This window comes from Paraburkholderia tropica (genome assembly GCF_014171495.1).
Lineage (GTDB): Bacteria > Pseudomonadota > Gammaproteobacteria > Burkholderiales > Burkholderiaceae > Paraburkholderia > Paraburkholderia tropica.
Genome location: NZ_CP049136.1, coordinates 401,963 through 517,305 on the forward strand (window position 1 = coordinate 401,963; position 115,343 = coordinate 517,305).

General features: G+C 65.5%; 103 protein-coding genes and 2 pseudogenes. 60 read left to right on the top strand and 45 right to left on the bottom strand.

The annotated features are described in order from the left end of the window. Positions 1-213: 213 nt before the first annotated feature. From G5S35_RS25365 to G5S35_RS25375, 3 genes are read left to right on the top strand one after another with little or no spacing between them, the layout of a single operon-like run. Entirely contained in the window at positions 214-1,629 is a 1,416-nt protein-coding gene (locus tag G5S35_RS25365; protein ID WP_183039869.1) for a sugar porter family MFS transporter, read from the top strand. 22 nt (positions 1,630-1,651) lie between these two features. Continuing rightward, complete coding sequence (locus tag G5S35_RS25370; protein ID WP_065061000.1) at positions 1,652-2,395, top strand: HAD family hydrolase; 744 nt, start codon at positions 1,652-1,654, stop codon at positions 2,393-2,395. Next, on the top strand, positions 2,392-3,891 hold the full coding sequence (locus G5S35_RS25375; RefSeq protein WP_183039870.1) for a mannitol dehydrogenase family protein: 1,500 nt from the start codon (positions 2,392-2,394) through the stop codon (positions 3,889-3,891). Before G5S35_RS25370 ends, G5S35_RS25375 begins: the two co-directional genes overlap by 4 nt. Before the next feature lie 64 nt (positions 3,892-3,955). On the opposite strand, the gene G5S35_RS25380 is transcribed toward G5S35_RS25375, so the two are convergent. The 6 genes from G5S35_RS25380 to G5S35_RS25405 form a co-directional block, all read right to left on the bottom strand. Continuing rightward, positions 3,956-4,672 carry a pentapeptide repeat-containing protein gene (locus G5S35_RS25380; RefSeq protein ID WP_110327318.1) on the bottom strand — a complete coding sequence of 239 codons (717 nt, stop codon included), beginning with the start codon at positions 4,670-4,672 and terminating at the stop codon, positions 3,956-3,958. A gap of 239 nt (positions 4,673-4,911) precedes the next feature. Next, complete coding sequence (locus tag G5S35_RS25385; protein WP_065060740.1) at positions 4,912-5,652, bottom strand: SDR family oxidoreductase; 741 nt, start codon at positions 5,650-5,652, stop codon at positions 4,912-4,914. Further along, positions 5,652-6,806 (bottom strand): alkene reductase, encoded by a 1,155-nt coding sequence (locus G5S35_RS25390; RefSeq protein ID WP_110327316.1) that lies wholly within the window; start codon positions 6,804-6,806, stop codon positions 5,652-5,654. The genes G5S35_RS25385 and G5S35_RS25390 overlap by 1 nt, the downstream gene beginning before the upstream one ends. A 116-nt stretch (positions 6,807-6,922) precedes the next feature. Beyond that, a complete protein-coding gene (locus G5S35_RS25395) occupies positions 6,923-7,615 on the bottom strand; it encodes a type 1 glutamine amidotransferase domain-containing protein (RefSeq protein WP_065060742.1) in 693 nt (230 codons plus the stop codon). Positions 7,616-7,729: 114 nt separating this feature from the next. Beyond that, on the bottom strand, positions 7,730-8,326 hold the full coding sequence (locus G5S35_RS25400; protein ID WP_373681605.1) for a TetR/AcrR family transcriptional regulator: 597 nt from the start codon (positions 8,324-8,326) through the stop codon (positions 7,730-7,732). 112 nt (positions 8,327-8,438) lie between these two features. Beyond that, a complete protein-coding gene (locus G5S35_RS25405) occupies positions 8,439-9,275 on the bottom strand; it encodes a poly(ADP-ribose) polymerase family protein (RefSeq protein WP_183039871.1) in 837 nt (278 codons plus the stop codon). Between the two features lie 361 nt (positions 9,276-9,636). Here G5S35_RS25405 and G5S35_RS25410 point away from each other — a divergent pair, with 361 nt between their 5' ends. Then, positions 9,637-10,008 carry a DUF4148 domain-containing protein gene (locus G5S35_RS25410; RefSeq protein ID WP_074982130.1) on the top strand — a complete coding sequence of 124 codons (372 nt, stop codon included), beginning with the start codon at positions 9,637-9,639 and terminating at the stop codon, positions 10,006-10,008. Positions 10,009-10,274: 266 nt separating this feature from the next. Then, entirely contained in the window at positions 10,275-11,111 is an 837-nt protein-coding gene (locus tag G5S35_RS25415) for a hypothetical protein (RefSeq protein WP_143064409.1), read from the top strand. A 157-nt stretch (positions 11,112-11,268) separates the two neighbouring features. Here G5S35_RS25415 and G5S35_RS25420 read toward each other — a convergent pair. Then, positions 11,269-12,542: pseudogene (locus tag G5S35_RS25420) on the bottom strand (MFS transporter). After that, complete coding sequence (locus G5S35_RS25425) at positions 12,539-13,759, bottom strand: serine hydrolase domain-containing protein (protein WP_183039872.1); 1,221 nt, start codon at positions 13,757-13,759, stop codon at positions 12,539-12,541. The pseudogene G5S35_RS25420 and the gene G5S35_RS25425 overlap by 4 nt, the downstream one beginning before the upstream one ends. Before the next feature lie 114 nt (positions 13,760-13,873). On the opposite strand from G5S35_RS25425, the gene G5S35_RS25430 reads away from it, so the two are divergent. The 7 genes from G5S35_RS25430 (at position 13,874) to G5S35_RS25460 (ending at position 23,051) form a co-directional block, all read left to right on the top strand. Further along, positions 13,874-14,782 (top strand): LysR family transcriptional regulator, encoded by a 909-nt coding sequence (locus G5S35_RS25430; protein WP_065060748.1) that lies wholly within the window; start codon positions 13,874-13,876, stop codon positions 14,780-14,782. Between the two features lie 212 nt (positions 14,783-14,994). Continuing rightward, positions 14,995-17,223 (top strand): FUSC family protein, encoded by a 2,229-nt coding sequence (locus G5S35_RS25435; RefSeq protein WP_183039873.1) that lies wholly within the window; start codon positions 14,995-14,997, stop codon positions 17,221-17,223. Next, the gene (locus G5S35_RS25440) at positions 17,220-18,755 is read left to right on the top strand and encodes an efflux transporter outer membrane subunit (RefSeq protein WP_183039874.1); all 1,536 of its coding nucleotides are present in this window, start codon (positions 17,220-17,222) and stop codon (positions 18,753-18,755) included. Before G5S35_RS25435 ends, G5S35_RS25440 begins: the two co-directional genes overlap by 4 nt. After that, positions 18,739-18,939, top strand: a complete 201-nt coding sequence (locus tag G5S35_RS25445) for a DUF1656 domain-containing protein (RefSeq protein WP_065060751.1) — start codon at positions 18,739-18,741, stop codon at positions 18,937-18,939. Before G5S35_RS25440 ends, G5S35_RS25445 begins: the two co-directional genes overlap by 17 nt. Before the next feature lie 51 nt (positions 18,940-18,990). Beyond that, a complete protein-coding gene (locus G5S35_RS25450) occupies positions 18,991-19,950 on the top strand; it encodes an HlyD family secretion protein (protein WP_183039875.1) in 960 nt (319 codons plus the stop codon). 183 nt (positions 19,951-20,133) lie between these two features. Beyond that, a complete protein-coding gene (locus tag G5S35_RS25455) occupies positions 20,134-21,753 on the top strand; it encodes a cation:proton antiporter (protein WP_183039876.1) in 1,620 nt (539 codons plus the stop codon). 164 nt (positions 21,754-21,917) lie between these two features. After that, positions 21,918-23,051 carry an NADH:flavin oxidoreductase/NADH oxidase gene (locus G5S35_RS25460; RefSeq protein ID WP_183039877.1) on the top strand — a complete coding sequence of 378 codons (1,134 nt, stop codon included), beginning with the start codon at positions 21,918-21,920 and terminating at the stop codon, positions 23,049-23,051. A 22-nt stretch (positions 23,052-23,073) separates the two neighbouring features. Here G5S35_RS25460 and G5S35_RS25465 read toward each other — a convergent pair whose 3' ends face one another. Then, positions 23,074-24,120 carry a LacI family DNA-binding transcriptional regulator gene (locus G5S35_RS25465; RefSeq protein WP_183039878.1) on the bottom strand — a complete coding sequence of 349 codons (1,047 nt, stop codon included), beginning with the start codon at positions 24,118-24,120 and terminating at the stop codon, positions 23,074-23,076. A gap of 197 nt (positions 24,121-24,317) precedes the next feature. On the opposite strand from G5S35_RS25465, the gene hisD reads away from it, so the two are divergent. Beyond that, positions 24,318-25,631 carry a histidinol dehydrogenase gene (gene hisD / locus G5S35_RS25470; RefSeq protein ID WP_065060756.1) on the top strand — a complete coding sequence of 438 codons (1,314 nt, stop codon included), beginning with the start codon at positions 24,318-24,320 and terminating at the stop codon, positions 25,629-25,631. 240 nt (positions 25,632-25,871) lie between these two features. Continuing rightward, entirely contained in the window at positions 25,872-27,263 is a 1,392-nt protein-coding gene (locus G5S35_RS25475; protein ID WP_074982115.1) for a GntP family permease, read from the top strand. Between the two features lie 105 nt (positions 27,264-27,368). On the opposite strand, the gene flhC is transcribed toward G5S35_RS25475, so the two are convergent. Further along, positions 27,369-27,992, bottom strand: a complete 624-nt coding sequence (flhC, locus tag G5S35_RS25480) for a flagellar transcriptional regulator FlhC (protein WP_221224607.1) — start codon at positions 27,990-27,992, stop codon at positions 27,369-27,371. Between the two features lie 12 nt (positions 27,993-28,004). Further along, positions 28,005-28,322: a flagellar transcriptional regulator FlhD gene (gene flhD / locus G5S35_RS25485; RefSeq protein WP_183039879.1), complete on the bottom strand. Its 318-nt coding sequence runs from the start codon at positions 28,320-28,322 to the stop codon at positions 28,005-28,007. Between the two features lie 438 nt (positions 28,323-28,760). Here flhD and G5S35_RS25490 point away from each other — a divergent pair, with 438 nt between their 5' ends. Continuing rightward, the gene (locus G5S35_RS25490; RefSeq protein ID WP_183039880.1) at positions 28,761-29,288 is read left to right on the top strand and encodes a GNAT family N-acetyltransferase; all 528 of its coding nucleotides are present in this window, start codon (positions 28,761-28,763) and stop codon (positions 29,286-29,288) included. Positions 29,289-29,296: 8 nt separating this feature from the next. On the opposite strand, the gene G5S35_RS25495 is transcribed toward G5S35_RS25490, so the two are convergent. Further along, a complete protein-coding gene (locus G5S35_RS25495) occupies positions 29,297-30,112 on the bottom strand; it encodes an AraC family transcriptional regulator (protein WP_080180807.1) in 816 nt (271 codons plus the stop codon). Between the two features lie 255 nt (positions 30,113-30,367). On the opposite strand from G5S35_RS25495, the gene G5S35_RS25500 reads away from it, so the two are divergent. The 7 genes from G5S35_RS25500 (at position 30,368) to G5S35_RS25530 (ending at position 39,840) form a co-directional block, all read left to right on the top strand. Next, positions 30,368-32,593, top strand: a complete 2,226-nt coding sequence (locus G5S35_RS25500) for a TonB-dependent siderophore receptor (RefSeq protein WP_183039881.1) — start codon at positions 30,368-30,370, stop codon at positions 32,591-32,593. Between the two features lie 13 nt (positions 32,594-32,606). Then, the gene (locus tag G5S35_RS25505; RefSeq protein ID WP_237181693.1) at positions 32,607-33,497 is read left to right on the top strand and encodes an ATP-binding cassette domain-containing protein; all 891 of its coding nucleotides are present in this window, start codon (positions 32,607-32,609) and stop codon (positions 33,495-33,497) included. A gap of 1 nt (position 33,498) precedes the next feature. Then, positions 33,499-34,506 carry an ABC transporter substrate-binding protein gene (locus tag G5S35_RS25510; RefSeq protein ID WP_183039882.1) on the top strand — a complete coding sequence of 336 codons (1,008 nt, stop codon included), beginning with the start codon at positions 33,499-33,501 and terminating at the stop codon, positions 34,504-34,506. Further along, positions 34,503-36,551, top strand: a complete 2,049-nt coding sequence (gene fhuB / locus G5S35_RS25515) for a Fe(3+)-hydroxamate ABC transporter permease FhuB (protein ID WP_183039883.1) — start codon at positions 34,503-34,505, stop codon at positions 36,549-36,551. Before G5S35_RS25510 ends, fhuB begins: the two co-directional genes overlap by 4 nt. A 48-nt stretch (positions 36,552-36,599) precedes the next feature. Then, on the top strand, positions 36,600-38,324 hold the full coding sequence (locus tag G5S35_RS25520; RefSeq protein ID WP_183039884.1) for a cyclic peptide export ABC transporter: 1,725 nt from the start codon (positions 36,600-36,602) through the stop codon (positions 38,322-38,324). 48 nt (positions 38,325-38,372) lie between these two features. After that, complete coding sequence (locus G5S35_RS25525; protein WP_183039885.1) at positions 38,373-39,263, top strand: 4'-phosphopantetheinyl transferase family protein; 891 nt, start codon at positions 38,373-38,375, stop codon at positions 39,261-39,263. Positions 39,264-39,546: 283 nt separating this feature from the next. Next, on the top strand, positions 39,547-39,840 hold the full coding sequence (locus G5S35_RS25530; RefSeq protein ID WP_065061006.1) for a hypothetical protein: 294 nt from the start codon (positions 39,547-39,549) through the stop codon (positions 39,838-39,840). Positions 39,841-39,939: 99 nt separating this feature from the next. Here G5S35_RS25530 and G5S35_RS25535 read toward each other — a convergent pair whose 3' ends face one another. From G5S35_RS25535 to G5S35_RS25545, 3 genes are all read right to left on the bottom strand, one after another. Next, entirely contained in the window at positions 39,940-40,275 is a 336-nt protein-coding gene (locus tag G5S35_RS25535) for a ribbon-helix-helix domain-containing protein (protein ID WP_065060764.1), read from the bottom strand. Between the two features lie 134 nt (positions 40,276-40,409). Continuing rightward, positions 40,410-40,988, bottom strand: coding sequence for a DJ-1/PfpI family protein (locus G5S35_RS25540; protein ID WP_183039886.1), 579 nt, complete (start codon positions 40,986-40,988; stop codon positions 40,410-40,412). Positions 40,989-41,164: 176 nt separating this feature from the next. Further along, on the bottom strand, positions 41,165-41,665 hold the full coding sequence (locus G5S35_RS25545; RefSeq protein ID WP_183039887.1) for an HrpB1 family type III secretion system apparatus protein: 501 nt from the start codon (positions 41,663-41,665) through the stop codon (positions 41,165-41,167). Between the two features lie 245 nt (positions 41,666-41,910). On the opposite strand from G5S35_RS25545, the gene G5S35_RS25550 reads away from it, so the two are divergent. The 3 genes from G5S35_RS25550 (at position 41,911) to G5S35_RS25560 (ending at position 44,310) form a co-directional block, all read left to right on the top strand. Next, a complete protein-coding gene (locus tag G5S35_RS25550; protein WP_065060767.1) occupies positions 41,911-42,513 on the top strand; it encodes a hypothetical protein in 603 nt (200 codons plus the stop codon). 180 nt (positions 42,514-42,693) lie between these two features. Continuing rightward, positions 42,694-43,209: a DUF3455 domain-containing protein gene (locus tag G5S35_RS25555; protein ID WP_183039888.1), complete on the top strand. Its 516-nt coding sequence runs from the start codon at positions 42,694-42,696 to the stop codon at positions 43,207-43,209. A 9-nt stretch (positions 43,210-43,218) separates the two neighbouring features. Continuing rightward, positions 43,219-44,310: an LLM class flavin-dependent oxidoreductase gene (locus G5S35_RS25560; RefSeq protein ID WP_183039889.1), complete on the top strand. Its 1,092-nt coding sequence runs from the start codon at positions 43,219-43,221 to the stop codon at positions 44,308-44,310. A gap of 32 nt (positions 44,311-44,342) precedes the next feature. Here the strand turns inward: G5S35_RS25560 and G5S35_RS25565 are convergent, their stop codons facing one another. Genes G5S35_RS25565 through G5S35_RS25575 form a run of 3 tightly spaced genes read right to left on the bottom strand, consistent with a single transcriptional unit; the run spans position 44,343 to position 48,759 of the window. Continuing rightward, on the bottom strand, positions 44,343-45,734 hold the full coding sequence (locus G5S35_RS25565; RefSeq protein WP_183039890.1) for a polysaccharide pyruvyl transferase family protein: 1,392 nt from the start codon (positions 45,732-45,734) through the stop codon (positions 44,343-44,345). Continuing rightward, positions 45,731-47,653: a 2-succinyl-5-enolpyruvyl-6-hydroxy-3-cyclohexene-1-carboxylic-acid synthase gene (menD, locus tag G5S35_RS25570; RefSeq protein WP_183039891.1), complete on the bottom strand. Its 1,923-nt coding sequence runs from the start codon at positions 47,651-47,653 to the stop codon at positions 45,731-45,733. Before menD ends, G5S35_RS25565 begins: the two co-directional genes overlap by 4 nt. Beyond that, the gene (locus G5S35_RS25575; protein WP_082991988.1) at positions 47,653-48,759 is read right to left on the bottom strand and encodes an aromatic ring-hydroxylating dioxygenase subunit alpha; all 1,107 of its coding nucleotides are present in this window, start codon (positions 48,757-48,759) and stop codon (positions 47,653-47,655) included. Before G5S35_RS25575 ends, menD begins: the two co-directional genes overlap by 1 nt. 605 nt (positions 48,760-49,364) lie before the next feature. Between G5S35_RS25575 and G5S35_RS25580 the strand changes: the two genes are divergently transcribed. Next, positions 49,365-50,462 carry a response regulator transcription factor gene (locus G5S35_RS25580; protein WP_183039892.1) on the top strand — a complete coding sequence of 366 codons (1,098 nt, stop codon included), beginning with the start codon at positions 49,365-49,367 and terminating at the stop codon, positions 50,460-50,462. A 21-nt stretch (positions 50,463-50,483) separates the two neighbouring features. On the opposite strand, the gene sctC is transcribed toward G5S35_RS25580, so the two are convergent. From sctC to G5S35_RS25630, 10 genes are all read right to left on the bottom strand, one after another. Then, positions 50,484-52,271 (bottom strand): type III secretion system outer membrane ring subunit SctC, encoded by a 1,788-nt coding sequence (sctC, locus tag G5S35_RS25585; RefSeq protein ID WP_074982095.1) that lies wholly within the window; start codon positions 52,269-52,271, stop codon positions 50,484-50,486. 60 nt (positions 52,272-52,331) lie between these two features. Then, positions 52,332-53,783 carry a helix-turn-helix transcriptional regulator gene (locus G5S35_RS25590; RefSeq protein ID WP_183039893.1) on the bottom strand — a complete coding sequence of 484 codons (1,452 nt, stop codon included), beginning with the start codon at positions 53,781-53,783 and terminating at the stop codon, positions 52,332-52,334. 80 nt (positions 53,784-53,863) lie between these two features. After that, the gene (gene sctT / locus G5S35_RS25595) at positions 53,864-54,787 is read right to left on the bottom strand and encodes a type III secretion system export apparatus subunit SctT (RefSeq protein WP_183039894.1); all 924 of its coding nucleotides are present in this window, start codon (positions 54,785-54,787) and stop codon (positions 53,864-53,866) included. Next, a complete protein-coding gene (locus G5S35_RS25600) occupies positions 54,784-55,347 on the bottom strand; it encodes a type III secretion protein SctO (RefSeq protein ID WP_161495603.1) in 564 nt (187 codons plus the stop codon). Before G5S35_RS25600 ends, sctT begins: the two co-directional genes overlap by 4 nt. An 8-nt stretch (positions 55,348-55,355) precedes the next feature. Then, positions 55,356-56,708, bottom strand: a complete 1,353-nt coding sequence (gene sctN, locus G5S35_RS25605; RefSeq protein WP_183039895.1) for a type III secretion system ATPase SctN — start codon at positions 56,706-56,708, stop codon at positions 55,356-55,358. After that, entirely contained in the window at positions 56,705-57,535 is an 831-nt protein-coding gene (gene sctL / locus G5S35_RS25610) for a type III secretion system stator protein SctL (RefSeq protein ID WP_183039896.1), read from the bottom strand. The genes sctN and sctL overlap by 4 nt, the downstream gene beginning before the upstream one ends. Continuing rightward, positions 57,520-58,296 carry a type III secretion protein HrpB4 gene (locus G5S35_RS25615; protein WP_237181695.1) on the bottom strand — a complete coding sequence of 259 codons (777 nt, stop codon included), beginning with the start codon at positions 58,294-58,296 and terminating at the stop codon, positions 57,520-57,522. The genes sctL and G5S35_RS25615 overlap by 16 nt, the downstream gene beginning before the upstream one ends. Next, the gene (gene sctJ / locus G5S35_RS25620; RefSeq protein ID WP_183039897.1) at positions 58,289-59,188 is read right to left on the bottom strand and encodes a type III secretion system inner membrane ring lipoprotein SctJ; all 900 of its coding nucleotides are present in this window, start codon (positions 59,186-59,188) and stop codon (positions 58,289-58,291) included. Before sctJ ends, G5S35_RS25615 begins: the two co-directional genes overlap by 8 nt. A gap of 47 nt (positions 59,189-59,235) precedes the next feature. Then, on the bottom strand, positions 59,236-59,646 hold the full coding sequence (locus G5S35_RS25625; RefSeq protein ID WP_074982090.1) for a type III secretion protein HrpB2: 411 nt from the start codon (positions 59,644-59,646) through the stop codon (positions 59,236-59,238). 41 nt (positions 59,647-59,687) lie between these two features. Beyond that, positions 59,688-60,290 (bottom strand): HrpB1 family type III secretion system apparatus protein, encoded by a 603-nt coding sequence (locus G5S35_RS25630; protein ID WP_183039898.1) that lies wholly within the window; start codon positions 60,288-60,290, stop codon positions 59,688-59,690. A gap of 350 nt (positions 60,291-60,640) precedes the next feature. On the opposite strand from G5S35_RS25630, the gene sctU reads away from it, so the two are divergent. The 11 genes and pseudogenes from sctU to G5S35_RS25685 all read left to right on the top strand — a co-directional run bounded on the left by sctU (position 60,641) and on the right by G5S35_RS25685 (position 70,412). Beyond that, a complete protein-coding gene (gene sctU / locus G5S35_RS25635) occupies positions 60,641-61,729 on the top strand; it encodes a type III secretion system export apparatus subunit SctU (protein ID WP_065060782.1) in 1,089 nt (362 codons plus the stop codon). Positions 61,730-61,779: 50 nt separating this feature from the next. Next, positions 61,780-63,869, top strand: a pseudogene (gene sctV, locus G5S35_RS25640) (type III secretion system export apparatus subunit SctV). A 10-nt stretch (positions 63,870-63,879) separates the two neighbouring features. Continuing rightward, positions 63,880-64,566 (top strand): type III secretion system protein SctP, encoded by a 687-nt coding sequence (sctP, locus tag G5S35_RS25645; RefSeq protein ID WP_183039899.1) that lies wholly within the window; start codon positions 63,880-63,882, stop codon positions 64,564-64,566. Between the two features lie 12 nt (positions 64,567-64,578). Then, positions 64,579-65,919 carry a type III secretion system cytoplasmic ring protein SctQ gene (gene sctQ, locus G5S35_RS25650; RefSeq protein WP_183039900.1) on the top strand — a complete coding sequence of 447 codons (1,341 nt, stop codon included), beginning with the start codon at positions 64,579-64,581 and terminating at the stop codon, positions 65,917-65,919. Further along, on the top strand, positions 65,903-66,553 hold the full coding sequence (gene sctR / locus G5S35_RS25655; RefSeq protein WP_065060785.1) for a type III secretion system export apparatus subunit SctR: 651 nt from the start codon (positions 65,903-65,905) through the stop codon (positions 66,551-66,553). Before sctQ ends, sctR begins: the two co-directional genes overlap by 17 nt. 29 nt (positions 66,554-66,582) lie before the next feature. Beyond that, positions 66,583-66,846, top strand: coding sequence for a type III secretion system export apparatus subunit SctS (gene sctS, locus G5S35_RS25660; protein WP_065061009.1), 264 nt, complete (start codon positions 66,583-66,585; stop codon positions 66,844-66,846). Between the two features lie 16 nt (positions 66,847-66,862). Beyond that, positions 66,863-67,855 (top strand): hypothetical protein, encoded by a 993-nt coding sequence (locus G5S35_RS25665; RefSeq protein ID WP_183039901.1) that lies wholly within the window; start codon positions 66,863-66,865, stop codon positions 67,853-67,855. 143 nt (positions 67,856-67,998) lie between these two features. After that, positions 67,999-69,252, top strand: coding sequence for an HrpD5 family protein (gene hrpD5 / locus G5S35_RS25670; protein WP_183039902.1), 1,254 nt, complete (start codon positions 67,999-68,001; stop codon positions 69,250-69,252). A gap of 36 nt (positions 69,253-69,288) precedes the next feature. After that, on the top strand, positions 69,289-69,537 hold the full coding sequence (locus tag G5S35_RS25675) for a type III secretion protein (protein ID WP_065060788.1): 249 nt from the start codon (positions 69,289-69,291) through the stop codon (positions 69,535-69,537). 160 nt (positions 69,538-69,697) lie between these two features. Then, a complete protein-coding gene (locus G5S35_RS25680) occupies positions 69,698-69,865 on the top strand; it encodes a hypothetical protein (protein WP_156773769.1) in 168 nt (55 codons plus the stop codon). A 91-nt stretch (positions 69,866-69,956) separates the two neighbouring features. Continuing rightward, on the top strand, positions 69,957-70,412 hold the full coding sequence (locus G5S35_RS25685; protein WP_065060789.1) for a CesT family type III secretion system chaperone: 456 nt from the start codon (positions 69,957-69,959) through the stop codon (positions 70,410-70,412). Between the two features lie 92 nt (positions 70,413-70,504). On the opposite strand, the gene G5S35_RS25690 is transcribed toward G5S35_RS25685, so the two are convergent. After that, positions 70,505-71,047: a hypothetical protein gene (locus G5S35_RS25690; RefSeq protein WP_065060790.1), complete on the bottom strand. Its 543-nt coding sequence runs from the start codon at positions 71,045-71,047 to the stop codon at positions 70,505-70,507. A 498-nt stretch (positions 71,048-71,545) separates the two neighbouring features. On the opposite strand from G5S35_RS25690, the gene G5S35_RS25695 reads away from it, so the two are divergent. From G5S35_RS25695 to G5S35_RS25705, 3 genes are all read left to right on the top strand, one after another. After that, positions 71,546-72,169 carry a GNAT family N-acetyltransferase gene (locus G5S35_RS25695; RefSeq protein ID WP_074982079.1) on the top strand — a complete coding sequence of 208 codons (624 nt, stop codon included), beginning with the start codon at positions 71,546-71,548 and terminating at the stop codon, positions 72,167-72,169. Between the two features lie 185 nt (positions 72,170-72,354). Next, positions 72,355-76,002, top strand: coding sequence for an ATP-binding protein (locus G5S35_RS39565; RefSeq protein WP_237181699.1), 3,648 nt, complete (start codon positions 72,355-72,357; stop codon positions 76,000-76,002). A gap of 91 nt (positions 76,003-76,093) precedes the next feature. Further along, positions 76,094-79,474, top strand: a complete 3,381-nt coding sequence (locus tag G5S35_RS25705; protein WP_183039903.1) for an autotransporter — start codon at positions 76,094-76,096, stop codon at positions 79,472-79,474. A gap of 29 nt (positions 79,475-79,503) precedes the next feature. Here the strand turns inward: G5S35_RS25705 and G5S35_RS25710 are convergent, their stop codons facing one another. Beyond that, positions 79,504-82,794, bottom strand: a complete 3,291-nt coding sequence (locus tag G5S35_RS25710; RefSeq protein ID WP_183039904.1) for a hypothetical protein — start codon at positions 82,792-82,794, stop codon at positions 79,504-79,506. Between the two features lie 178 nt (positions 82,795-82,972). After that, on the bottom strand, positions 82,973-83,431 hold the full coding sequence (locus G5S35_RS25715) for a hypothetical protein (protein ID WP_183039905.1): 459 nt from the start codon (positions 83,429-83,431) through the stop codon (positions 82,973-82,975). 192 nt (positions 83,432-83,623) lie between these two features. On the opposite strand from G5S35_RS25715, the gene G5S35_RS25720 reads away from it, so the two are divergent. Next, positions 83,624-84,364: a hypothetical protein gene (locus G5S35_RS25720; protein WP_183039906.1), complete on the top strand. Its 741-nt coding sequence runs from the start codon at positions 83,624-83,626 to the stop codon at positions 84,362-84,364. Between the two features lie 99 nt (positions 84,365-84,463). Here the strand turns inward: G5S35_RS25720 and G5S35_RS25725 are convergent, their stop codons facing one another. Continuing rightward, on the bottom strand, positions 84,464-84,787 hold the full coding sequence (locus tag G5S35_RS25725) for a hypothetical protein (RefSeq protein WP_074982070.1): 324 nt from the start codon (positions 84,785-84,787) through the stop codon (positions 84,464-84,466). A gap of 268 nt (positions 84,788-85,055) precedes the next feature. On the opposite strand from G5S35_RS25725, the gene G5S35_RS25730 reads away from it, so the two are divergent. The 6 genes from G5S35_RS25730 (at position 85,056) to G5S35_RS25755 (ending at position 91,792) form a co-directional block, all read left to right on the top strand. Further along, on the top strand, positions 85,056-86,138 hold the full coding sequence (locus G5S35_RS25730) for an ABC transporter ATP-binding protein (protein ID WP_183039907.1): 1,083 nt from the start codon (positions 85,056-85,058) through the stop codon (positions 86,136-86,138). Beyond that, the gene (locus G5S35_RS25735; protein WP_074982069.1) at positions 86,128-87,054 is read left to right on the top strand and encodes a carbohydrate ABC transporter permease; all 927 of its coding nucleotides are present in this window, start codon (positions 86,128-86,130) and stop codon (positions 87,052-87,054) included. Before G5S35_RS25730 ends, G5S35_RS25735 begins: the two co-directional genes overlap by 11 nt. Further along, the gene (locus tag G5S35_RS25740) at positions 87,051-87,914 is read left to right on the top strand and encodes a carbohydrate ABC transporter permease (RefSeq protein ID WP_065060801.1); all 864 of its coding nucleotides are present in this window, start codon (positions 87,051-87,053) and stop codon (positions 87,912-87,914) included. The genes G5S35_RS25735 and G5S35_RS25740 overlap by 4 nt, the downstream gene beginning before the upstream one ends. Positions 87,915-88,058: 144 nt before the next feature. Continuing rightward, positions 88,059-89,390, top strand: coding sequence for an extracellular solute-binding protein (locus G5S35_RS25745; RefSeq protein WP_065060802.1), 1,332 nt, complete (start codon positions 88,059-88,061; stop codon positions 89,388-89,390). 99 nt (positions 89,391-89,489) lie between these two features. Next, on the top strand, positions 89,490-91,001 hold the full coding sequence (arfA, locus tag G5S35_RS25750) for an arabinosylfuranosidase ArfA (RefSeq protein WP_065060803.1): 1,512 nt from the start codon (positions 89,490-89,492) through the stop codon (positions 90,999-91,001). Between the two features lie 17 nt (positions 91,002-91,018). Continuing rightward, positions 91,019-91,792 (top strand): FadR/GntR family transcriptional regulator, encoded by a 774-nt coding sequence (locus G5S35_RS25755; RefSeq protein ID WP_231957588.1) that lies wholly within the window; start codon positions 91,019-91,021, stop codon positions 91,790-91,792. A 111-nt stretch (positions 91,793-91,903) separates the two neighbouring features. Here G5S35_RS25755 and G5S35_RS25760 read toward each other — a convergent pair whose 3' ends face one another. After that, entirely contained in the window at positions 91,904-92,086 is a 183-nt protein-coding gene (locus tag G5S35_RS25760) for a helix-turn-helix domain-containing protein (RefSeq protein WP_065060805.1), read from the bottom strand. A 366-nt stretch (positions 92,087-92,452) separates the two neighbouring features. Here G5S35_RS25760 and G5S35_RS25765 point away from each other — a divergent pair, with 366 nt between their 5' ends. Further along, positions 92,453-92,767 (top strand): DUF4148 domain-containing protein, encoded by a 315-nt coding sequence (locus G5S35_RS25765; protein ID WP_065060806.1) that lies wholly within the window; start codon positions 92,453-92,455, stop codon positions 92,765-92,767. A gap of 49 nt (positions 92,768-92,816) precedes the next feature. Here G5S35_RS25765 and G5S35_RS25770 read toward each other — a convergent pair whose 3' ends face one another. Continuing rightward, a complete protein-coding gene (locus G5S35_RS25770) occupies positions 92,817-94,502 on the bottom strand; it encodes an MFS transporter (RefSeq protein ID WP_183039908.1) in 1,686 nt (561 codons plus the stop codon). A gap of 175 nt (positions 94,503-94,677) precedes the next feature. Here G5S35_RS25770 and G5S35_RS25775 point away from each other — a divergent pair, with 175 nt between their 5' ends. Further along, on the top strand, positions 94,678-95,109 hold the full coding sequence (locus G5S35_RS25775) for a hypothetical protein (protein WP_183039909.1): 432 nt from the start codon (positions 94,678-94,680) through the stop codon (positions 95,107-95,109). Positions 95,110-95,165: 56 nt separating this feature from the next. Continuing rightward, positions 95,166-95,657 carry a GNAT family N-acetyltransferase gene (locus tag G5S35_RS25780; protein WP_231957589.1) on the top strand — a complete coding sequence of 164 codons (492 nt, stop codon included), beginning with the start codon at positions 95,166-95,168 and terminating at the stop codon, positions 95,655-95,657. Positions 95,658-95,668: 11 nt separating this feature from the next. On the opposite strand, the gene G5S35_RS25785 is transcribed toward G5S35_RS25780, so the two are convergent. After that, complete coding sequence (locus G5S35_RS25785) at positions 95,669-96,544, bottom strand: LysR family transcriptional regulator (protein ID WP_183039910.1); 876 nt, start codon at positions 96,542-96,544, stop codon at positions 95,669-95,671. A 117-nt stretch (positions 96,545-96,661) separates the two neighbouring features. Between G5S35_RS25785 and G5S35_RS25790 the strand changes: the two genes are divergently transcribed. After that, a complete protein-coding gene (locus G5S35_RS25790; protein WP_183039911.1) occupies positions 96,662-97,273 on the top strand; it encodes an NIPSNAP family protein in 612 nt (203 codons plus the stop codon). A gap of 5 nt (positions 97,274-97,278) precedes the next feature. On the opposite strand, the gene alaE is transcribed toward G5S35_RS25790, so the two are convergent. From alaE to G5S35_RS25805, 3 genes are all read right to left on the bottom strand, one after another. Continuing rightward, the gene (alaE, locus tag G5S35_RS25795; RefSeq protein ID WP_065060811.1) at positions 97,279-97,743 is read right to left on the bottom strand and encodes an L-alanine exporter AlaE; all 465 of its coding nucleotides are present in this window, start codon (positions 97,741-97,743) and stop codon (positions 97,279-97,281) included. Positions 97,744-97,935: 192 nt separating this feature from the next. After that, the gene (locus G5S35_RS25800) at positions 97,936-98,400 is read right to left on the bottom strand and encodes a GNAT family N-acetyltransferase (RefSeq protein ID WP_065060812.1); all 465 of its coding nucleotides are present in this window, start codon (positions 98,398-98,400) and stop codon (positions 97,936-97,938) included. 130 nt (positions 98,401-98,530) lie between these two features. Further along, a complete protein-coding gene (locus G5S35_RS25805) occupies positions 98,531-99,400 on the bottom strand; it encodes a LysR family transcriptional regulator (RefSeq protein ID WP_183039912.1) in 870 nt (289 codons plus the stop codon). A 128-nt stretch (positions 99,401-99,528) separates the two neighbouring features. Here G5S35_RS25805 and G5S35_RS25810 point away from each other — a divergent pair, with 128 nt between their 5' ends. Beyond that, complete coding sequence (locus G5S35_RS25810) at positions 99,529-100,707, top strand: multidrug effflux MFS transporter (protein ID WP_183039913.1); 1,179 nt, start codon at positions 99,529-99,531, stop codon at positions 100,705-100,707. 22 nt (positions 100,708-100,729) lie between these two features. Here G5S35_RS25810 and G5S35_RS25815 read toward each other — a convergent pair whose 3' ends face one another. Continuing rightward, positions 100,730-101,014: a DUF1330 domain-containing protein gene (locus tag G5S35_RS25815; RefSeq protein ID WP_065060814.1), complete on the bottom strand. Its 285-nt coding sequence runs from the start codon at positions 101,012-101,014 to the stop codon at positions 100,730-100,732. Positions 101,015-101,199: 185 nt separating this feature from the next. On the opposite strand from G5S35_RS25815, the gene G5S35_RS25820 reads away from it, so the two are divergent. From G5S35_RS25820 to G5S35_RS25855, 8 genes are all read left to right on the top strand, one after another. After that, complete coding sequence (locus G5S35_RS25820) at positions 101,200-101,802, top strand: amino acid synthesis family protein (protein WP_065060815.1); 603 nt, start codon at positions 101,200-101,202, stop codon at positions 101,800-101,802. Further along, positions 101,771-102,589: an alpha/beta fold hydrolase gene (locus tag G5S35_RS25825; protein ID WP_074982061.1), complete on the top strand. Its 819-nt coding sequence runs from the start codon at positions 101,771-101,773 to the stop codon at positions 102,587-102,589. Before G5S35_RS25820 ends, G5S35_RS25825 begins: the two co-directional genes overlap by 32 nt. A 1-nt stretch (position 102,590) precedes the next feature. Then, complete coding sequence (locus tag G5S35_RS25830; protein ID WP_183039914.1) at positions 102,591-103,514, top strand: flavin reductase; 924 nt, start codon at positions 102,591-102,593, stop codon at positions 103,512-103,514. Positions 103,515-103,525: 11 nt separating this feature from the next. Then, complete coding sequence (locus G5S35_RS25835; protein ID WP_110327272.1) at positions 103,526-104,563, top strand: LLM class flavin-dependent oxidoreductase; 1,038 nt, start codon at positions 103,526-103,528, stop codon at positions 104,561-104,563. Between the two features lie 12 nt (positions 104,564-104,575). Beyond that, positions 104,576-106,045, top strand: coding sequence for an aldehyde dehydrogenase (locus G5S35_RS25840; protein WP_065060818.1), 1,470 nt, complete (start codon positions 104,576-104,578; stop codon positions 106,043-106,045). 112 nt (positions 106,046-106,157) lie between these two features. Then, positions 106,158-107,573: a purine-cytosine permease family protein gene (locus tag G5S35_RS25845; RefSeq protein WP_234774673.1), complete on the top strand. Its 1,416-nt coding sequence runs from the start codon at positions 106,158-106,160 to the stop codon at positions 107,571-107,573. Positions 107,574-107,882: 309 nt separating this feature from the next. Further along, entirely contained in the window at positions 107,883-108,347 is a 465-nt protein-coding gene (locus G5S35_RS25850; RefSeq protein WP_065060819.1) for a hypothetical protein, read from the top strand. Then, entirely contained in the window at positions 108,344-109,198 is an 855-nt protein-coding gene (locus tag G5S35_RS25855) for a DUF2145 domain-containing protein (RefSeq protein ID WP_074982055.1), read from the top strand. The genes G5S35_RS25850 and G5S35_RS25855 overlap by 4 nt, the downstream gene beginning before the upstream one ends. A gap of 72 nt (positions 109,199-109,270) precedes the next feature. On the opposite strand, the gene G5S35_RS25860 is transcribed toward G5S35_RS25855, so the two are convergent. The 6 genes from G5S35_RS25860 to G5S35_RS25885 all read right to left on the bottom strand — a co-directional run bounded on the left by G5S35_RS25860 (position 109,271) and on the right by G5S35_RS25885 (position 115,209). Then, positions 109,271-110,431 carry a porin gene (locus G5S35_RS25860; RefSeq protein ID WP_183039915.1) on the bottom strand — a complete coding sequence of 387 codons (1,161 nt, stop codon included), beginning with the start codon at positions 110,429-110,431 and terminating at the stop codon, positions 109,271-109,273. 157 nt (positions 110,432-110,588) lie between these two features. Then, entirely contained in the window at positions 110,589-111,296 is a 708-nt protein-coding gene (locus G5S35_RS25865) for a GntR family transcriptional regulator (RefSeq protein ID WP_420874546.1), read from the bottom strand. 12 nt (positions 111,297-111,308) lie between these two features. Then, positions 111,309-112,406 carry an ABC transporter ATP-binding protein gene (locus G5S35_RS25870; RefSeq protein ID WP_074982050.1) on the bottom strand — a complete coding sequence of 366 codons (1,098 nt, stop codon included), beginning with the start codon at positions 112,404-112,406 and terminating at the stop codon, positions 111,309-111,311. A 31-nt stretch (positions 112,407-112,437) separates the two neighbouring features. Continuing rightward, a complete protein-coding gene (locus G5S35_RS25875; protein WP_065060824.1) occupies positions 112,438-113,232 on the bottom strand; it encodes an ABC transporter permease in 795 nt (264 codons plus the stop codon). Position 113,233: 1 nt separating this feature from the next. Then, positions 113,234-114,115: an ABC transporter permease gene (locus G5S35_RS25880; protein ID WP_183039917.1), complete on the bottom strand. Its 882-nt coding sequence runs from the start codon at positions 114,113-114,115 to the stop codon at positions 113,234-113,236. 62 nt (positions 114,116-114,177) lie between these two features. Then, positions 114,178-115,209, bottom strand: coding sequence for an ABC transporter substrate-binding protein (locus G5S35_RS25885; RefSeq protein WP_065061012.1), 1,032 nt, complete (start codon positions 115,207-115,209; stop codon positions 114,178-114,180). Positions 115,210-115,343 lie beyond the last annotated feature (134 nt).

Sequence of the window (115,343 nt, forward strand, 5' to 3'; positions counted from 1 at the left end):
TCGCCCATGCGATTTCCACCGTGCTTGCACGGTAATTCGCATTGCGAAATAAATACGCACGCCCATACGCGCAGTTCGCGCTATCCGCACGCCGCTGCTTCTCTCACACGCACGGCGGCGCGGACGCGGCTGCGCCACGCCCAGAGAAACCACGCCCATGTTCACCCACGCTACTGTCTTGCCGCTTTGCCCGTCGATCGTTGGAGGCACCGTATGAGCACCACGTCACTCGACTCGGCCCCCGCGCAGCGCCTGAAACCCGATGCCTACATGACGTTGATCGCCGCCGTTGCCGCCATCGCGGGCGGACTTTACGGCTACGACACCGGCATCATTTCCGGCGCGCTGCCGCTCATCGCGCGTGAGTTCTCGCTCGACTATCGCGCCCAGGAACTCGTCGCCGCGATCATCCTGCTCGGCGCGGTGATCGGCTCGCTCGCCTGCACGCGCCTGTCCGCCTCGCAAGGACGCCGACGCGCCATCATGATGATTTCCGCGCTCTATTCCGTGGGCGTGCTGGCCGCCGCATGCTCGCCGAACGTGACGTGCCTCGCGCTCTCGCGCTTCGTGATCGGCCTCGCCGTGGGCGGCTCGACCCAGGTCGTGCCGACCTATATCGCCGAACTCGCGGAACCCGACAAGCGCGGCCGCCTCGTCACCTATTTCAACTGCGCGATCGGCGTGGGCATTCTGCTCGCCGCGATCGTCGGCGGCGTGGCGGGCGAGCATGTGTTTACATGGCGATGGATGATCGGTGTGGCGCTCGTGCCGTCGTTGTTACTGCTCGCGGGCATGAGCCGTTTGCCGCGCAGTCCGCGCTGGCTCGTCGAGCACGACCGCGTGCGCGATGCGCGCATCGAACTCGCGAAGGTGCGCCACACGCGCGAACAGGTGCGTGAGGAAATCGCCGACATGATGGAAATCGCCCAGCAGCATCACGACGAAGGCGGCGCGCACGGCTGGCGCGCGCTCGCGCAACCGTGGGTGCGTCCCGCGCTGATCGCCGGTCTGGGCGTGGCCGCGTTCACGCAACTCACGGGCATCGAGATGATGATTTACTACACGCCCACTTTCCTGCGCGATGCGGGCTTCGGCGACTCGGCGTCGCTCTGGGCCGCGCTCGGCGTGGCGCTCACCTATCTCACGATGACGCTGCTCGGCAAGTTCAGCATCGACCACCTCGGCCGCCGCGCGCTGAGTCTCGCGACGCTGCCGTTCGCGGCCGCAAGTCTGTTCGTGCTGGGCGCCGTGCTGCATTTCCATCTCGCCGGCCACGCGCAGCAATGGTGGGTGGTCGCCTGCCTGATCGTGTTCATGGTCTTCAACTCGGGCGGCATCCAGGTGATCGGCTGGCTCACGGGCGCCGAAATCTATCCGCTGCCGATACGCGACAAGGCGGCCGGCGCGCACAGCGCGATGCTCTGGGGCTCGAATCTGATCCTCACCGGCACCGCCCTTTCGATGACCAGACTGCTCGGCGTGGGCGGCGCGATGTGGGTCTACGGCAGCCTCAACGTGCTCGCGTGGATCTTTATTTTCTTCGTCATGCCCGAAACGCGCGGACGCAGCCTCGAAGACATCGAGCGAGCGCTGCGCGACGGCAGCTTCACCCCGCGCGCCAGCGCCTGATTTACAAATGGAACGACATCTCATGCAAGCCACACCGAGCGGCCGCCTGCCGCAAGCCCGCTTTCTGATCTGCGATTGCGACGGCGTGCTGATCGATAGCGAAGCCATCGCGGAACGCATCATCGTCGAGCGGCTCGAAGCGCTCTGGCAGCGCGACGATATCGCCGATACCGTGCGGCCTTTGCTCGGCATGCGCACGCGGCCGCTGCTGGAGCGCGTCGCCGACACGCTCGGCCATGTCATTCATGCCGAAACCCTCGCCAGCATCGACGACGCCGTGCGTCGCGGCGCCGTGCTCGCGCCCATGATCGAGGGCGTCGACGCAGCACTCGGCGCGATCGCGCTCGGCAAAGCCTGCGCGAGCAACAGCAACGCCGACTACGTGTCGAGCGCGCTGCAACGCACGGGCCTCATCCGCCACTTCGCCGACCGCGTGTTCACCGCCGATCAGGTCGCGCATCCCAAGCCCGCGCCCGACGTCTATCTCGCCGCCGCGCATCGCGTGGGCGTCGCGCCCGCACATTGCCTCGTGGTCGAAGACAGCGTGACCGGCGCGCGCGCCGCCGTCGCCGCCGGCATGACCGTGCTCGGTTTTGCTGGCGCGAAACATCTGCCCGGCGATCAGATCCGCAAACTGCTCGACGCGGGCGCGAGCCTCGTGTTCGAGCGCATGACGCAGTTGCCGTCGATCGTAGCGTCGATCGTCGACGGTCATTCGCGCGACTCGCAGCACATCGCGCCCCACACGCATCAGGATTACGCATGACACACACCACACATCGCCCGCTCTCGAACGCCACGCTCGCACACTTCGACGCGGACATCGCCGTGCCGGGCTACGACCGCGCCGCGCTCGTAGCGGGCATCGCCCATATCGGCGTCGGCAACTTTCATCGCGCCCATCAGGCGCGTTACGTCGACGACTGCCTGCACCTGCCCGACACCGAGCAATGGGGCATTTGCGGCATCGGCCTCGGCAATGGCGCGTCGGCACGCGCGAAAGCCGCGGCGCTGCGCGCCCAGGACGGCCTCTACTCGCTCAGCGAAATCGGCCCGGACGGACGCGAGGACGTCCGCATCGTCGGCGCGCTGATCGACTATCTGCATGCGCCCGCCGACCCGGAAGCGGTGCTCGGCAGGCTCGCCGATCCCGCCATCCGCATCGTCTCGCTCACGATCACCGAAGGCGGCTACAACTTCGACGAAGCGACGGGCGATTTTCGCTTCGACGAAACCGATATCGCGCACGATCTCGCAGGCGGCCCGCCGCGCACGGCGTTCGGCTTCATCGTCGAAGCGCTGCGCCGACGACACGACGCGGGCGTCGATGCCTTCACGGTGATGTCCTGCGATAACCTGCGTCAGAACGGCGACACGGCTCGCCGCGCGGTGCTCGCCTTCGCGGGCGCGCGCGACCCCGAACTCGCGAACTGGATCGCGCAACACGCGACGTTTCCGAACAGCATGGTCGATCGCATTGCGCCGCAAGTCACGCCGTCGATGCAGGCGCGCGCCCACGCACGAACCGGCGACGCCGCGCCTGTGATCGCCGAAACGTTTACGCAATGGGTCATCGAAGATCGGTTTAGCTGCGGACGTCCGCCGTTCGAGCGCGTGGGTGTCGAACTCTGCGACGACGTCTCGGAGTGGGAGGCCATGAAAGGCCGCATGCTCAACGCTTCGCACATGCTGCTGGCCTATCCGGCGCTGCTGCTCGGGCATCGGCTCGTGCACGACGGCATGGCCGATCCGGATATCGCCGCGCTGTTGCGCGTTTTCATGACGCGCGACGTCGCGCCGATTCTGCCGTGGCCGCCGGGCGTCGATGGCGGCGCCTACATCGACAACACGATCGAACGCTTCGGCAATGCCGCGCTCGCGGATCAACTAGCGCGCGTGGCGCACGACGGCGCGTCGAAGATTCCGGTGTTTCATCGCAAGACGATTGCGAAACTCGAACGCGACGGCCGCGATATTTCGCGCGCGGCGCTGCTGCTCGCGTGCTTTCAGCAATATCTCGCAGGCACCGACGATCGCGGCGACGCGTTTGCCGTGAATGAAACACGCCTCGACGCGCAAGACTGGGCGCTGCTTGCAAGCGGCGATCCGCTGGCGATGTTGCGCATGTCGCCATTCGTGGGACTCGGCCTCGATCATAGCGAGCGCTTCGTCGCGCGTTTTCTGCAACTGCGCGCGTGGATCGCGGCGCGCGCAACGCGCCAGGCGATTCGCGACGTCGTGCAATCAAGCGGCGAAGCCTGACATTCGCGCGTTAAACGGCGCGAAATCAGGCGCGCGCGCGGACCGGTTCGCGCGCCTGAACCGATCACATGACGCGCACGCCGCAATCGCCGATCAGCATGACCGCCTGATCGACCGAAAGAATCGTGCCTTTCAGATGCTGCAAAACATCCGATAAACGCAGCCCGCTCAAATCGACGGAACGCAGGTCCGCGCCGTCGAAACGCGTATTGAGCAGGCGCACGTTGCCGAGGCTGCCGCCCTCGAAAACAGCGTCGCGAAAGTCGCAATCGGCGAGATCGGCATCGGAGAAATTCAATTGTTCGAGCGTCTGTTTTCTAAACGACAAACCTCGAAGCGTGGCGCCCACGAGCAGCGAATCGTGAAAGCTCAGACCCAATGCGCGGGTGTCGATGAAACGCGCGCCTGTCAATTTCACTTCGGTAAATACGGTTGAAGCGAGTTTCGCGCCGGTCCAATCGGTATTGTTCAGATCGCTGCGAATAAAGCGTGCGTCGCCCGCATTCGCATAGCGGAAACTGGCCGCCGCGCCTCGACAGCCAATCCAGCGGGTGCGCGATAAATCGCTGTGCTCGAAGCGGGTTTGCCCGATCGTGCATTGCGCGAATCGCGCCGCGTGGAAATCGATATTGGAAAGATCTTCGCCGTCGAACTGGCAGCGCTCGAAAGTCGGCTCGTCGCCGGACTCGCGGAGCGCGCGAGCGAGGTCGTCGCGATTGAAATGCGTGTCGCTGAATACTACGCCGTTGCCGGCCGCCGGATCGTTTGCGTGATTGCGCATCGGTACACATCCCCATTCGTGCGGGGCGCGCAGTCCATACCCTCGCGCGCCCCCTCAACTTGTGAAAGTCAGGTTGACGCCGTGGCATGCATAGAACCCCTCGCGGGGCGCAGGAGATACCAACCTGCCACTCTATTTTCGGCGACACGAATTCTACCGCCCGCACGATCCGCTTCGCAATGACCCGCGTGCGAATCGTGCGAATCGTGCGGATTGTGTGGATCGTGCGGGCCGGATGTCTAGAACTCCTGGCGAGTCGGCCGGATCACGATTTCGTTGATATCGACGTCGCCCGGCTGTTCGATCGCAAACGCAATCGCGCGCGCCACCGATTCGGCCGGCACCGCCTGCTTGTAGAAGTCGAGCACCGTTTGCTGCGCCGTGCCCGTTGTGCTGAGTTTCAGCTCGCTGTCGACGGCGCCCGGCTCGATCGACGTCACGCGAATATTCTCGCCCACTTCCTGGCGCAGCCCTTCCGAAATCGCACGCACGGCGAATTTGGTGCCCGAATAAACCGTGCCGCCCGGCGCGAAAACCTTGATGCCCGCGACCGAACTGAGATTGATGAAATGGCCGCTTTGCTGTTTCAGAAAACGCGGCAGCGCGGCGGCAATGCCATAGAGCGTGCCTTTGATATTCACGTCGATCATCGCGTCCCATTCGTCCGTATTCACTTCGGCCATCGGACGAATCGGCATCAGCCCCGCATTGTTGATCAGCACGTCGAGACGCCCGAAATCGGCGACGACGGCCGACACCACGCTCTCGACCTGCGCCTTGTCGGTGACGTCGAGCGCGTACGCTTTCGCGCGCCCGCCCGCCGATTCGATTTCCGCGACCAGAGCATCGAGGCGATCCGTGCGCCGCGCGGCGACCGCCACGTGCGCGCCCTGCGCCGCGAGATGACGCGCGGTCACTGCGCCAATGCCGCTGCTTGCGCCGGTAATCAGCACGACCTTGCTTTCAATGTTATTGCTCATCACAGCACCTCTTCGGTGGAAAGACGTTGGGATTCACTGTACGTCGGATAATCGGTAAAGCCTTTTTCCGTGCCGCCGTATAGCGTTGCGGCATCGACTTGATTCAGCGGCCAGCCGTTGGCAATACGCGCGGGCAAATCGGGATTCGCAATAAAAGGACGGCCGAACGCAATCAGATCCGCGAGACCGCTTGCGAGCAGACGCGCGCCGCGTTCCGCCGTGTAACGCCCCGCATACAGGATGCGGCCACGGAAGGTCTCGCGCACGGCGCGGCGGAATTCGATCGGCAGATCGGGGGCGTTGTCCCAGTCGGCTTCCGCGATCGAGAGATAGGCCACGTCGAATTCGTCGAGAATCTTGATGGCCTCGATATAGGTCGCATGCGGATCCTCTTCGACAAGGCCGATATACACGCGGTCCTCATCGGTACCTGCAAACAGCGGGGCAAAACGCACGCCGAGGCGGCCCGGACCGACGACCTTCGTCACCGCCTCGACGATCTCCCGCAAAAAGCGTAGACGGTTTTGCAGCGAACCGCCGTATTCGTCGTCACGCTGATTCGAATGCGCCGAAATAAACTGGTTGACGAGATAGCCGTTCGCCGCGTGAATCTCGACGCCGTCGAAACCCGCAGCAAGCGCGTTACGCGCGGCCTGTGCATACAGTTCGACGATCTCGCGGACTTCCACCGTGCTCAGCGCACGCGGCACCGGGGGCGCGATCAGCGTGCCGGTGTCGGGACCGGTCGCAATGAACGCTTTCGCTTGCTCCGCCTGGAGCGCCGACGGCGCAATCGGTGCCGAACCGTCCGGCTGCAGCGCGTTGTGCGAAACGCGGCCCACGTGCCAGAGTTGCGCGAACATGATGCCGCCCGCTTCGTGCACGGCATCGGTCACCTTGCGCCAGCCCGCGATTTGCGCCTCGGTATGGATGCCGGGCGTCCACGCATAACCCTGGCCGCGCGGCTCGATCTGCGTACCTTCGCTCACGATCAGACCGGCGCTCGCGCGCTGGCGATAGTATTCGGCCATGAGGTCGGTGGCGACGTCGCCGTCGCGCGCGCTGCGCTGACGCGTGAGCGGCGGCAGCACGATGCGGTTCTTCAGTCGATACGGTCCGAGCGTGACGGCGTCGAAAAATTCGGAGTGCTGCATGATGAGTCCTTGAAACGTGTTGCGAGAGGGTGCGGGCTGAATCGCCCGCGCCGCGTGAAAGAGATGTAGTCGCTTGAATCGACGGAGCCCTGTGCCGGGCGCTCGTTGTGATGTGATTAGCGCTTGCCCTTGAGCGCCGGATGCGCGAGCAATTCGAGCGCGGCCGGACCGGACGAGGCCGGATTCTGGCCGGTGATCAGCACGCCGTCGGTCACGACATACACCGCCCAGTCGCCGAGCTTCGAATAGATGCCGCCCTTCGCCTTCAATTCGTCTTCGACGAGGAACGGCACCACCTGGGTCAGGCCTACGGCTTCTTCTTCGGTATTCGTGAAGCCCGTCACCTTGCGGCCTTCCACGAGCGGACGGCCGTCCGGCGCCTTCGCGTGACGCAGCACGCCCGGCGCGTGGCACACCAGCGCAGTCGGCTTGCCGGCGGCGAAGAACGACTGGATCAGCGCGATCGAAACCGGATCTTCGGCCAGATCCCAAAGCGGGCCGTGGCCGCCCGGATAGAAGACCGCGTCGAAGTCCTCGTGCGAGACGCTGTCGAGACGCACGGTCGCCGCAAGCTGCGCCTTCGCCACGGCGTCGGCCTGGAAGCGATGCGTCAGTTCGGTCTGGAACGCCGGCTCGTCGCTCTTGGGGTCGAGCGGCGGCTGACCGCCTTGCGGCGAGGCGAGCACGATCTGCGCGCCCGCGTCCTGGAACGCATAGTACGGCGCGGCCAGTTCTTCGAGCCAGAAGCCCGTCTTGCGTCCGGTGTTGCCCAGTTGATCGTGCGAGGTCAGAACCATCAGGACTTTCATGTTGCTTCTCCGTCGAGCGAGGCAATGCGCCCCATATAGTAGACCGGTCGTCTAGTAACCAGGCCTAAAAAAGGCACTTCGGAGGAAGTGCCTGAAAAACCGTTGTTGCGCCGATCAGACCGGCAGATGCAGCGTGCGTCGCGTGGTTTCGAGCGCGACTTCGAAAGGCTGCAGGTTGCGCACAATCTTGACCATCACGCTGGCGCCGAGCCAAAGCTGATACAGACTTTGCGCGACGACGCGCGGTTCGGCGTCCACCGTGAGCGAGCCTTCCGCGACGCCTGCCTCGATCGCCCGCGCCAACCGCGCGACGACCCCGGCCGTGCCGCGATTGAGCGCCGCCCGCATGGGCTCGGACATGTCGGCCACTTCCGCGCCCAGCTTGACCGCGAGGCATTTGCCCTGGCAGTCGAAAAACGACTGCGTTTCGCGCCAGATCTGCCAGTACTGCATGAGCCGCGCGGCCATGGTCATGCCGGGCAGGCTCAGCGTCTTGTCGAGTTCGGCCAGGTAGTCCTCGAAATAATTTTCGAGCAGCGCCACGCCGAACGCGTCCTTCGACGCAAAGTAATAGTAGAACGACCCTTTCGGCACGCCCGCCGCGGCGAGAATCTCGCTCAGGCCCACCGCCGCGAAGCCTTTCGCGCCGATGATGCTCTGCCCGATCGCGATGATCTTTTCGCGAACGTCAGCGGTTTCGGGGGTGTTGATCGTTTCCATGGGTCGCACTATGACACGTAGTCGACCGGTCGTCTAGTAGTTTTTTTGGGGGGATTGTCAGGACCGGTTGAGTCCCGATCCGTCACGTACGCCTGTTCGTTGCCTACTCGTCGCCGTATTCGGTGTGCAACCCGGACGTATCGAAGCTCTGATGCGCCGGCACCGAAACGCCCACCACGCGCACATCCTTGGGCGGAATGTGCTGATTGGTTTCGGACGACCAGATCCGCGTGGTGTTGGCGGCCTGCGGCATCGCCGGTTCCATCGACTGTTTGTAGGGCTCGTCGTTGATTCTCGCGGGCGCGTTCTCGCCGCCGCTTTCCGCGCGCCAGTAGGTCGAGCCGGGATCGCCATCGAAGCGGCCGAGGAACGCCTCACGCTTCACGCGCGCTTCGAGTTGCACGCCGACCCGACGGTTGTTCGCGGGCTCGTTCGAATACTTGAGCGCAATGTTCGGATCGTGTGCGTACTTCAGCTTGCCGATCGAATCCGAACTGGGCATGGGTTCATAGGACGCCGCGCCGAGCCGTCCGCCGCCATGGCTCGGGTCGAGACCGTTCGCCTTGATGCCGGCGAGGTTCGACGCCGGCGTGCCATGCGTGACGTACACATACTTGTCGTCGTAATTCTTGAGTTCGTTGACGAGCGGGAAAAACTGCGTGTCGTTCGTGTCGTTGTGTATCAGATTCGGGTTGCGGCCAGCGGACGCGTTCTGCGCTCCCTGGCTGCCCTGACTCGCGCGAAAACGCGACGGCCCCGCCTCGTTGCCGGACGCATTGCTGTCAACGGAACCCGAACGACTGCGCGACGACAGCGCCGACAACTGCGAGGGCATCTGCGACGTCGATGCGCTCGTGTGATCGGGGCGCGGCGTGTGGGTGTCGTTGCCGGTTTGCTGGATGCCGGACTGCGGAGCGTGGGAAAATTTGTCGACGTTCATGAACCAATCTCGGGATGCACTGTGCCGACCTTAGCGGCACACGCACCACTCGTCGCAACGACAGGCGAAGTGAGGCGGCGGCATGCGAAGTGTTCATCGGCTTCGCCCTGCGCTGCACACTTCGTTTGGAATAGCTTCTGCTTCTGTGGGCCCGACGCGGCCATCCCACGTCAGACCGCAGACGCACCACGCGGCAGCGCCCGTGATCGGCGACGAACCTCGGATGGCGAACACTGATACGCCGATTTCGTCGGGCAATCGAAAGCGTGTAGCGGAACACCGTTTTTTAAGACTTCACCGAAAACGCGGCACACCACCTGCTTCCCGAAGCATGCGTTCCCAACTCTTCAGGAGAATCAGGATGAATGCCATCCAACGCACAGCCGTTGTCGCCGCACTCTTCGCCACGCCGATCGTCGCGCTCGCGCAAACCGCGCCGTCGTCTGATTCGCTCACGCGCGCGCAGGTGCAGCAGGATCAATTGCAGATGCGCCAGGCCGGCTACGACCAGTCGGTCGGCGACCAGGCGTCGTATCCGCGTCAGGTGCAGGCGGCCGAAGCGCGTATCGGCGCGCAGCAGGTCAGCGCCGCCTCGACGGGCGGCTACGGCGGCGTCGCGCCCGGCTCGTCGGCCTGGGGTCCCAACCGCTTGCCGGAGCAGTCGTCCGGCGCGACCGTCCAGCCGGCGCACACCGGCACGACCGGCCTCAAGCCGGTTTACTTCGGCCAGTAAGTCCAGGCGGTCTTGCTCGCATAACGGCGGTCGCGGCACGCTTTCTGCTGTTCGGTGCCAGACACACGACACGCGCGGCGTCGGGCATAGAGTCCGGCGCCGCGCTCCAACCGGACAGCGGAGGCATCATGGACGAGACACGCCGACTGGATGCGCGAGAAGACGCACAATACGCCGCGGAGCGCGCCCTGCAAGCACCCTATGAACGCAACGGCAGATCACGCTCCGCCGTCTCATGGTCCGCTGTGATCGCGGGCGCCGTCGCGATGGCCGCGTTCGCGCTCATCCTGCTCACGCTCGGAACCGGGCTTGGGCTATCGTCGCTTTCGCCGTGGCCGGGTAGCGGCGCGCATGCGAAAGCGTTTGGCTTCGCCGCCATCGTCTGGATCTGCGTGACGCAAATCATGTCGGCGGGTCTGGGCGGCTATCTCGCGGGTCGCCTGCGGCGCCACTGGCCGGGCATCGGCACCGACGAGACGCACTTCCGCGACACCGCACACGGTTTTCTGGCGTGGGCGCTCGCCACTTTGCTGACCGCCTTCGTGCTCACCTCCGCGCTCTCGGGCATCGCTCGCGAAGGCGCGAGCGCGCTGGCCGCGCATGAAAGCGCGTCGGGCAGCGCGCCGCTCGCGAGCGGTTTGTCCACGCTCGATCGCGGCAATGCGCTCGCCGCGTATCGAAGCTGGCCGATGGGTTATCTGATCGACGGCATGCTGCGCCCCGTCGCGGATGCGCCGGCACCCGCCGCGCAAAATGCGGACACGGCCCTCACGACCGTCGAACAAAAGCAGGAAATCGCGCGCATCTTCCTCAACAGCCTGCCCGCGAACGGCGCGCTCTCCGCCGAGGACAGCGACTACGTCACGCGCATCGTCGCGCAACGCACCGGCCTCTCGCCCGCCGATGCCCGCGCTCGCGTCACGACGACCTGGACGCGCTTGCAGGACAAGACGAACCAGATCGACAACGCCGCGCGCGCAGCCGCCGACACGGCGCGCAAGGCCACCATCCACGTCACGTTGTGGCTGTTCGTTTCGCTGCTGCTGGGCGCGTTCGTTGCCAGTCTGATGGCGACGGTGGGCGCACGCATGCGCGAATGGTGATGCGTGCTTGACGCCTGTTTGAAGGCATCGCAACGATCTTTTCTCTTCCAAACGCCAGGAGACTGACATGCGCTCGATTCTTCTTTATCTGCTCGGTGTGCCGATTCCCATCATCATTCTGATCGCGCTGTTCTGGCATTGACTGCGCGAACACGGGCTACTGGCTGGAGCGCTCCGCATGCGCGGGTTCGGTCGGGTTTTGCGGGTGCCGCGCTGGAAAGCCCGTGCTTTTCGCGAGCCACACCGTCACGAACGTGACGCAGAGCAGGCCCAGTAGCACCGGAAAAAACGCGGCGATACTGAAGCGGTCGAGCAACACGCCGCCAATCATGCCGCCACCCGCGATCGCCGCGTTCCAGACCGTGACGAGCACGGCTTGCGCGGCGTCGGTGGCCTCGCCCGCTGCATGGGCGAGCGCCGTTTGAAACAGCGTCGCCGCGCCGCCGAATGCGAGCCCCCACGCGGCCACGCTCGCATAAACGAGGGTTTGCGCGTGGCCCGCGCGCGCGAGCATCAGCGTAGCGACGGCGAACAGCAGCGTGCTCGCGAGTGTCAGCGTGCGTAAATGACGATCGATCCCTACGCCGACGATCAGGATGCCGAACAACGAAGCGATACCGAACGTCAGCAATACACGATCGATTGAATCGCTCATATCCGCCGTTGCAAGAAATGACGCGATATACGTGTAAAGCAGATTGTGCGCGAGCACGAAGGTCAACACGACCAGCAACACGGCACGCACGCCCGGCAGGCTGAGCGCGCTGCGCGATGCGGGACGCTGGGTTTGCGTTTTCTCCTGCGTTTTCTCCTGCGTTTTCTCCTGCGTTTTCTCCTGCGTTTTCTCCTGCGTTCGCCCCGCAAAATCCGGCACGATCGCCCGCACCCACACGAGCAGCGCGACGGCGAGCACGCTCATCACACAAAAGGCCGCGCGCCAGCCGGTCCACGTGCCGAGCAACGTCCCCGCGGGCACGCCCAGCGAAAGCGCGAGTGGCGTCCCCGCCATCGCCACGGCAATCGCCGCGCCCTTGCGATGCTCGGGCACCATGCGTGCGGCGTAGCCCGCCAGCAGCGCCCAGATCAACCCGGCAGAAACACCGGCGATAAAACGCGCGACCAGCGTCAGCGCGTAACTGTGCGAAAGCGCCGTAAACGCATTCGTGACGACGAAGCCCGCAATCGCCGCAGCAGCAGCGGACGGCGTCGCAAACGCTGCGTCAAGGCGACGAGCGGAATCGCCGCCAGCAGCGATCCCGCCGCATACGCCGTCACGGTCTGCCCGACCGCGGACTGCGAGACGCCCAGCCCCTTCGCCATCTGCGCGAGCAAACCGGCAGGCAGCGCTTCGGTCAGGATCGTGACGAACGCCGCGAGCGAAAGCGGCAACAGCTTCGCGAGCGGCAGGCGCGCGTCGATTGCGGGCGTCATCGCGCTACCTCCCCGACGCCATAGACGGCGTCGCGCAATTCGGTCACGAAGCGGCCCGACATGCCCTCGTAAAGCGTATTCGTGAGCGCGACGACGCTCAGTTGACGCGCCGGATCCACGAACCACGAATGGCCGTACGCGCCGCCCCAGCGCCAGGTGCCGTTCGATTCGGGCGACGCGGCGCGCACGCGGTCGCGCAGCACGGAGAAGCCGAGGCCGAAGCCGTAGCCCGGCGCGTCCGGCGGTTCGCGGCCGCCGGTCTGATCGCGGCCCATCTGCGCCACCGATTCGGCGGGCAGCAGCGCGCCGCCGCCTTCGCGCAGGTTTTCGAGCAGACGCAGCACATCCTCGGCGTTGCCCGCCATGCCCGCGCCGCCCGAGGGGAACGCCGCGCGATCGAACACGCGCGCCGGACTGAAGCGGATGCCGACCGTGCCTTCAAACGGCGCGACGAGATCGCCTTCGCGCAGCAATCGCGGACCGGCATCGTCGTGGTCGTCGTTTGATTCATTTGTGCCGTTTTTATAAGGTGTCGCGAGTCGCGCGGCGTCGTGCACATGGAAGCCGGTTTCCGCCATGCCAAGCGGACCGGTCACGAGATCGCGCACCGCCACGGCGAGCGGCGCGTCCTGCACGCGCTCGATCAGCGCGCCCAGCACGTCGATCGCGAGCGAGTAAGCCCACGCCGTCCCCGGCTCGTAGAGCAAGGGCACGCTCGCGATACGCCGCAGGTTTTCCGCTAGATCGATGCCGGAATCGTCCATGCCGTCCGACACGCCCGCGCGTGCATACGGGCCGTCGTCATCGGCTTCGAGAAAACGGTAGCCGAGCCCCGCCGTATGACTGAGCAGTTGCCGCGCCGTGATGCGCGCCGCGCGCCCATCGGCCAGACGCGGACGGAAAGCCGGCAGCCAGCGTTCGATGCCCGCGTCGAGGTCGAGCCGCCCTTGCGCGGCCAGCACCATCGCCGCCGTCGACACGATCGGCTTGCTGACCGACGCCAGCCGGAACAGCGTATCCACGCGCATCGGCCGCGCGCTTTCGCGATCGGCCAGCCCGGCGGCCTCGCGGTGAATCAGTTCGCCGCCCTGCGCGACAAGCACGACCGCGCCCACCAGCCGCCGCTCGTCCAGCGCGCGCCGGACTACCTCGTGAACACGCGCGGACAGCGACGCGAAAGCGTCGTCCAGGCGCGGAGCAAAAGCGGAAATCGTCATCGGTTCGACCTCGTCGAAAGAACATACCTTCACGATAGTGATCCGACGATTGAAGAAAAAGTGGGGTAGAGTTCCGCGTTATGCGGACGCCGATGTCCGCAATGGAGAGATCGAGTGGAAAGCCTCAACGGCTTCATGGTGTTCGTGCAGGTCGCCGAAACCCGCAGTTTCGTGGCGGCCGGACGCGTGCTGGGCGTCTCGGCGTCGGCGGTCGGCAAGAGCATCGCGCGGCTCGAAGACAAGCTCGGCGCGCGGCTCTTTCATCGCAGCACGCGCAGCATCACGCTGACATCGGAAGGCGCGCGTTTTCTCGAACGCAGCCGCCGCATTCTGGCCGAAATCGAAGCGGCGCAGCTGGAGATTTCGCAGGCGAGCGCCGCGCCGCGCGGCCGCTTGCGCGTGAGCCTGCCGCTCGTCAGCGCGCTGATGCTGCCGGTGCTCAGCGACTTCATGCAGGCGTATCCGCAGATCGAACTCGACCTCGATTTCACCGACCGCGTCGTCGATGTGATCGACGAAGGTTTCGACGCCGTGGTGCGGATCGGCGAGCCCGGCGATTCGCGGCTCGTCGCGCGCAAGCTCGGCACGTTTCGCTGGCGCGTGGTGGGTTCGCCCGCGTATTTCGAACGGCGCGGCACGCCGAAAACACCCGCCGATCTGCTCGATCACACCTGCCTGCACTACCGCTATCCGAGCACGGGACGGCTCGAAACCTGGGCGCTGCGTCGCGCCAAAGGCGAGCCGGAACTCGCGCTGCCGGTTTCGATGATCTGCAATAACATCGAAACGCGCGTGTGCTTCGCGCTCGAAGGGCGCGGCATTGCCTACCTGCCCGACTTCTCGATCAGGGAACCGCTCGCGGACGGGCGCCTGCGCGCGGTGCTCTCGTCGCATCTGGAACGGCCTGGCGTCGTGCACGTGCTGTGGCCCGCCAGCAAACATCCGTCACCGAAGGTGCGCGCGCTGGTCGATTTCCTGAGCGCGCATGTGTTTCCGTCGACCCGCAAAACCGCGTCTCGCTGACGCTGCACCGCCCTCGTCCCTGCATGTCCGCTCACGCATCGAACAACGCGTGGCGCCGATACAACTGCGCTTAAGCGCACGCGTTTTTTCTCTGTGCAATCCTGTGTCGCGCGCCTGAAACGCTCGAAACGCTCAAGGCGATCGAGCCTGGCAGCGCATCAGCAACGGCTCGTGCGCACACCGCTCGCGATCCACACCGACCAGGGACCTCCATGAACGTGACGCCCGCCGGCGCCACACCCACGCGCCTGCGCGACCGCCTGCGCGACGAATGGCCCGCCTATTGGCAGGACGACGCGCCGCGCCTGCTGCACATCGCCAAGGTGGGCCTCGCGGTCGTGATCGCGATGGGGCTGTGCATGCGCCTCGAACTGCGCTCGCCCGCCACGGCGATGCTGTCCTGCGTGATCGTGATGATGCATCAGCAAAGCGGCATCGTGATCGCGCGCGGCTTTTATCGCGGACTCGGCATGGTGGCCGGCAGTCTCGCGGGCCTCGTGCTGATCGCGTTGTTCGCACAGCAGCCGCTGCCGTTCTTTATCGCGCTCGCCGCGTGGATCGGGCTGTGCGCGTTCGGCTCGGCGTACTTCCGCAACTTCCAGTCGTACGGGCTCGTGCTCGCCGGTTTCGCCACCGCGATCACCGCGATGCCGGCGCTTTCGAATCCGTATGGCGTGTTCGACAACGTGATCTATACGATCAGCGAAGTCGTGATCGGCGTGCTGAGCGCGAGCGTGGTGAGCACGGTCGTGCTGCCGCGCAAGGTCGCGCCCGCGCTCTACGCGGCGGGCCGCGCGAGCTTCACGCATCTGCTGGGCACGCTGCGCGCGACGCTCGCGCGCGAGGCCGCGCCGACGCAAGCCCGTGCACAAACCGGCGCTCAAACCGACACGCAAACCAGCACACTTCTGGGCCTGATCGGCGAGCGGGCCAACGTGGAATTGCTGCGCACCGGCGCGCTATTCGAAGATCCGTCGATGCGGCTGCTGCATTCCGTTTTTCTCGATCTCGACCGCAGCTTTCTCGACACCGTCATGTGGCTCCACGCGTTGCAGCGCGTGAAGGCGCACGCGGCCGCCGATGCGCATCCGCGCGCCCAGGCCGCCATCGCCACCCTGACCGACGCCGCGCTCGCGCTGTTGCCCGACACGACCACGCCGCCCGGCATCGCCGACGACGTCGCTGCCGCGCTGCTGCCGCAACTCGACGCCTTCGAAGCGGCGCTGCCCGCGCGCATCGCCGCGCAGCTTCACGCGCTCGACGACCTGCCGCTCGCGCAACGCCGGATCGTCGAGAGCACCGGAGCGGCGCTGCTGTTCATGAGCGCCGATCTGCGTCTGCTGTGCCGCAGTTATCTCGATGCGCGCCAGGCCGACCGCCAGCCCTGGACCGTGTCCGTATTGCAGGCGATCACCCGCATCGCGCGTCAACGCGCGGTCGGCAACCGCACGGCGGCGCTGGTCGCCGGTGCGCGCGCGGTGGTCGCGGTGCTGCTGGTCGGCGCCGTGTGGATCGCCTCGGGCTGGACCGGCGGATCGACGGCGATCGTCGCGGTGGCGATCACGAGCACGCTGTTCGCGCTCGTGCCGGACCCGCCCACGGCCGCGTGGCAGATCTTCACGGGCTGCCTTGCGGGCTGGCTCGCGGGCTTCGCATTCAGCTTCTTCGTGCTGCCGTCGCTCGGCACGTTCGCGCTGCTCGCGGCGGTCGTCGCGATCCTCGTGATGATCGGCGGCTACGTGAACACGTTTCCGAAAACGGCCGTGCTCGGGCTCGGCTTCAACATCTACTTCTGCTTTATCGTCGGCATTGCCAATCCGGCGGTCTATAACCCGAGCGCCTACCTCGACACCGGTTTCGCGCTGCTCTGCGGCATCGCCGCGGCCGCCGTGGCCTTCTCCGTGCTCGCGCCGCGCGCGGGCGAATGGATCGCGCGCCGCTATCTCGCGGAAGTGTGCGCGCTGGTCGCGAGCGATGCGCGCGACGGCGATCTCGACGACGACCTGCTCTACGCCTTCGAGCGCAAGCTGCGCGACTGCATCCTGCAGATCGCGGGCGCGCCCGCCGATCCGTGCGTCGATCGCGCGCACATGATTGCGTGGGCGTTCGCGGTGCTCGAAGCAGGCCGCGCGATGATCCTGATGCGGCTCGACACGCAGCAGATCGCGCCCACGCTGCCGCCTGCGTGGCCCGATCATCAAACGGCGTGGCTTGCCGCGCTCGCCGATCTGTTCGATACGCCCACGCCCGAACGCGCCGACCGCGCGCTGGCCGCCACGCGCGCCGCGCTCGACGCGCTGCCGCCTGGCATCGAGCCCGCCGCCGACGCACCCGCCGGTCCCGACTCCCTCGTTCGCTGCCGCATGCACGCCCTGCTCCAGTTCACCGAACTCGCCCTGCGCGACGACCCGCTCGCGATCCGCACGGAGCGTGCAGCATGAGCGCGCACGTTCTTCGTCGACCGCAGCAAGCGCAGTGGGTTCGCATGTTGCCCGTGGTGGCCGCCATCGCAACCGCCTGCCTGCTGAGCGGCTGCATCGACAGCGGCGGCATCCACCGGCAAGCGTCGATGCTCGACGCCGCGTCGCTCGATCCAGGCGCGGCCTTGCGCGCGACGCAAGCCGACGCGCAATGGCCGCGCGGCGACTGGTGGCGACAATGGCACGACGCGCAGCTCGACCGCGTGGTCGCCGACGCCACGGCGGGCAATCCCGACCTCCAGGCCTTCGCGGCGCGCGTGGACGCCGCGCGCTTCCAGACCGAAATAGCGGGCGCGAGCGCGTTGCCGCAAGCGAGCGTCGACGGCGAATTCGAGCGCCGCCGCTACGCGCGCTACACCACGCCCGCGCCGCCCGGCGGCACGACGGTCTGGAGCAACAGCGTCGGCGCGACGCTCACTTACGACCTCGATCTGTGGGGCAAGCAGCGCGCGATCCGCACGGGCGCACTCGACAGCCTGCATGCGAGCGCCGCCGACGCGCGTTTCGCCGAAGTCGAATTGCAGACCGGCGTGGTGCGCGCCTACGTGCAACTCTCGCTCGATTACGCGCTCGCCGACGCCTACGCCGCGATCCAGCAGCAGCAGCGGCGCACCTTCGACATCGCCACGCAGCGCTGGCACGCGGGCATCGGCAGCCGTCTCGAAGCCGCTCAGGCGCAGACGCAGCTCTCGACCAGCGCGACGCGACTGCAACGCGCCCAGCAGCAGATCGCGCTCGATCGCCTCGCGATTGCCGCGCTCGCGGGCCAGGGCCCCGGTTACGGCGACGCGCTCGCGCGACCGACGCTCGCGCTGAGCGTGCCGCTCGCGCTGCCGCTCGCCTTGCCCGCGGAACTCGTCGGCCATCGCGCGGACGTGGTCGCGGCGCGCTGGCGCGTGCTCGCGGCGGAGCAAGGTATCGACGCCGCGCATGCCGACTTCTATCCCGACATCGACCTGCTCGCGACCGCCTCGCTCGGCTCGGCGGCGACCTTCGGCGGCTTCTTCAACTTCATCAACAGCGACGGCGTCGGGCATGGCGTGGGCGCGGCGATCTCGCTGCCGATCTTCGACGGTGGACGCCGACGCGGCCAGTACGGCGTGGCCGTTTCCTCGCGCGATGCCGCGGTGGACGCCTATAACCGCACGGTCGTCGACGCGATGCGCGACGTCGCCGTGCAGGCCGTTTCGCTGCGTGCGCTCGAGGCCCAGCAGGCCAGCACCGAAGCAACGCTCGACGCCGCGCGCACCGCCTGGCGGCTCGCCGACGAAGGCTATCGCGGCGGCATCAGCGAATTCCTCAACGTGCTGGCCGCGCAGAACGCGCAGTTGCTGCAGGAGCAGAACCTCGCGCAAGTGCAGGCGCAGCGGCTCGACGCCTGGGCGCAACTGATGCGCGCGCTCGGCGGCGGCTACGGCGCCGAATCGCCGGTCGCCGATGCGACATCCACGACATCCGCGAAACAGGGAGCGCCCGATGCCGCGCGAAATTGAATGGTTTTCGCTGCTCGTGCCGGGTCTGCTGCCGATCCTCGCGGGCTGCGTGCTGCTGTTCGTGATCGTCGATCTCGCGTGCGCGCGCATCGGCGTCTATCGCCATGTCTGGCATCCGGGGCTCTTTCGCGTCGCGCTGTTCGCCGCGCTGTTTAGCGGCGTCGCGCTCCTGTTGCGGCAATGACCGCACGCATGAAAACGCCCCCCATCACCCCCATCCCATGACGACTTCCCGATGACAACGCGAACCCTCCTGCGCGCCGCCACCACCCTCGTGCTGCTGGCCGTGTCCATCGCGCTCGTGCGTGCGCTCTGGCTCGACTACATGGACTCGCCCTGGACGCGCGACGGCCGCGTGCGCGCCCAGGTCGTGCGCATCTCGACCGACGTGTCGGGCCTCGTCAGCGACGTGCGCGTGCGCGACAACCAGTACGTGCACAAGGGCGACGTGCTCTACGTGCTCGATCCGGCGCGCTTCCAGTACGCGATCGCGCAGGCCGACGCCGATCTCCTGCGCGCCCAGGCGCAACTCGCCGAAACGAAAGCGCGCATGACGGCGGCGCAAACCGAACTCGCGATGAAGCGCGCCCAGGCCGCGCGCCGCGCGCGTCTGGCCGGCGACGCGATCTCCGAGGAAAGCCGCACCGACGCCGACTCGCTCGCGCGTCAATCCGAAGCGACGTACGCAGGCGCGGTCGCGGCGTTCGCCTCGGCGCAGGCGCTGGTGAAAGCGGCGGAAGTCGCGCAGCGCACCGCCACGCTCAATCTCGCGCGCAGCGAAGCCCACGCGCCCGCCGACGGCTACATCACCAATCTCGATCTCTATCCGGGCGACTTCGCGAGCGCGGGCGTCGCGCGCATGGCGCTCGTCGACGCGCATTCGTTCTGGGTCTACGGCTACTTCGAAGAGACGAAGCTGCCCGCCGTGCGCGTGGGCGATCGCGCGCGGATGCGGCTGCTCTCGGGCGGCGAGCCGATCGAAGGCCATGTGGAGAGCCTCGCCAGCGGTATCGCCGATCGCGACAATCCGACCAGCAGCGGCGACCTGCTCGCCGACGTCAATCCGATCTTCACGTGGGTGCGGCTCGCGCAACGCGTGCCGGTGCGCATACACCTCGACCGCGTGCCCGCCGGCATCAAGCTCGCGATGGGCATGACCTGCACGGTGAGCCTCACGCCTTCCGCGCGCCCGTGATGGCCTGAAACATCGCGCGCGCCGGCGCTTAAGCGCATCGCGCGCAAAACCGCTTTATCCTTTCATCGTCCATTCAATTCGCCGACGCGCACCGGTACGCGCGGCGGCCCCGCAAGGAAACCCGATGATCGTGATTTCGCTTCCCTCCCGCGCCCGCGCGCCGTTCGTCGAGGCCGCGCGCGCATGAGCAACGTCGAGCTTTTTCATTACCTGCTGCTGTTGATCTGCGGCGCGGGCGCGCTCACCTGGCTCGCCGAACGCCTGACGATACCGCCCGCCGTCGTGCTGCTGTTCGGCGGCTGCGTGGTCGCGGTAGCGGGCAAGCGCGTGCCGGACATGGACCCCGACCTGCTGCTCGCGGCCGTGCTGCCGCCGCTGCTGATGTCGAGTTCGTTCTACACCGCGTGGAAGGAGTTTCGCGGCGAACTGGGCACGATCGTCTCGCTCGTGCTCGGCGCGGTGACGTTCACGACCGTCGCGGTCGCCTTCGCCGTGCATGCGTTCAATCCCGCCTTGCCGTGGGCCGCGTGCTTCACGCTCGGCGCGATCGTCTCGCCGCCCGACGCGGTCGCCGCGAAAGCGATCCTGCAACGCAATCCGCTGCCCGCGCGCCTCGTCGCCGTGCTCGAAGGCGAGAGCCTCGTCAACGACGCCTCGGGCCTGCTGATCTACCAGATCGCGGTGTCGGCGGCGCTCGCCGCGACCACGATCACCGTCGCGCAGGGCGCGGGCCTGTTCTTCACGCTGATCCTGCTCGGCATCGCGGTCGGTCTCGTCTGCGGCCAGGCGATGTGCTGGGTGCTCGCGCGCCTCGTCGATCCGATGCTCGGCATCGTGCTGAGCTTCGCGATGGCGTGGGCGAGCTATGGCGTCGCCGAAGCCGTCGGCGGCTCGGGCGTGCTTTCGGTCGTCACCTGCGGACTCGTGCTCGGCATCCGCCAGCATCGCGTGTTCAGCGCCGACATGCGCATCAAGGCCAAGGCGACGTGGGAAGCGATCGTGTTCGTGCTCGACGCGCTCGTGTTCGTGCTGATCGGCCTCGCGCTGCACGGCATTCTCGCGCGCGTGAATCACGAAAGCGCGGTCGTGATCGAAGGCCTGCGCGTGGCGCTGCCCGCGACCGCCGCCGCTATCGTCGCGCGGCTCGTGTGGGTGTTCGTTGCGATCTGGCTGCCGGGGCGCTTGCGCGCATCCGGCGCAAAAAGCGCGCAAAACGCGAACGGCGCGGGCAACGTCAACCGCCGCGCCTGGTCCTTCGCCGAAGCCGCCGTGATGGGCTGGGCGGGCATGCGCGGCGTGGTCAGTCTCGCCGCGGCGCTGGCCTTGCCCGGCAATTTCCCGGGGCGCGACGTGATCGTGTTCAGCACCTTCCTGCTGATCATCGCCACGCTGGTCGTGCAGGGCGGCAGTCTCGCGCTGCTGATCCGTCTGCTGAAGCTGCGTCCGCCCGCGCGCCACACGATGTCCGAGCACGAAACGCGCGCGCGCACGTTCGGCGCGTCGCTCAAGGCGCTCGACGCAATCGGCCAGCGCGCCGACGCCATCGAGCCCGCGATGCTCGAACGCCTGCAGGCGGAGTACCGCGTGCGCGTCAGCGCGAACGAGAACGCGCACACCGCGGGCGAGGAGCGCATCGCGCATCGCGAGCGCTTCCTGCGCGTCGAACTCGAACTCGTGGGCGTGTCGCGCCAGACGCTGCTGGGCCTGCATCGCGCGGGCAAGGTCGACGACGCCGTGCTCCATCGCATCGAATCCGAACTCGATCTCGAAGAGTTGCGCCTGTTGCGCCTGCTGGAGCCGTGACGGATCGCACGACGATCCACGCCCGGCGCGCCGTACGTTGCGTGACACGCAACGCCACGTTCCGCTTTGTGCCGATTCTCCGCGCGGCGCGCGCCGCGTAAAGTCTCGTCAACGGTTTCGCGACGGCGCGGAGCCGGGCACACCACTCACGCAAAGGGATCGTCATGTCCAGCCAGCTGTTCTCCCCCGTCGATATCGGCCCGGTTCGCCTGCGCAACCGCATCGCCATCGCGCCGATGTGCCAGTACAGCGCCGCGCACGGCCAGGCGAACAACTGGCACCTCATGAACCTCATGCAGTTCGGCATCTCCGACGCCGGCCTCGTCATGCTCGAAGCCACCGCCATCGAACCGCGCGCACGCATCACGCACGGCTGCCTCGGTCTCTACGACGACGACACCGAAGCCGCGCTGCGCCGTGTGATCGACGCGGCGCGCGCGGTCGCGCCGCAAGGCACGCGCTGGGGCATTCAACTCGGTCACGCCGGACGCAAGGCGTCGGCGCAGCGTCCGTGGGAAGGCCGCGGCGCGCTCGGCGCAAACGAAAATCCCTGGGATACCGAAGCACCGTCGGCGATGCCTTTCGCCGATGACTGGCACACGCCGCGCGCCATGCAGGCCGACGATCTCGCCCGCGTGCGCGATCGTTTCGTCGAAGCGGCGCAGCGCGCCGTGCGCCTCGGTTTCGATGTCGTCGAAATTCACGCGGCGCACGGTTATCTGCTGCATCAGTTTCTTTCGCCGCTCGCGAACCGGCGCGACGACGCGTATGGCGGCAGCCTGGAAAACCGCATGCGCTTTCCGCTGGAGATCGCACAAGCCGTCAAGGCGGCCCTGCCCGCGCACGTCGCGCTCGGCTTCCGCATCACCGGCACGGACTGGCTGCCCGGCGGCATCACGGTCGAGGAAGCGGCGGCGTTCGCCACCGAATTGAAGGCGCGCGACGTGAACTACGTGTGCGTGACCACGGGCGGCGTGGCGCATGCGTCGATCAAGGCCGTGCCCGGTTATCAGGTCGCGCTCGCGGAGCACGTGAAGAAAGCCAGCGGCATCGTCACGCGCGCGGTCGGCATGATCGTCGAACCCGAGCACGCGGAAGCCATCATTGCGGACGGCCAGGCCGATCTCGTCGCGATCGGACGCGCGTTTCTCGACGACCCGCGCTGGGCCTGGCACGCGGCCGAGCGCCTCGGCGCGGTCGACGCGATTCAGTATCCGCCACAGTACGAACGCGCGGGCGCGCCGCACTGGCGCGGCGCAGCGTTGCTGCGCCCGCATGAAGCGGCGGCCGTGGCTTGACGCGACGGCCATCGCACGCCGCTCATTCCAGCGGCCCCGTCGACTCGCGCCTGAGCAGTTGAATCGGCAGCACGTCGCGCGTGGGCGCGCCCATGCCGCCCGCGCGAATGCGCTCGACGATGCGCCGCGCCGCCGTGCGCGCCATCGCCTCCACCGGCTGCCGGATCGACGTCAGGCCGACGAGCGGCGAACCCGCCATCGGCATATCGTCGAAACCGATGATCGACAGTTGCTCCGGCACCGCGATGCCGCTGCGGCTTGCCGCTTCGAGCACGCCCAGCGCGATCGTGTCGTTGCCCGCGACGATCGCCGTCACCGGCTCGGCCTCGCCCAGCAGCGCCATCGTGCTCGAATAGCCCGCCTCGGTCGTGTAGTCGCCCCACACGATCGACAGCGCGTCCGCCTCCACGCCCGCGCCCTTGAGCCACTCGAGCGCGCCGCGCGCGCGGTCGCGGCTCGTGGACGTGTTCTTCGGCCCCATCACCAGACCGATGCGCCGATGCCCGAGCTGATACAGATGCTCGGCCGCGACCGCGCCCGCATGCACGTTGTCGATCTCGACCGTATCGACCGCCACGTCGTCCACCGCACGCACCACCAGCACGAGCGGAATGCCGCGCCGCTGCATTTCGGCGACGACGGGCGAATCGAGCGTTGCCGTCGCGAACACGAGACCGTCGAGATATCCGTCGATCAACGGGCGGAACGCGAGCAGGTTTCCGGCGTCGTTCATCGGGTCGATCATCAGCGTGATCTGGTAGCCGAACTCCTGCAACGCGTCGTGCAGATGCGTGAGCAGCACGGTCATGAAGCGGTTGTGCAGCGCGCCGACCACCACGCCGATCAGCCGCGTCTCCGACTTGCGCGCGCGCCGCCCCTGCCTGGGAATGCGATAGCCGAGCTCGGCGGCGACGGCCTGCACGGCCTCGCGCGTCTGCGTGCTGATGGCGGGATGACCGGCGAGCGAGCGCGACACCGTCGACACCGACACGCCGAGCCGCGCGGCCACGTCGTCGAGCTTGACCTTCGCGGTTTTCGGCCTGCCGCTTTTGTTTGCATTTTTTTGCATGAGTTCGTCCTGAATCTTGCGGTCATGACAGCCTTGCATAAGGCTTGCGCAGTGAGCAGCCCAGGGTAAGTCGGGACTATTTGCACTGCATTTGCATAAAAGGTTGCGCTAAATTTGCGTTCAATCGTAACGCAAAGCCGACGCAAAAAGCAGTGCAACGGCGGCGCGAACGGGTCCCCGCTCTCTCAGGAACAACCATGGCAATCCACTACTTGAAGCACGGCCGCACCGCCGAAGAATCGTCGCAAGACGCCGCCAAGGTCCGCGACACGGTCACGGGCATCCTCGCCGACGTCACCGCGCGCGGCGACGAAGCCGTGCGCGAGCTGTCCGCGAAATTCGACAACTGGTCGCCCGAGCGCTTCCGCCTGTCCGACGACGAGATCGCCGCCGCCGTGCGTTCGCTCTCGCAAGGCCAGCTCGACGACATCAAGTTCGCTCAGGCGCAGGTGCGCAACTTCGCGCAGGCGCAGCGCGAATCGATCCGCGATATCGAAGTCGAAACGCTGCCGGGCGTGGTGCTCGGCCACAAGAACATGCCGGTCGACAGCGTCGCGTGCTACGTGCCGGGCGGCAAGTTTCCGCTCGTCGCGTCGGCGCATATGGGCGTGGTGACGGCCAAGGTCGCGGGCGTGCCGCGCATCATCACGGCATCGCCGCCCGTGCAGGGCCGCCCGAATCCGGCCGTGGTCGCGGCCATGCATCTCGGCGGCGCGGACGAGATCTACACCTTCGGCGGCGTGCAGGCGATTGCCGCGATGGCGCTCGGCACGCAGAGCATCGATCCGGTCTCGATGGTCGTCGGCCCGGGCAATGCGTTCGTCGCCGAAGCGAAGCGCCAGTTGTTCGGCCGTATCGGCATCGACCTGATCGCCGGGCCGTCCGAAACCCTCGTGATCGCCGACGACAGCGTGGACGCCGAACTCTGCGCGACCGACCTGCTCGGCCAGGCCGAACACGGTTTCAACACGCCCGCGATCCTGCTGACGAACTCGATGCAGCTCGCGCAGGACACCATCGCCGAAGTCGAACGCATTCTCAAGATTCTGCCGACGGCCAACACGGCGGGCGTGTCGTGGCGCGATTACGGCGCGGTGATCGTCGCGGACAGCTACGAGGAAATGGTGCAGGAAGCCGACCGCATCGCCTCGGAACACGTGCAGGTGATGACGCGCGATCCGGACTACTTCCTCAACAACATGAAGAACTACGGCGCGCTGTTCCTCGGCGCGCGCACCAACGTCGCGTTCGGCGACAAGGTGATCGGCACGAATCACACGCTGCCGACAGGCAAGGCCGCGCGTTACACGGGCGGGCTGTGGGTCGGCAAGTTCATCAAGACCTGCACGTATCAGAAGGTGCTCACCGACGAGGCCAGCGCGCTGATCGGCTCGTACTGCTCGCGTCTGTGCGCGATCGAAGGGATGATCGCGCACGGCGAACAGGCGAACATTCGCGTGCGCCGTTACGGCCAGCAGGATGTGCCTTACGGCTCGGCTGTGCCGGCATAACACCGCGACGCATCGAAGCGTCGCAGCATCGCAGCGTTCGGCGGCGGGGCTTGCGCCTCGCCTTCAGGAGACCGCCGGTTTCATCGGCGCGGCCGCTGCGCCGCGCCCGTGAACACGCACACCACGAAGGTCGAAACGGAAACGGGATCGCGCGATCCCGCGTTCCCGTGTTTCCGGGCGCGCGTCGATTTACACGCCGGCCACGCCACTCGACCGGCACGACAACAACAAGGAAATTCGATGAGCGTCATCATTGCGCTGGCCGCATTGTGCTTTCTCATGCTGGCAGCGTATCGCGGCTACAGCGTGATTCTGTTTGCCCCCGTCGCCGCGCTCGGCGCGGTGCTGCTGACCGATCCCGCCATGGTCGCGCCCGTGTTTACCGGCCTCTTCATGGACAAGATGGTCGGCTTCATCAAGCTCTACTTCCCCGTGTTTCTGCTCGGCGCGATCTTCGGCAAGCTGGTCGAACTGTCGGGCGCGTCGCGCTCGATCGTCGCCGCCGTGATCGGCCTGCTCGGACGCGACCGCGCGATTCCGGTCATCGTGATCGTCTGCGCGCTGCTCACGTATGGCGGCGTCTCGCTGTTCGTCGTGGTGTTCGCCGTCTATCCGTTCGCCGCCGAAATGTTCCGCCAGAGCGGCATCCCCAAGCGGCTGATGCCCGCGACCATCGCGCTCGGCGCCTTCACGTTCACGATGGACGCGATGCCCGGCACGCCGCAAATCCAGAACATCATCCCGACGACGTTCTTCAAGACCACCTCGTGGGCCGCGCCGTGGCTCGGCCTGATCGGCTCGGCGTTCATCTTCTTCGCGGGCGTGGTCTATCTCGAAGTGCAGAGCCGCCGCGCGCAACGCAAGGGCGAAGGCTACGGCACGAATCTGCGTAACGAGCCCGTCACCGCCGACGACGTGAAGCTGCCGCATCCGCTCGTTGCCATCCTGCCGCTCGTGATCGTCGGCGTGGTGAATCTGGTGCTGACGCGCCTGATTCCGCAGTGGTATCCGGCCACCTACACGTTCAGCCTGCCGGGCATGAACGCGCCGATCAGCATCGAGATCGCCAAGATCAACGCGATCTGGGCCGTGCTCGGCGCGCTGTGCAGCGGCATTTTCGTGGTGTTGCTGTCCGGCTTCGCGTCGATTCGCGGCACCTTCGCGGACGGCTCGAAAGCCGCCGTCGGCGGCGCGATGCTCGCGACCATGAACACCGCATCGGAATATGGTTTCGGCGCCGTGATCGCCGCGCTGCCGGGCTTTCTGGTGGTCGCGCACGCATTGCAGTCGATTTCGAATCCGCTCATCAACGAAGCGGTGACGATTAATCTGCTCTCCGGTATCACCGGCTCGTCGTCGGGCGGTATGAGCATTGCGCTCGCCGCGATGGCGGATCGCTTCATCGCCTCCGCGCATGCTTCGGGCATTCCGCTGGAAGTGCTGCATCGCGTGGCGTCGATGGCGGCGGGCGGCATGGACACGCTGCCGCATAACGGCGCGGTCATCACACTGCTCGCCGTCACGGGACTTACGCACCGCGAAGCCTATCGCGACATCTTCTTCATGACGGGCATTAAGGTTGCGGCGTCGTTTCTCGTGATCGCCGTGTTCCTCACCACCGGACTCGTTTAATACGCTGAATACGACGTCGATTCGCAAAGCCATAGCACAACGCCAGCGCATTTCGCGCTGGCGTTGTGCATTGCGGATGTCGATATCAAGCCCTATCAAGCGATATCAAGCCGCCACGGCTGCCGCCTCGTTCACGGCGACCACGCTCGTTTCTTCGTCGATCACCGCGGCGATCGCCTCTTCCACCGCACGCGCCGCCTTCCTCGTCTTGCCCGCGCGCGAAGGCGGCTGGCACGCGCCGCACACGACGCCCTTCTGCAAGTCGTGCTTGTGCGCCACGAACTTGCCGGTGCAGCGGCAACACGGCGTCAATTGCAGCATCTCGGCTTCGAAGAAACGTACCAGCGTCCACGCGCGCGTGAGATCGAGCACGGGTTCGCCTTCGGTGCGTTTGCAATGTTCGAGATAGAGCCGATACCCTTTTGTGAGCGCATCGAGATGCGAACAACTGGCCTCGCGCCTGAGAAACAGATAGGTGTTGAAGAACAGCGAAGCGTGAATATTCGGCAGCCACGGCATGTACCAGTCGGCCGAAAACGGCAGCATGCCTTTGGGCGGCGACACGCCCCGCACTTCGCGATACAGGCGGATCAGCCGGTCGCGCGACAGGCTCAGCTCGCTTTCCAGCACCTGCATGCGCGCGCCGAGTTCGATCAGCGCGACGGCACGAAAGACCTCTTGTGCGTCCTCGGTGACGCTCCGGCGGGATATCGTATTCGTGATGGGCATGATGGGCAGCGTCTAGACCAGCAGTTCGACCGAGTGTCCGGCCATCAGAATCGCCGCGTGCGTCGAGACGATGTCGGCGTGCTTCGACGGCTGCACGAGCGCGGATAGCAGCATCTGATCGTTGAAGCGGAACGCGCACAATAAATGATCCGACGTGGCAAGCTTCACGACCTGCGCGAGCGACAGTCCCGCCAGCAGATCGGCGACCTCCGCCGACAAGCCCAGCCGGAACATGCCCACCGCGCGGTCCTCGCGCAACATGCGCTGCGCCAGCACGAGATAGGAGAGATTGACGTCGCGAATGCTTTCCTGGATGTCGAGTGTATTCATGGTTTCTGGCCTCGATCATTGTCTATGAATGGCCACGCCAAACGCCTGAATGGCTTCATCGGAAAACTTCGCGTTGATGCGGTCTTATGCGGTCCGGATGCAGGCCGATGAATCAAGCGCGGTGAATGTTTGCATTTCCAGATTAGTCCGCGTCTTCAGGTGCGGTCAATATTCACACGAATGAATTTAATCAATCGCCCGTCATCGATTGGTGAAGAGTCGTTATCGCGCCGACGGTGATTCGGGCATGGAACTTTCTTCCTCGCTCGATGTGTCGGCATTTAAGTCTTCATGTGTTGAAGTGACCGGTCATTTGTACTGCGCTTTTGATTGCGAATGATGCGCCGCGCTAAGATGGCGCATCGACTGAACGCTTGAGCGCTATGCCGGACGAATCCGGCTAAAGAGACGCTACAGAGACCACCAAAGACCCGAGCCATGAAAACCCACCGGCCACCGATTCAAAACGCAATTCGCGCGAGCGACTCGCTGGTATTCGAATTGATTCGCATGCCCGAGGGTCCGCTTGACCGCGCCGCGTTATTCGCGCTTTATCAATCGGCGCTGCGTGCACATATCGACCGGGCTTTCGGCTGGGACGACGCATTTCAGCAAGCGCGCTTCGATAGGTCGTATCACGATGCCGATATCGAATTGATCGTTCAGGGACAGGAAACTCAAGGGCGGGAAATCGCGGGCTATCTCGCGCTGACAAGCGATACAGACGCGCTTCATCTCTCGTTGCTGATCCTGAAGCCGGCGTTTCGCAATCGCGGCATTGGCGGCGCGATCATGCGAACCCTCATGTCACGGGCGACGCAATCGAATCGGCCATTGATGCTGTCGTGCTTCCTGTGCAATCACGCCGCCATGCGCTTTTACGAGGCGCTCGGTTTTCAGCCCGTGGAGCGCGACGCGCATTTCGTCACGTACCGCTTTGCCGCGAGTGACAGCGACGCTGCCTGAACGGCCGCTCAGACCTTGCTCAAGCTCTGCCGGAACTGCTGCGGCGTGCTGCCGAACGCGCGCCGGAACATCACCGCGAACGTGCGCACATCGGCGTAACCGAGCGCCTGCGCAACATCGCCGGGCGCGTGGCCGACCGAGAGCCTCGACAGCGCGTCTTCCAGACGCAGCCGCTCGCGCCATTGCACGAAGCTCATCCCGGTTTCCTGGCGAAACAGCCGCGCGAGCGTGCGCACGCTCGCGCCGGTACGCTCGGCCCATTGTTCGAGCGTGTCGGCGTTCGCGGCATCGGCAATCAGGCTGTCGCAGATCGTGCGCAGTCGCGGGTTCTCCGGCAGCGCGAGGCGCACCTCGTCGTCGGCCGCGGTGGGCGCGCCCGCGAGGCGCTCCGCCAGCAGATGCAGGATCAGCGGCACGATCAGGGCCGCCCGCTGCTCGATGGCTTCCGCATCGCTGCCCTCACCCGTCGCGCACATCGACAGAATGCTCGCGCGCAGCAGATCGTCGAGCGCGATCATCCGGCAATCGCTGCCGAGCGGCGGCAGCGCCTCCGGGTCGATATAGAGCGTGCGCAGCGCGGTCTGGCCGACCATGTGCAATTCGTGCTCGATTTGCGTTCCGATCAGCAAGGCCATGCCCGGCTTAAGCGTCCACAATCCGCCCGGCGTGATGACGCGCACGATGCCGCCCGCCGCATAGATGAGCTGCGCGCGATGATGAATGTGGGCAATTTCGTGGGCGCCGTCTGCGTAGCCAATCGCTTGCGCGATCACCTTTTTGGCAGCGGCACTCTGTCCGAAGGTCTGGAGCCGAGGTACGGCCATGTCTTATTCGATGACAAATATGCAGCGTGAGACGTCTGATACGCCAAAAATGTCCTTTTTGACGACAAAGTTGTCCTGACGTAAGTCAGTGCCTCCGATTATAGTGCGTCTGGGCCCGCTTTCGCGCCGCCTTGACCTGCCGTACTCCCCACGGTTTTGCCCATCGAGCGCCACCAAGAGCACGCATTATCGCCTTTCAGTTTGTAATTACGAATCACTCTCATTCACATTCCTCGAACGCAGCGAGTCAATCACATGAAAACCGGGGTACGCGTTTCAAGCGCGTTGAGCAATGCCTTGCTGTTCTGCCTGTTGAGCGGCTTCCACGCCGCCCAGGCGCAAACCGCGACGACGACCAGCAGCACCACGAATAACAACACCACCACGACCGGAACGACCGGCACGGACGGGCAGTTGCCCGCCGTCAAGGTGACGAGCAACCGCGGCAACCGCGCCACCGGCACGGCGGACGGCTATGTGGCCGTCACCTCGGTATCGGCGACCAAGACCGATACGCCGCTGATCGAAACGCCGCAGTCGGTCTCGGTAGTGACGAGCGACCAGATGACCGCGCAAGGCGCGCAGACCGTGGCCGAAGCGCTGCGCTACACCGCCAGCGTGACCTCGGAGATTCGCGGCGCCTCGGCCTCGGGCGCGCCCTATCTCTTCAGCCGCGGCTTCTACCTCGAACAGTTCCTCGACGGCGCGCGCATTCCGAGCGACGTCAGCTTCGGCTACGCGATCCCCAACTTCGACCCGTACGGTCTCGAACGCATCGACGTGCTGCATGGTCCCGCCTCGGTGCTCTACGGCCAGGCCAACCCCGGCGGCGTGGCCAATCTCGTCAGCAAGCAGCCGACCACCACGCCGATCCACGAAGTGTTCTTCACGACCGGCAGCCACAATCGCGTGCAGGCGGGCTTCGACCTGGGCGGCGCGCTGACCTCGGACGGCAAGCTCTCGTATCGACTGACCGGCACCGGCCTCGACTCGACCACGCAGGTCAACGGCACGCGCCAGAAACGCATCTACATCGCGCCCGCCGTGACGTGGAAGCCCGACCAGAACACCACGCTCACGGTGCTCGCGAAGTATCAGCGCGATCCGGACGTGGGCTATTACAACTTCGTGCCCGCCGTCGGCACGGTGCTGTTCAATCCCGCCGGCAAGATTTCGTCGCATACCAATGTCGGCGATCCGGATTTCGATCATCACTCGCGTACGCAGCTCTCGCTGGGCTATCAGTTCGAGCATCGCTTCAACGAAACCTGGACGGTGCGCCAGAACACGCACTACACCTATGTGAAGGACGACTTCACCAACGTGTTCCCGTACGGCTACGCCCCGGGCTCGAACACGACGCTGAACCGCTACACGTTCTACAACCGCGAAAGCGCGAAGGTCTTCACGATCGACAACCAGGCGCAGGCGAAATTCTCGACCGGCCCGGTCTCGCATACGGTGCTCGCCGGCTTCGACTTCCAGCGCGTGGTCTACGGCGAAGACGTGGGCGCGAACTTCGCGGCGTCCTCGCTCGACGTGTTCGATCCGGTCTACGGCAACAACACGATGCCGTCCGAGACCTCGTACGATCACATCCGCCAGAAGCAGCTCGGCGTGTACGCGCAGGACCAGATGGCGTTCGGCAAGTGGCGTTTCCTGATCGGCGCGCGTGAAGACTGGGTCGACGCCGACGACAACAACCCCGTCACCGCGACCTACGAGGCGCAATCCGCGCGCGCGTTCACGTGGCGCACCGGTCTCGTCTATCTGTTCGACAACGGCATCGCGCCTTACGCGAGCTTCTCGAAGTCGTTCGATCCGCAGGTCGGCGAACTGTATGGCGGCGGCATGGCCAAGCCCACCACGGCGCAGCAATACGAAGTGGGCGTGAAGTATCAGCCGACGGGTTACAACAGCTTCGTCACCGCGTCGCTCTTCAACCTGACCGAACACAACGTCCTGACCGCCGACCTCGATCACTCGGGCTACTACACGCAGGCGGGCGAAGTGCGCGCGCGCGGGCTCGAACTCGAAGGCCACGCGAGCCTCACGAACGATCTGAACCTGATTCTCTCGTACACGTATCTGAACGACGTGACGACCGAGTCCAACGACACGGCGACCACCATCAGCGGCACCACCACGTCGCTGCAAGGCAAGAGCGTGTGGGGCATTCCGCGCCATACGGCGTCGGCGTGGCTCGACTACACGCTGCACGGCGGCCCGCTGCGCGGCCTCGGCTTCGGCGGCGGCGTGCGCTACATGGGCGCGACCTACGACGAGAGCAACACGATCCACGTGGGCGCCGTCACCGTGTTCGATGCGACGGTTCACTACGACACCGGCAAGCACTGGCTGTTCTCGGTGAACGCGAAGAACCTGTTCAACCGCGAGTACGTGGCATCGTGCTTCAGCTCGACGACCTGCACCTACGCCGACGGCCTCGAAGTGCTCGCGTCCGCGCGTTATCGCTGGTAAGGCAAGGAGGCGCGTGTTGACCGACATGGCATCGACTGAATCGACTCAATCCTCCGAATCGTCCGACGCGCACGCAGCCCGCGACGCCCACGCTCGCGCGGTGCGGGCGTCGGCGTCGGCGGCGTCGCCCGCGCCGCTGTTCGAACTCGAAGGCGCCGCCTTCGAGGCGGACGGGCGCGTCCTGCTGCACCCGCTCGACCTCGTTTTGCCCGCCGGCCGCATGACCGCGCTGATCGGTCATAACGGCTCGGGCAAGAGCACGCTGATCAAGCTGCTCGCGCGCCAGCAGGCGTGCACGCGCGGGACGCTGCGTCTGCGCGGCACGGCGCTGGGCGACTGGCCCGCGCGCGAATTCGCGCGGCAGGTCGCGTATCTGCCGCAGAATCCGCCCGCCGCAACCGACATGACCGTGCGCGAGCTGGTCGCGCTGGGCCGCTATCCGTGGCACGGCGCGCTCGGCCGCCTGAGCGCCGACGATCACGCGCATATCGACGAGGCGCTGCGCCTGACCGACACCGCGCGTTTCGCCTCGCAGCTCGCCGATCACCTCTCGGGCGGCGAGCGTCAGCGCGTCTGGCTCGCGATGCTGGTGGCGCAGGCCGCGCCCTGTCTGCTGCTCGACGAGCCGACTTCCGCGCTCGACATCGCGCATCAGATCGAGGTGCTGCGCCTGCTGCGCACGCTGACCGACGAGCGCGCGCTCACGGTCGTGATCGTGCTGCACGACGTCAATCTCGCGGCGCGTTTCTGCGACGACATGATCGCGCTGCACAGCGGCCGCCTGCTTCAGTGCGGCACGCCCGACGAAATGATGGACGCCCGCGTGCTCGAATCGATTTATGGCATTCCGATGGATATCCTGCCGCATCCTCATAGCGGAAGCCGGCTTGCGGTCGCGCGCTGACATGCAGCGACGCACCTTGCTGCGGCGCGCCGCGCTGCTTCCGCTTCTGTGCCTCGACCTGCCGCGCGCGTTCGCGGCTTCCGGCGCTTCTGCTGCTTATGCGGCCGCTTCTGCTGCGCCATCGGTGCCCGCGCGCGCGCCGCGCGTCGTCGTGCTCGATTGGGGTCTCGTCGAAACGCTGCTCGCGATGGGCGTCATGCCCGCGGGCGTCGCCGAGATCGACAGCTACAACGCGAGCGTGGTCGCGCCCGCCGTGCCGCGCGGCGTGACCGACGTGGGCCTGCGCCTCGCGCCGAGCCTCGAACTGCTCCAGCAGATCGCGCCGGACCTCATCCTCATCAATTCGAGCCAGGAATCGCAGCGCGAGATGCTCGAACGCATCGCGCCCGTGCGCGCGTTCGCGGTCTATACCGATGCGGGCTCGCCGTATCGCCGTTCGTGCGAGGTGACCTTGCAGCTCGGCAAGCTATGCAAGCGCGAAGCGGCGGCGCAGGCGCTGATCGACGGCACGCAGCACGCCATCGAGACGGCGCGCGCTCGACTCGACCATGCGCGTACGAGCGCGCACGACGAGCACGACGCACACGACGCGCTCGGCCCCGCCGCTCCGCTCTACCTGATTCGCTTTTTCGATGGCCGCCACGTCGGCGTCTATGGCGCACGCAGCCTGTTTCAGGACGTGATGGACGCGCTCGCGCTGCGCAACGCGTGGCACGGCCCGACCGATTACTGGGGCATCGGCGTGGCCGGTCTCGAACAACTGGCCGGCGCGCCCGACGCCGGCCTGCTCTACTTCAACCCGCTGCCCGCGGGCGTGGACCGCCAGCTCGCGAGCAATCGCCTGTGGCGCGCCCTGCCGCCCGTCGCGGCGGGACGCGTGGCCGCGCTGCCGCCGTTCTGGGGCTTCGGCATGCTGCCCTCGGCGGCGCGCTTTGCCGGTGCCCTCGCCGACGCGCTGACCCCGGCGCTCCACGAACCGTCCGCCCTGCGCGACCCGCAACACACATGAATACTGCCCGTCTCGCTCCGCCGCGCCTGCTTCGCTGGCTTCCGCACGGCTGCCTCGCCGCCTTGCTGACGGCCGCGCTGCTGGCCACGGCGCTCGCGCTGAGCCTCGCGAATCTCGGCGCGCTGCTGCCCGCCGCGCAATGGGCGCACGCGCTGCGCGCGCCGCTCGGCATCCAGCAGATCGTCGTGCACGACAGCTGGCTGCCGCGTCTCGTCGTGAGCTGGCTGTGCGGCGCGATCCTCGGCCTCGCGGGCACGATCTTCCAGCAGGTGCTGCGCAATCCGCTCGCCGAACCGATGACGCTCGGCGTATCGGCAGGCGCGCAACTCGCGCTCACAATCGCGACGCTCGCCGCGCCCGCGCTCGCCGGCGCGGCCGGTTCGTGGATCGCGCTCGGCGGCGCGTTCGTCGCCGCGCTGCTGGTGTTCGGCCTCGCGTGGCGCAGCGGTCTCGCGCCCGTGCCGGTCGCCGTCACGGGCATGGTCGTCACGCTCTATTGCGGCTCGATCGGCGTGGCGCTGCAAATGTTCTACGCGCCGTATCTGCACGGCCTCTTCATCTGGGGCGGCGGCTCGCTCGTGCAGCAGGACTGGCGCGCGGCGACGATGCTCGCCACGCGTCTCGCGATCGGCGGCGCGGCCGCGTTCCTGCTGCTGCGTCCGATGACGCTGTTCGGTCTCGCCGATGCCAACGCGCACAGCCTCGGCCTGTCGCTGCGCCGCATGCGTCTGCTGGCGCTCGCGCTGGCCGTGATGCTGAGCGCGGCGGTGGTGAGCGCGGTGGGCGTGATCGGCTTCATCGGTCTGGCCGCGCCGCCGCTCGCGCGCATGGCGGGCGCCCGTCGGCTCGGGCAGCGTCTCGTGGCTGCTCCGCTGTGCGGCGCGCTGATTCTCTGGGTCGCCGATCAAGCGGTGCAGCGCTTTTCCGGCGTCATGGGCGACCTGCTGCCGACCGGCGCGGCGACCGCGCTCTACGGCGCGCCCGTCATGCTGATCCTGCTCGCGCGCATGCAGCGCGGCGCGCGGCTCGTCGCGCCGCCGTCGGCTTCGCTGGCCGGACACGGTCGGTCCGCTTCCGCTACCGCGCTGCGCTGGCGTTTCGCGGCGCTGATGCTGGCGCTGCTCGGCGCACTCGCGCTGAGCCTCGTCTTCGCGCGCGGGCCGCAAGGCTGGCACCTGAGCGGATGGAGCGAGCTGGCGCACGTCACGATCTGGCGCGCGCCGCGCGCGCTCGCAGCGCTGGCCGCCGGCGCGATGCTCGCCATCGCGGGCACGCTGATGCAGCGCCTGACCGGCAATCCGCTCGCCAGTCCCGAACTGCTCGGCGTAAGCGCGGGCGCGGCGCTCGGCCTCGTCGCGCTGGTGACGGGCCTGAGCGGCTTGAGCGGCTTCATCGGCGCGAATCACGCCACCCGCTTCGCGGCGACGAGCCTCGGCGCGCTGGCCGCGCTGCTCGCGATCCTCGCGTTCTCGCACCGCTCGCGCTACGCGCCCGAGCGCGTGATGCTCGCGGGCGTGGCGATCGGCGCGCTGTTTCAGGCCGTGGTGGCCGTGTCGATCGCCGGCGGCGGCGAGCAGGCGGCGGCATTGCTGCAATGGCTTTCGGGTTCCACCTACACGATCACGCCCGCCGACGCCGCCCTCGCGCTCGCGCTGTGCGTGGCGCTCTGCGCGTGTCTGCCGTTCACGCAGCGCTGGCTGCAGATCCTGCCGCTCGGCGACGCACCCGCGCGCGCACTCGGCGTGCCGATGCGCGGCGCGCGTCTCGCGCTGCTCGCCCTGATCGCGCTCCTGACGGCGGCGGCCACGCTGATCGTCGGGCCGCTGTCGTTCGCGGGGCTGATCGCGCCGCATCTCGCGCGCCTCTTCGGCGCGCGGCGTCCGCTCGCGCAACTGGCGCTCGCCGCGCCCACGGGCGCGCTGACGCTCGTGATCGCCGACTGGCTGGGCCGCACGCTGCTGATGCCGCGCGAACTGCCCGCCGGGCTGGTGGCGACGCTGATCGGCGCGCCTTATCTCATGGTGCTGCTCGGCCGCCGCCGCTGAACGACACGCGACTCGACACACGAATCACCGATCTTTCTGGGGAACCCGATGTTTGTGCAACTGCTAAAACTGCTTCGCCGCCTGTGGCCGATCACCGTGCTGGCCACGCTGATGGGCGCGGCCAGCGGCGTCGCCACCGCCGCCCTGCTGGCCGTCACCAACCGCACGCTGCAAAGCGGCCATGCGCTGCCCGCGCTGCTCTGGAGCTTCGCGGGCCTGTGCGCAATTGCGCTGATCGGCGAAGTGGTGTCCGACATCGGCAACAACATCGTCGGGCAGCGCGTGATCGCGATGCTGCGCAAGGATCTCAGCGAGCGCATTCTCGCGGCGCCCATCGGCCAGATCGAGCAGTTCCGCAGCCATCGCCTCGTCACCGCGCTCAATCAGGACATCGATACGATCAGCGGCTTCTCGTTCCTGTTTTCGAGCCTCGCGATCGCAACCGCGACGATCATTGGCTGCCTCGGCTATCTGCTGGTGCTCTCGCCCGTCATGCTGCTGGTCGCGCTCGCCGCGATCGCGCTCGGCTCGGTCGTGCAGACGCTCGCGCGGCGCGCGGGCATCGCGCGCTTCGGTCTCGCGCGCGCCGCGGAAGACCGCTTGCAGAAGCACTATCGCTCGATCACCGAAGGCGCCAAGGAGCTGCGCCTGAACGGCCCGCGCCGCCGCTTCGTCTACGAGCACGAACTGAGCGGCACGATCGACGACATCCGGCGACTGCGCGTGCGCGCCGCGAATGTGTTCGTCTCCGCGAATGCGTTCGGCTCGCTGCTGTTCTTCATCGTGGTCGGCCTGATGCTCGCGTTTCAGAACGGCGTGGCGGGCGCGGATCGCGCGGTCACGACCGGCTTCGTGCTCGTGCTGCTCTACATGAAAGGGCCGATCCAGGAGATCGTCGGCGCGTTGCCGGTGATCGGCCGCGCGCAGGTCGCGTTCCAGCGTATCGCCGATTTGCAGGCGCGTTTTTCGACGCGCGAGCCCGCACTCGTGGCCGCGGAAAATACGCAAACGGCAGCGAAGGCGACGACGACGAGCACCATCGACTGGGAAAACTTCACGACGATCTCGCTCGATCACGTGCATTACCGCTTCGCCGCGCCGCCCGCCGCCGACAAGGACGTCGCCGGCAACGACGCGGCGAACCACGCCCCCGGCGGCTTCGAACTCGGTCCCGTCGATCTCACGATCGCGCGCGGCGAAACGCTCTTTATCGTCGGCGAAAACGGCTGCGGCAAGACCACGCTGATCAAGCTGCTGCTCGGCCTCTACCGGCCCGACGCGGGACGTTTGTGCGTGGACGGCCAGCCCGTCGACGACCGCGATCTCGACGCGTATCGCCAGCGCTTTTCCGCGCTGTTCTCCGACTACTACCTGTTCGACACGCTGATTCCGGGCGAAGCGCGCCTCGGCGCCGACGCGCAGCGTTACCTCGAACGTCTGGAGATCGCGCACAAGGTGCAGGTGCGCGACGGCGCGTTTACGACCACCGACCTCTCGACGGGCCAGCGCAAGCGCCTCGCGCTCGTGCATGCGTATCTCGAACAGCGCCCGGTGATGGTGCTCGACGAATGGGCCGCCGATCAGGACCCGACGTTCCGCCGCATCTTTTACACCGAGATCCTTCCGGACCTGAAGCGTCAGGGCAAGACGCTGATCGTGATCTCGCACGACGACCGCTACTTCGACGCCTCGGACCGCTATATCCGCATGGAAAACGGCCGCATCGTCGAGGAAGTGCGGCCGCAGCGCGCCGCGCGCACCGGCACGCTTTGAAGTTCGCGCCCAAGACCTGAACCGACCCTCGCGTGGAGGCCATACCGCATGTCAACCATCGTCACGCAACCGGATTCGACACGACGCTACGGCGCGCGACGCGCGCGCAGCACCCGCAACACCCGCAACACCCGCGCCGCTTCGCTCACGCCGCTGTTCACGCCACATCGGCTCACGCGCAGTTTCCCCGCGCCGCTCGTTATGCCAGGCGCGGGCGTGCTGCATGTGTGGCGCTTTCGCGCGAGCTGGCTGCCCGTCGCGATTCACGAAAGCGAGCATTGGCTCTCGGACGCCGAGCGCAACCGCGCGCGCCTGCATCCGAACGCCGCGCAGCGCCATCGTTATGTCGCGAGCCGCATCATGCTGCGCTGGATCGGCGCGAATCTCTGCGGGCTCGCGCCGCGCGATGTTTCGATCGTCGACGAATACGGCGAGCATCGCGGCGCGCGGCTCAAGGTCGGCGATGAGCATCTGAATGTCGATATCGCGTTCGCGGGCATCTGGGTGCTGATAGCGATCGGGCAAGCCACGCTCGGACTCGGCGTCGCGATGCCGCGACCGGGCGGCGAAACGCAGCAGGCCGCGAGTCAGCATCCGCAGCGACGCGCGAGCGCAAACGTGTGGGACACGCTGCGCAACAGCGTACGGCGTACGCAGGACGAGGCACGCCAGCGCCATGCCGCGCGTTTCGCGAGTATGTCGGCGGCGATGCAGCGCACGGACATGGCGGCGTCCGGCGCGTCGCTGCGCATCGACAGATCGGACCCGCTCGATTCACTCGATGCACTCGACAAGCACGGCCCCGCCCTCTGGCTCGATCTCGACGATGCAGGGCGCTGGCATGTGATCGATCTGCCGATGCCCGGCGAGATTCACGGCGCGATTTCGCTGGCGCAGCGCATCGAGCAGATTCACGCGGTCGGCTGGTTCGGGCCGTAATTGAATGAAATTGAATGAGCGCGACGCAATCGATCGATGCGCGCGCAAAGACCCTGTACGCAATAGTGCTTTCGATCGGTCATCAAAAATCGAAATTCACCATTGCGTATAACGTGCTTCATTATCAGCGGCGCCTTTCCTAAACTTGGCAAGACATGGCGCGGACTCGAATTCGCGCCGTCGATACACGACATGGCGTTTTATCTGCGCTACCGCGCATGACGAAAACCTCGTTTTGCGTCGTTTATGTCGAAAATTCAGTCCAATAATGGAGGAGCAAATCATGAAGCCCATTACCAGCACGCTGTTCGCAGCCGCTGCCGCCACTGCTTTGTTGATGTCGGGCGCGGCATTCGCGCAAAACAACACGCTCGCGACGCCGAGCGTGAAGTCGCCGGTCGCGCCGCCCGCAAGCGGCTATGGCACGCCGGGCCTCGCCAATTCCGATAGCGGCGCCGGTACGTCGAATGCGAATCAGGCGAATGGCGCGAATTCGAACGCGACGTCGATCGCGCCGGCTTACGGCACGAACAACACGCTCGCAACGCCTTCCACGAAGTCACCTTCGGGTCAGTAAGCCGCGCAATCAATCGCAATGGATTGACGCCGTCGCCATATAAAAAACCGCTGCCTTCACGGGCAGCGGTCTTTTTATTGCAAGCGGCTTCAGGCGACGCTAACCCGCGCGGACGACTTTCGGCTGAAACGCCTTGAGACGCGAGCCATCGCCCGCGGCTTCTTCGCGCGGCGCGAGCGTCGAAAGATAGCGCAGACAGCACACGCGCAGAAACGACGCGAAATTAAACGGCTCGTCGCCGCGCAGCGCGTGCAATTCGTCGTAAAGCTTGACGGCGAATTGACTCGTGGTGAGTTGCTCGCGATGCGCGATTTCCTGCAGCACATCCCAGAACAGATTTTCGAGTCGCACGGTGGTCACCACGCCGTGGATGCGTAGCGCGCGCGTGCGCGGTTCATAAAGAATGGGATCCGCGTTGATATAGATTTCGCACATTTGGACCGCTCCTGTTTCTGCTGTCGGGTTCGCGCCGGAGCACTGGCGCCCTGCGCACCACGCATTACATTGCGTAATAGTCTCAAATCCTGCACCGCCAGGCTAGCCATTCCTGCACGCGTGCGCCGCGAACCTTAAACCGTAATACGCGTGCCGAGCAGCGCGAGGAATTGCGCGAGCCAGTTTGCGTGCGAGGTCCACGCGGGCGCGGTCACGAAATTGGCGTCGGTGATCGCGTCGGGCCAGTCGAGCGCCACATACTGGCCGCCCGCGAGCTTGACCTCGGGCGCGCAAGCCGGATACGCCGAAATCCGCCGCCCTTCGATCACGCCCGCCGCCGCGAGCAGTTGCGCGCCGTGGCACACCGCGGCGATCGGCTTGTTCGTTTCGGCGAAATGACGAACCCAGGCAATCACGGTTTCGTTGAGCCGCAGATATTCGGGCGCACGGCCGCCGGGCACGAGCAAGGCATCGAATTTCGCCGGATCGATCGACGCGAAATCGGTATTCAGCGTGAAATTGTGGCCGCGCTTTTCCGTGTAGGTCTGATCGCCTTCGAAGTCGTGAATCGCCGTGCGGATGACGTCGCCCACGCGCTTGTCGGGCGCGACCACCGACACCGAATGACCGACCGCCGCGAGCGCCTGAAACGGCACCATCAATTCGTAATCTTCCACGAAGTCGCCGGCGAGAATGAGAATGCGCTTGGACATGTTCCGTTTCCTGTCTGTGATGCGGTGATGAGCGGGAATGCGGAAAACACTGTAGCAAGCGTGGAAGCGCGGCGGGTAATAGGGGGTTAAATGCGAGGGGGTGAAATGCGAGAGGGTGAAATGCGAGAGCGTTAAACGCGCGCGGACTTTTCGACGCAGGGCGGCGGCAGTCGTCGTTAATAGAGCGTCTTCGTGCCGGAGATCGGCAGGACCGTGCGTCCGCCCACCTGAGGCGCGCTGCCGGGGCGCGCGCCCACGCCCTGCACGGTCGCCGCGCCACGCACGAAGGTGAGGAGAATGGTCTCCGCGCGCGGGTTCGGCTCGCCGCGCGTCAAGGTTGCAGCGTAGCGCTGCCAGTCGGGGTCGTCGAGCTTGAAGAGGCAGCCCGCCATCAGCGCGAGCGAAGTCGGATTCAAGGTCTGCGCGGCTTCGAGCCGCTTGAGCAGACGCACCGCGCCAATCCAGTCGGCGTAGCGGATATGCAGACGCACCGCCGCGAGACACACCGGCGGCCATTCCTCACAGAGCACGTCGATGCACGCGAGCAGATCTTCCAGCTCATCGCGCGAGGCGCAGGACAAACCCAGGTCGAATATCTTCAGCAAGAGCGCGGTGACATGCGCCGGGCATCGCCGGTATGAGGTATCGGTGATATCGGCCGCAATCCGATCCAGCATGACGTTAAGGCACTCCGTCGAATTCATGGCAAAAAGCGCCGATCGTCGCGACGCAAACCGCTTGTGGATCGATTGTGAATCGATCCGCAGCGCATCGGCACGCGAAACTTCGCAAACTCATACATCGATTCCGCTGCCGACCCGGCGTGCAAACCGGGGCCCTATATCGTCGGGAGAGTCAAGGCGGTGCCATTCCGCCTGCCTGCCCTGCATCGTCAGGCTCATTGCACTTTCGCGGAGGTCAGATGAACGATTTCACCGTGGGCACCACCGTGCCCCAAAGCACCGGACAAAGCACCGACAGCCTGATCAACTCGCAGTTGCAGACCACGCAGCAACTCGAACAGGAGATCGAGCAACTCCTCATGGAGATCACGCAGGAAGAGAACTCCGGTTCGGATTCAGGCTCGGGCAGCGGCACGAACACGGGCACCAACACGGGGACGAACACCGGCACGACCACGCCCACCACGCAGACCACGCCCACGACCGACAATCTCACGCAGATGGGCAGCGCGGCGCAGCAGCAAGGCGCGCAAACCGGCATGCAGAATTTCCAGAAGAGCGACCCGACCGACTTCAACGCGTTCATGAGCGCGCTGCAATCGGGCGACGGCAACAAGGCCACGCACATCCTCGCGGACGCCGTGCGTTCCGGCAAGCTCGATCAGAGCGACGCCGCCGCCATCGGCAGCGATCTGCAGCAGACCGCGAACGAAAACGGCGGCGGCAAGATCAACGGCAGCGCACGCGACGATCTCGCCAATGCACTCGGTCAGGACGTGCTCGCGAAGGGCGAAACGCGCGATCAATACGCCATGCAGCAGATGATGGGCCTCAAGGCATAGCGCCGTCGAACGCCCGCCTTCATGGATCTGGACGCCTCTTTTCGACGCCCGATGAAAGTACCTCGCTCCTCCCTTCCGTCTCGTGGTGATCGCGCGCTACTGTCGGCCTGCGCGCTTCTCGCCCTTCTCGCGATGAGCGGCTGTGCGACGTCTGCGCAACCGCCTACCGCGAACGATTCGTTGCCCGCCGATCTGCGCGCCTCCCCGAACGAAGTCCTCAAGGAAGTGCTCACGGCGAACGGCGACCAGACCTATGTCTGCCGCCGCACGCCGTCGGCGGTAGCGGGCGGCTCGCAGTTGCTGTGGGCCGAGCAAGGCTCCGAAGCCACGCTGGTCGCCGCCGACAAGCAAAGCGCAGGCACCGTCGTTCCCGGCCCGCACTTCATCGCCTACGACGGCAGCTATGTGATCGGCACGCCGCTCGCCGAACATCAGATCGGCGCGAACACGCTCACGTGGGTGCGCTACAAGGCGAAGTTCGACGCCGCGCGCCGTCCAGGCGAAGGACGTTTCGCCGATGTCACGTCGATCCAGCGCATCGATACCAAAGGCGGTCTGCCGCCTCAGCCCGATTGCACGGTCGAAGGCGTGCGTCTGCTGGTGCCGTATGCGGCGACGTATATGATCTATCGCGAGCAAAGCGCCGCACCGCTGACCACTTCATCGGCCACTCCAACGGCCAACCCGGTCGACTAGGCGGCGCGCGTGCAAACCGGCCTCTTTCTCACCATGCCCGCACCGCAACCGCAGGCGGCGGCCAAGCTCTACGCGCGCGCCATCGACATGGCGGAAGCTGCCGATCAACTCGGCTTCTCGCACTTCTGGCTCGCGGAGCATCACTTCACGAACTACTCGGCCTCGTCGCGGCCCTTGCAACTGCTCGCACATATCGCGGCCCGCACGCGCCGTCTGCGTCTGGGGCCCGCGATCATCCCCGTGCCGCTGCATCATCCGCTGATCGTGGCCGAAGAACTCGCCACGCTCGACGTGCTCTCGCAAGGACGCGCCGAAATCGGTCTCGGCTACGGCTACCAGGCCTATCAGTACGAGCGCTTCGGCGTCCGTCGCGAGCGCACCGCCGGGCGCGATGAAGAAGCGATCGACGTGTTGCTGCGCGCTCTGCGCGAGCCCGTATTCGATTTCGACGGCGAGCACTTCGCGATTCCCCGCACGCAACTGGTTCCGCAGCCGCTGCAGCCACGCATGCCCGCGTGGCTCGTCGTGAATTCGAGCCGCCGCGAATCGGTCGCGCGAGCGCTAGCGCGGGGCGCCAATCTCTTCACCGGCGTGCTCGAACCAATCTCGCGCCTCACCGACATGCGCACGCACTATCCCGATCTGTTCGCGCCGTGGCCTGCGACGCGCGTCGGCACGCAGCGGCCCGTCTATGTCGCACAAAGCGAGGCCGAAGCGAGCGAGGCCATCGAGCACGCACGCTGGAACGGGCGCGCGACGCTGCGTTTGCGTCATGGCGAAGGCAACGTGATCGACGGCGTCGTGCCCGATGCTGCGTTTCCCGACGAACCGACGGAGCGCGTGTTGCGCGACGACTTTCTGGTGATTGGCACGGCCGACGAATGCATCCACCAGCTGCGCCGCATTCGCCGCGGGCTCGGCTGCGATTACTTCAGCGCGAGCTTCTGGTTCGGCGCACTGCAACACGCGCAAGTCATGGCGTCGATGCGCCGTTTCGCCGCCGACGTGCTGCCCGTGCTAGTGGAAGATACGCAACGCGAGCGCGCGGCCGCGCAAACGGCGGCGGAGCGCGATGCGTGGAAGCCCGCGCTCGCGTGGTGACGCCAGGGTTGCGCCAGGGTTGCGTCAATCGATCAAACGCGCTGGCCGGCGGCCGCGACAATCGCCATGAGACGTCGGCCCATCGCATCCAGTTTCGCGCGCTGCTGCTGCGCGTAGTGCCTTTGCTTCGCGCGCAAACGCTCGCGCACGCCGGCATGCTCCAGTGAATCGATTGCGTCGATGCAGCGTTGCAGCGCGTCGTCGGCATCGCAGTGCGCCAGCCAGCTTTCGCAATCGGCTTCGGCCAGCAAGCGGTCGATACGCGTATCCATCGAAAGCCCGAACACCGGCACGCCGTGCGATAGCGCGAGCACGCTCGCGTGATAACGCGTCGTCACTACGCACTGCGCGTGCGCGACGGCACTCGCAACCTCATCCAGCACGCGCTCGCCGCGCACCACGCACGCTGCGTCGAACGGCAGACGCGCCGCCAGATCGAGACACGCCGCGCGATCCACCTGCTCCATCCCCACGATCACCGGCGTATAGCCACGCGCGCGCAACGCGGTGGCGACCGCAGCAAACCGCGCGAGATACGCCTCGTAGGCACGCTCCCGTTCGCCATCCCACGTATGAAAATGCAGCAAGCCGTATCGATGCGGCGAGGTCTCGCCACGCGCGTCGAGCGCACGGGCACGCTCAGCATCCGCGCGAACGGGCCACCAGAACGGATTGGTCGGACACAACGCAGCGACGCGCGCGGAAGGCGAGGCGTGCGGTCCAGGCGAGGTAGCTGGCGCGCGCCACGTCCACGCGGTATCCGCGCCCGCGATCGTCTCGACGCCCAGCTCGCGCAACTGCACGCGGGCCTGCGCGTTACGGCAGATCACGTGTCCGGCGCGCGCGGCATGATGCGCGACGAAACGTGTGAGCGGCTCGCTCATCGCACCGCTATCGACGCCATACGACACGGCGGGCAAACCATACGCGTGCGCCAGTGCGATGCCGCCAATCAGAATCCCCGACAACGAATCCGAGAACTTCGACGTATAGGTCGAACCCTCCACATTGACGACGAGATCCGCTTCACGGATCGCCGCGTCCAGCGCGTCCGGCACATAGGGCAAGGTGGGCGCGAGACGGGGCGTTTGCGCCAGCACCGCATGATCGAACACATCGCCGAGCGCGAACAGCGTGAGCACAGGTTCGCGCGGCGCGAAGATCCGCCGCAACTGTGCGATCGTTTCGATGGTGCGCAAGTCCGCGCCGGTATTGCCCGCGCCGTGATAACCGAGCAACAGCACGCGCGGCCTGGCGGCGTTTGCAGCGGCACACGCGCGATCTGAACCAAGATAGCGCGCCGCGTCGATGCGCGCCTGCATGTCGTCGAGAAAGACCGTGTCGGGCGCGGCAGCGCTCGCGTAGCGATGCAACGCGCGATACGAATTGCGAACGGGGTCGTCGAATTGCGGCCAATCCATCATGCGCCTCCCACTGCACGAACCAGTTGCTGCATCTGCGCCGCGCCCGAATGGGCGTCGACGGCCAGCTCCACGAGCGTCACGCCCGCGTGCATGCGCGCGGCGTTCAACGCGGCGTCGAGCGCGTCCCGATTATCGACACGCCGATACGCGAGTCCAAAACCCTGCGCCAGCGCCGCGAATCGCAGCGCGTACGGATTGCGGATCGCGCGGCGAAAACCCGGCTCGCGCGCGACGGGCAGAAAATCGAAAATCGCCCCGCCGCCGTTATCGACGATACAGATACACCCTGGCGACTCAATGCGCTGCGCCAGAGCCAGCGCGCCAAGATCGTGAACGAAGGCCTGATCGCCAATAACTAGCAGACCCGCGTCGCGGCGCGCCAGCGCTTCGCCGAGAAACGTCGCAATCGTGCCGTCGATCCCGCTCACGCCACGATTCGTGTAGAACACCTGATTATTGTTTCGGACGTCGCAACCGATATCGGCGTGACGCACCGCCATCGAATTGCCCACGTGGACGAAGTCAAAACCCGGCGCATCGAGCACGCGATGCACGGCCGCGACTTCGCCCCACGCGAGCGAACGCACGCACGCGCGCCGCTCACGCGCCGAATATGCCGCCACGCTCGCCCAACGCTCGCGCCAGCGCCACGCGACGGCCTGGCCGGTGCGCGTCGTGGCCTGCGCCGCGTTCGACAACGCGCACGCGAGCGCTTCGAGCGTAGCGCGATTCGGCGCAACCAGCACGTCTCGCGGATCAAGACCCGGGTGCAGGTAATCGCAGGCAATGCGCGACGGCGCGACACGCAGCGTGGGCGCGTCGCCATGTTGCTCGAACCACGCATGCAACGCGGGAAGCACGGGCGCAAGGCCGAAGCGAATCACCAGATCGGGACGCGCATCGGCAAGACGCGCCGTGCCGAACACGTCGAAAGCGTTGACGATCAGCGCGCCGGGTTCGCCGCGCGCTGCCGCTTCAGGACTCAATGCGCCGGGTTGAGCGCGCAAACCACTCGCGGCATCGGCGACGACGGGAAAACCCGTCACGCTGGCAAGCGCGAGAATCGCGTCGAGCGGCACGGCGGGCTCCGCACCCACGACGATCAGGCCCGCCATTCCAGCGACTCCAGCAGGCGATTGCGAAGCATGGCGCTTGCGCGCTCGCGCCAACACGCGCGCTACGGCTGATTCGATTTCATGCGCGCCGTTATCGGCATCTTGTGCGAAGCCGCTGTCGTGCCACGGTTGCATGGCCACCGCCCACGTCTGCGCAGAAACGCCCGACACTTCCATCGCATCGTAGACGCCTGCGAGCGGCACGTTCAGATGCACGGGCCCACGCGTGCGGCGGTGCGGCGACGGCAACGCATCGGCGCGTGGCGTGTCGGTCGCATCATCGCCCTGCCCAAGCATCGCGCGCAACACCTGCGCCACGTTCGCGCGCATCGCGTGCACGGCTTCGGGCGTATCGCGCGGATCGTCGAGGTCGACCTGCGCGCGCACGAACGCGCGCGTCGCGCCGCAATGATCGGCCATCTGCCCGAACGATGCGCCACGCAAGCTACGCGGACGATCACAGGTGATCGCCACGAGCGCAATATCGCAGGCCTCGGCTTCGATCAGCGCGGGCAGTGCATTCGCAATTGCGGACCCCGACGTCGTCACCAGCGCAACGGGTTCGCCGCTCGCTTTCGCGAGACCCAGCGCGACGAACGCACCGCTGCGCTCATCGCTGCTCACCATCTCCACGGCGATGCGCGCGTGACGGTCGAGCGCGAGGCACATCGCGCTCGCGCGGCCGCCAGGGCACAGCACTGCGCGGCGCACGCCCGCCGCCTCCAGTGCGGCCACAATCGCGTCGACCCACGCGGCGTTGAGCGAGGGCTCGGGCGCGTGCTGCGTTTCAGGCACACTCGCCATCACGCCACCTCGAACGACGATCGGATCGCGATCGTGCGCGCACCGTCGTGGTGGTTCGCGTCGCGCGGATCGTGTCCCGCGCGCTCGGCCACGATCATCGACTCCATGATGCGGCGCGCGCGTATCGCGCCGCGATCGATCGGCAGCAAGGCGGGTTGCGCGGCCCAGAAATCCGCCTCGCCAATGCATGCCTGCTGCGCTTCGAGCATCGGCAAGTCCTCCAGTTCGAAGGGCTTCATCAAGCCCTCCACCGCATAGCGCACGAGCGCGCGGCCCTCGTCGCCCATCGCTTTCGGCAAACCGAACGCGAAGAAATAGTGCGTCGTACAGGCCGTTTCCGGCGTGAGCCAATGCGCCGATGGCGCGATGCGTCCGGCCTCGCGCGGCTGGCCCGCGCCGGTCACGCCCACCACGATCGTGAGCAGACCCGGCGGCGTCCATTTGACGTCCATCCAGCGATCCACGCAGGTCCCCGCCGCAATGCCGAATCCGTCCGCCACGAAGGGCTGCAGGATCTCCCCGAACACCGCGCGGCGCACCCACACGGTCTCGCCGAGACTACCCGACTGCACGTCGCCGCTAGCGATCGCCTCGCTGCCCAGCGTATCGGGATGCAGAAACTGGAAATGGCTGAGGTCGAGCAGATTGTCGGCGCTGAGCTGATAATGCGCGCGCGTTTTCAGGTAGCCATGATGCGTGTGGTTCTGCGCTGGATCGACGAAATCGAACGCGGGCAGCAACGCGATATCGGCGCGCGCGGCTTCGCCAGGCCAGAACCAGACTGCGCCAAAGCGCTCCACGACCGGATACGCGCGGACGTGTGCCTGCGCGGGCACGCGGCCGTCGCCGTGCGGATTGTGCACGCAGCGCCCCGCGCCGTCGAAACGCAGACCGTGGTACGGACATTCGAGCACGCCGCCGACCACGCGTCCGCGCGACAGCGGCGCGAAGCGATGCGCGCAACGGTCGTCGAGCGCATGCGCCGCGCCCTCGCTATCGCGATACAACACAACGGGACGATCGAGCAGCGTGCGCGCCAGCGGCGTCGCTCCGTTCAATTCATCGCTGAATGCGGCCACATACCAGGCGTTTAATAGAAACGACATCAAAGCTCCCATCCACGGTCTATTGCAGGTCTTTGCGCGACATGGCGCAAAGCACAAAAAAAGCTTTAAAGGCCGCAGCCGGTCATTCAAACCGGCTTGCATCGCGGCTGAACGGCTTTTGCGAGGCGATGGCGCGACGTGCACGCGGCTTTTTGCCGATCGAGTGTAAAGCGCGTTTTTCGCAGCCAGTTTCAATAAAGCTCATTCGGGTGCGAAGCGGCCCCACGCGATGCGTAGACGCAACCCTCAAAAAGTCTGAACTTCCCTTTCCGATCTGAAAGATTCCGCTAAGCCTTATCCATCAATCCTTTATGCGCATCGCCCGTCAGGATTACCGCTCCATTCACGCGAAGGCGCAATAAATACCGACTTGTTCAATGAAAAGGATTTCATGTGCCGGCCCAAGCAATTAGCCACTTTCGCCAGGCAAACGTTTGATTGCCGTCCTGGACGGGGTTTTATTCCTCATCCGACGAGAAATTCCCGCGAAACAATTCCTTACAACCCTGATTTATGAACAACCGTAGTTTTCGCCATACGCGGTTCAAAGCCGCATCCATGAAATAACAAATGCGGCGCTTGAAGCCTCGCTATTGGAGAGCAAGTTGAAATTCGCTGTTTTGACTAACGACCGAAGGCTGTTCAATCTGATCTGCCTGTGCTTTCTCGACGAATTGATCGAATGCAGCTGCTTCAGCGACGACGTCGCGCTCACGCGCGCCATCTATCGCGAGGACTATCAGGCGATCATCGTGGATGCCGCCACCGGGGTCGATCCGAACCGCGCCGTGTTCGCGCGGCGGGCCTGCTACGACGATCGACGCGCCCCGCTGATCGTGGTCGGCGCGTTCGACGGGCGCGCGGACATCGAACAGGCCTTCGATGCGGGCGCCGACGACGTGGTGCGCTCGCCCATCGACCGCAGCGAACTGGCCGTGCGCACGCATCTCGCGCGCCGCCGTTTCGAAGCGGCTTCCAGCGCGCGCGCCGACGGCGAGATTCGCTTCGGACCGTATCGGCTCGACCGGCGCGCGGGCACCGTGCAACTCAACGGCCGCCCGATTCGCCTGACCGTGCGCGAATTCGCGATCGCGTGGCTGCTGTTCTCGCGCACCGGCGAATACGTGAGCCGCCGTACCATTGCGGGCGCGATCTGGAGCAGCACGGAAGACATCGTCGGGCGCACGCTCGAACAACACATTTACAAGCTGCGCAAAAAGCTCGAACTCAATGGCGAGGCCGGCGTGCAGTTGCGCACGATGTACGCGCACGGCTATCGCATCGAGATGGGCGACGAGCAGGAGGACTGCGTGCCCGCCGAGGCCACACAGAGGGCACAAAAGGCTCGCACGGCGCCCCCAGCACCCGCCCTCTCTCTCACCTTGCCCGAGCACGACAACGCGCCCGTCGCGCGCCCGACGCGCGTGCTCGACGTCCATCACAGCAGCAGCGAAGCGGCCCGCCAGGCGCAACCGTGGGCCGTGGAAGCCACCGACTGCGCGCCGGGCTATCAGGCCAGTTTCAACGCCGATTTCACGGCAGGCTACAGTGCCACGCGCACGCCCGATTGCGTCATGCCATACAGCGGCACAGCGCGGACCGATAACCTCGCCGCCCACGCCGCGAACGAGCGCGAAGCGAACTGCGCGCCCGCGTTGCCGCCGCGCGCGGCACGGCTCGCCAATACACGGCGACGCAATTGAGCGAACTCGGCGCGCCATGCCTCAGAGATCCAGCACGCGCGGCGTGAGCAGGAACACGCGCTCCATGTGCGAATGCGTGTCGCTGTTGTTGCGGAACAGCGCACCGATGATCGGAATCTTCGACAGCCCCGGCACGCTCGTCACGCCGTTCGAGAGGTTGTCGGTGCTGTAGCCCGCGATCAGCAGACTCTCGCCCTGCCCGACCACGGCCTGCGTATTGATCTCGCTGCTCGTGATGACGGGAATGCTGTCGACCTGCTGCCCGGTAAGCTGACCGTCCTCGATATGGACGTTCATCTTGATGCGCACCTGGCCGTTCTCGTCCACGACCATCGGCAGCACGCGCAGCGAAACGCCCGTGGAAATGCTGTAAAGATCCGCCGACGTATAACCCGACACGCGCACGAAGAAGCGCGTCTTGTTGTCCATCACGGCTTCGACGTTGTCGAGCGTGGCGACCTTCGGCGTCGCGTCGATTTTCGCCTTCGAGTCCTCCGCCGACGCATTGATGCGCGCGAGCAGATACCGCCCCGCATCGCCGAGCACTGCGGTCAGCGACGCGCCCACGGGCGTCGCCTGCACGACGGTCGTGCCGTCTGCGAGCGTGGTCGTGCCGAAGTTCGGATTGATATTGCCGTCATAGCCGTTCTGCTGATAGGTGCCCGTGCCGGTCTGGAAATCCAGATGGCTGTTGTGCGCGCGCCAGTCGATGCCGATCTGTTGCAGCAGGTTGTCGTCGATCTCGACGATATGCGCCTCGATCTCGATCAGCTTGGGCCGCGTATCTAGTTGCCCGATCAGCGACGCGTACTGGTCGATGCGCTGCGGCAGATCGCGAATCAGCACAGTGTTGGTGGTCGGATCGGGTTGAATCACGGGCAAGGTCAGATCGCCGCCGCTCGGCGATGTCCCTTGTCCGCTGCTGCCTGGCGCATTGGCGTAGCCCACGTTGCCCGCTGCGCCCTGGCCCGGCGCAGGCGTGCCGCTGATGAGACCGCCGAGACTCGCATCCGCGCCTTGTGGCATGTTCTGCGGCAAGGGCGGATTGAGCGAGCCGCCGCCCGACGTGCCGCCGCCCACATCGGCCATTTGCGGCACGCGCTGCATGTTCGGCGACATCGCATTCTGCGAGCCGTTCGCGCCGCCGCCTTCCTTCTGCTTCGCGTGATACATGTTCGAGAGCACCGTGGCCACGCCGGGCACCGTGATAGTGTTGCCGTCGATCTGCACCTTGTGATCGGCGGCCCACGCATTTTTGAGCTTGAATACGCGGATCACCGAACCGGTGCGCCGTCCCGCACTATCGTCCAGACGTCGCGCCACTTCGGCCACCATCTGCACATATTGCGGCGGCCCGTTCACGATCGCCGTGTCGCCGGCTTCGTCGTAGACGACGGGAAAGCGCCGGTCCTCGATGCCGAGCGACTGCAGCGCGCCACGCAAATCGCCCGGCGCGGCGTGATCGAGTTTGATGACCTGATGCGTGACATCGTTTGCATTACTGATCGACAGTACGCTGCCGTCGTAGAACCACACAAAGCCGAACGTCGAAGCGAGCGTGTCGAGAAAGCGTTGCGGCGACATATCGAAGCGGCCCGTCACGGTGCCCGCGACGTTGTTGGCAATCGAAGCCGCCACGCCCTGGCTCGCGGTGAAGTCGCGCAGCACGTCCTTGAGGTCCTTGCCTTCGACGGCGACATGGACCGTCGAACTGCGCCAGCGCACCGGCGCGGCGCTGGCCGTGTCGAATGGCGCGAGCGCCAGCGTCGCCGCGAGCCACGCGGCGCAAAACAGCGTTTTCGATTTCATGGAGTCGATCGTGATAATTGAACGAAGGTGCAAGCGAAGATGCGGATAAAACCGGCGGCGTCAGCGTTCGAGCGTTTCCGAAGGCGCTTCGTGAAACTGCTTGCGATAGCCGTTGACGAGCGTCGAGCGGTTCTGCACGCCCCATTTGTTCGCGGCCACCAGCACGCCGCGATCGGCGGCATACGCGCGCTCGGTCAGCTCGGCGCGAATGCGCTCCATACGTTGACGGCGGATCAGTTCGCTCGGCGAAAGACCGAGAAAATTCTTGAAGGCGCTTTGCAGCGCGCGTTCGGTCACGCCAATTTCCGCGGCGATCTCGCGCACCGAAAGGTCGGGCCGGTCCAGGTTGTCGAGCACATACGAATACGCGCGCCGATAACGCGCGGGCAAGCGCGCACCCACATCGTCGAGTTGCGGACCGGGCTTCGACATGCGGCTCGCGAGCGGCATTTGCAGACTCGCATCCTCGCGCAGACACTGCATCGCCACCAGCGCGTAACGGCTGTACAAGGTCAGCGACTCCTGCGCGCGACCCTGCGCCTGACGCGTTTTGGCCGCGCAATACAGGTATTCGATGTGACGATGGCCAATCGCGCCCGCACGCACGAGCGGATGCAGCGGCTCCAGCATCGCGTGCGCGTAATGCGGCTGCGCGCCCGCGAGCGCAGCCAGTGCAATCTCCAGCCGCAAGGTGCGCTGATAATCGCCGACGCCCTGCTCGCGCGCCCAGTTCAAATGATGCTGCAGGCCGCCAATCGCATTGCGGTCGGCCAGCGCGGCCAGTTGCAAATGACGCAGATACTCGATGCGCGCGCGCAAAAGCGGCACCCGCACGGCACGCAAGACATCTTCCTGCGTGCGCGTCGTCACGCCCGCCGCACCCGATTGCCAATAAACGTGATCGCTCAATTCACTCGCGCAGCGCAGGGCCGTCTGCACTTCCAGATCGAAGCGCACCGTGGTGGCGAGATCGTGCCAATGGCCGTGCGGATCGTCGATATCTTCATCAAGACGATGGGCGAACTCGTCGAGCGCCTGCAAGGCCTCGCCGGTTCGCCCCAACTCATGCAGCGCGCAGACGATGCCGAAGCGCGCCTCCGCCGCGCGCGCCGGCTCGATGCCGGGTTCGTCGACCACGCGCGCGAAACACGAAAGCGCGGTGCCGATCCGATGCCGGAACAGCGCCTGCCACGCCGCATTGCGGCACGACGAGGCGCGTATGTCACGCTTCGAACTACGAATCAGTTTTAGCGAGCGCCGATAGGCTTCCTCGGCTTCCACTTCCACGCCCAACAGCAGTTGCAGATCCGCGTGCAACTGAAGGCCATGCAACGTCTGTTCGCCCATGCCGGCCGCATTCGTTTCGTCGATCCAGCGGCTTGTCAGATGCGAAGCGGCCAGCAGCTTGCCCTCGCGCAGCGCGAAGCCGAAGCGTTCGGCCTGATTTCCCGACACGACCGGCTCCGGCGTGGCGAGTGAAGAAACCAGCGGGAAATACAGCATCGAAAACATAATCGACTCCTTGGTTGCACGGCACGCTGGCTGACACGGCGTGCATGAACTCAATGTACCGGAGCGATTTAGTCAGAACTTCAATTAATCTGATTTTCAGGTTCTATTTGAGAACTGTTGAGATTCGAAGCGGGATTTGTTGAGGATGCGCCCGAAGCGGGCGCGGCCTTTCGATTCACCGTTTTCCCGCTTTCCGCGTCGCCATTTGTCATCGCGCGCAAATCCTCGGCGAATCCGCGCAAGGTAATCTGCTCTTTCACCTGATCGACGAAAATACCTGCAAAAAGCGCAAGCATCAGCACGGTGACGGCGCCCTTCACGGGCTGGCTCAACGTCATAAGATCGAGCTTCGACGCCGATTTCGCCGCAAAGCCAAAGGCAAAATCGATCAGCAGCAAAATGAACATCATCGGCGCGGCGAGCTTCGCGATCGTCTGCATCAGCGTATCGGTCTGGTGCAGCACGAACGATTCGAGAATATTGCCTGCCACCGGCGTCGACGACGTCAACGGCCACCAGTGATACGACTCATACAGCGTGCCGAGCAAAAACGTCATGCCGCCCAGCGCCCAGAACGACACCGATGCAATCTGCGCGAGCAGCGTGGCCGTGGGCGTCGATTGCTCCTGGCGCATCGGATTCGTAATCTGCACGTTGTTATAGCCGGTCAGATCGTCGATATAGGTGCCCGCGCCTTCGGCCACCCAGAACACGATCGACGCCGCGTAGCCGAGCACCACGCCGATCATCGCCTCGCGCAAGCCGATTTCGAACAGCTTCACGCCATGCAGTTCCTGAATGAACGAGACAGGCTGCCCATACGCCACCCACGAACTGAACAGCACGACCACGGCGTTGCGCACGACGCCCTGCATCACGCCGTCCGCGGTGGGCGGAAACATGAACATGATGATGAAAAGCCGCAGCGAACACACGCCCAGCAACGTGATATAGCCGACGATCAGCGTGCCGAGTTGCGGCAGCGCGGAAACAATATCGTTCATGCGGCCACGCCCCGCTCGCGAAAGCGCCGCGCGAGTGCGGCTTCCTCGGCCTCTTCGTCGGCGGCGTCGCTGGCCGCTTCGTCCTGCTTGCGGCGAATCTGCGTGATGCGCTCTCCACACAGGTCGATGCGGCCCAGGTTCTGCTCGATCTCGCGGCGCGTTTGCGTCATCGCGTCTTCGCTCTCACGCACCCGTTCTTGCGCTTGCGCGAGCGCGGCGTCGAGCACGCGCAGCTTGTCGGCGACCACGTCGATATAGCGGCGGCACGCGGTCAGCGCGTCGGGCGCGAACGCTTGCGCGCCCGTCATCATCGATTCGATGCGGTGTTCGTAGAAGCGCAACACCTCGGCTTCGCGCGCGACTTCCTGCGCCTTCGCCTCGCGCGCGCGTTCGCGTTCGGCCAGCGCGTTGCGATGCGCGGCGAGCGTTGCGCGCAAGGTGTCGTCCAGACGGCGGCGGCGTGCGAGCGAACGCTCCAGCGCCATCACGCGGCGGCCCGCGCCGCTTCTCGTGCTGCTACTCGTGCCGCTTCTCGTGCCGACGCTTGTCTTTGCGTTCATGCTTGCGCTCATCCGCCGGCCTCCGCGAGCGCATAGAGCTGCGCTTCGGTGTCGCCCGGCGGCGCGTATTCGTCGGTGCGCTGCGAGAGAAACGCCTTGATCGCAGGCGCTTTCGCGATGGCTTCGTCGGCGAGCGCATTGCCGCCCGGTTGATATTCGCCGATCTGCAACAGCATCTCCACCTCGCGATGCTGCGCCATCAATTCGCGGATGCGCGCCGATGCGCCCACGAACGAACCGGGCACCACTTGCGGCATCACGCGCGACAGACTCGCGAGCACGTCGATGGCGGGATACTGATTCTTCGCCGCAATCTCGCGCGAGAGAATCATGTGGCCGTCGAGAATGCCGCGCACTTCTTCGGCAATCGGATCGCTACCGCTTTCGTCTTCGGCGAGCACAGTGTAGAGCGCGGTGATCGAGCCCGTCGCGCCCATGCCCGCGCGTTCGAGCAGACGCGGCAGCTCCGCGAAGATCGACGGCGGAAAGCCGCGCCGCGCAGGCGGCTCGCCCGACGCGAGTCCGATCTCGCGTCCGGCACGCGCGAAACGCGTGAGCGAGTCCATCATCAGCAGCACGCGCTGGCCGCGGTCGCGAAAGTATTCGGCGATCGCGGTCGCCACATAGGCCGCTTTGGCGCGCTCCATCGACGAACGGTCCGACGTCGCGCACACGACCACCGAACGCGCCATGCCTTCGGGGCCGAGAATCAGCTCGACGAATTCGCGCACTTCGCGCCCGCGCTCGCCGATCAGCGCGATCACATTCACGTCGCACGACGCGCCGCGCGCGAACATGCCGAGCAGCGTGCTCTTGCCGACGCCGGCGGGCGCGAAGATGCCCATGCGCTGACCTTCGGCGAGCGTCATCATCGCGTCGACCACGCGCACGCCGGTGGGCAGCGGCGCGTCGATCATGCGGCGGCTCATGGGGTCGGGCGGTGACGCGAAGATCGGCCGCATTTCATCGGATTCGATGGGCGGACCGCCGTCCACGGGCTCGCCGAGACTGTCGATCACGCGCCCGAGCAGCATGTCGCCGACCTTCACGGCGAGCGGCCGCGCGAGCCCGATCACGCGCGTCGAGCGCGAGATGTGTTCGAGTCGCGCGAATGGCGAGAGCAGCGCCACGTCGCGCGTGAAGCCGATCACTTCCGCGTGCTGCAGCAGCTCGCCATTGGGCGCACGCAACTCGCACAGTTCGCCGAGCGAGAGGTCGAGGCCGCCGACCTTGATGAGCGTGCCAATCACTTCGAGCACCTTGCCCGTGCGCGCCACCGCGGGCGCGGCGAGAATCTCGCGCTCGATGTCGTCGGTCAGGCGTTCGAGGTCCACGCTGTGTGCCGTCCACGACGCGCTCATACGGCCTCCGTCGCGGACGCTTCGCCTGCGCTTGCGTTATCGAACGCGTCAGGTGCATCTTGCGCCTCGGCCGACGTATGCGCCGAGCGCTTGAGCGCGCGCGACACCGCGCTGCGCATCGCGCGCAACTGCATGTCGAGGCTTGCGTCGACGGTGCCGAAGTCGGTTTCGCAGACGCAACTGCCGGGGTCGAGCTGCTTGTCCGCAATCACCGACATCGGGATCGCCTGGCCCAGATCGCGCCAACGCGCAGCGAGCCGGTCGAAGGCCGCTTTCGCGCCGTCGAAATCGCCGGGACAGACGGCCACGCGCAGATACGTCGCGCCGTCGACGATACGATCGACGGTCGCGAGCGCGCGCTCGAACAGCGCTTCGTGCGACTCCACGCGCACGATCTGCTCGACCGCCGTGGCGACGATATTCGCGAGGCGTTCGCGCATGCTCGACTGCAACCGGTTCTGCGCGTCGGCGGCTTGTGCGAGGCGCTCCATCCAGTCCGCGAGCGCGCGCTCGCAGCCGTCGCGATAGCCCTGCTCGCTCGCCTCGGCATAGTCGCGCTGCGCGTTCGCGACGATGTCGGCCGCTTCGTCCCGCGCGTGGTCGATCAGCGTTTGCGCCTGCGCGCGCGCCTCGTCGAGCAACGCGGCGCGTTCCTCGACGAGCGCGGCGCGCGCGGCGTCGAGCGAGAGCAGTTCGCCGAAGGTGTCGCGGCGCACGATGTCCGACGCCGCGCCGAGGCGCAGCGCAAGGTCGTTCGTCGTGCCGCCTGCGAGCGACGCGCCGGGTTCGAACACCGCGTCGCGCGCGCGCTTCAGCCAGATAGCCATGAGTACTCCGGTAACAGATCGGCAAGCCGCGCGAACAGACGCGCGCTGCCGGGCGCGTCGATGTCGGCGGGCGTCTGCGCGAGCCACGGCACCGGCGGCAACGCGCGCGGCAGCGCGAGACGCAGCAGCGTGAACGGCACGCAACGCGTCGGCGACACGGATGACGCGAGATCGCGCAACAGCAGCGCGCAGCCTTCGATCGCGAGCCTCGCCGCATCCAGCGCCGCGAGCGGCGGCATGCCCGCGCGCGCGATCAGTCGCGCGGTGTCGGGCGGCTCGCCCGCATGCGCGTCCTGCGTCAGACGATCGACGCTCACGCCCACCCAATCGGAAAGCTGCTGACGCGTGCGCTTGTCGATCAACCGGCGCACTTCCGCGCGGCGAAACAGCAGCGCGCGCATACGCAGCACCTGCACGCCGCGCTCGGCGGGCAGCGCGTCGAGCCAAGCCGCATTGGCGTGCGCACCGGCTTGGGCCGCGCCTTGCGTCAGGTCGGCAAAATCCGGCGGCACCACGCCCGCGGCACGCACCAGCGCGCGCGAACACGCCACGCGCGCCGCGATGCTGGCCGCCTGCATCGCCTCGCGCACGCGTTCGAGTTGGTCCGCATCGAGCTTGAGCAGCGCGGCGGTCCACGACGGATCGGCCCAGTCGACGGCCGTATCGACGTTGCGCTGCCAGGCGTTCAGCACCGTCGCCGCGCGCCGGAACGGCAGCGTCTGCGCCGCTGCGCCAGGCCGCTCGCGCGCGAGATCACGCACCGCGCGCCTGGCCCGGCTTGCGCACGCGGGCGAGCAGATTCCGCACGATGGCGCCCGGTTGCGTCGGGGCTGCAGCACCGGTTTCGGCGGCCGCATCGCCATGAGCTTCGCCGCGCGTCTGCGCGCCGGTCAGCATGCGCCGCGCGAGCATCAGCAACAGGCCGGCGACGACGATCGCCACGCCCGCGAGCGCCCCCGGCAGCCAGCCCGGCATGCCCGAAGGCGACGCGGATTCGATCTGCACCGGATCGGCAGGCACTGCCGTCACGCTCACCTGGTCATACGTGAGCCCTTCGACGCTGTGCATCACGAGCGTCTTGATCTGCGGCACGAGCGCGCTGACATCGGAGTCGCGCCGATACTTGATGAACACCGCCGCCGACGACGGCTTGATCGTCTGTGCGAGCGGATCGTTGTTCGGCAGCACGATCTGCACGCGCGCGTCGATCACGCCGTCGATCTTCGAGAGCGTGGAGGACAGTTCCTGCGACATGCCGTAGATGAAGCGCACGCGCTCCTCGGTCGGCGTGGAAACGAGACCGTCCTTCTTGAAGAGATCGCCGAGATCGTCATAGCGCTTGTGCGGCAGGCCGCGCGCGCGCAGCACTTCCATCGCGCGCGCGAGCTGGCCGTCGTCGACGTCGAGCGACCAGGTCTTGCCGCCGTCGTTGCTGTCCTTGTGCGCATCGACGCCGCGTTCGAGCAGCGCCACGAGCATCTCGTTGACGTCCTGCTCGGACAGATTGCCGTACAGCTCCTTCTTGCAGCCCGCGAGCAGCGCGCACAGCGCGAACGCGCTCGCGAGCGCCGCTCGCCGGAGGCGCCGCGCATGGAGATTCGAGGTCACAGGGGCTCCGTGAGGAGGGCCGCAAACGGCGGCGGATTGCGGCATGAAACGGGGTTTAACGCGGCGATCGGCGAGTAGCCAGCGCCTCGCGATCACTGATTCTTCATCAGCGTTTCGATGGCCGATTTCGACGAATCGACCACACCCATCTTCGCTTCGAGATCGAGCTGCGTGCTGGCGAGTTCGAGCGTCATGCGGATCGTGCCCGCGCTCATCTCGTTCATCGACAGCGTGGGCGCTTGCTGGGCGAGTTGCAGCGCGTCGTTGACGGTCTGCTGCAACTCGGCGTCCTGCGCGGCGACGAGCTTCGACGCCACCGCCGTGCCGTCGCTTTCCGGCGCGGCGGGCGCGCTCATGGGCGACTGCTGCATCATCGACTGGAACTTGTCGGCGAGCGCCTGCGGGGTGCCGCCCGCGCCGCCCGTTGACGACGCGCCGTCCGCCATCTGTTCGAGCGAGGCCTGCATGGCCTGACTGGCCTGACTGGTCGGATCTATGCTCATCTGCTGCTCCGTGGAACTGGGCTGCCGCGCACGCGGACGAATCAGGCGCGCAGGAAAGACGTTTCGAACGCGGGCGCTTGTGCAGATGGTTGCGACGCAGATTGCGATGTCGATTGCGACGCCGCTGCGTGCGCAGGCTCCGCATCGATTTCATCGCTGAACGTCGCGAGTTCGTCCACGGACGCGGGCGTGACGAACTGCCCGCCCGAGCGCTTCGTGCGAATCGCGTTGATGAGGTCGTCGCGCGCCTCCAGCGCACGCACCAGATGCTGCGTATCGCGCGAGGGATTCAGCGCCATCGCCTGCGCGGCTTCCTGCTTCCAGTCGGGATCGCCCTTCGCGGAGAGGCAGAACGCCAGCAGCGCGCGCGCATAACCGAAGCGCGGCGCGTTCTCGCCGACCTGACGCAGCACGTGAATCGCATCGTCCCAGTGACCGCGCACCATGTGCAGAATGCCTTCGAGCGTGTCGATTTCAGTGACGCGCGGACGCAGCACGCGCAGCGCGTCGAGCACGAGTTCGATGTCGTAGGGATCGGCCTGGACTTTCGGGAAGTCGCCGAGCAGCGCGGTCGAAACGGTTTCGATCAGGCCGCCGACCACGTCGGGGCTGCAGTTCAGATATTCCGGCGTGCTCGCGGACATGGCGTGTTGCTCCTGGTTGGGCGGGCGTGCCGTGGGGCGCGGCCCGGGTCGGGAAACATGGGCGCCGTGCGGCCGGCGCTCGATGTGGGCACATTAGCAACGGGTTGCGGGCAGGCCCGCGCGGCAGGCGAAGATGGGACCGGGGATGCGAAGCGGCTGGATGGCGGGGCGGGGCTGCTGCGATCAGCGGATCGACTTCGAGCGACATACCGCCATTCATCGTTGACGAAAACGGCGCGCCCGATTCGCACCACGCGCAACGCCTTCGCACCGCGTGCCGCGTCTGGCGAGCGCCAAGGCTATCGTCACCCCACCCGCGCCCTGGCGCCGAATCACGATCCTGCCGCCGTATGAGCGAAGAAAAGACCGAACAACCCACCGCGAAAAAACTCAAGGACGCGCGCAAGGAAGGCCAGGTCTCGCGCAGCAGCGACCTCACCGACGCCATTTCGATGGCGGCCGTCGTCGTGCTGCTCGCGGCCAGCGCGAGCCAGCTCAGCGACATCTTCCGCGCGGTGATGACGCTCGCGCTCGACTTCGTGCACGGCGATCACTCGATCGTGAACATGCAGACCCAGCTCTACACGATCGGCGGCCTCGCGCTCAAGGCGAGCGTGCCGATTGCGTGCGCGGCGGCACTGGCGGCGGTCGCGGCGGGCATCGGCCAGGTCGGCCTGCAGATCGCGACCAAGCCGGTCACGCCGAACCTCAACGCCGTCAGCCCGGGCGCGGGTCTCAAGCGCATCTTCTCGATCCGCACCGTGATCGAGTCCGTAAAAATGGTGGTGAAAGCGGCCATCATCTTCGCCGTGATGTGGATGACCATCAAGTGGCTCTTTCCGCTCATCGTCGGTTCGCTGTATCAACCGCTGCCGGGCCTCACGCGCATGTTCTGGGACATGCTGCTCAAGTTGCTGATGGTCGCGTCCGCCGTGTTCGTGCTGATCGGCGCCGCCGACGTCAAGCTTCAGCAATTCATGTTTCTCAAGAAGATGAAGATGTCGAAGGACGAGGTCAAACGCGAGCACAAGAATCAGGAAGGCGATCCGCGTATCAAGGGCGAGCGCCGACGCCTCGCGCGCGAGATTCTGAACTCGCCGCCGCCGACCGCGAAGGTCGGGCTCGCGAACATGATGGTCGTGAATCCCACGCACTACGCCGTGGCTGTGCGCTACGCGCCCGCCGAACATCCGCTGCCGCGCGTGATCGCCAAGGGCATGGACGACCAGGCCATGTTGCTGCGCCGCGCCGCGCATGAAAGCGGCGTGCCGATCGTCGGCAATCCGCCCGTCGCGCGCGCGCTCTACAAGATCGGCGTGGACGAGCCCATTCCCGAGGAACTGTTCGAAACCGTCGCCGCCATCCTGCGCTGGGTGGACGCCATCGGCGCGCGCAAGGACGCGCCCGCGTCCGATCGCGACGCCACGCCACTGCACTGATCCGCTGCACTGATCCCGAGTCAAAACGCCGCCCGGAGCCCGCCGCCATCATGTTCAAATCGCTCAGACTGCCCGCCGGTGGCGAAGTCGGCATCGTCGCGCTGATCGTCGCGATCATCTCGCTGATGATCCTGCCGCTGCCGCCCGCCGTGATCGACGTGCTGCTCGGCGTGAACATCACGATCAGCGTGACGCTGCTGATGGTGACGATCTATATTCCCGATGCGGTGTCGCTCTCCGCGTTTCCCTCGCTGCTGCTGTTCACCACGCTCTATCGTCTCTCGCTGAATATCGCGTCGACGAAATCGATTCTGCTGCACGCGGAAGCCGGTCATATCATCGAGAGCTTCGGCGAACTGGTGGTGGGCGGCAATCTGGTGGTCGGGCTCGTGGTGTTCGTCATCATCACGACGGTGCAGTTCATCGTGATCGCGAAGGGCTCGGAGCGCGTGGCGGAAGTGGGCGCGCGCTTCACGCTCGACGCGCTGCCCGGCAAGCAGATGAGCATCGACGCCGATCTGCGCGCGAACCTGCTGACCGCCGAAGAAGCGAAGCGCAAGCGCGCGACGCTCGCTGTCGAAAGCCAGTTGCACGGCGGCATGGACGGCGCGATGAAGTTCGTCAAGGGCGACGCCATCGCCGGGCTCATCATCACGATGATCAACATCGTCGCGGGCATTGCGGTGGGCGTCGCGTATCACGGCATGAGCGCGGGCGAAGCAGCGAACCGCTTTTCGGTACTCTCGGTCGGCGACGCAATGGTCTCGCAGATTCCTTCGCTGCTGCTCTCGGTCGCGGCCGGCGTGATGATCACGCGCGTGGCCGACGAGCGCCAGACGAAGCAAAGCTCGCTCGGCGACGAGATCGGGCGGCAGCTCGGTTCGAGTTCGCGCGCGCTCTATTTCGCCGCAGTGCTGCTGCTCGGCTTCGCCGCCGTGCCCGGTTTTCCCGCGGCGCTCTTCGTGCTGCTCGCGGGCACGCTCGCCTTCACGGCGTGGCGGCTCTCGCGCAAGGAGCCGCAAAAACAGGAGCACGAGCGCGAGGCGCTGCATGCGATGCAGCGTTCGGGTTCGAAGGTGGACGTGCCCGCCATCCTGTCGCGGCCGCCGCAATTCACCTGCCCGCTGGGCGTGCGTATCGCGCCCGATCTCGTCGCGCGGCTCGCCATGCCCGCGCTCGACAAATCGTTCGAAGCGGAACGCGCGCGCTTGCAGGAAGAACTGGGCTTGCCGTTTCCGGGCATCACGATGTGGTCGTATGCGGCGCTGCCCGCCTCCACCTGCGAGATCCTCGTGCACGACGTGCCGCAACTCACGCTGCAACTGCCCGCCGGACGCGTGATGCTGCCCGCGCTCGCCCAGCCCGCCGCCGATGCTTCGCCCGAAGACGCCAACGCCTGGGCCGCGCTCATCGAACGCTGCGAACCCGGCCCGCCGATCGACGCGAGCGGCACGCCCACGCACTGGCTCGAAGAGCGCGCCGTGCCCGCGAAGACGCCGGTATGGCGCGCGGAGCAAGTCATCGCACACGCGTCGGTTGCGCTGCTGCGCCGCCACGCGCCGCTTTTTCTGGGCATTCAGGAAGTGCAGTGGATGCTCGACCAGCTTGCCGCCGATTACCCCGGCCTCGTTTCCGAGGCGCAAAAGCGCTGCCGCCGCAACGCATGGCCGACGTGTTGCGCCGTCTGCTCGAGGAACAGATCTCGATCCGCAATGTCCGCTCGATCATGGAAAGCCTCATCACCTGGGGGCCCAAAGAGAAGGACATGCTGATGTTGACCGAGTACGTGCGCGGCGATCTCTCGCGCTTCATCGCGCATCGCGCCACGCGCGGCGCGCGCACGCTCTGCGCGGTGCTGTTCGACATGCCGGTCGAGCAGCACATCCGCCAGGCGATCAAGCAAACGCCCACCGGCAATTTCCTCGCGCTGCCGCCCGACGAAGCCACGCTGCTGATCGACCGCATTCAGTCGTTCGTCGGCACCGCGCCGCGCGACGGCGTGGCGCTCGTCACGTCGATGGATATTCGCCGCTACGTGCGCCGCATGATCGAGGCGCGGCTCGGCTGGCTCGCCGTGTACTCGTATCAGGAACTCGGCGAGCACGTCGAATTGCAGCCGCTCGGCCGCGTGTCGATCTGAGGCGCGCGACGTGACGTATATCGGCTCGCGCCATCTGCGCATCATTCCGGGCTCGGCGGATTCCAGCGACGCTCCGCACGACGCGAGCGCCGACGACTTCGACTACGCCGCGCTGCTCAAAGGCCGCCGCGCGTGGCGGCGTCCCGCGCGCGAGGCGCGCATGCGCGAAGCGGCATCGCAAGACGACAGCGCCGACGCAACGCGAGCAGCGCACGACGATGACGAGGACAATAACGCCCCCGCCGCGCCCACGCCCTTCGCCCACGCCGACGACTCCGCGCCCCACGGCGACACGCCCGATCGCGACGCCGACGCCGGCCTGACGAAGCAACGCAACGCGCTCGGCTCGCACATCGCGCACGCGGCGGCGCCCGCCGTCTCCGCCGTGCTGGTGCGTCAGCAGCGCGTGGTTGCGCTGCTCGCGGCGCTCGCGCGCCACATCGGCGCGTTCTGCGGCGACCCCGCGGTGGCTGAAGCGGGCAACTGGGAAGTCGAGTTGCCGATCGATCCCGCCGTGCTGCCGCACACCACGCTCTACCTCTCGCTTTCGCGTTTCCGGCTGCAGCTTCGTTTCGATACGCAGGCGCCGGAGTCCAGGCAATTACTCTTGGAGCACAGCGGTTTGCTCGAACGCGAACTGGACGCGATATTGCGCGCCTGGGGCGAACCCCGCGATATCGAACTCACATTCTGGTGACCTCACCGACGCATGAACGCGCCCTTCGCGGTACCCGCCACCGTCGATCTGACCGAAACCGGCTCGCCTCCGTCACGCACCCGTGCGTATGCACAGATCGAGGCGGCGCAGGTCGGCCCGCTGCCGTTGCCCGCGCTGAGCCGCGCGGACGCCCGCACCTCGCGCACGATCGGCGACGCGCGTTTCGCGCCGTTCGCGCGCGCGCAGCTCGGCGCGCAAACGATCGATGTGCGTGTGATCGATACCAATCGAACGCAGGCGCACGCGGCGGATTTCGCCGATCCCGCCATCGTCGAGATTGCATTGAGCGCGCGCGACAGCGCTGAATTCAAACCGGCTTCGTTGCGAATCGCACTGGATTTGCAGGCCTATCCTGCGCTCGCGATTGTTGCGGTTGTTGCGACCGGCGCGCGCTCCGACACGCCAGGCGCACACGGCGATGCCGCCGAACACGCGCTACGCGACGCCGTGGCCGGCGTACTGCTCGAACCGATGCTCACCCGCATCGGCGAAGTGCTGGCGTGCGATGCCCGCCTCGTATCGGTACGGCGCGCAACGTTGCAGGCGGACGTGCAGATCGCCCTGTCCTTCACGACGCCGATCGACACCGCAACCCCCACGCTACACACGCTGCGCATCGCGGCGTGCTCGCGCGCGCTCGATCTGATCGACGCCCGCCTGCGCGCGCCGGACACCCACCCGACATCCGGCGCACCGATACCCGACTTTCCCGCGCTCGCCTTACCCGGCAGCCTGATCGTCGGCATGAAACCGCTCGACGTGCAGACGCTGCGCTCGCTCGACGTCGGCGACGTGCTGCTGCGCGCGCTGTTTCCCTCGTGGACGGCAGCCACACTCGCAGCATCCGACACGCCGCAGCAGCTCGAAAGCCACCTCTACGACGAAGACGATGCGCCCGACGCGCCGCCCGCATCCTCCGCGCGTCCGCGCGCGCTGGCCGCGTGGGGTACGCCGGGGCTCGCGCGCCTGATCGCCGAAATTGCATTCGACGGGCCAGCGCCCGTCATCCTCAAGGAGCCGAACATGTCCGAAGAGCTTGACCCGGCGAACGCCGACGCCGGTCTCGCCGTCGATCAACCCGACAATCCGATCCACATCGGCGAGCTCGAACTGCCGGTGCAATTCGAAATCGACACCGTCGCGCTGCCGCTCGCGCAGCTTTCCACGCTCGGTCCGGGCTATGTGGTCGAGTTGCCCGTGCCGGTCGCCGACGCGCGTCTGCGGCTCGTCGCGCACGGCCAGACCATCGGCTACGGCGAACTCGTCACTGTCGGCGAACACCTGGGAATCCGAATCATCCGCATGGCGCACCGGCATGGTCCAGTTCAGTGATATCACGGGGCTGCTGCTCGTCGTCGTCACGATCAGCCTGCTCCCGTTCGTGGCGATGGTGGTGACGTCCTACGCGAAGATCGTCGTGGTGCTCGGCCTGTTGCGCAACGCACTCGGCGTGCAGCAGGTGCCGCCGAACATGGTGCTCAACGGCATCGCCGTGCTCGTGTCGATCTACGTGATGGCGCCGATCGGCATGGAAGCGGCCAAATCGCTCGAAGGCCAGCAGCTCGCCTCGCAGCCCTCGCAGGCGCTGATCCAGGCGTTCGGCGCCGCGCGCGAACCGTTCCGCGCGTTTCTGATCAAGCACGCGAAGGAGCGCGAAAAGCGCTTCTTCCTGCGCTCGGCGAGCGTCGTGTGGCCCAGGGAAGAAGCGCAATCGCTCAAGGAAAACGACCTGATCGTGCTCGCGCCCGCCTTCACGCTGAGCGAGCTGACCGACGCGTTCAAGATCGGCTTTCTGCTTTACATCGCCTTCATCGTGGTCGATCTCATCATCGCCAACGTGCTGCTTGCGATGGGTCTGAACCAGGTCACGCCGACCAACGTGGCGATCCCGTTCAAGCTGCTGCTGTTCGTGGTGATGGACGGCTGGTCGACGCTCATACACGGCCTCGTGATGACTTATCGCTGATGCCGCGCACGCAGTTTGCCGGAGAGATTATGGATACCGATACGCTGGTTCGTTTCACCACGCAGGGCATGTTGCTGTGCCTGACCGTCTCGCTGCCGCCCGTGATTGTCGCGGCGGTCGTGGGGCTGGGCGTGTCGTTTCTGCAGGCGATCACGTCGATGCAGGATCAGACGCTGTCGCACGCGGTCAAGCTCATCGCGGTGACGGTCACGATCGTCGTGGCGGCGCCGCTCTCGTGCGCGGCCGTGCTGCATTTCGCCAACGAAATCCTGCAGGCCGCCGTGCCGCTCTGATCCGCATGGAGCCACGATGAGCCGCATCTCGCACAATCCCGCGCACGACGCGGCGAGCGCCGGCGCGCAACGCGCCACCGACGCGCAGCAGCGCAGCGCCAACGCCCAGAACGCGCGTAACAGCGCGCAGTTCGCCGCGCTCTATCGCGGCGAAACCACCTTCACGTACGGCAGCGCGCCGCAATCGGGGCCGACGGTGAGTTCGCAGCGCGCGCGGCGCATGGCCGACTCGCTCGCGCGCAAGCGTCGCGCAGAAAAGCGTCAGCAGCGCAATCTGCGGCGCGGCGGCGATGACGAAGGCGCGGGCGAACGCGGCGGCGCGCATGGCGAACGGCTGCGCGTGACGCGTGACGGCGGCCAGCGCGGCGGCGGCGGCGGTCAATCGCAGGACGAGCGCGACGGCGATCACGACGCGTTGGCACTGCCTTCGGTCAAGCCGCGTCTCGCCGCGGCCATCCCGCCGCCCTCGGGGCGGCTCGAAGCGATCGCCGCGCGCTTCGGTCCCGGCGAGGAAGGCGCGCGCGCCGCCGCCGTGCGCGACGCGTGGGAAAGCGATCTGCTCGCGCTCCACAAACAGGTCGCGGCCAATCCGCAAACGGACGTCGGCGCGCTCGTGCATCAGCTCAAGATCGACTGGTTGCAGGTCGAGCAGCAGATCGGCGCGATGCCGCGCGGCGGCGGCATCGCGGCGCTGCGCGAGCGCGGTGGCACGCAGGCGGATCGTGCCGGACATTCCGCGGACACGCGGCCGTTGCTGCCCGAACGCGCGCGCCATTTCAATCTGCTCGTCGGCCTGCTGTGGAAAGACACGGACCTGCCTCACACGCGCGCACGCGGGGCGCGCGCGCTCGGTGCGCTGAACGCGCTGCGCAACGGCGTGCTGGGGCGCGCGGCCGCGGCACACGAACCGCAGGAGACGGCGCAAAACGCAAGCACTGACACAAGCGGCAACACCGCGCCGCCCGGCGCGTCGTCGATCTCCGCGTTCACGCGCGGCAGGGCGCGATGAACGTCGCTTCGCATCGCACGCGGCGCCTTCGCGTCGCGTCGGTGAGAAAGCTTGCGGACCGCCTAAATTAGCAACGATCCGGCCCGTCTTGCGCAGCCCGCGCGGACGTGCGGCCATCCCTCGAATCAGACGGTGCAAGCACGATGAAACTCCTGCGCATACTGACGGGCGTGCATGCAGGTGCGCAGCTTCAGCTCGCGCCAGGCACGCACCGCATCGGCGCCGACGACGACGCCGATATCCAGTTGAGCGACTGGCGCGGCACGAGCGCGCTGCTGCATGTCGATGCAACGGGCGTCGTCAGCGCGCAGCGTGAAAGCGGCGCGAGCGTCAGCGAGGAATCCGCACGCGACGACGCCGAAGTGGAAGCCGTTAAAGCGGCAAGCGAAGCGCCGCCGGAAACGGTGCTGCTGGTCGATTTCGTGCCGATGCAGTTCGACGAGATCGTGCTGTGCGTCGGCGCCGCCGACGCCGCGTGGCCCTCGGACCTCGACCTGCTTTCGATGTTGCTCACGCGGCCTGCCGAGGCGAAGTTCGCGGCCGCGCGCCGCAAGCAGCGCCGCTACATGGGCGCGGTCGCCGCCGTCTTCGTGCTGGGGCTCGTGGTGGCCGCCGCCTCGCTCGTCACGACCACGCAGATGAGCCGCGCCGCCGCGCCCGACAACGCCGGCGAGCGTGCGCAGCGCGTCAACGCGGCGCTGGCCTCCGCACAGGTGCGCGGACTCACGGCGCGCGCGCTCGGCAATACGGTGGTCGTGAGCGGCATGGTCGCGACTTCCGCCGACGACGACGCCGTGCGCGCGCTGCTCGATCGCGTCGCGCCAGGCGGTCTGTCGCGCAACTACGACGTGGCGCAGAACGACGCGCGCAGTATCGAGGACTCGCTCGGCATTGCGGGCGCGCATGTGCGTTACGACGGCGACGGCAATTTCGCCGTCACGGGCACGGTGGCCAGCAAGGCGGATCTGAGTGCGGCGCTGGAACGCGTGCGTGCCGACCTCGATTCGAACGTGAAGCATATTGCCGTCGATGTGGCGGAGTCGGGCGGATTCGGTTCGAACGCATCGAGTACCGCGTCGTACTCCGAAATGATTTCTTCCGACGACGTGCGCTACGCGCAAACGCCGGATGGCGTGAAGCACATTTATGCCGTCGACGTCCCCGATGCGAGCGCGGCGGATGCAGCGGCAACGCCCGCTTCGTCGGCGACCGCAACGGCATCGGAACCAACCAGCACGCAGGCGGCGCGCCCGCAAACTTCGTCGGTCGACGTCGCCACGGCCAGCCGCAGCGCGGAACACGTCGCGCAGCAAGTGACGCAAAGCGCGCCGCAATACGTGGCGTTACCCGATCCGTCGACGTTGCCCGGCGCCGCCACGTCCGCGCAAGCCCACTGAATCACACGTCAACACACTGGCGAACAGGAGAGCGACATGTACCAGCACCTCGAACCCTATGGCAGCGAGTTCAACGATCTGCAAAAGACGCTCGCCGATCCGGCGGCCGCTCCGCGCGTGGACGCGATCCGCGCCGCGCTCGAAGCCACCGCGCAGCAGATCAGCGAGACCCAGGTCGTCAATGAAGTCGACCGCAACAATCTCGCCAAGCTCTATCGCGGCTTTATCGCCGCGTCGCGCGTGATCGCGCGTCTGCAGGAAAAGCAGGCGCTCGCGCGCGGCTGATATCGATACGCGTCATACGTCTATTGCCGGCGCGGCGCTCGCCGCCGCGCCGGTCACCGGGCCAGTTCGCAAGCAGGCGCGTGCGCGCTTGCGAGGCGGCAATATCAGGCAGGGCCACGCCCTTTTTCAAGTTGTTCAATCGCAGTCAACGGAGGTCGATATGTCCGTAGGTTCGGCAGGTTCCATGATGCAAGGTCTCACCCAGGAAATGGACCAGATGACCATGATGTCCGCCCAGATGCAGGTGGAACAGAGCATGTACGCATCCGTTTCGAACGTCGCCAAGAGCGGCGCGAGCAATGTGAAGGACGCATCGCGCGGCGGCTAAACGCCCTGCGTGTGGCGCGCCGCTCTGTCCACGCCTGCGTGGCGGGCGGCGCGCCCTTCGCCACGTCACCCTTCTTTTTCCCGCGAGGACGATGAGCAGCGAACGCTATGCCAGCCTGGTCGCGGACCTGTGCGCGACGGTCGGTCTCGCCGACGTCGATCAGGTGCTGCGCACACGCACGATCGAGGTGGAAGGCTTCGACGTGCGGCTCGATTTTTTCGAGCGCGATCTCGACGCGATGTACGCGAATTTTCACTTCGGCACCGTGACGGCCGGGCGCACGCTCGTGGTGTTCCGGCTGATGCTCGAAGCCAATCTGCTGATTTACGCGCAGGACCAGGCGCAACTCGGCATCGACAGCGACACGGGCGGCATCGTGCTCGTGCTGCGTCTGCCATTTGAAACCGGCCTCGACGGCGAAGCGCTCGCCGACCTGCTCGCGCATTACGCCGATCATGGCCGCTACTGGCGGCAGAATATCGTCGAATCGAGCGATGAGATGTTCGAGGGCATCGCCTCGGGCGAGCTGTTCTGGCTCAGGGCGTAAGTGCGCGTCGTGCGCACTTCATCTGCGCACTGCGAATCGAACAGGATACCGAATTAAACAAGCGCGCCGCGCCGCGCCGCGACGCGCTTCAATCAAACCGGACGCGACGCTTCTTCGACGTTGTGCGCGCCGTTCTTGATGGTTTCGGCGATCGCCATTTCCGCCGACTGGATCGCCTGCATCACGCCGCCCGCGATCTGCATGCCCGCGCCCAGCACACCCGCCCCGCCGCTGACCAGCGGCGCCGCATCCTGCAACAAACTCGACGCCTTGCCGAACGCCGACTGCTGCGGCGCGAACGCCGGCGGCTGGCCATGCTGCACCGGCGCGACGGGCGCGCCATGCTGTCCGTTGGCGGCGGTGGCTGTGGGCGTCTGCGTGTGCGACGAACTCGCGTTGCCGGTCTGCGCGGTGTCGGGCTTCGCGGCGAACGACGCGCGCTTGCCTTTGCCCGCCGCCGCCTGGCCGCCCGTTTGCGCGCCGCTATTGAGCGCGGACAGCGTGGCGAGTTTCCCGTCTTCGGTTTGCGGCTGGGGCGTGCCCGGAAGTTTCGCGGGCGCGCCCGCTTCGTGCGCGGGCGTGGTATCCGGCAGCGGCGTGGTGCCGTGCGTACGGCCGATGGTGGGTGCATTCATCGCTGGGCGTCCTCCTCGATGCGATCGGTCGCGGGGCGACACGGCTGCACGTCACGCGCGCGAGCAAGCGCGGCGAGGCCCGCAGCCGGACGGATACGCTCGACCTTACAACGCTCGCACGCGCATCGCTGGCTCGGCGCGAACGCGTGTCGCGCGATGCGAAGCGCGCGACGCAAAGCGCGCGAAGCAAAGCGCAGCGATGCGGGCGATCGGCGCGGATCACAAGGTGCTTTGCTGCGCGCGCCGCGACGCTCCGGATCGCCGGATCGCCGGATCGCCGGATCTTCGCCACTTCGCGCCGTCGCGCGCGGCTTCGCGGAGCGGTCGCGCGCGCTGCCGCGATGCGCTCACACTCGCCCGGTGACTGACACGCCATCGCACTTCGGCCCATCCGATAGAACACGCGACGGCGCCCGCTTAGTCCACGACGAATCCACGACGAATCCACGACAAATTCACGACAAACTCACGACAGACCGGCACCGGGAGGCCCGCACCATGCGTTTCATTCCACTCGACCGCATCAACGCGCCGACGCTGCTCGTGCGCCCACTCACGCGCGCCGACGCGCCCGCGCTCTTCGACCAGATGCTCGGCGACGCCGACACCATGCGCGATCTGCCGCTCGCGCGCCACACGCGTCTCGACGATACGGCGGCCTTCATCGACGAAGCCTTGCGCGGCTGGCAGGACGGCACGCTGATCCGCTACGTGCTCGAATGCCAGCAGACGCAGCGGCTCACGGCGCTCATCGAACTGAAGCCTGCGCTGCCGCGCGTGGAGATCGGCGTGATGATCAGCCGCGACGGCGGCGCGCGACGGCGGCGCGCGGGCGTGCTCGCGCTTCAGCAACTGATCGACTGGCTCATGGAGCAACCTGGCGTCTACCGCGTGTTTGCCTGCTGCGCCGTCGACGGGCTCGCGCACAGCGCGATGGAGCGCCTCGGCTTCGTGCGCGAAGCGACGCTCGCGAACTACGAACCGCGCCCGAATCGCGGACTGCTCGCCGCCGACAGCTATCTCTACGCGCTCACGCGCGCCGCGCCCGTGCCGCCGCCCGCGCCCAATTCGGGCGTGGAATGGCTGCGCTCGACCATGCGCTGGGAACTGGCGGAAGCGTGAGCACGGCGCGCGCCATCCGGCATGCACGCACCGGCGCCGCCGGAATGAGCAAAATTGCACTCGCGAGGCATTTGTTCACAAATGCAGCGATAATGCAAACGTCTGACGAATAATGCAGCGTTTCAGCATGCGTTCCGCCATGGCGCAGCGCCACCGCGCTGCGAATTTTTCCCGAGACGCTTGCGATGTCCCTACCCCGGCTGACCGGTCAGGTCCTGGCCTTTTCCCGTTTCTGGCTCGCGCGCGACGCCGGTCTGCTGATCGCCGACGGCGCCGCGATCGACCTCGCCGCGCGCCCGTTCGCCGTGCTCGTGGCGCTGCTCGACGCCGATGGCCGCGTGGTGTCGGCGGCGGAACTGCGCGAGCTGGTCTGGAACGGCGCGCCCGTCGACGCCAACACCGTGCAGGCGCAGATTTCCGCGATCCGCCGCGCGCTCGACGAGGAGCGCGATCTGATCGTGACCGTGCCGGGGCGCGGCTATCGCTTCAGCGGCACGATCCGGCTGCTGGAGGCGCGTGCGGCGGCTTCGGGTGGCGAGTCTTCGTCGGCATCGGCATCGGCCTTCACGCGTAGCGATGATGCCGCGCAAGGCAACGCGCCCACGGCATCGACCGGCGCGGCCAGCGAATCCCGCGACGACGCCGGCCGCGCCAACCCCGACAGCCACGCCCCGGCCCCCGTCCCAGGTCATGAATTCGACCGGGCCTTCGCGCGCGCCGTCGAAGCCGACTTTGGCGCGCCGGGCGAGCGCATCGTCGATCAGACCGCACCGCGCGCCGCCGCGCCACGCGCCAAGCGGCTCTCGGCGACACGTCCCGCCGCGCCTGCCGTCGCCGCTACATCAGCCCACGCCGGCAGCCAACCGGGCGTCGCCCAGACGGCGTTGCCGGGCCACCACGAAGTGGATTTGCCCGCACCGTTGTCCGGGGCCGACACGGCCTCAGGCTCGGCATCGATGCCTGCATCGACGTCTGCGTTCGCCGCGTTCGGGCCGGCCGGCGTCGAGGCGGCGCTACGCGCCCAGTGCGGCGCGCCGCTCACGCCGTTCACGGGACGCCATGCGGAGCTATCCGAGTTGCTGGCCGTCGTGCCCGAGCGGCGCGTCGTCACGCTCACGGGCGCATCGGGAATCGGCAAGACGCGCCTCGCCGCCGAAGCGGCCAGCCGTCTGGGCTCGCATTTCCCCGATGGCGTGTTCTGGGCCGATCTCGCCTCGCTCTCGCAGCCCGAGCGCATCGCCCACGCGACCGGCGCGGCGCTCGGTCTCGCACCCGTGCCCGACTACGGTTCGCCCGCGGCGCTCGCAGCCCGCATCGGCGCGCGCCGCGTGCTGATCGTGATCGATCATTGCGACGGACTGGGCGAGGCCGCCGAGCTGACCATCGAAGCGCTGGTGGCCGGCGCGAGCGGACTGCACGTGCTCGTCACGGCGCAGACGCCGCTGTTCATCAGCGGGGAACTGCCGGTCGCCATCGCGCCGTTGCGCACGCCGCCTCATGGCACAGGCGTGCGCGAGACCGGCGCGGGCGCGCCGCTCGCCAGCCACGATGCGCTGCCCTTGCTGCTGGCGAAGCTCGGGCAACGGCTTGGTCAGTTGGCCGCTTATTCGCCAGTTCAATCGCGCACACAGCGCCCCACGCCTGCGATGCACGATCCGCAGACGCATCTGAGCGCGCTTCATGCCGCCGCTCAGGTGACGCAGACCGCATCACCGAATGATTCGGTCTACCTGGCATTGATGGCGGCGACACGCGTGTGTCAGCGCGTCGACGGCTTGCCGCTCGCGCTCGAACTGGCCGCGTCGGCCATCGCCGCGCGCACGCACGCATGCGCCTGCACGCCCGCCGTCAACACCGACCCAGACCCAGACCCAGACGCCAGCGCCAGCGCCGATGCCGCGCCACCGCTCTACGCCACGCTCGCCGCCTGCGCGCACGAACTCGACGCGCTCGTGACGCGCCGCGCGGGCGCTAGCCGCATCGCCTTGCCTCACGCGGAGATCGTGCGCGTGGTGCTGGAATGGTCGAGCGCCGCGCTCGACGAAACGGCGTCTGTCGCGCTGCGGCGTCTCGCGATATTCGCGGGCGCTTTTTCGCGCGCGGCGGCGCTCGAGTTACTGGGCGCGTTCGCGCTCCCCGACAACGACAAGCTCAATCTCGACGAGAACGCCGAAAGCAAGCCCGCCACGCTCGAACACGCGCTGCGCACGCTCGCCCATCTCGGTTTCATCAACGAAGCCGATGAAACCCCGGCGGCCAATTCCGTCGTCGCAACAGATTGCGCCCGCCTGCGCCTGCCGCCCGCGGTGCGGCGCTTCGCGCTCGAAGCGCTCGATCGTCATCGCGAAAGCCATGAGGCGAGCGCGCATCACGCGAACCATCTCGCCCGCATGCTCGCGCGGCGTGTGGCACTGCCCGTGCGCGAGCGAGGCAACGTGTCCGGCAACGCGTGCGGCAACCCCGGCGTCAACACGCAGATGCTGCGCCACGACATCGACAATCTGCGTGCCGCGCTCGACTGGGCGCTCGCGGCCAACAAGGTCGAACTGTGCGCGGAACTGCTCGATCAGGGCGCGCCGCTGTGGCCCGCGCTCGCGCTGACCGACGAGTACGTGGGCTGGATCCGCGCGGCGCTGGCGCGTGCCCAGGCCGCGCCCGTGCGTCTGATCCGCGACGAAATGCGCCTGCACGCCGCGCTCGCGCGCGCGTTGCCGCCCACTCACGCGAGCGCCGCCGAGATCGACGCGAACTGGTCCCGCGCCTACGCGCTCGCGACCGAATGCGCGGATACGCCGTATCGGCTCTACACGTTGTTCCGGCTCGTGATGAACGCGATCGATGCGGGCGACGTGACGCGCGCCGCGCCGCTCGTCACCGAATTCGGCGAGATCGCGGCGATTGCGCGGCATCCGGCGGCGCTCGTCAACGCGCACTGTCTCGAAGGCCTCGTGCACGCCTGGCACGGCGAATTCGAGTCCGCCATCGAGAAGCTCGCGCCGCTCGTCGATCATTACACGCCCGGCCGCCTCGCCTGCGCGGACGCCACGCCGGGGCAGGCGATCGCCGCGCTCAGCAAGCCCGCGTCGGGCGCGCTCACGCTCGCCGGGATCGACCACGAGACGCTGCTCGACGCCGAAGCGATGGCGCGCGGCTTCGGCCTCGCACTGCCGCTGGTGGCGAGCGCCGTGCTCGCGGTCGCGCGCTGGTTCGTCGGCGTGCCGTTGAGCGGCGCGCTCGACGTCTCCGACGACGACCCCGACCTGGCCGCACGCGGCGCCGCGTTCGCCATCGCCTGCGCGCTCGCCGTGCTCGACGGCGACACCGCGCGCGCCCAGTCGTGCTCGGCCGCGCTAATCGCCTGCGCGCGCGCGGGCGGACCGCGCCGCTGGCTGCGCGCAGGCCTCGACGTGCAACTCTGGCTCGACGCGCTCGCGGGCGACCGCGACGCCGCGCGCAGGCTGCTCGACGGCGTCGCGCGGCGGCTGGGCCGCGACCGCGTCTATCTGATCGATATCGCGTTCGTCGCGTCGCTGTTGCCGCGTCCACCGCTCGCCGACGATGCAGCGCTGGCCACGGCGCTCGGCGCCGCCGTGCGCATGGCGCTGCTGCGCGCCGAACGCGTCGGCGAACTCTGGCACGCGGCGGAGATGCAACGAATCGAGGCGGCGCTGCGCCTCGCGGCCGGCGAGTCCACGCAAAGCGTGCGCGCGCGGCTCGACGCGGCGCTCGCGCAGGCGCGGCGCTGCCATGCGCAGCGGGTCGCGCTGCGCATCACGGTCGACATCGAAACGCTCGACGTGCCGCGCGCGAGCGAACAGGTTCGGATTCGCTGACGGCGCTTCGCGTCGTGCTTCGGGGTGTCACAGTCGGTGCCTAACGTGGGTTGCATCGCGTCCCGCCGCCTGCCCACCGCACGCCCGACTCATGTCCGATCTCCACGCCCTCCCGCCGCCCCAGACGAACGCGACGCACGAAGCCGCCGGGCACGAGACCGCCGCGCTGACCGAGGCGCAACGTCAGGCGCAACGTCAGGCCCAACAGCAGGCGCAGGCGCAGGCGGAGCCGCAAGCCCAGCCGCAAGCACTCACCGAAGACTCGACGCTGGGCCGCTTCGCTCATGCGCTGTCGCGCACCGGTCAGCGTCTGCGCGCGGCGAAATTCGATATCAGCACCGCCGCCTGGCAGCGCAGTTCGCACGGCAAGCCGTTCGCGCCGACCGATTTCAAGGCCGAGGGCCAGCGCCTGCCCGAGCGGCCGGTGACGGCCTCGACCGTCGCCGCCACGCCGCTCGAAAACGGCGCGAAGACGGGCCGCGCGGCGCTGGCGAAAACGGCGGCGTCAAGCGCGCAGGCGTCCGCGCAAACGGCCCACCCTGTCGCCGCCACCGCCGCCGACCAGGGCGCGGGCCACGCGCTCGCGGACGCGATGGACGGCGGCCATGCGCTGCTCAGCTACGTGGCGCAACGTCTGCCCGGCCCGCGCGACGACGCCCAGGCCTCCGCGCGGCTCTCGCAGCGGCTGCACACGCTCGGCGCGCCCGCCGACGCCCCCGCCGCCACGCGCGGCGCGCTGCTCGCGCAGGCGCTGCACGGCGCGCACGTCGGCGACGCGCGGCAAGCGAACGACGTGCTCGACGCGCTCGGCGGACTCGACTTCACGCGCATGCAGTCGAGCGCGCCCGTCACGCCCGCGCAGAACCGCGCGTGGCATGTCGCGACGCTGCTCTCGCGCAGCGACGCGGGCTTCGAAGCGCTCGAACACTTGCGCGCGCAAGCGGGCGCCGCCGCGCCCGACGCTTCACAGGAAGCCGCGCAGCCGCCCACGCAGACAGCGTCGCAGCGCCTCGCCCAACGCATGATGCTGCAAACCGCCGATACGCTCGAACCCGCGATGAACGCCGCCACGCACGATGTCTCGCCCGCCGCCGTCGCCGCGCGCCACGCGCCCGCGCCCGGCGCATCGCTGAAGGACACGCCGCTCGCCTGGCGCGCGTACAACGCGGCATCGACGTTCTCGCGCTACGGCCGCCAGGCGCTCACCGACGACCAAAAAGGCGCGTTCTTCGCGTGGCGGCAGAACTTCCGCGAGGACGGTCCCGGCACCGAACTGTCGCGCGCCCGCGAGCGTCTGAACAAGTTCTCGGGCAAGACCATCGACCGCGCGGGCGACAGCCGCTGGAAAAGCTTTCTGCCGCGCCTGTTCGGCAAGCAGCGCTCGCCGCTCTCGGCACTGCGTTACGGCACCCAGGGCGTGCCGCGCAAGACCGTCGCCGACGAGCGGAAGGCGCTCAAGGAAGCGATGCAAGACGCGCTGCCGCCGCTCGTCGAGCGCCCCGAGATGCGCCCCGCCGCCGCGCTCGCGCACGCGCGGCCCGAACGTTCGATCGCCGAACTGGCGGCGCTGCACGTCTGGCTCGAAAGCGGCGGCTTCGCCAACGGCCGCCCGAACGCCGAGCAGCTCAGCGCCATCGCGCAACGCGCCGAAACCGTGGCCACGGAACTGACGCCGCGCGACGTGCCCTCGCCCGCCACGCTCGCGCGCGTGCGCGACGTCGCCCACCGCTGGGCCGCCGCCACGCCGCACGAACTCGCACGCAGCGCGCCGTTCAAATCGATCGCGCGCGGCCCGTTCGATCTCGAACGCCTCGCGTCGTGGGGCAAGGTCGCGCAGGTGCCCGCCGACTCGCCGTTCTGGGCGCAACTCGACGACCTGAAGCAGAAAGCCACGCCCGACGTCTCGACCGCCACGCCCGCCGATCCCAGGAGCGCCGACGATCTGCGCCAGTCGCTCAAGGACGTCGCCAACGGGTTGCAGTCGAGTTCGCGTCTGCGTCTGACCGATGGCGCGCGCCTCGGCGTGAGCACGCGCGGCCTGAGCGCGAACATCGGCAAGGTGCTGCATGCGGGCGCGGTGCCCGTCGCGCCGCGCCTCGATCTGCGCGCGTCGAAATCCCGCGAGGCCGTGGTCGAACTGAGCCGCGGCACGCAGGGCGTCGAGATGTTCCTCGGCACCACGAAAACCTCGGTGCGCCATGCGGGCGCGGGCGTGCTGGTGGGTTATGACTTCGACGTCGGCCTCACGCAGATGCGCGCGGGCCTGACCACGCAAGCGGTGCTGCATTCGCGCGAACTCTCGGAGCCGAGCGGCGTTTCGCTGCGCGTGGCGCGGCGCGTGAAAGACGACGGCACCGGTTACGACGACAACGCGATGCGCGAGAAACTCAGCGGCATCATCGATCATGTGTTCGACGAAACCACGCACGCGCACGCACCGGATTCGGGCGGTTCGCAAGGCACCTGGAACCGGCTCGCGCAGCGTTATTTCGACGACCCCGATGTGTCGGTGAGCTGGACCGACACGGTCGCGCGCACGGTCAAGCGCGGCGCGTCCGCCGACGTCGGCGTATCGGTCAAGCTGCCCGGCCCGGCTTCGTTCGCGCGCGTGGGCGCGACGGCCGGCGTCGGCTACGAACGCACCGCGAAACAGACGCTCGACTCGAAGGAAACCAGCGGACGCATGCAGATCGAGCAGCATCGCGTGGGCGCGGGCTCGCGATTGCTGGGACGCTTCGGCGCGAGCGTGAGCGCCACCGAAAACGTCGGCAAGGTGGGCGTCGGCTTCGCGTCGCTCGACGCGCCCTCGGGCACGCTGACTTTCGCCGACGACAGCCATCTCGCGAAGATCCAGCTCGTGCGCGAAGACGGCAAGCTGATGCACCGCGCCTGTCTGTTCGACACCGAGTATTCGAGCGCGCACACCTACACGCAGGCGATCGACGCGAGCCGCGAGCAATGGATCGATCTGTTTGCCGAACAGATTGCCGATGAGCAGCACACGCGGCGTCAAGCCGATCCCGACGTGCAGCTACGACCGCCGCGCGAACTCGCGGCCGAACGGCTCGATCAGCATCTGGGCGACGTGAAGGCCAATCGCCGGCCCAATCAGACTTACTTCCACCGCTATCGTTTGCGTCGCGACGCCGCGTCCCGGCTCGATACGGTCGCGGCCGTCAAATTGCAGTTGCCCGCAGACGCGCACGCGGAGCACGCGCAACTCGACGCGAAGTCGGCACGCATTCTCCAGGACCCTGCATCATGGATGCCCGCCGAATTGAAGGTGAAAGAACGCACCACCGTCACGCGCAGCCCCGGCCTGAATTTCATGGTGCAGATGAACACGCAGACGAGCGCGACCGGCGACCGCGAACTGTTCGCGCAGACCGTTCCGTTCGGCTTGCTCGAACGAGTCGATCAGCGCGCGCGACCGGACCCGAACGCGCCCGCGAATCAAACGGGCAACGGATGACGATGGCGCACGCAACGGCGGCGTCCGCGTCACGCGCGCGCGGACAATGCACTCAGTTCGCGCTGGGCCGTGACCGAGCGCACCGTCTGCGCGGCGAACACGTACGACAGCCCCTTGGTGCGTTGCGCCTGATTCGACTCGTAGCTGTAGAGCACGTGATTGGTCCAGCTCGACGGCGCTTCGAGCACGCGCGCGATCTCGCCGCGAATGCGCAGCATCTCCTGCTGCTCGGACTGCGTCGGCTCGTGCCCGCGCTCCTCGTACATGCGCAGCGCGCCGCGATAGGCGTTGATCTCGCGCGCCGCGCCCGGCACCATGCGCTGGCGCTCGCCGTGATACTGGTTGCTGCGCGTGGCGTTGAGCTTCACGCGTGTCTGATACGTGCTCAGCTCGTTCTGGTTGCCCTCCATCGACGTAACCCACGCGTCGTTGCGGCTGTCGATGTATTGCAGATAATCGCCCACGCGCGTGAACTCCGTGTCGCGATAGGTGCGCTCGGGCACGATCTCGCCGTGCTCCTCGTAAAGACGCAACGTCGAGCCCTTGCCCGATTGCAGCACCGTGGTGCCGATGCCATAAACCGGCACGCTCGAAAACGACAGCGAGTTGAACGGCCCCGGTCCGGACACGGGCACGGGCGGCGGGCTCGCCACCACAGCGGCGCTCGCGTTCGCCGCGAAGTTAAGACTGTTCGACGACTTGTTGACGGTGCGCGCACCGCTCTCGTCGGTCGCGTGTGCGACGCTGCGATTGCCGGTCACTTCGCCGCTCACGAACGCGCCCACCTTCACGTTCGCCGAGGTCACGTAGCGCACGCCGCCCGTGCCGGAGAGCGAGGCGTAATCGGTATGCGCCTTGTTCTCGACCCAACCGATCGAGAGATCCGGGTCCGCGAAATATTCGTGCGCCATGCCGTTCCACATCTCGTCCTTGTTTTGCGGCATCGTGCCGCCGGGCCCCGAACCGCCGATCGTGCGCACGGCGTCGCCGAGCTTGCCGCGCCAGGCGTTGTCGTCATTCGGATGATTCGTCTGCGAGTACGGCGCGCGGATCACCACGCCGCGCGGGCTGCTCTTGTCGCGCCCGCCCACGAGCGAGGGCGCCACGCTCGCCAGCACCTTGCCGCCCGCGAGACTCCAACCGATGAATCCCGACGCGCCGAGGTGCGCGGACTTACGCGTATCGGTGCCGATGAACACTTCGCCGTGGTGCGAGGTCGAGCCCACTTCGAGCACCGCATGACGGCCTTTCAGATAACGCACGTCCGGCGCGACCGAGGCGCTCGGCGCACCGACGAGGCCCAGCGCCGTGGCGAGGTTTTCGGAAATATTCGCATCGAGCCCGTAGACGCCGCCGCTCGACATCTGCACGCTCCACGTCTTCGGAATGGTGTCGATCAGATTGCACAGCGCGCCCACATTGCCTTGCGGCGTCTGCGGCGTTTCGATCGGGTCCTGGCGAATCGCCTTCATGCGGTCGAGGTTCTCGCGCAGCGAGCGTCCGCTGCCGGGGACCGCCGCGCCCATGTTCATGCCGGCGCCGGTCGCCCACTCATCGAGCGTCTGCGCGTTCAGTTTCTTCGCGCCGCGCATCTTCGAAAGCGACTGGAAAGTCGGATTGCTGCGCACCGTTTCCTTGTCGATATGCAGCGCCTGCGCGACGTCGCGCGCCATCTGAGCGCGCTGGAAGCGGCCGAGTTTCATGTCGTCGTGAAGCCAGCCCTTGGTGCCGATCGAATTCTTCCACTGGATCAATGCGGCGGCGCGGACCGCCTGCTCCAGCACGGGATCGTTCGGCTGCATGTTTTGCGTGGGCGCGGCGCTGGCGACATTCCCGTTCAGATGATTGACCACCGCATCGATCGAATGCAGCGTGCTGAAATCTTCCTCCGGATGATCCATCACGCCGCCCGCCGTGCCGAGACCGAGCGCGCCGATCGGATTCTTCTCGTGGCCGAACGCCTGCTTCACGCCCTGCTTGACGTCGTGCGTCATGGCCTGCTTGAAGCGCTGCGTCTGACGATTGAGCCAGGAGCCGGTGCGCGGCGCGGTGGTGTTGCGCTGCGCGTGTTTGACGAGCGAGTACATACGCCCCTGGATCTTGCCGACGTCGGCTTCGGCAATGCCGTTGCGATGCGCAAGATAGGCCGAGCGCAATGCGATGGGCGGTTGCGCGTGCGTGTCGTCGACGAGCGCCCGCGCGCAGAGAAACGCCTTGGCGTTCTGCGTCTGTCCGGCCAGTGCTTCGGATACCGTATCATTGGCAACTGGTGCGTTCGGCAAATTCAGACGCTCGGCGGCGGGCAACATCGCATTGGCGGCGTGCCCAAGTTCGTCGAGCGAAGCGGGTGGCGCGGGCGGCGCTGCACCGTTTGCAGCGGCGTTACGCGGCCACGCGGCGAGCAGCGCATCGGCGGCGCGCCAGGTCTGCCAGTCGGCTTCGTCGTGAATCTTGTGGTCACGCGCATCGACGCCGCCCTGCCCCGGACCGTTGCGCGGATTGATCGCCGGTCCCTGATCGACATCGCGCAACGCACCGAACGCCGCGTGCGAACGCGCCATCGCGCAGCGCGCCGCGAAGCCGTCCTGCTGCGCCTGCGGAGCGCCCGGCGTACCTTGCAGATTCGCGAGCGCCGCGCGGGCGCGCGCGACGTCGCCGCCGCTCGCCTCGGCAAGCGCATGGCCCAGATAGCGCGCCTTCGCGAGCGGCGGCTCGCCGCGCACGTTCTGCGGGATCGCGGCACGCACGTCCTGAATCAGTTGCGTGCGCTCCTGGCGCGCCTGCGCCGTGGCATGGGCGGGCAGCGGGAACAGTGTTTCGAGCTTGCGATCGAACGCATCGTCCTGCCGCAATTCCAGGTGCGCGCTCGATGCCGTCTCACGCGCGTTTTTGCCGAGCGCCGTGTTCACGTTGGTGGGGTGTTGCGACGCAACACCAAGCGGCGTTTTGGCGTTCGGCTTCGGCGTGCGGATCTGGTCGGCCGCCACCTCGACTTGCGGCGCAGGCCGCGAGGCACTGACGCTGCTCGACGCCGCGAACGGCGTGAGGTTCTGTCGAATGCCGCCGCCGCTGAGATTCTTGCGCAACGCGGACGTGGGCGGCATCGCCTCGCCATTCGCGGGCGGCGTTGCATTCGGCAACTCGTTTTTCAGCGACTTCAGGCCGCCGAGCACACTGTCCGGCGCACGCCGATCGGGCAGCGGATCGCTATTCGTCAGAGGCTGGTTCGCCTGCGGCGCCGGTGGCTGCGGGGCTTGCTGCTGGGCGGCGGAACCGCCGCCCAGCAATGATCGAATGTTGAAGTTGAACGGATTCCCCACAGGCGCTCTCCCGTCGATAGTCGGTTGTCGTCGATGGCTTTACGACGACGATCGTCCATCTTTGGCGGCGAAAAGCCGGGGCGCGCAGGCGAATGCGAACTCACGAAGCGTCACGCGAAGCAAGCCACGCCGGCTTGCTCACTTGTTGCGTTGTGCATGACGTGAATCGGCCGACGATTCACTGCACCGGCACGCGCGACTGCTGCCCTTCGCAATACGCGAGGTACTTCGTATAGGCGTCCTGCGGCGAGACTTTCGCATAGCGGCCATAAAGCCCGTCGACAAACTGGCTCATTTCCGCGAGTGCATATTGCTGACGCCCGATGGGCATGGCGCCCGCTACGCGATACGCCTTCTGCATTTCCTGCTCGCGCGTGATGCCCGCGTCGCGGTCTTGCGCGACGAGTTGCGCGTTATGCGCGCGTGCCTGGCAAATCGACGCGACGGGATCGGTCGTCGTTTGCGCGTGCGCGGCAGTAGACAACGTGCAAGCGATGAACGCGGCGGCGCTCAGCCGCGCCTTGAAACCGTGTGGGGAAGTCAATGTCGGCTCGTCGTGAATCGAGGCGCGCGCCGCAGCCCGCGCGAGGGTCGTCGGATTGAACGTCGAGCGCGGCAACATGCGCGGTCGACGCAAGAGCGCTCCATCATAGTCGAGTTTTTTCCGTCGCGATGCGCGAGTGGGAAATCGTGTTCGCGTATGCGAAGCGGTATGTCAATCCAACGCCCATGGCGAAAGGCGATGCATCGCGAATCGAATGCGCAGGGATCGGCGAATCCCGTAACGGATTCACGTATCATCGGGCGCTTTCCATCGCCTCCAACCACGATGAGCCTGTTCAGCACGCTCTTCCGCAAGAAACGTCCGGCTGACACTATCGACGCCACGTCGGCAGCCGCCAGGCAAGACATGCAGGACACGCCGAAGCAGGAAAGCGGCGGCGAGATCGCGCCCGAACTCGCGCATGCGTTGGCGGCGTTCAAGGCCGGTCGCTACGACGACGCCATCGCGTCAGCCACGCCGCACACCGGGCGTTTCGCCGACGCGAGCCGCTTGTGCGCACTCAGTTATTCGCAATCGCACCGTTATCCGCAAGCGTTCTCACACTGGCTCGCGCTATTCGAGCACGAACCCACGGCACACAACGCCGTGCAACTCGCGACGACCTCCGTCATGTGCGGCGAAGTCGAACGCGGAGAAGCGTGGCTGACGAAGTCGATGCAGGTGAATCAGGAAACGCACGAGCAGTCCGATGTGTCGGCGCGGACGAACTTTCTTTCGGCGCTGGTTCAGCGCGGCTATCTGAGCGAAGCGCTACCGCATATCACGTGGATGCGCGATGCCTACGCACATCTGCACATCACCGATTCCACGTTCCTGTACATGCGCGGCGTGCCGTTCTTCGAGACTTTTCTGGAAAAGAGTCTGCCCATTCTCGAAGGCAGTCTTTCGCGTGAAGACGTCGTGAACTGGTATCGCGAACTCAAGGGCAAACTCGACGAAAGCGGCGAAGCCCAGCTTGCTGACTGGATCGGAAAACTGCAAACCGAATTGCGCGCGAAACCGTAATTCGAGCGGAATGACGTGGGAAAATAAAAAGCCGCTAACCGAAAGGCTAGCGGCTTTTTTTACACAGACAGTTTTATCAATTCCAACGCGTCGCCTTAATTAATTTCCGACAGGCGACTTCACGCTCGGCGTAGCCAGCGTGTTGTTGGTCTTCGGCGCGGGGGTGGCGGTCGTGGCGCCGTTATTCATGCCCGGTTGTTGACCCATGTTCGAGCCAGGCGCGCTCATGCCGCTGTCCGAATTGGTTGCGCCAGGCATGCCGTAACCGCTCGTCGTGTCGTTCATCTGATTCGTTGCCGGATTGGCTGTCGCGCCATGACTCGACGAACCGCTGCTCATGCCGCCGCTCGTTTGTGCAAACGCGCCGCCGGACAGTGCCAGTGCCGCAACGGCTGCCAATAAAGTGCCAGTGCCCTTTTTCATGATCCGTTCCTCCGTGAGTTGGACAGGAAGATCGGCGCACGCAAACGCGCAGGCCCGATCATGACTTGCATTGCGCAATCACCGTGCCGCGCGACTTTTATTAGCGCTTCAAATTGAATATTCGTATCGCATCGAATGATTTTTTTCTCATTATTTGGGATTACGGATGATCAGTGTTTACACGAATGGGTCACGTCCTCGTTCTTTTCATAATATCAACGCACTAAATCGACAAGCGACGATACGAGACAACCACCCAGGAGGCACCGTGACGGGCATCCGGCTGAGCGGCGTAACGAAGCGGTACGGAGACACCGAGGTCATTACCGGCCTCGACCTCGACATTCACTCCGGTGAATTCCTTGTTTTCCTCGGCCCGTCCGGCTGCGGGAAATCCACCTTGCTACGCATGATCGCCGGGCTCGAAACCGTGAGCGACGGTCAGATCAGCATTGGCGAGCGGCGCGTGAACGAGCAGCCGCCCGGCAAGCGCGGCGTGGCGATGGTGTTTCAGCATTACGCGCTCTATCCGCACATGACCGTCTACGACAATATGGCGTTCGGTCTGCGCAATACGGGCGTGAACGCGGGCGAGGTCGACAAGCGCATTAACGAAGCCGCCCGCATGCTCGAACTCGGCACCCTGCTGCAACGCCGTCCGGCGCAGCTGTCCGGCGGGCAGCGTCAGCGCGTTGCGATCGGCCGCGCAGTCGTTAAGGAACCCGAAGCGTTTCTGTTCGACGAACCGCTCTCGAATCTCGACGCCGCGCTGCGAAATCGCACCCGGCTCGAACTCGCGCGCATGCATCAACGTCTGCACGCCACGATGGTATTCGTCACGCACGATCAGGTCGAAGCGATGACGCTCGCCACTCGCATTGTGGTGATGAACCGCGGGCGTATCGAGCAGATCGGTGCGCCGCTCGACATCTACCGCCGCCCCGCCACGCGCTTCGTGGCGGGCTTTATCGGCGCACCGGCGATGAATTTCATCGACGTCGAACGCGCAGGCGACAACGGCGGCAGGCTGACCGTTGCGCTGCCCTTCGACTCCGTGACCGTTCCCACCGCCGTCGCGACCGCCAGCCTGCCTGCGGGCAAGCTCACGCTGGGCGTGCGCGCCGAACATGTCGTGCTCGATCCGCAAGGGCCGATCACGGGCCGCGCCGAAGTCATCGAACGGCTCGGCGACCGCTCGCTCGCCCACGTGAGCCTGCCCAACGGCCAGTTGATCGTGGCCGAACTGCCGCGCGAGCGCGAACTCGAAACCGGCGACGAGGTCCGCCTGAGTCTGGACGCGGCGCACCTGCATCTGTTCGACGAGACGGGCGCGGCATATCATGGCCTCTGACCGCTCGCTCGCCATGCCGCTGCCGACCACCCGCGAGGACCGCCGCCGCAAGCTGCGCGCGCCGTGGTCCAACGCGCTGTTCGTGTTGCCTTTCGTGATCGTCTACGTGCTGCTGCTGATCGTGCCGCTCGCATTCGGCTGGTGGCTCAGTCTTCAACGCGTGGATCTGCTCGCGGGCACGAGCGACTTCATCGGTATCCGCAATTACCTCGACCTCGCGCTCGATCCGATCTTTCGCGGCGCGATGCGCAACACGTTCTATTTCGTCATTCTGACCGTTCCGGTTTTCGTGCTGCTCGGTCTCGCGCTCGCACTGGTGCTGAACCGCCCCGGCCGCTTCGGCGCCGCATTGCGCGCGCTCTTTTTCGGTTCGTCGGTGTTGTCGGTCACCATCGTCACGCTGGTCTGGAAGCTCGTGATGATGCCCGGAAACGGACTGCTCGCCGACGTGAGCCACGCACTCCATTGGCCCGAATTCCTGCCGCTGATGCACGAAGCCACGGCGCTGCCGGCCGTCGCCGTCGTCACGGTCTGGTGGATCGTGGGGCTGCCGATGATGCTCTTTCTCGCCGCGCTCCAGCAGATTCCGCAAGAGCTTTATGAAGCGGCGGCGCTCGACAACGCCACACGCTGGCGCGCCTTCACGAAGATCACCCTGCCTTCGATCTGGCGCACTGTCGCGCTTGTGGCGGTGATCGAAGCGGTGCTGCAATTTCAGGTGTTCGGCCAGGCGCAACTGCTCACCGACGGCGGCCCGAACAACTCCACGCGCCCGCTCGTGCAGTTCATCTACGAGACCGGTTTCCGCCAATGGTCGTTCGGTTATTCCGCCGCGGCGGCACAAGTTCTGTTCGCGTTGATGCTGATCGGCGTGGTCGCGCAAGCATGGCTGCTGCGTAAAAAGGAGAAGGCATGAGCACGCTCGCTTTCGAATCGCGGCCGCGCGGCGCGCTGGCCGGGCGTCTGGGCGATCGCCTGATGCTGGGCGCGGTCGTGGCGCTCGCCCTGCTGTGGATCACCCCGCTGGTCTGGGTGCTGTGTCTCTCGTTCAAGCCGAATGCGTTTCTCGAGCAGCACACCGACGTACTGTTTTCTCCGCCGTTCACGCTGCAAAACTACACGAACATTCTGCAGACCTCGGCGGTGGGCGGCTGGCTGGTGAACAGCCTGATCGTCTCGATCGGCCAGACGCTGCTCACGCTGATGATCGCGTCGCTCGCGGGTTATGGCTTTGCGCGCACGGAGTTTCCGGGCAAACGCTATGTCTACGTCATTTGCCTTTGCGGACTCGCCGTGCCCGAACAGGCGCTCGTGATTCCGCTGCATCATATCTTCGCGACGCTCGACTGGCACAACACCTACGGCGCACTGATCCTGCCGCGTCTTGCCTCGCCGTTCGGCGTCTATCTGATGACGCAGTATTTCAAGGCGGTACCGGTCGAGATCGAAGAAGCCGCGCTGCTCGACAATGCCTCGCGTTTCAAGGTGTTTTGGCGCGTCGTGCTGCCGCTTTCGCTGCCCGCGCAGGCCACGCTCGCGATCTTCACGTTTCTCAGCGCCTGGAACGATTATCTGTGGCCGCTGGTGTCCGCGTCGAAGCCCGAGATGTACACGTTGACCATCGGTCTCGCGTCCACGCAAGGCAATTTCGCGCAGTCCGAAGGCATCGGCTATCTGATGGCGCAGGCGATCTTCGCCGGGCTGCCCATCTTCGTGCTCTATCTGTTCTTCCAGAAGTACATCGTGGCGGCCGTGGCCGGCACGGCGGTTCGCTAGTCCCCGGCATCACTCGTCCGGCATGGCGTGCCGTTCCATGCACACATGCCTCCGATTTTTATTGATTCGTTATGCAAACAAAATAGCGTCCCGCGCGCGCCGTTCGATTCATTCGCGCCATCCGGACGTCCATAGGAGAGAGACATGAGAAGAACGTTGGTGCGCGGCGTGCTCACACTCGCGGCGCTCGGGCTCGCGGCAACCTTGACCGCGCCGGTGCAGGCCAGGACGGAAATCACGCTGTCGCGCTTTTTCGGCGCTTGCGACGCCGAGTACGGCAAGGTCAACGACGTGAGCAAGGCGTCGGGCGAGTGCGGCATCATCACGACGCTCGTGAATCAGTTCAACGCCACGAACAAGGAAGACATCGTCGTCAAGCCGCAAATCATCGAGTGGTCGCCGTATTACACGCAACTCGACGCGCGCATTCTGAGCCGCGATGTGCCGACCATTTCGGTCATGCACGAGGCCGTGCTCGGCGACTACGTGAAGCGCAATCTCGTCGAGCCGCTCGACGACGGTTTCAAGTCAGTCGGCATCGACAAAAACGATTTCACGCCGCATGCGCATCGCGGCGTCACGTTCGGCGACAAGACCTATGCGCTGCCGTTCGACACGCATTCGTGGCTCTGGCACATCAACGTGAATCTGTTCAAGAAGGCGGGCCTCGTGGATGCGAACGGCAAGCCCATCCTGCCGAAAACGCCCGACGAATTGCTCGCGCAGGCGAAGCAGTTCAAGGACAAGACCGGACTGCCCTACTTCGCGGTGCCGATCGCCAATGAATCGGCCGCGCAAACGCGTACGTTCTATACCTGGGTGTATCAGCAGAACGGCACGCTGTTCCCGAATGGGCCGACGAAGATCGACCTGCACACGCCCGCGGCTACCAATGCGCTCACGCTTTACGACAAGCTCATGAAGGCGGGCGACATTACGCCGGGGCTCGACTATGGCGCGGCGAACCAGGCATTTGAAAACGGCAAGGCCGGCGTGCTCATGTGCGGCACGTGGGTGATCGAGGACTTCACGAATCTCTCGAACAAGCCGGGCAGCGCGCTCGCAAACGGCTACGACGTGGTGCCGTTTCCGAACCTGTTCCAGAAGAAGGCCGTGTGGGCCGACGGTCATTCGTGGGTGATGCTCAAGGGCGGCGCGAAGGACGAAAAGACCCGCCACGCCGCGCTGGTGTTCCTGAAGTTCCTCTACGACCACGACGGCGACTGGGCTCGCACCGGCCATCTGCCCGCGCGTCAGTCGGTCATCACCAGCGCCGCGTTTAGCGCGCTGCCGCATCGCGACGCCATCAAGGAGATTTCCAGCACCGGCTATGCGCTGCCGAATACGGTGCCGCGCCAGTTCGCGATCCAGCAGATCGTGGGCGAGGAAATCAGCAATATGCTCTCGACCGGCAAGTCCGTCGCCGATGTGCAGAAGGAAGCGGAACAGCGCACGAACGCCCTGCTGGCACGATAAATTCGCGCGCAATTGATTCGTCATGCCAGGTAATCGAAGTAAAGGCGAGCAGGCAATGCGCGCCTTCCGATAACGCTCAAAGATGGATAGAGGAACACCATGATCGCTTCACGCCTCATTGTCGACCGCGACTTTGTCGTCTCCGATCTCGACCGGCGCGTGTTCGGCGCGTTCGTCGAACACATGGGCCGCTGCGTCTACACCGGCATTTTCGAACCTGGCCATCCGGAAGCCGACGAAAACGGTTTTCGTCAGGACGTCATGGCGCTCACGCGCGAACTCGGTCCGACGATCGTGCGCTATCCGGGCGGCAATTTTCTCTCGGGCTACAACTGGGAAGACGGCGTGGGCCCGCGCGAAAAACGTCCGCGCCGACTCGATCTGGCGTGGTACTCGACCGAAACGAATCAGTTCGGCACCAATGAATTCATCGAATGGTGCCGCAAGCTCGATATCGAGCCGATGTATGGCGTGAATCTCGGCACGCGCGGCCCCGACGAAGCGCGCCGTTTCGTGGAGTATTGCAATCACCCGGGCGGCACGGCGCTGTCCGATCTGCGCCACGAACACGGCCACGAAAAACCTCACGACATCAAGTTCTGGTGCCTCGGCAACGAGATGGACGGCCCATGGCAAATCTGCCGCAAAACGGCCGAGGAATACGGGCGCGCCGCGCTCGAAACGGCCAAGCTGATGCGTTCGGTCGATCCCACGATCCAGCTTGCGGCCTGCGGTTCGTCCACGCATGAGATGCCTACGTATGGCGCGTGGGAAGACCGCGTGCTCGATCATTGTTTCGAGCAGGTCGATTTCATTTCGCTACATACTTACTTTGAAAACAAGCGCGATTCGACCGCCGAATTCTTCGGCAATATCGAAGTGATGGATCTGTTCATCAAGGAAATCGTGGCGGTGGCGGACAGCGTGGCGGCGCGCAAGCATTCGTCCAAACGCATCATGCTTTCGTTCGACGAATGGAATGTCTGGTACAAGGCGCGAACGATCAACGATTTGCGCAAGCCCGGCTGGCCCGAAGCGCCGCGTCTGATCGAAGAAGTTTATAACCACGAAGACGCACTCGTGGTGGGCGGCGCGCTGATCACGATGATGAACAATGCCGACCGCGTGAAGACCGCGTGTCTCGCGCAGCTCGTCAATGTGATCGGGCCGATCATGACCGAGCCGGGCGGCCGCGCATGGCGTCAAACGATTTTCCATCCGTTCTCGCAGGCCTCGAAATTCGCGCATGGCCGCGTGCTCAAACCGGTGGTCGAATCGGCCTCGTATGAAGCGGAAACGTTCCCTGAAATCCCGTATCTCTGCGCGGCGGTCGTGGACGATCGCGCGACCGGCACGACGGCGATTTTCGCGCTCAACCGGCATTTGAGCGAAGAGATGGAACTCAATATCGAATTGCGCGGACTCGGCAAGGAACGCACGCTCGATCACGCGCTCGAGTTGTATCATGCCAACATGAAAGCGGTGAACACGGTGGAGGCGCCGTCGACGGTGGCGCCGGCGATCAACGACGCCGTGTCGGTCGACGGGGAACGCGTGCGCGCGAAGCTCAAACCGGGCTCGTGGAACGTGATTGTGACGACCGCCCGATAACACGGCGCGGACACGCCGTGCACGATGTCTACGAAGGGGAAGGGATGTTCGAGCGCGAACCGATCGTCGGCAATATCACGACGCAGATCGCCAAGATTATCGGCATGCGCGTGGTCTCGGGCGAGTTCGCGCCCGGCGACGCGCTGCCGGTCGAAAGCGAACTGTGCAGTGCGTATGGCGTGAGCCGCACCACCCTGCGCGAAGCCATCAAGCAACTGGCGGGCAAGCGTTTGATTGCCGTGTCGCCGAAAATCGGCACACGCGTGCTGCCTTTTTCCGACTGGAATCTGCTCGATCGCGACGTGCTCGCGTGGCGGCTCAATGCGCAATTCGACTCGAAGATCGTCGAGGACATTTTCGAAATGCGCATCTGTTTCGAGCCACGCGCGAGTTTTCTCGCAGCGCGTCACGGCAACGAGGACACCGTGCAGATCATCGAGCGGCGTTACCTCGAACTCGTGGCCGCCTACGATCAGTCGGCGCAGCATGGCGTGTCGGCGATTCGCGCGGCGGCGGACGCGAACCTGGAGTTTCACCTCGCGATCATCACGGCTTCGCAGAACGGCATGTTCATCACGATCGGCAATGCGATCAAGGCCGCGCTGCGCGTCTCCTCGGAGATGATGCAGCGCGAGGCCGCGCAGCCGAGCGAGGATCTCGTACTGCACGACGCCGTCCGCGGGCATATCGTGGCGCGCGAAGCGGACGCGGCGGCGGCGGCGATGACGCGTTTGCTGGAGACTTCACGCGACCGGATTCTGCGATACACGACGGCGCCGGTCGGGCCTTGAAGGGGTCGCGGAGGCGACGCGCCAATGCGCCCATCGGGGCGATCGACCGAAGGTTCGCGGGTTCGCGGTGCGCAGCACCCCGCGATCAACGAAGGCGATAACGGCACGCCCTCACGGCATCCGGTCGCGTATCGCCAGCAGCAGGTCGATGTGCCGCTCCACCAGCAGCGGAATCGCCGACTGGCCGTTGATCCATCGACCGATAGTGCGGCGGTCGTAGCCCGAATAGTCGGCGAACGTCACGTGAGTCCAGCCGAGGCGCGCGAGGGCGTAGGAGAGATCTGCGGGTTTCATGACTGTCTCGACGAAAACAACAAAAACGACAAAATGTCCCGCCTCATCGAGACTTAAAGCGACATTTTGTCATGATCGCGCCCGATTTGACACCCCGATTTGCGCGTAAAACGCCCGGCCGGAGACCGTCGAAAGTCATTCCGCGCGCGTTCGGGCGGTTGAACGCCCTCGCGCGACGGACTTTCGCCGCCCCCGCACCGCCCCACTCCGCTCAACGCCGCAAAGCACTCTCCGATCTTGCTGCCGGCTGCAAGAATCCCTTCGCCAGATCATGGTTAACCCCAGGGCGCGAAACTCCTAGACTCTGGTCATCGGTTGCGACAAATCAGCCCAACCGAAAACCAGAAAACCACGGAGGTAGTAATCATGAAGTCCCTGATCCAGGCCGTTGCAGTTGCCGTTGCTCTCGTTGTCCCGGTTGCTTCGTTCGCCCAGTCGAATGGCCCGCTGACCCGCGCCCAGGTTCGCGCCGAACTCGTCCAGCTCGAAAAGGCCGGCTATAGCCCGTCGCGCGGCAACGACCCGCACTACCCCGATGACATCCTCGCCGCCGAAGCCAAGGTTGCCGCGCAGAACAACGCCGTCGGCGGCGTGGCGAACGGTTCGGCCGCTTCGGGCGCGCCGGTCGCCGCAGTGCGCCCCGCCTACGACGGCATGAAGCCGGTCTACTTCGGCCAGTAATCCGCAGCATCGAAGCATCGCTTCAACGTTCACCGCCTCATCGATCCGCTCACTGATCTCCGTGATGCGCGATCTGGGGCGGTAGCGCCGAAGGTTTCAAGGGCCGGATAGTCGTCAGCGCGAGCCCTGCCGCCGCGAACGCGCACGCTGCCGAGACGAGCGCGACGGCGCGCAACGCGTCGGCGATCGCCTCGGCTTGCGCACGCGCGACCGGCGCCGCCAGCGGCGCGGAAGCCGGGTTCGGGTCCGAATCCGCGTGCGCCGCCGGTTCCAGCAACGGCGCAGTTTGCCGCGCCTCGCGCGGCACCTGTAGCGCATCGAGCCGCGCCGCGAGCGCCGCATCGTGCGCCCACACGAACACGATCCCCAGCACCGCAATCGCGAGCAGGCTCGCCACGCGCGCCACGGCGTTATTGATGCCGGACGCGACGCCCGTGCGATCGGCCGCCACCGCGCCCATCACGACCGTGGTCAGCGGCGCGACGGTGATCGTCAGCCCGATCCCGAGCACGACGAGCGCGGGAAAAAATCCACTCCAGTAGCCGCCGCCGCGCGCCCACGGCGCCGCCAGCAGCGCGAAACCGATTCCGGCGATGCCCGGCCCCACCGTCAGCAACGCGCGCGCGCCGAAGCGGCTCGTCAGACCGCCCGTGAAGCGCGAGAGCAGGCCGATGATCACCGGCACCGGCAGCAGCGCCGCGCCCGCCTGCGTCGCGTGATAGCCATGCGCGCGGATCAGCGTGAACGGCAGGAAGAACAGCGCGCCGCCCAGCCCGAAATACAGCAGCAACGTCACGAGATTCGCGCCGCTGAAGTCGCGCGAACGGAACACGTCGAGCGGCATCATCGGGTTCTCGCTGTGCGCCTCGATCCACACAAAAACGCCGAGCAAGAGCACGCCCGCGCCGATCGAACCCAACACACGTGCCTGCGCAAAACCGAGCGTCGACGCCAGCGTCAGCCCGAACGTGAGCGCCGCGAGTCCCGCGGCCGCCGCCAGCGCGCCGGGCCAGTCGAGCCGCTCGGGCGCATCGGCCTTGTGGCTGTTCGGCACCGAAGCCAGCGCGAGCGCAGTCGTCAGCACGGCGAGCGGCACGTTCAGGAAGAAGATCGCGCGCCAGGACAGCGCGTCGACGAGCCAGCCGCCCGCCACCGGCCCCACCGCCGACGTGATCGCGCCCACGCCCGCCCAGGTGCCGATGGCGCGTCCGCGCGCGGCATCGTCGAACACCGCGCCGATGATCGCGAGGCTGCTGGGCACGAGCAAGGCCGCGCCGATCCCCTGCACCGCTCGCGCGGCGATCAGCGCTGCCGCGTTCGACGCGAATCCGCACGCGGCCGACGCGAGCGTGAACAACGCGATGCCCGCGATGAAAATCGTGCGGCGGCCGAGTTTGACGCCCATCGAGCCGCCTACCAGCACGAGCGAGCCGAGAAACAGCAGATACGCGTTCACGACCCACTGCATGGCCGCGACGCTCGCGCCGAGTTCGGCCTGAATCGACGGCAGCGCCACGTTGACGACCGAGCCGTCGATAAAGGCCATACTCGAGCCGAGTATGGTGGCCGCGAGCGCGAGACGCTTGCGCCGGCACGGCCGGTCGACGGCCGTGGGCTGCGCGCGGATGACGAGTTCATCGCACGGGCTCGCCTGCGCGGCGACCGCGTGTGTGGACTTCGGTACGGATTTCGCGGCGGAAGTCGATTCGCGCTCGACGAGATCGGGATTGGCCACATTCGCTCCGTGTCGGCGTGGCGCTGGCTGGCGTCGCGATCGTCGCGAAGTTGCGCCGAATCAGCCGCACGCCCGCGATAATCGACGGATCGCCAGAAATTGATGACAATGCCACGCTCAAGCGTAGGTGAATCAAGCGCCGCATTCAAATCCGGCGCGCAATCAGGAAGACAACATGAAACGACTGCTCCTCGCTGCGCTCGCGGCCGCCTCATTCGTCACGGGCGCGCATGCGCAAAGCAACACGCCCGGCCCCGTGGCCACGCCGGCCGGCACCGTGCAATTCGTGCGCGACGACCGCGATTTCGTCGTCATGATCAACAACGAAATTTTCGATCGATTCGACGCCAAAACGCTCACCCATTTCGACGAAGTCGCGCGCGACAATCAAACCGTCACGCGCATGCTGGTGCAAACCGCGTTCGGCCCGCTGCTCTACGATTTCAGCCGCCGTCCGCCCCTCGTGCAACGCGCGAGCGCACGCCTGACCGTCAAGCGCGTCTTCTGGCAACCCGGCGAAGTCGTGATGCAAGGCCCCGACGGCTGGTATCGCATTCAGGACGGCAAGCTCACGAAACTGCAATCGACGAAATCGATCTATCACTGATCGACCACTGATCATTTACCGGTCATACACGCGCGATGGAAACTCAACGTCTTGTCATGCGCCCGCCTGAACTTCGTGATTTCGACGATCTGTACCGCATGTGGTCGGATCCGGAAGTCGTGCGTTTTGTGACCGGCGCGCCGCTCACGCGCGAAGACGTGTGGGCGCGTCTGCTTCGCAGCATGGGGCATTGGGCGGCGCTCGGCTTCGGCCACTGGATCGTCGCTGAAAAATCGACTGCGGCCTTTGTTGGCGAAGTGGGATTCGTGCGCTATATGCGCGGCATTAGTCCCACATTTGACGCGAGCCCCGAAATTGGCTGGATGATCGCGCGCCAGGCGCAACGGTTCGGTTATGCGTCGGAAGCGATTGCCGCCGCGCACGGTTGGGCGCATACGCGTTGGCCCGATACGGAAACCGTCTGCATCATTTCGCCCGAAAACACGGCTTCGCTGAAAGTCGCGAGTCGATTCGATTATCGGCAAGAGTTCGAAACGACCTATAAAAACAAGGTTGTTTCGGTGTGCAGGCGGGCGTATTCAGTTTGATTCAACCACATTCAGCGACGTTTTCTCTCGGCGAAATGCGGCTCGTTCGACACGCACGCCGTAAGAAACGCCATTACCGTTTTGACCGCTTCGGTGCGGCGTAAATCCGGATACGTCACGAGCCAGAGCGGCGTCTCGGGCGGCGCCGATTTCGCATCGAGTCGGACGAGTGCGGGATCGCCGTCGCCAATCAAGGTCGGCAGCAAGGCCACGCCCATGCCATTGCGCGCCGACACCTGCTGGCCCATCACATCGCTCGTTTCAAAAATAACAGGCCGCCCGTCGAGATAATCACGCAGCCAGCGCTGATGGCTCACGTGATCGAGCGCGGCCTCATAAGCGATGAATTCCCATTGATTCGCGGACCGCGCGGCGTAATCGCGGCTCGCATACAGTCCGAAGCGAATCGCACCGATGCGCCGCGTGACGAGACTCGCCTCTTTGGGCTCGACCATGCGAATGGCGATATCGGCGACGCCGCGATCCAGCGGCGCAATGCCCGCCGCGCCTTCCATCACGATCTTCACGTTCGGATTCGCTTCGCGAAACGCACGCATGTTGGGCGCGATGCAATGACTGCCGATCGTCGGCGGCACGCTGATGCGCACCGTGCCGGATAACGCAGCCGACGCCCGCAACGCATACGCCTCGACGGCCTGCGCGCTGTCGTGCATCGACGCGGCCAACGCGGTAATCGCCTCGCCTTCGTCGGTCAAACGCACGCTGCGCGGCAATCGATAAACGAGTTTCAGGCCCAGCGCCGTTTCGAGCGCCGCCACGCGCCGCCCGATGGTGGCGTGCTCGACCGCGAGCGCATTCGCGGCGCCGGAGAGCGTCCCCACGCGCGCGAGCACCAGAAAATAGCGCAAATCCTGCCAGTCGAACATAGCGACTTCCGCACAGAGTGTGTGAATAAACCGGGGATTCCCTTTGAATGCGCACCAGTCTAATCTGGTTTATCGAAGGGTGTGAAAAGCGCCATCCATGAACTCCGGAGATTCGCCATGATGTACGAACTCACCACTTTGTCGTCGCATATTCTGAAGCTTCCGCAAGTCATCGACCACGCGCAAAGGTGGCTCGATCAGGCGGACACGCCGGACCGTTTGCTCGGCATCTGGACATCGGAAAACGGCAGACTCGGCAGCGTGCGCTTGCTGCGAGGTTTCGCGAATGCCGATGCACTCGCGCAAGAGCGGATTCGCGAACTGCATCACGCCGATCCTTTTGGCGCGGCCAGCAGCGCATGCACATTCGAATCCGAAAGTTATGCCGCGTTTCCCTTTTTACCGGACGTGAAACCCGGTATTTTCGGGCGCTATTACGAGTTCCGCACTTACTGGCTGAATCCCGGCGGACTCCGGCCGACCATCGACGCATGGCAAGCCGCCATGCCCGAGCGCTCGAAACGCTCGCCGTTGACCGTGAATATGTTTGCGCTCGACGGCGCGCCGCGCATCACGCATATCTGGCCGTGGCAGAGTCTCGACGAACGCATTGCGATTCGCGCGCAATCCTACGCCGATGGAATCTGGCCGCCTGTTGGCGGGCCGCAGCAGTTTTACGAAGCCACATCCACGATCTGGATTCCGGCAGCGGATTCGCCGCTGCGCTGAGCGCGTCAGACGTTGCGGCTCATGGGGCGTGCGCCGCCAGGCGGCAGACCGAACAGCCGTCTGACCGCATTGAGAAACGCACCATAGGGCCGCCCCAGTGCGAGCATCATGATGGCCGCGCCCAGCACGCCGCGCCAGAATCCGCGACCCGATGCGCCGCTGATCGCGATGATCGCCGCGTAAATCGGCACCTGAAAACTCACGAGCGCCATGCTGTCCCAGAGCACGCGCGAGAGGTGGCCTCGTCCCGCAAAGCGCATCACATAGTCGCGCCAGATGCCATAGGGACGCGCGACGGGAATCATCAACGCCGCGCCCAGCAGACGCGCGTGCGCGACCTGATCCCACTGCATACCCGCAATGAATCGTTCGTTGATGATGCCCGTGGTGGTGAAGAACACGATGAGCGCGGTCGTGTCCGCGATAAAGGCGCGTCGGCGATCCACGTTGGCGGTGCACTGAATCGACATGTCGAAAACAATTGGACGGAGTGCGCAAGAATTCGCTGTTGCCGCACGAACCATACCCGCGCGTTGCTTAGACGATCTTTGTCGACAGCGCAGAGATCGCGTGCGCAAACGGATAAGATCCGGATCTGGTCGCATCCCGCTTGCGCGTCATGCTTTTGTGAAGATTCACGTTTTTCAACGCCAATTTTCGGATCACGCGATCGTCAGCGTATAGCTATAGAAAATCTCGTCGCGCTTCCACCCGAGCGATTCGTATAACGCTTGCGCTTTGAGATTGGTTTTTGCGGTGGTCAAATCCATGCGCACTTTTCTATCGCACTTCGCGTGCGCCGCTGCGGCCTGCAATAGACGCGTCGCGACGCCCGAACGTCGCGCGTGCTCCGCTACGAACAGGTCATACAGAACATAAATCGGCGCGGCTTCGACCGAGCAAAACGACGGGTAAAGTTGACAAAAACCGGCCAGCGCGTGATCACCGCCATCGCTGCCATCGCCACTATCGGCGACCAATATCACCGACTCGTTCGCCTGCGTTCTTTCAGCAATGAATTGCGTGGCGAGCGGCAGATTCGAAGGCTGCTCGTAGAACACGCGATAGTCGTTGAACAGACGCGCCACCGCGTCGAGATCGCGCGCCGCGTATTGCCTGATTTCCATATTCGCCTCGTCTATTCGCTCGAATGCGCGAGCGGATCATTCAGGAAGCCGCGACTATACGAGAGCTGTTCTGAGCGCGAAAGAGCCACGCGCCGCATTGCAGCTGGAGCCAGTTCGCGCCGCTCAGCATTCACGCGCCGAAGCGCTCCGCTATCGCATCAACAACCACACGCACACGCGATGTGCGCGCCAGATCCTCGTGCAGCACGAGCCACGCCTCGTAGTGTTTCGCGCGCCGCTTGTGCGGCCAGATCCGCACCAGTTCCGGATAACGCTGCTCGACATAGACGGGCAACTCGGCCAGCGCCAACCCCGCGCGCACGAAAGTGCAGAGCATGAGACTCGAGTCCATTTCCGCCACCACGCGAGCCTGCGCGCGCGATTCGCCGACGAGCGTTTCATCCTGCCGCGTCGTCACGCCGCTCTGATACAGCGCGATGTCGTGGCCCGCAAGCTGCTTCCCCGTGCGCGGCTCGCCATGCCGCGCGATATAGCTGCGCGACGCGTAGAGCCCCACATCCCAACTGCCGAGCCGCCGCACGATCAGCCCCGGCTGTTCCGGCCGCTGCGTGCGCACGGCAACGTCGGCTTCGCGCCGCGAAAGATCGAGCAGACGCGGCGTGGTCGTCAGGATCGCGCGCACTTCCGGATAGCGCAGATGCAACCGCTCGATCGCGGGAATCACGAAATCGATGGCGAGCGTGTCGGTGGTCGTCACGCGCACTTCGCCCGCCACGCGCTCGTCCGCGCCTTCGCTTTTGCGCGCGAACGAAATGGCGAGACGCTCCATGTCCTCGGCAGTTTGCAGCACCTGCTGGCCGCTTTGCGTCAGCTCGAGGCCGGACGTGGTGCGCAGAAACAGGCGGCTGCCGAGCGTGCTTTCGAGTCCGGCGAGACGGCGGCCCGCTGTCGTCTGATCGATATCGAGTTGCTGCGCCGCGCCGCGCAAGGTGCCCGCCCGATACACGGCGAGAAAAATTCGAACGTCGTCCCAGTTCATGTGCTTTGTGTCTTTTCCCGAGCAATCCCGATGCTGCAAATTTGCAGCTATCTGCTGCATTTGCATGCATTTTCACATGGAAGTCCGCTCGCTAGCATGACGGCTCACTCACTCGTTCATACGCATTCATGCCACGACGCTCTTTCATCCTGACCGCCGCGATGCTCAACGCCTTTGGGCTGATCGCCTCCGATATCTATCTTCCCGCCATGCCCGACATGGCGCGCGCCTTTGCCATCGCCGACTGGCGCATGCCGCAAACCGTTTCCGTGTATCTGCTCGCGCTCGCGATTGCGCAACTCGTTTATGGTCCGCTTTCGGATCGTCACGGACGCAAGCCCGTCGTGCTCGCGGGCATCGCGCTGTACATGGCGGGCTCGCTCGGCTGCGCGCTGGCGGCGAGCTTCGCGACGTTTCTCGCGTGGCGCGTGATCGAGGCCGTGGGCGCGGCATCCGGACTCGTGATCGGGCGCGCCATCATCGCGGATACCTGCAGCAAGCACGTGTCGGCGAAGGTCTACGCCGTGGTGTATCCGCTGGTGTCGTTGTCGCCGGCGCTCGCGCCCGCTATCGGCGGCCACCTGGCGGCGGCGTTCGGCTGGCATGCGGATTTTCTGTTCGTCGCGGCCTTCGCGGCCGTGGCGTTCGCGCTCGTCTGCGCGGTGCTGCCGGAAACGCATCCGCGCGCGTCGCGCAGCCGCGTGACGTCGCTTGAGGGGTTCGGCGCGGTGCTGCGCGACGGCGCGTTTCGACGCTACACCGTCGTCGTGTGCTGCATCTATGGCGCGTGGTTCGTCTATCTGACTCAATCGCCATTTCTGTTCGCGCGGCTCGGCCTCGGCGAAGCGCATCGCGGCTGGATGTATCTGCCGCTCACGGGCGGCATCATCGTCGCGAATCTGCTGGCGCGGCGCTGGCTCGATCGCTGGCCGTACGATCGCATCGTGACGATAGGCGTGGTCAGTTTCCTGCTGGGCGGCTCGGCGTTTCTCGTCGTGGCCGCGCTCGGCGTGACGACGATTCCCGCCGTCGTGTTGCCGATGTGTCTCGTCAGTCTCGCCAATGGCTCGGCGCTGTCGCTCGCGGTATCGGGTGCGATCGCCGCGCCGCACGGACGCGCGGCCAGCGCGTCGGGACTCGTGGGGTTCTGCCAGATCGGCAGCGCCGCCTTGCTGGCGAGCGGCGTCAGCGCCGTGTTCGGCACGAGCCTGACGGTGGTGGCGATTTCAGTTTCGGCACTCGGGCTGCTCGCGCTCGGTGCGTGCCTGAGCGGCCCGCGTGCCGCGGCCTTCGCCACTCGCGCCTGATTCGTCGCGTTTGCCTGGTCGCTTACAACCCTTCGACGATCGCAATCTGCGCGACGCAATGCCCGTCGCGCTTCAGTTTCGCCGACTGATACTCCGGCGAGTTATAGCAGTCCAGCGCCGTGTCCATGTCCTTGAATTCGATCACCACATGGCGCTGGAACGTCTCGCCTTCGAGCGTGCGCGACTCGCCGCCACGCGCCAGAAACACCGCGCCGTACTTCTTGAACGCCACCGGCGCGATGTCCGTGTAGTCCTTGTATTTCACCGGGTCCAGCACGGTGACGTGCGCAATCCAGTAAGCCGCCATCTCTTCCTCCTGTTTCCAGATCAGTCTCTGGCGCTCGCGCGCCGGTTCGTCGAACCCTAACCCAACGGGCCGTTTTTTCCCACGATGCCGGGCCTGCGCCGGATCGATAGGGTTAACACGCATGGTACGCCGTACTATGGCATACCACAATGCCTTCCATCATCAACGGACCCAGGAACCTTGCTATGAGCCTGATTCGCAAATCCATTCTTCACGTCGAAACCGTCTATGTGGATGGCGACAAAGCCGCTGCGAAGCCGCTCAAAATGATCGGCGCGGCCGTGGTCATCAAGAACCCGTGGGCAGGCCGCGGCTATGTGGAAGACCTCTCGGCGGACATCCGCGCGATCGCGCCGCAACTGAGCGAGCACCTCACCAAGCTGATCATCGACGAAGCCGGTTCGGGCGATGCGGTGGAAGCCTTCGGCAAGAGCGCCATCGTCGGCACCTCGGGCGAACTGGAACACGCGTCGGCGCTGATCCACACACTGCATTTCGGTAACACGTACCGCTCCGCGGTGGGCGCGAAGTCGTATCTGGCGTTCAACAACACGCGCGGTCCGGCGAATGCGCCGCTGCTGATTCCGATGATGGACAAGAACGACGAAGGCCGCCGTTCGCACTATCTGACGCTGCAATTTTCGATCCCCGACGCGCCCGCCGCGGACGAACTCGTGATCGCCATCGGCGGCGCGACCGGTGGCCGTCCGCATCACCGCATTGGCGACCGTTACCAGGACCTCGCAGAGCTCGGAAATGATCTCAAGAACCCTGCCGCTGTCAAATAATCGCGCCGCGCACTATCTGGAGCAGGGCGCGGGCGAGCCGCTGGTGCTGATTCACGGCGTCGGCATGCAGGCGCAGGCGTGGTATCCGCAGATCGAGGATCTATGGCGCGATTTCCGCGTGATTTCCGTCGATATGCCGGGCCACGGCGACAGCGATGCACTCGACGCCAACGCAGGATTGCAGCAGTTCGTGGCCTGGGCGATCGAATTCATCGAGGCGCTGAACGCCGGTCCGGTCAATCTGGCCGGTCACTCGATGGGTTCGCTGATCGCGGCGGGCGTGGCCGTCACGCGGCCCGACCTCGTCAAACGCGTGGCAGTCCTGAACGGCGTGTATCGCCGCACGCAACAGGCGCGCGATGCCGTGCTGCAACGCGCCGCCGAACTGCGCTCGGGCACCATCGACATCGACACGCCGCTCAAGCGCTGGTTCAATGCCGACGAGGCCCAGCGTCTCGCGGCGCAAAAGGTCGAAACGTGGCTGAAGTCCGTAAATCTCGCGGGTTACGCCACCGCTTACACGGCCTTCGCGCGCGGCGACGAAGTCTATGCCGACGGCTGGCACACGATTGCCTGCCCGGCGCTCGTGCTCACGGGTTCGGACGATCCGAACTCCACGCCGGAGATGGCCCGCCAGATGGCCGCCGCGGCGCACCACGGCCAGGCCGTCGTGATCGATGACGAGCGCCACATGGTGAACCTGACGGCGCCCGAAGCCGTCAATCTCGCCCTGCGCGCCTGGTTGCAGACCGCGCCGGTTGCGGAACTCACGAAGTCGGAAGTGTGAAATGAGCCAAGAGACACTCAAAATCAACACCCGGGAATTGCGCGACGCCTTCGGCGCGTTCATGACGGGCGTGACGATCGTCACGACCGCGCGCGACGACGGCCAGCCGCTCGGCTTTACCGCGAACTCGTTTTCGTCGGTGTCGCTGGACCCCGCGTTGCTGCTCGTGAGCATCGCGAAGACGTCGAGCAATTATCAGACGTTTTCCACCACCGGGCACTTCGCGATCAACATCCTCGCGGAAAACCAGAAGGAACTGTCGAACACGTTCGCGCGTCCGAGCGACGATCGCTTCGCGAACGTGAACTGGCAATTGAGCGCCAACCGCAATCCGCTGATCGACGACGTGAGCGCCTGGTTCGACTGCACCACGCACGCGATCATCGACGCGGGCGATCACGCGCTGATCGTCGGCAAGGTGGAAGCGTTCCACTCGGCCGGTTACGCGGGCCTCGGCTATTACCGCGGCGGCTATTTCACGCCCGCCAAGGTCTCGGCGGAAGTGATCGCGGGCCCGAAGGTCATCGTCAACGCGATCATCGCGCGCGACGACAAGGTGCTGCTCACGCGCACTGCCGACAACAAATGGGGTCTGCCTTCGAAAGAGATCGGCAAGGAAGGCGCGGACAAAGCGCTCGCCGCCCTCTTCAGCCAGTACCAGCCGGATGCGTCGGCGAGCTTCATCTATTCGGCGTACAACAACACCGAAACCCATTACCAGTACATCTCGTTCCTCTGCAGCGCGCCCGATGAAGCGGCGGTGGCCGGCGATTTCGTCAGCCTCGACGACATCGCGCCGGACCAGTTCGCGGACAGCGCGCTGGCCAGCATGCTCCAGCGCTATCGCAAGGAGAGCCAGCTCAAAAGCTATGGTATGTACTACGGCGACCACAGCAACGGCATGGTCCGGCCGCTTCTTTCCTGAAAGGTAACCCCATGCGTTTTTCGCTTTTCGTTCACATGGAGCGCGTCTCCGACCAGACGAGCCAGAAGCAGCTCTACGAAGAAATGGTCGAGCTGTGCCAGATCGCGGATCGCGGCGGCATGCACGCCGTCTGGACCGGCGAGCACCACGGCATGAACTTCACGATCGCGCCGAATCCGTTCCTCAATCTCGTCGATCTCGCGAGCAAGACGAAGAACGTGCGTCTCGGCACGGGCACCGTGATCGCGCCGTTCTGGCACCCGATCAAGCTCGCAGGCGAAGCCGCGATGACCGACATCATCACGAACGGCCGCCTCGAACTGGGCATTGCGCGCGGCGCATATTCGTTCGAATATGAACGTCTGATGCCGGGCCTCGACGCCTGGAACGCGGGTCAGCGCATGCGCGAACTGATTCCCGCCGTGAAGAAGCTCTGGCAAGGCGATTACGCGCACGAGGGCGAGTTCTGGAAATTCCCGTCGACCACGTCGTCGCCGCTGCCGCTGCAAGAACCGCATCCGCCGATCTGGGTCGCGGCGCGCGATCCGAACAGCCACGAATTCGCCGTATCCAACGGTTGCAACGTGCAGGTCACGCCGCTGCATTTCGGCGACGACGAAGTCGAAAAACTCGTCGGCCATTTCAATGCCGCGTGCGAAAAATTCAGCGAGATGCCTCGTCCGCAAATCATGCTGCTGCGCCACACTTACGTGGCGAGCAGCGAAGACGACGCGCAAGTGGCCGCCGACGAAGTCAACGTGTTCTACAACTACTTCGGCGCGTGGTTCAAGAACGAGCGTCCGGTCAGCAAGGGCATGATCAAGACGCTGAGCCCGGAAGAAATTGCCGCGCATCCGTTCTACACGCCGGAAGCGATGCGCAAGAACAACGTGATCGGCACGCCCGAGGAAGTCATCGCGCGCCTGAAGGCCTACGAGAAACTCGGCTTCGACGAGTACTCGTTCTGGATCGATACGGGCATGAGTTTCGAGCGCAAGAAGGCGTCGCTCGAGCGGATGATCAACGACGTGATGCCTGCGTTCAAGTGAGGTCTTGATTCCATGAGTGTTCATTTTCAGCTGTATATCGACGGCCAGTTCGAATCCGGCGCCGCGACGTTCGGCAGCGTGAATCCGGCCACGGGCGACGTGTGGGCGCAAATGCCCGAAGCGCGCCGCGACGAAGTGAACCGTGCCGTGAATGCGGCGAGCCGCGCGCTCAACGACGCTGCGTGGGCAGGACTCACGGCATCGGCGCGCGGCAAGCTGCTGCATAAACTCGCCGCGCTCGTCGAACAGGCCGCGCCGCGACTCGCTGAAATTGAAACCAACGATACCGGCAAGATCATTCGCGAGACGTCGAGCCAGATTGCGTACGTCGCGGAGTATTACCGCTATTACGCCGGTATCGCCGACAAGATCGAAGGCAGCCATATTCCCGTCGACAAACCGGACATGCAGGTCTGGCTCGAACGTCAGCCGGTGGGTGTGGTGGCCGCGATCGTGCCGTGGAATAGCCAGTTGTTTCTCTCCGCCGTGAAGCTCGGCCCCGCGCTCGCCGCGGGCTGCACGGTGGTGCTCAAGGCATCGGAAGAAGCGCCCGGTCCCCTGCTCGAATTCGCGCGACTCGTGCACGAAGCGGGCTTTCCGCCGGGCGTGGTGAACGTCATTACCGGCTTCGGCGCGGAATGCGGCGCGGTGCTCAGCAGTCATCCGAAGGTCGATAAAGTGGCCTTCACGGGCGGCCCGGACACCGCGAAGCATATCGTGTCGAACACCGCGAACAACCTCGCCAAGGTCTCGCTCGAACTCGGCGGTAAATCGCCGTTTATCGTGTTCGCCGACAGCGATATTCAAAGCGCGGTGAATGCGCAGGTCGCGGCGATTTTCGCGGCGAGCGGTCAAAGCTGCGTGGCGGGCTCGCGTCTGTTGATTGAAGCGTCGGTGAAGGACGAGTTTCTCGCGCGGCTGGTCGAGCGCGTCTCGCGCATTCGCGTGGGTCTGCCCAACGACATGGCGACGGAATACGGACCGCTGTGCACCGAGCGTCAATTGCGCAACATCGAAGCGGTGGTCGAACGTTCCGTGAAGCAAGGCGCGAAAGTGCTCGCGGGCGGCAAGGCGCTCGATCGCGGCGGCTTCTATTACGCGCCGACGATTCTCGATTGCAGCAGCGTGCCCGACGCGGACAGCATCACGACCGAACTGTTCGGCCCGGTGCTTTCGGTCGACACGTTCAGCACCGAGCAGGAAGCGATCGAGAAAGCCAACAGCACGGCCTATGGTCTGGCTGCGGGCATATTCACCACCAATCTCACGCGCGCGCATCGTGTGTCGAAACGCGTGCGCTCGGGCATCGTGTGGATCAACACGTATCGCGCGGTGTCGCCGCTCGTGCCGTTCGGTGGCTTCGGTCTTTCGGGTCATGGACGCGAAGGCGGCTTCGCGGCGGCGCTCGAATATACGACGACCAAATCCGTATGGCTGCGCACATCGGACGAGCCGATCAGCGATCCGTTCGTGATGCGTTAGGCGCGCACAGCGGCTTCGTGCGGGCTGCCCGCCGCGAAGCCGCAACAAAGCATCAAGGCGGCTCGCGCCACACACGCTGATGGCAGCATAGCCAGGCAATAAAGATGGAGACATGATGACCAACACGACGAACGACAACAGCGTTCTGACCATCGAAAGCAATTCGATCGAATACGTTTCGCCTGAACATCGGCACGGCAAGCCTGTCGATCTGTTCACCTTGTGGTTTTGCACGAACGTCGCGCCGCTGGCGGTAATTTCCGGCGCCACGTCGGTTCTGATTTTTCACCTCGATCTTGTAAGCGCGATTCTCGCGATTGCGGCGGGGCAATTCTTCGGCGCGATTTTTCACGCGCTCACCTCCGCGCAGGGCCCGCTCGTGGGCGTGCCGCAAATGATTCAAAGCCGCGCGCAATTCGGCCGCTACGGCTCGCTGCTTGTGGTCGGTTTCACCACGCTGATCTATCTCGGCTTCTTCGTGTCGAACATCATTCTCGCGGGCAAGACGCTGCACGCTGCGGCGCCGCCCGTACCCATTCCGCTCGCGACGGTGCTCGGCGCCGTGTTCGCCACGCTCGTGGGTGTGATCGGCTATAACTTCATTCACCGATTCAACAAGATTGGCGCGTGGTTCATGGGCGGCGCGCTCGTGATCGGCATGATTCTGATGGTGCCGAGCCTCAACGCCAGCGTGCTCCAGCAAGGTCATTTCAATCTCTCGGGCTGGTTCGCGATGTTCGGTCTGTGCGCCGTCTGGCAAATCAGTTTCGCGCCCTATACGTCCGATTATTCGCGCTATCTGCCGGAATCGACGGGTTTCGCCAAGACGTTTGCATTCACGTATTTCGGCACCTCGCTGGGCACGATCTTCGCTTTCGTATTCGGCGTGATCGCAGTGAGCACCGGACACGCCACCGACGCGATGCAGGCCATCCGCACGCAAACGGGCATGTTCGGCTATGTGCTGATTTTTCTTTTCCTCGTCAACATCATTGGCCACAACGGCATGAATCTGTATGGCGGCGTGCTGTCGTGCATTACCGCCGCGCAGACGTTCCGTCCCAGCTGGACGCCCGGCCGCAATGTGCGCATTGGCGTGTCGGCGATTTTGCTGGTGGCGTGTACCGCGACCGCGCTGTGGGCATCGAGTAACTTCATCGCCATTTTCCTGACCGCGATCTTCGCCATGCGCATCGTGCTCGCACCGTGGATTGCGATTAACCTCGTCGACTTTTATCTGGTGAACAAGCGGCACTATCTGGTGTCGGAAATCGTCAGCAGCACGGGCGGCATGTATGGCGCGTTCAACGTGAAAGCGCTGGCGCTGTACGTTTTCGGTATCGTGATTCAGGTGCCGTTCATGGAAGAGAGCTTTTTCCACGGTCCGTGGGCTTCGCTGCTCGGCGGTGCGGATATCTCGTGGATGGTCGGCCTCGTCGCCACCGCCCTCGCCTATTATCTGCTGGCGCAGAATGGCGGTTCGCGTTCTCCGCGCCGTTCTACCGCAAGTGCAACGGCATCGGAATAAACGCTTCACCTCGATTTACCGCGCTGAAAAAGCCGGCTCGTTGATCAAACGAGCCGGCTTTTTTATTGGCATCTCAAATGACAGTCGCCGTTTTCATGCACGTATTGGTCGCGCTAAGACTACCCCAGCGTGGGGTTATAACAGCCCGCGCTTCATGGTTCATGAGTCGCACTGTCCTGGTTATGCCACCGTCTTGTCGCGCAACAAGGTCCCGCTCGTTTCGCGTTGCCACCCGGACAACGATACCGCACGATCCGCCGGCTCGCTGTGTTCGTCCGAGCACTTCGAATCACATGACCGGGAGGAGCCGTGAATTTCAAGAAGACTTTTCTTATTGCCTCGATGACCAGCCTCGTTGCGACGGGGTCCGCACCCGCGTTTTCGGAGAACGCATCGCAAACGAGTAGCGCCGGTGCGCTTTCAATAGCCGCCTCTCCGCTGATTTCCATCACGGGCCACCCATTTGAAGGCTCAGTAACGGGTGCCACAGGTTCCGGGCTCATTGTCTCCAGTATTGTCGAAGGCACGACCGACACACTTACAGTGGTATTCAAAGCTGTCGCAGACGGCAGCAAAGCAACGGTAGCGGTGTCTACCAATGCAGCCAGGAAAGCGGGCCTGTCGGTGGGCGCCGCCGTGAACGTCGTCTCGGAAGCTACCGGTTATGCGCTGATTGCTTCCGGCCAACTGCTAGCCTTCATTCCCAACGAAGCGGGCAAGGCATTACTGCACCACTCCCGTGTGGACGCCGAATCCGGGCTGGTATCCGAATGAAACGCATTGTGAAACGCGGCGTGTTGCCCTTTGCCGCCGCCCTGCTGCTTGCCAGCCCTGTCTGGGCCGGACAAGGCTGCAGTGATAAACCGCTCGAACCCGGCACCGTGCGCACCGCATTGCAAACCGCCGCGCAATTGCAACAGCAACTCGATCAGCGAGCCCCCAAGGTGGCGCTCATTGCCCGTGTAGGTCAGGATTTGTCGCAATATGGCCTGCGCTACTCCCATATGGCCTTTGTCGCACGAGGGGCTGCTGGCGAACCGTGGCGGATCAGCCATCTGCTCAACGATTGCGGGCAAGCGACATCAGCACTCTGGCGCGAGGGTTTGGGTAATTTCTTTCTCGACGACATGTTTTCGTTCGATTCGCTACTGATCGTTCCTGATGCGAAAATTCAGGATCGTCTGGAAAAGCTGCTGCGTAATCCAGCGGCGCTGGAGCAAATGCATTCGAGCAGCTACAGCATCGTCGCGTATCCGTTTTCCACGCTGCACCAGAATTCCAATCAATGGGTACTGGAGATCCTGAGCGAAGCGCTAAGTGGCCAGCAGTTCGTAAAGCGCGCCGACGCCCAAGCCTGGCTAAAGCGCTCTGCGTATCAACCCGATGCGTTGAAAATCAGCACGCTCAAGCGTCTTGGCGGCCGCATGTTCAAAGCAAATGTGGCATTCGACGATCACCCGATTGATCAACGCGTGACGGGCAATATCGAGACCATAACGGTGGACTCGACGGTTCGGTTTTTAGAAAGTGCCGCGCCGCAAACGCAGGTAATTCCGATCTCCGCACCGCAAATGGTTGAGTTGCCGTTGCGAAACGCTACCGCAAGTGCAACGGCATCGGAATAAACGCTTCACCTCGATTTCCCGCGCTGAGAAAGCCGGCTCGTTGATCAGACGAGCCGGCTCTTTTATTGCCGATCAGAACTGGTGATACATGCCGATGCGCACCATCGTCTGATGATTGTTCGACGATGCCGACGCCACCGAGCCGTCGAAGATATCGGCATTCGATGCGGCGCCCGCGGCCTTCTGCCAGACGCCCATCACGTAGACCGACGTGCGCTTCGACAAGGCATACGCCGTCGTCAGCCCAACCTGGTGGTAAATCGGAATCGCCTGGCTGTAGCCAATGTTGCCGTGCGTGTAGACGTATTGCGCGCCCACGTACCATGCGGACGTGAGGTTGTAACGGCCCCACGCTTCATAGTTCGTGAAGATGACCGTGCCCTGCGTGCCGTTCGCCTCGTTGAACCTGGTGTTCGTGTAGTCGAGGCCGAGCGTGGCCGAACCAAGCGCGTAGTTGATGGCCGCGCCGAAAATCTGTTCGTTGGCCGGGTTGCCCACGTAGCTGAACGGACCGCTCGCACCGATTTCCGCGCCCGTCGTGTTGCTCACGTAATTGCCGTCCGTGAGCAGCGCAGCTGGCTGCTTCGCAAACAGATACGCGCCCGCAATCGTGAAACCGCCAAACGCGTAGTTTGCGCCGATGCTCCACAGACCCGTCGTGCCGCGTCCCGCCGCATTGGTATTGGTAAAGGAATAGAGGCCGCCAAAAGTGAGGCCGCCAATCTTGGGGCTCGCGTATTTGATCGCATTATCGACGCGGAAGGAATTGTCGGTATTGTCGATATCGCCGGCGTGCACGAGCGGGCCGCCCAGTTGGCCCGGCGCGGTAAGCGGCTGGAGATAATCCACCACTGAGTCGTATTGCCGCCCGAGCGTAACCGTGCCGAAGCGCGTGTCCGACAGCCCCACATACGCCTGGCGTCCAAACAGGCGGCCGCCCTGACGCATCTGGCCATTCTCCGTGCTGAAACCCGATTCGAGCCTGAACAGCGCGCTCAAACCGCCACCGAGATCCTCGGTGCCTTTCAAACCCCAGCGGCTGCCGTACGCGCCGTCGTACGTGCCATCGCGCATGCGCCACAGCGAATGGCCGCCGCTATTGCTCACATAATCGATCCCTTCGTCGATCACGCCATAGAGCGTCACCGACGATTGAGCATGCGCATTCGCCGCGACCAATGCGCTAGCGCCCACGACGCACGCGACGGATAATCTGTTACCCCGCTTTTTCATGCCCTCTTCACTCCTCGTTGAATGCGCGCGTACCCCGCCGCGAAACGGACGCACGCGCGGTTGTTGCGATACGTGATGGATTATCTATTTGTAATACGAATTAATCAGACGATGCGCGATGCGACTCCGTTAGCAGGAGTCGCACCGGTTCATACGATCAACTGGCGCGCCTCAACAAGACTTGCTCTTGTCCGCCTGCCAGCAGTTTTTCGGCGATTTCGGCAACACGGCGCACATGGGCGATAGCCGCGCCGCGCGCCGCTTCGATATCGGCAGTGCGGATCGCCGCGAGGATCTGATGCATTTCCTGCACCGCCTGATCGCCGCGATCGTCGGATGCAATCGTGAGCGCGCGCAGCCGGTTGATTCTCGCCGTGAGCGATTGCACGATCTCCCACGCCACAAGCTTGTGTCCGGCGACGAACATGCGCTCGTAGAACGCCGTCGTGAGCGCGCGCACCGCACGATGATCCTGCGCGTGAAAGGCTTGCTGAATCTCGCCGACGCGTGCAGAGAGTTCCGCAATGGTCGCGGCGTCGGCATAGTGCGCGCAGGCCGCAGCCGCTTCGCTTTCCAGCAGGCCGCGAATTTCGTAGATTTCGGCCGCCGTCGAGAGATCGAGCACGGCGACGATCGGCCCCTGGTTAGGCAGGATATCGACGAGCCCTTCCGTTTCCAGATGGCGCAGCACCTCCCGCACGACGGTGCGGCTCACGCCGAGTTCCTCGCAAAGCGCGCGCTCGACCAGCCGGTCGCCCGGCAGGAAACGCGCGTCGAAAATGGCGCTGCGCATTTTCTCGAGCGCGAGTTCCCGCAACGTGATGGTCCGGCGCTCGACCTTCAGGGACGCTGACATGTCTTGCATCGCGACTCCCGATCAGGCCTGCGCGAACAATCGCACGTCGCGCGTGTCCCAATCGATCCACGCATGCGTGCCGATGACGATGCCGCTGTCGCGATGATCGCCCGCCGGCATACGCACCGACATATCCTGCTCCCACGGCGTGGTCACCGCGTAGTGCATCGCATCGCCGAGATAGGTGATGTCACGCACCGTTACCGGCAACCCGGCCGCTTGCGTCGCTCGATGCGCGGCTTCTGTGGCGCGAATGCGGATCTGCTCGGGGCGCACCATCAGCGTGCCGTCACCGCCCACGGGAAGCGGGATATCGCTGGCCGCCGCGACAGCGTGACCGCTAGGAAACACCGCGCTCGCCTGTTCCGCCGCGCGGCCCGTGATACGCACCGGCAGAAAATTCGAATTGCCGATGAAATTCGCCACGAAACGCGAAGCGGGATTCGCATACAGCTCCTCGCCGGTTCCGCATTGTTCGATGCAGCCTTTATTGAAGACGGCAATGCGATCGGACAGCCGCAATGCCTCTTCCTGATCGTGCGTCACGTAGAGAATCGTCACGCCGGTTTCCTGATGGATGCGGCGCAATTCGAGTTGAATCTCTTCACGCAATTTTTTATCGAGCGCGGAAAGCGGTTCGTCCATCAGCAGCACCGGCGGGTCGTATGCGAGCGCGCGCGCAATGGCCACGCGTTGCTGCTGACCGCCCGAGAGTTGCGCGGGCATACGATCGCGAAACTCCGAAAGATGCACGAGCGCCAGCATCTGTTCGACTTTCTTTTTGATTTCCGCTTCGGGACGGCGGCGAACGCGCAGCGGAAACGCCACGTTTTGACCGACCGTCAAATGCGGAAACAGCGTATAACGCTGAAACACCATGCCGATATTGCGTTTATTCGGTGCGACCGACAGCAACGGTTTGCCGTCGAGCAGCACGCGGCCTTCGGTCGGCTCCTGAAAGCCCGCGACAATATAAAGCGTCGTGCTTTTTCCCGAGCCCGACGGCCCGAGGAAGGTCATGAATTCGCCCTTGCGCACATCGAGCGAAACCTGATCGATGGCGACAACGTCGTCGTAGGTCTTGCGCAAGCGCTGGATTTGCAGGAATGCGGAAGTCATGGCGGGTTACCTCTGTAATCGCGAGATCGGTTTAGCGCGCGCGGCGCAATACGGCGCCGGCCAGCATCAAAAGCGTCGTGAGTCCGACGAGCAGCGAAGACGCTGCCGCCACGACGGGTGTCAGGTCCTGGCGCAGCGTCGCCCAGATACGCACAGGCAGCGTCTGCAAGGTCGGGCTCGACATGAAAATGGACACCACCACTTCGTCCCACGAAGCGAGGAACGCGAAAATCGCCGCGGCGAAAAGACCGAGCCGGATGGCGGGCAAGGTCACGCGCAGTTTCACTTCGAGCGGCGACGCTCCGCAAATGAGCGCGGCATCTTCGAGCGCGGTGTCGAAACTCGACAGCGAATTGCTGATCGAGATAATCGAAAACGGCAGCGCGATAATCACGTGACCAATTACGAAACCGGTCATCGTGCCGTTCAGGCCAATGCGCAGAAAGAACGCGTAGAGCGCGACGGCCAGCACCACCACGGGCAACACCATCGGCGTGAGAAAGAACGCTTTGACAGCACTGCGTCCGCGAAATTTTCCGCGCACCAAGGCAAGCGAAGCGAGAAAACCGATCAGCACGGAAAGCACCGTGACGATCACCGCGAGCTTCGCGCTCGTCAGCAGCGAATCGAGCCAGCCCGGATCGGTGAACAACTGGCGATACCACTCCAGCGTCCAGCCCGGCGGCGGAAAAATCAGCCACTGCGAATCGCCGAACGACAACGCGACGATAAACACGATCGGCAACAACAGAAACAGGGCGACGGCAGCGCCGATCGCGAGCAACGCCCAACGCAGCGCGCCCAGACGGTCGAAATCGAGCAACATGTCAGAGCCCTCCGTTGACGCGCGCGCCGCCCGTGAACCGCAATTGCAGCGCGTACAGCGAGAGCGTGACGGCGAGCAGCACGAAAGCCGCGGCGCCGGCGAGTCCCCAGTTCAACAGTTCCTGCACGAGTTGCGCGACGAGTTCGGCGAGCATCATGTATTGCGCGCCGCCGAGCAGCGCCGGTGTGACGAAATAGCCGAGCGCCATCACGAACACCATCAGCGCGCCCGAGGCGATGCCGGGCATCGCCAACGGCACGAGAATGCGCCAGAACGCCTGCCAGCGACTCGCGCCGCACACGGCCGCCGCGCGCAAGGTGGACGGATCGATGCTGCGCAGCGTGGCGTGCAGCGGCATCACGAGAAACGGCAACATAATGTAGGTCATGCCGATTGTCACGCCGACGAGATTATTCACGAGCGCCAGCGGTTCGCTGATGAGTCCGGTCGCCATCAGCAGGCGATTGATCGGGCCCGTTGCCTGCAGCAGCACCATCCACGCAAATGTGCGGGCGAGCAGATTGGTCCACATCGAAAGCAGCAGAATCGAAAACAACAGCGAACTCAGTTTGCGCGGCGCAATGGCGAGCAGCCATGCAGTCGGAAAACCAATCGCCACTGTCGCCACCGTGACGACCGTCGCGACGAGAAAGGTATTGCCGAATACGCGCAAATACGTGGACGAGCCGAGCAACTGCTCGTAGTTATGCAGACCCGGCGTGGGCTCCAGCACGCTGCGCAACAGCAGCGACAGCACCGGCAGCATGAAAAAGATCACGAGGAGCACGATCCCCGGAATCAGAAGGCGGATGTTGCGCCAGTCGCGGCGCGCGCGCGGCGGCCGCGCCGGCGGATGGGCGACGGTACTCAAAGCGTTCGGCATGATGTCTCCTGCGGTCTCCTGCAGCCATTCAATCGCGATACGGTGCGATCAGGCGCGTGTCGTTATTTCGATTGCCAGGCGTACCAGCGCTTCGCAATCGCGTCGCGATTGTCGGCCCAATACTTCATGTCGAGATCGATCTGCGACGTCTTGTACTGGTCCGGCAAGGTCTTCGCGACCGCTGCCGGCATCATCGCCGCCGACTTCACGTTGATCGGCGCATAGCCCGTGTCCTGCGCGAATTTCGCCTGCGCCTGCGGGCTCGTCGCTACAGCGAGAAACTTCATCGCTTCGGCCTTGTGCTTCGCGCCCTTGGGAATCACGAGCATGTCGGCGGCCGTCAGGTTCTGATTCCACGACACGCCCACCGGCACGCCCGTCTGTTCGAGCGCATGCAGGCGCCCATTCCAGAACATGCCGATAGGCGCTTCGCCCGAAGCCAGCAACTGCTGCGATTGCGCGCCGCCGCTCCACCAGACGATGCTGCTCTTGATGGTGTCGAGCTTCTTGAATGCGCGGTCGAGATCGAGCGGATAAAGCTTGTTGGGCGGCACGCCGTCGGCGAGCAAGGCGATTTCCAGCACGCCCGGTGCGGACCATTTATAGAACGTGCGCTTACCGGGGAATTTCTTCGTGTCGAACAGGTCGGCCCAGGTTTGCGGCTGCGCGCCCTTGAAATTCGATTTGTTGTAGCCGAGCACGAACGAATAATAAAAGCTGCCGACCGCGCTGCCGCTCGAAAAACGCGGATCGAGATCGGCCTTCTTGACAACGTTGTAGTCGATCGGCTCGATCAGCCCGGCCTTTTGCGCGGCGTAGGCGAAGTCGCCTTCCACGTCCACGACGTCCCAGTTCACGTTGCCGCTATCCACCATCGCCTTGAGCTTGCCGTAGTCGGTGGGACCGTCCATCAATACGTTGACGCTGCTGGATTGCGTAAAGGGCTGCGCCCAGTCCTTCTGCTGCGAAGACTGCGTGGTGCCACCCCAACTCGTGAAGACGACCGGGTCCGCAGCGAGCGCGGGCGTTGCGGTAAAGGCGGCCGCGCACAGTGCGATCAGCGGCGTCATCATGAGGGTGCGTGTGCTGTTCATATCCATGTCCTTGGGAATCGGTGGTGCTCAATCGTGTAACGGTCGGGCCGGCGTCGAACGTCGCGCGGGCTTCACTTTTTGCTTCATTTACTTTAATTCGTGATCCTGATTGTCATACCGGATTGCGATCCGCT

Coding starts and splice junctions, on each gene's coding strand:
- G5S35_RS25365 (WP_183039869.1), top strand. CDS start 214: ATGAGCACCACGTCACTCGACTCGGCCCCCGCGCAGCGCCTGAAACCC.
- G5S35_RS25370 (WP_065061000.1), top strand. CDS start 1,652: ATGCAAGCCACACCGAGCGGCCGCCTGCCGCAAGCCCGCTTTCTGATC.
- G5S35_RS25375 (WP_183039870.1), top strand. CDS start 2,392: ATGACACACACCACACATCGCCCGCTCTCGAACGCCACGCTCGCACAC.
- G5S35_RS25380 (WP_110327318.1), bottom strand. CDS start 4,672: ATGCGCAATCACGCAAACGATCCGGCGGCCGGCAACGGCGTAGTATTC.
- G5S35_RS25385 (WP_065060740.1), bottom strand. CDS start 5,652: ATGAGCAATAACATTGAAAGCAAGGTCGTGCTGATTACCGGCGCAAGC.
- G5S35_RS25390 (WP_110327316.1), bottom strand. CDS start 6,806: ATGCAGCACTCCGAATTTTTCGACGCCGTCACGCTCGGACCGTATCGA.
- G5S35_RS25395 (WP_065060742.1), bottom strand. CDS start 7,615: ATGAAAGTCCTGATGGTTCTGACCTCGCACGATCAACTGGGCAACACC.
- G5S35_RS25405 (WP_183039871.1), bottom strand. CDS start 9,275: ATGAACGTCGACAAATTTTCCCACGCTCCGCAGTCCGGCATCCAGCAA.
- G5S35_RS25410 (WP_074982130.1), top strand. CDS start 9,637: ATGAATGCCATCCAACGCACAGCCGTTGTCGCCGCACTCTTCGCCACG.
- G5S35_RS25415 (WP_143064409.1), top strand. CDS start 10,275: ATGGCCGCGTTCGCGCTCATCCTGCTCACGCTCGGAACCGGGCTTGGG.
- G5S35_RS25425 (WP_183039872.1), bottom strand. CDS start 13,759: ATGACGATTTCCGCTTTTGCTCCGCGCCTGGACGACGCTTTCGCGTCG.
- G5S35_RS25435 (WP_183039873.1), top strand. CDS start 14,995: ATGAACGTGACGCCCGCCGGCGCCACACCCACGCGCCTGCGCGACCGC.
- G5S35_RS25440 (WP_183039874.1), top strand. CDS start 17,220: ATGAGCGCGCACGTTCTTCGTCGACCGCAGCAAGCGCAGTGGGTTCGC.
- G5S35_RS25445 (WP_065060751.1), top strand. CDS start 18,739: ATGCCGCGCGAAATTGAATGGTTTTCGCTGCTCGTGCCGGGTCTGCTG.
- G5S35_RS25450 (WP_183039875.1), top strand. CDS start 18,991: ATGACAACGCGAACCCTCCTGCGCGCCGCCACCACCCTCGTGCTGCTG.
- G5S35_RS25455 (WP_183039876.1), top strand. CDS start 20,134: ATGAGCAACGTCGAGCTTTTTCATTACCTGCTGCTGTTGATCTGCGGC.
- G5S35_RS25460 (WP_183039877.1), top strand. CDS start 21,918: ATGTCCAGCCAGCTGTTCTCCCCCGTCGATATCGGCCCGGTTCGCCTG.
- G5S35_RS25465 (WP_183039878.1), bottom strand. CDS start 24,120: ATGCAAAAAAATGCAAACAAAAGCGGCAGGCCGAAAACCGCGAAGGTC.
- hisD (WP_065060756.1), top strand. CDS start 24,318: ATGGCAATCCACTACTTGAAGCACGGCCGCACCGCCGAAGAATCGTCG.
- G5S35_RS25475 (WP_074982115.1), top strand. CDS start 25,872: ATGAGCGTCATCATTGCGCTGGCCGCATTGTGCTTTCTCATGCTGGCA.
- flhC (WP_221224607.1), bottom strand. CDS start 27,992: ATGCCCATCACGAATACGATATCCCGCCGGAGCGTCACCGAGGACGCA.
- flhD (WP_183039879.1), bottom strand. CDS start 28,322: ATGAATACACTCGACATCCAGGAAAGCATTCGCGACGTCAATCTCTCC.
- G5S35_RS25490 (WP_183039880.1), top strand. CDS start 28,761: ATGAAAACCCACCGGCCACCGATTCAAAACGCAATTCGCGCGAGCGAC.
- G5S35_RS25495 (WP_080180807.1), bottom strand. CDS start 30,112: ATGGCCGTACCTCGGCTCCAGACCTTCGGACAGAGTGCCGCTGCCAAA.
- G5S35_RS25500 (WP_183039881.1), top strand. CDS start 30,368: ATGAAAACCGGGGTACGCGTTTCAAGCGCGTTGAGCAATGCCTTGCTG.
- G5S35_RS25510 (WP_183039882.1), top strand. CDS start 33,499: ATGCAGCGACGCACCTTGCTGCGGCGCGCCGCGCTGCTTCCGCTTCTG.
- fhuB (WP_183039883.1), top strand. CDS start 34,503: ATGAATACTGCCCGTCTCGCTCCGCCGCGCCTGCTTCGCTGGCTTCCG.
- G5S35_RS25520 (WP_183039884.1), top strand. CDS start 36,600: ATGTTTGTGCAACTGCTAAAACTGCTTCGCCGCCTGTGGCCGATCACC.
- G5S35_RS25525 (WP_183039885.1), top strand. CDS start 38,373: ATGTCAACCATCGTCACGCAACCGGATTCGACACGACGCTACGGCGCG.
- G5S35_RS25530 (WP_065061006.1), top strand. CDS start 39,547: ATGAAGCCCATTACCAGCACGCTGTTCGCAGCCGCTGCCGCCACTGCT.
- G5S35_RS25535 (WP_065060764.1), bottom strand. CDS start 40,275: ATGTGCGAAATCTATATCAACGCGGATCCCATTCTTTATGAACCGCGC.
- G5S35_RS25540 (WP_183039886.1), bottom strand. CDS start 40,988: ATGTCCAAGCGCATTCTCATTCTCGCCGGCGACTTCGTGGAAGATTAC.
- G5S35_RS25545 (WP_183039887.1), bottom strand. CDS start 41,665: ATGCTGGATCGGATTGCGGCCGATATCACCGATACCTCATACCGGCGA.
- G5S35_RS25550 (WP_065060767.1), top strand. CDS start 41,911: ATGAACGATTTCACCGTGGGCACCACCGTGCCCCAAAGCACCGGACAA.
- G5S35_RS25565 (WP_183039890.1), bottom strand. CDS start 45,734: ATGATGGATTGGCCGCAATTCGACGACCCCGTTCGCAATTCGTATCGC.
- menD (WP_183039891.1), bottom strand. CDS start 47,653: ATGGCGAGTGTGCCTGAAACGCAGCACGCGCCCGAGCCCTCGCTCAAC.
- G5S35_RS25575 (WP_082991988.1), bottom strand. CDS start 48,759: ATGTCGTTTCTATTAAACGCCTGGTATGTGGCCGCATTCAGCGATGAA.
- sctC (WP_074982095.1), bottom strand. CDS start 52,271: ATGAAATCGAAAACGCTGTTTTGCGCCGCGTGGCTCGCGGCGACGCTG.
- G5S35_RS25590 (WP_183039893.1), bottom strand. CDS start 53,783: ATGTTTTCGATGCTGTATTTCCCGCTGGTTTCTTCACTCGCCACGCCG.
- sctT (WP_183039894.1), bottom strand. CDS start 54,787: ATGAACGATATTGTTTCCGCGCTGCCGCAACTCGGCACGCTGATCGTC.
- G5S35_RS25600 (WP_161495603.1), bottom strand. CDS start 55,347: ATGAACGCAAAGACAAGCGTCGGCACGAGAAGCGGCACGAGTAGCAGC.
- sctN (WP_183039895.1), bottom strand. CDS start 56,708: ATGAGCGCGTCGTGGACGGCACACAGCGTGGACCTCGAACGCCTGACC.
- sctL (WP_183039896.1), bottom strand. CDS start 57,535: ATGGCTATCTGGCTGAAGCGCGCGCGCGACGCGGTGTTCGAACCCGGC.
- sctJ (WP_183039897.1), bottom strand. CDS start 59,188: ATGCCGCAATCCGCCGCCGTTTGCGGCCCTCCTCACGGAGCCCCTGTG.
- G5S35_RS25625 (WP_074982090.1), bottom strand. CDS start 59,646: ATGAGCATAGATCCGACCAGTCAGGCCAGTCAGGCCATGCAGGCCTCG.
- G5S35_RS25630 (WP_183039898.1), bottom strand. CDS start 60,290: ATGTCCGCGAGCACGCCGGAATATCTGAACTGCAGCCCCGACGTGGTC.
- sctU (WP_065060782.1), top strand. CDS start 60,641: ATGAGCGAAGAAAAGACCGAACAACCCACCGCGAAAAAACTCAAGGAC.
- sctQ (WP_183039900.1), top strand. CDS start 64,579: ATGAACGCGCCCTTCGCGGTACCCGCCACCGTCGATCTGACCGAAACC.
- sctR (WP_065060785.1), top strand. CDS start 65,903: ATGGTCCAGTTCAGTGATATCACGGGGCTGCTGCTCGTCGTCGTCACG.
- sctS (WP_065061009.1), top strand. CDS start 66,583: ATGGATACCGATACGCTGGTTCGTTTCACCACGCAGGGCATGTTGCTG.
- G5S35_RS25665 (WP_183039901.1), top strand. CDS start 66,863: ATGAGCCGCATCTCGCACAATCCCGCGCACGACGCGGCGAGCGCCGGC.
- hrpD5 (WP_183039902.1), top strand. CDS start 67,999: ATGAAACTCCTGCGCATACTGACGGGCGTGCATGCAGGTGCGCAGCTT.
- G5S35_RS25675 (WP_065060788.1), top strand. CDS start 69,289: ATGTACCAGCACCTCGAACCCTATGGCAGCGAGTTCAACGATCTGCAA.
- G5S35_RS25680 (WP_156773769.1), top strand. CDS start 69,698: ATGTCCGTAGGTTCGGCAGGTTCCATGATGCAAGGTCTCACCCAGGAA.
- G5S35_RS25685 (WP_065060789.1), top strand. CDS start 69,957: ATGAGCAGCGAACGCTATGCCAGCCTGGTCGCGGACCTGTGCGCGACG.
- G5S35_RS25690 (WP_065060790.1), bottom strand. CDS start 71,047: ATGAATGCACCCACCATCGGCCGTACGCACGGCACCACGCCGCTGCCG.
- G5S35_RS25695 (WP_074982079.1), top strand. CDS start 71,546: ATGCGTTTCATTCCACTCGACCGCATCAACGCGCCGACGCTGCTCGTG.
- G5S35_RS39565 (WP_237181699.1), top strand. CDS start 72,355: ATGTCCCTACCCCGGCTGACCGGTCAGGTCCTGGCCTTTTCCCGTTTC.
- G5S35_RS25705 (WP_183039903.1), top strand. CDS start 76,094: ATGTCCGATCTCCACGCCCTCCCGCCGCCCCAGACGAACGCGACGCAC.
- G5S35_RS25720 (WP_183039906.1), top strand. CDS start 83,624: ATGAGCCTGTTCAGCACGCTCTTCCGCAAGAAACGTCCGGCTGACACT.
- G5S35_RS25725 (WP_074982070.1), bottom strand. CDS start 84,787: ATGAAAAAGGGCACTGGCACTTTATTGGCAGCCGTTGCGGCACTGGCA.
- G5S35_RS25735 (WP_074982069.1), top strand. CDS start 86,128: ATGGCCTCTGACCGCTCGCTCGCCATGCCGCTGCCGACCACCCGCGAG.
- G5S35_RS25740 (WP_065060801.1), top strand. CDS start 87,051: ATGAGCACGCTCGCTTTCGAATCGCGGCCGCGCGGCGCGCTGGCCGGG.
- G5S35_RS25745 (WP_065060802.1), top strand. CDS start 88,059: ATGAGAAGAACGTTGGTGCGCGGCGTGCTCACACTCGCGGCGCTCGGG.
- arfA (WP_065060803.1), top strand. CDS start 89,490: ATGATCGCTTCACGCCTCATTGTCGACCGCGACTTTGTCGTCTCCGAT.
- G5S35_RS25760 (WP_065060805.1), bottom strand. CDS start 92,086: ATGAAACCCGCAGATCTCTCCTACGCCCTCGCGCGCCTCGGCTGGACT.
- G5S35_RS25765 (WP_065060806.1), top strand. CDS start 92,453: ATGAAGTCCCTGATCCAGGCCGTTGCAGTTGCCGTTGCTCTCGTTGTC.
- G5S35_RS25775 (WP_183039909.1), top strand. CDS start 94,678: ATGAAACGACTGCTCCTCGCTGCGCTCGCGGCCGCCTCATTCGTCACG.
- G5S35_RS25780 (WP_231957589.1), top strand. CDS start 95,166: ATGCGCCCGCCTGAACTTCGTGATTTCGACGATCTGTACCGCATGTGG.
- G5S35_RS25785 (WP_183039910.1), bottom strand. CDS start 96,544: ATGTTCGACTGGCAGGATTTGCGCTATTTTCTGGTGCTCGCGCGCGTG.
- G5S35_RS25790 (WP_183039911.1), top strand. CDS start 96,662: ATGATGTACGAACTCACCACTTTGTCGTCGCATATTCTGAAGCTTCCG.
- alaE (WP_065060811.1), bottom strand. CDS start 97,743: ATGTCGATTCAGTGCACCGCCAACGTGGATCGCCGACGCGCCTTTATC.
- G5S35_RS25800 (WP_065060812.1), bottom strand. CDS start 98,400: ATGGAAATCAGGCAATACGCGGCGCGCGATCTCGACGCGGTGGCGCGT.
- G5S35_RS25805 (WP_183039912.1), bottom strand. CDS start 99,400: ATGAACTGGGACGACGTTCGAATTTTTCTCGCCGTGTATCGGGCGGGC.
- G5S35_RS25810 (WP_183039913.1), top strand. CDS start 99,529: ATGCCACGACGCTCTTTCATCCTGACCGCCGCGATGCTCAACGCCTTT.
- G5S35_RS25815 (WP_065060814.1), bottom strand. CDS start 101,014: ATGGCGGCTTACTGGATTGCGCACGTCACCGTGCTGGACCCGGTGAAA.
- G5S35_RS25820 (WP_065060815.1), top strand. CDS start 101,200: ATGAGCCTGATTCGCAAATCCATTCTTCACGTCGAAACCGTCTATGTG.
- G5S35_RS25825 (WP_074982061.1), top strand. CDS start 101,771: ATGATCTCAAGAACCCTGCCGCTGTCAAATAATCGCGCCGCGCACTAT.
- G5S35_RS25830 (WP_183039914.1), top strand. CDS start 102,591: ATGAGCCAAGAGACACTCAAAATCAACACCCGGGAATTGCGCGACGCC.
- G5S35_RS25835 (WP_110327272.1), top strand. CDS start 103,526: ATGCGTTTTTCGCTTTTCGTTCACATGGAGCGCGTCTCCGACCAGACG.
- G5S35_RS25840 (WP_065060818.1), top strand. CDS start 104,576: ATGAGTGTTCATTTTCAGCTGTATATCGACGGCCAGTTCGAATCCGGC.
- G5S35_RS25845 (WP_234774673.1), top strand. CDS start 106,158: ATGATGACCAACACGACGAACGACAACAGCGTTCTGACCATCGAAAGC.
- G5S35_RS25855 (WP_074982055.1), top strand. CDS start 108,344: ATGAAACGCATTGTGAAACGCGGCGTGTTGCCCTTTGCCGCCGCCCTG.
- G5S35_RS25860 (WP_183039915.1), bottom strand. CDS start 110,431: ATGAAAAAGCGGGGTAACAGATTATCCGTCGCGTGCGTCGTGGGCGCT.
- G5S35_RS25865 (WP_420874546.1), bottom strand. CDS start 111,296: ATGCAAGACATGTCAGCGTCCCTGAAGGTCGAGCGCCGGACCATCACG.
- G5S35_RS25870 (WP_074982050.1), bottom strand. CDS start 112,406: ATGACTTCCGCATTCCTGCAAATCCAGCGCTTGCGCAAGACCTACGAC.
- G5S35_RS25875 (WP_065060824.1), bottom strand. CDS start 113,232: ATGTTGCTCGATTTCGACCGTCTGGGCGCGCTGCGTTGGGCGTTGCTC.
- G5S35_RS25880 (WP_183039917.1), bottom strand. CDS start 114,115: ATGCCGAACGCTTTGAGTACCGTCGCCCATCCGCCGGCGCGGCCGCCG.
- G5S35_RS25885 (WP_065061012.1), bottom strand. CDS start 115,209: ATGAACAGCACACGCACCCTCATGATGACGCCGCTGATCGCACTGTGC.